Annotated in this window: 108 protein-coding genes, 1 tRNA gene and 1 other RNA gene (2 of these 110 cut by a window edge); 59 read left to right on the forward strand and 51 right to left on the reverse strand. The window is 43.3% G+C overall.

Annotated features, from left to right (window positions below; genetic code table 11):
* A protein-coding gene (gene tkt, locus OKC24_RS02080; protein ID WP_131275893.1) for a transketolase crosses the window boundary here: on the forward strand, positions 1-1858 show its 3' portion. It extends 131 nt beyond the left edge of the window; the window shows 1858 of its 1989 coding nt (coding positions 132-1989); the start codon falls outside the window, past its left edge; its stop codon occupies positions 1856-1858.
* A gap of 162 nt (positions 1859-2020) precedes the next feature.
* The gene (locus OKC24_RS02085) at positions 2021-2236 is read left to right on the forward strand and encodes a hypothetical protein (protein ID WP_130144620.1); all 216 of its coding nucleotides are present in this window, start codon (positions 2021-2023) and stop codon (positions 2234-2236) included.
* 73 nt (positions 2237-2309) lie between these two features.
* On the opposite strand, the gene OKC24_RS02090 is transcribed toward OKC24_RS02085, so the two are convergent.
* The 3 genes from OKC24_RS02090 to OKC24_RS02100 form a co-directional block, all read right to left on the reverse strand.
* Complete coding sequence (locus tag OKC24_RS02090) at positions 2310-2717, reverse strand: OsmC family protein (RefSeq protein WP_130144622.1); 408 nt, start codon at positions 2715-2717, stop codon at positions 2310-2312.
* 123 nt (positions 2718-2840) lie between these two features.
* Positions 2841-3089 (reverse strand): nuclear transport factor 2-like protein, encoded by a 249-nt coding sequence (locus OKC24_RS02095; RefSeq protein WP_131275892.1) that lies wholly within the window; start codon positions 3087-3089, stop codon positions 2841-2843.
* Positions 3090-3143: 54 nt separating this feature from the next.
* Positions 3144-3356 (reverse strand): hypothetical protein, encoded by a 213-nt coding sequence (locus OKC24_RS02100; RefSeq protein ID WP_252151863.1) that lies wholly within the window; start codon positions 3354-3356, stop codon positions 3144-3146.
* A 305-nt stretch (positions 3357-3661) separates the two neighbouring features.
* Here OKC24_RS02100 and OKC24_RS02105 point away from each other — a divergent pair, with 305 nt between their 5' ends.
* Together OKC24_RS02105 and OKC24_RS02110 are read left to right on the forward strand one after the other, a co-directional pair.
* Complete coding sequence (locus tag OKC24_RS02105; protein ID WP_131275891.1) at positions 3662-4108, forward strand: GNAT family N-acetyltransferase; 447 nt, start codon at positions 3662-3664, stop codon at positions 4106-4108.
* A gap of 133 nt (positions 4109-4241) precedes the next feature.
* Positions 4242-4838, forward strand: coding sequence for a YceI family protein (locus OKC24_RS02110; protein WP_131275890.1), 597 nt, complete (start codon positions 4242-4244; stop codon positions 4836-4838).
* 72 nt (positions 4839-4910) lie between these two features.
* On the opposite strand, the gene OKC24_RS02115 is transcribed toward OKC24_RS02110, so the two are convergent.
* Both OKC24_RS02115 and OKC24_RS02120 read right to left on the reverse strand, forming a co-directional pair.
* On the reverse strand, positions 4911-5537 hold the full coding sequence (locus OKC24_RS02115) for a LysE family transporter (RefSeq protein ID WP_131275889.1): 627 nt from the start codon (positions 5535-5537) through the stop codon (positions 4911-4913).
* 140 nt (positions 5538-5677) lie between these two features.
* A complete protein-coding gene (locus OKC24_RS02120; protein WP_131275888.1) occupies positions 5678-6388 on the reverse strand; it encodes a glutamine amidotransferase in 711 nt (236 codons plus the stop codon).
* Between the two features lie 420 nt (positions 6389-6808).
* Between OKC24_RS02120 and OKC24_RS02125 the strand changes: the two genes are divergently transcribed.
* Positions 6809-7087, forward strand: coding sequence for a hypothetical protein (locus OKC24_RS02125; RefSeq protein WP_130144634.1), 279 nt, complete (start codon positions 6809-6811; stop codon positions 7085-7087).
* A 74-nt stretch (positions 7088-7161) separates the two neighbouring features.
* On the opposite strand, the gene OKC24_RS02130 is transcribed toward OKC24_RS02125, so the two are convergent.
* Positions 7162-9282, reverse strand: coding sequence for a TonB-dependent receptor plug domain-containing protein (locus OKC24_RS02130; protein WP_131275886.1), 2121 nt, complete (start codon positions 9280-9282; stop codon positions 7162-7164).
* Positions 9283-9746: 464 nt separating this feature from the next.
* Here OKC24_RS02130 and cysS point away from each other — a divergent pair, with 464 nt between their 5' ends.
* The 13 genes from cysS to OKC24_RS02195 all read left to right on the forward strand — a co-directional run bounded on the left by cysS (position 9747) and on the right by OKC24_RS02195 (position 21999).
* The gene (cysS, locus tag OKC24_RS02135) at positions 9747-11168 is read left to right on the forward strand and encodes a cysteine--tRNA ligase (protein WP_130144638.1); all 1422 of its coding nucleotides are present in this window, start codon (positions 9747-9749) and stop codon (positions 11166-11168) included.
* Positions 11169-11233: 65 nt separating this feature from the next.
* Positions 11234-11309: transfer RNA gene (locus OKC24_RS02140), tRNA-Gly, on the forward strand.
* Between the two features lie 307 nt (positions 11310-11616).
* Positions 11617-12594: a KpsF/GutQ family sugar-phosphate isomerase gene (locus OKC24_RS02145; protein ID WP_130144845.1), complete on the forward strand. Its 978-nt coding sequence runs from the start codon at positions 11617-11619 to the stop codon at positions 12592-12594.
* A 3-nt stretch (positions 12595-12597) separates the two neighbouring features.
* Positions 12598-13137, forward strand: a complete 540-nt coding sequence (locus tag OKC24_RS02150; RefSeq protein ID WP_130144640.1) for a KdsC family phosphatase — start codon at positions 12598-12600, stop codon at positions 13135-13137.
* A gap of 40 nt (positions 13138-13177) precedes the next feature.
* A complete protein-coding gene (gene lptC, locus OKC24_RS02155; protein WP_130144642.1) occupies positions 13178-13720 on the forward strand; it encodes an LPS export ABC transporter periplasmic protein LptC in 543 nt (180 codons plus the stop codon).
* Complete coding sequence (gene lptA, locus OKC24_RS02160) at positions 13710-14276, forward strand: lipopolysaccharide transport periplasmic protein LptA (protein ID WP_005010464.1); 567 nt, start codon at positions 13710-13712, stop codon at positions 14274-14276. The genes lptC and lptA overlap by 11 nt, the downstream gene beginning before the upstream one ends.
* Entirely contained in the window at positions 14276-15022 is a 747-nt protein-coding gene (gene lptB, locus OKC24_RS02165) for an LPS export ABC transporter ATP-binding protein (RefSeq protein WP_130144644.1), read from the forward strand. The genes lptA and lptB overlap by 1 nt, the downstream gene beginning before the upstream one ends.
* A gap of 142 nt (positions 15023-15164) precedes the next feature.
* On the forward strand, positions 15165-16361 hold the full coding sequence (locus OKC24_RS02170; RefSeq protein ID WP_131275885.1) for a TolC family protein: 1197 nt from the start codon (positions 15165-15167) through the stop codon (positions 16359-16361).
* The gene (locus OKC24_RS02175) at positions 16358-18496 is read left to right on the forward strand and encodes a type I secretion system permease/ATPase (protein WP_265464707.1); all 2139 of its coding nucleotides are present in this window, start codon (positions 16358-16360) and stop codon (positions 18494-18496) included. Before OKC24_RS02170 ends, OKC24_RS02175 begins: the two co-directional genes overlap by 4 nt.
* Positions 18493-19683 (forward strand): HlyD family type I secretion periplasmic adaptor subunit, encoded by a 1191-nt coding sequence (locus tag OKC24_RS02180; protein ID WP_131275884.1) that lies wholly within the window; start codon positions 18493-18495, stop codon positions 19681-19683. The genes OKC24_RS02175 and OKC24_RS02180 overlap by 4 nt, the downstream gene beginning before the upstream one ends.
* Positions 19684-19799: 116 nt before the next feature.
* A complete protein-coding gene (locus OKC24_RS02185; protein WP_131275883.1) occupies positions 19800-20399 on the forward strand; it encodes an IMPACT family protein in 600 nt (199 codons plus the stop codon).
* Positions 20392-21009 (forward strand): acyltransferase, encoded by a 618-nt coding sequence (locus OKC24_RS02190; protein ID WP_131275882.1) that lies wholly within the window; start codon positions 20392-20394, stop codon positions 21007-21009. Before OKC24_RS02185 ends, OKC24_RS02190 begins: the two co-directional genes overlap by 8 nt.
* Before the next feature lie 147 nt (positions 21010-21156).
* Complete coding sequence (locus OKC24_RS02195; protein WP_131275881.1) at positions 21157-21999, forward strand: universal stress protein; 843 nt, start codon at positions 21157-21159, stop codon at positions 21997-21999.
* 117 nt (positions 22000-22116) lie between these two features.
* Here OKC24_RS02195 and OKC24_RS02200 read toward each other — a convergent pair whose 3' ends face one another.
* The 5 genes from OKC24_RS02200 to OKC24_RS02220 all read right to left on the reverse strand — a co-directional run bounded on the left by OKC24_RS02200 (position 22117) and on the right by OKC24_RS02220 (position 28431).
* The gene (locus OKC24_RS02200; RefSeq protein ID WP_005010447.1) at positions 22117-22782 is read right to left on the reverse strand and encodes an O-methyltransferase; all 666 of its coding nucleotides are present in this window, start codon (positions 22780-22782) and stop codon (positions 22117-22119) included.
* 133 nt (positions 22783-22915) lie between these two features.
* Complete coding sequence (locus OKC24_RS02205) at positions 22916-23638, reverse strand: D-Ala-D-Ala carboxypeptidase family metallohydrolase (protein WP_005010446.1); 723 nt, start codon at positions 23636-23638, stop codon at positions 22916-22918.
* 143 nt (positions 23639-23781) lie between these two features.
* On the reverse strand, positions 23782-24105 hold the full coding sequence (gene fdxA, locus OKC24_RS02210) for a ferredoxin FdxA (protein WP_004651686.1): 324 nt from the start codon (positions 24103-24105) through the stop codon (positions 23782-23784).
* 195 nt (positions 24106-24300) lie between these two features.
* Positions 24301-26925, reverse strand: coding sequence for a DNA mismatch repair protein MutS (gene mutS, locus OKC24_RS02215; protein WP_131275880.1), 2625 nt, complete (start codon positions 26923-26925; stop codon positions 24301-24303).
* Between the two features lie 291 nt (positions 26926-27216).
* Positions 27217-28431 carry a GGDEF domain-containing protein gene (locus OKC24_RS02220; RefSeq protein WP_131275879.1) on the reverse strand — a complete coding sequence of 405 codons (1215 nt, stop codon included), beginning with the start codon at positions 28429-28431 and terminating at the stop codon, positions 27217-27219.
* Positions 28432-28736: 305 nt separating this feature from the next.
* On the opposite strand from OKC24_RS02220, the gene OKC24_RS02225 reads away from it, so the two are divergent.
* Positions 28737-29483: an iron-containing redox enzyme family protein gene (locus tag OKC24_RS02225; RefSeq protein WP_131275878.1), complete on the forward strand. Its 747-nt coding sequence runs from the start codon at positions 28737-28739 to the stop codon at positions 29481-29483.
* Between the two features lie 56 nt (positions 29484-29539).
* On the opposite strand, the gene OKC24_RS02230 is transcribed toward OKC24_RS02225, so the two are convergent.
* The 18 genes from OKC24_RS02230 to OKC24_RS02315 all read right to left on the reverse strand — a co-directional run bounded on the left by OKC24_RS02230 (position 29540) and on the right by OKC24_RS02315 (position 51614).
* Entirely contained in the window at positions 29540-31543 is a 2004-nt protein-coding gene (locus tag OKC24_RS02230; RefSeq protein ID WP_131275959.1) for an alpha/beta hydrolase, read from the reverse strand.
* 117 nt (positions 31544-31660) lie between these two features.
* Complete coding sequence (locus tag OKC24_RS02235) at positions 31661-32572, reverse strand: ABUW_2363 family tetratricopeptide repeat lipoprotein (protein ID WP_131275877.1); 912 nt, start codon at positions 32570-32572, stop codon at positions 31661-31663.
* A gap of 116 nt (positions 32573-32688) precedes the next feature.
* Positions 32689-33498, reverse strand: coding sequence for a serine O-acetyltransferase (gene cysE / locus OKC24_RS02240; RefSeq protein ID WP_131275876.1), 810 nt, complete (start codon positions 33496-33498; stop codon positions 32689-32691).
* The gene (locus OKC24_RS02245) at positions 33491-34333 is read right to left on the reverse strand and encodes an RNA methyltransferase (RefSeq protein ID WP_131275875.1); all 843 of its coding nucleotides are present in this window, start codon (positions 34331-34333) and stop codon (positions 33491-33493) included. Before OKC24_RS02245 ends, cysE begins: the two co-directional genes overlap by 8 nt.
* 50 nt (positions 34334-34383) lie before the next feature.
* A complete protein-coding gene (dnaE, locus tag OKC24_RS02250; RefSeq protein ID WP_131275874.1) occupies positions 34384-37956 on the reverse strand; it encodes a DNA polymerase III subunit alpha in 3573 nt (1190 codons plus the stop codon).
* Between the two features lie 129 nt (positions 37957-38085).
* Entirely contained in the window at positions 38086-38712 is a 627-nt protein-coding gene (locus OKC24_RS02255; RefSeq protein WP_131275873.1) for a hypothetical protein, read from the reverse strand.
* A 267-nt stretch (positions 38713-38979) separates the two neighbouring features.
* Positions 38980-39675: a methionine ABC transporter permease gene (locus OKC24_RS02260; protein ID WP_005010421.1), complete on the reverse strand. Its 696-nt coding sequence runs from the start codon at positions 39673-39675 to the stop codon at positions 38980-38982.
* A complete protein-coding gene (locus tag OKC24_RS02265; RefSeq protein WP_131275872.1) occupies positions 39672-40697 on the reverse strand; it encodes a methionine ABC transporter ATP-binding protein in 1026 nt (341 codons plus the stop codon). The genes OKC24_RS02260 and OKC24_RS02265 overlap by 4 nt, the downstream gene beginning before the upstream one ends.
* Positions 40698-40769: 72 nt before the next feature.
* Positions 40770-41639 (reverse strand): MetQ/NlpA family ABC transporter substrate-binding protein, encoded by an 870-nt coding sequence (locus OKC24_RS02270; protein WP_005010417.1) that lies wholly within the window; start codon positions 41637-41639, stop codon positions 40770-40772.
* A 739-nt stretch (positions 41640-42378) separates the two neighbouring features.
* Entirely contained in the window at positions 42379-43404 is a 1026-nt protein-coding gene (locus OKC24_RS02275) for a DUF4238 domain-containing protein (protein WP_130144672.1), read from the reverse strand.
* 146 nt (positions 43405-43550) lie between these two features.
* Positions 43551-44834 (reverse strand): phosphoribosylamine--glycine ligase, encoded by a 1284-nt coding sequence (purD, locus tag OKC24_RS02280; RefSeq protein ID WP_130144674.1) that lies wholly within the window; start codon positions 44832-44834, stop codon positions 43551-43553.
* Between the two features lie 150 nt (positions 44835-44984).
* Positions 44985-46559: a bifunctional phosphoribosylaminoimidazolecarboxamide formyltransferase/IMP cyclohydrolase gene (purH, locus tag OKC24_RS02285; protein WP_131275870.1), complete on the reverse strand. Its 1575-nt coding sequence runs from the start codon at positions 46557-46559 to the stop codon at positions 44985-44987.
* A gap of 95 nt (positions 46560-46654) precedes the next feature.
* Positions 46655-46924, reverse strand: coding sequence for a DNA-binding transcriptional regulator Fis (fis, locus tag OKC24_RS02290; RefSeq protein ID WP_001086304.1), 270 nt, complete (start codon positions 46922-46924; stop codon positions 46655-46657).
* Between the two features lie 401 nt (positions 46925-47325).
* On the reverse strand, positions 47326-48216 hold the full coding sequence (locus OKC24_RS02295; protein ID WP_131275869.1) for a DUF3426 domain-containing protein: 891 nt from the start codon (positions 48214-48216) through the stop codon (positions 47326-47328).
* 19 nt (positions 48217-48235) lie between these two features.
* Positions 48236-49138 (reverse strand): 50S ribosomal protein L11 methyltransferase, encoded by a 903-nt coding sequence (gene prmA / locus OKC24_RS02300; RefSeq protein ID WP_131275868.1) that lies wholly within the window; start codon positions 49136-49138, stop codon positions 48236-48238.
* Between the two features lie 140 nt (positions 49139-49278).
* Positions 49279-50163, reverse strand: coding sequence for a bile acid:sodium symporter family protein (locus tag OKC24_RS02305; protein WP_131275867.1), 885 nt, complete (start codon positions 50161-50163; stop codon positions 49279-49281).
* A gap of 61 nt (positions 50164-50224) precedes the next feature.
* On the reverse strand, positions 50225-51112 hold the full coding sequence (locus OKC24_RS02310) for a bile acid:sodium symporter family protein (RefSeq protein WP_131275866.1): 888 nt from the start codon (positions 51110-51112) through the stop codon (positions 50225-50227).
* Between the two features lie 151 nt (positions 51113-51263).
* The gene (locus OKC24_RS02315) at positions 51264-51614 is read right to left on the reverse strand and encodes a hypothetical protein (protein ID WP_005010388.1); all 351 of its coding nucleotides are present in this window, start codon (positions 51612-51614) and stop codon (positions 51264-51266) included.
* Positions 51615-51873: 259 nt separating this feature from the next.
* Here OKC24_RS02315 and mnmG point away from each other — a divergent pair, with 259 nt between their 5' ends.
* From mnmG to OKC24_RS02340, 5 genes are all read left to right on the forward strand, one after another.
* Positions 51874-53754: a tRNA uridine-5-carboxymethylaminomethyl(34) synthesis enzyme MnmG gene (mnmG, locus tag OKC24_RS02320; protein WP_130144686.1), complete on the forward strand. Its 1881-nt coding sequence runs from the start codon at positions 51874-51876 to the stop codon at positions 53752-53754.
* 86 nt (positions 53755-53840) lie between these two features.
* Positions 53841-55658 carry a tetratricopeptide repeat protein gene (locus OKC24_RS02325; protein ID WP_130144688.1) on the forward strand — a complete coding sequence of 606 codons (1818 nt, stop codon included), beginning with the start codon at positions 53841-53843 and terminating at the stop codon, positions 55656-55658.
* A 140-nt stretch (positions 55659-55798) separates the two neighbouring features.
* A complete protein-coding gene (locus tag OKC24_RS02330) occupies positions 55799-55924 on the forward strand; it encodes a hypothetical protein (RefSeq protein ID WP_265464712.1) in 126 nt (41 codons plus the stop codon).
* A gap of 3 nt (positions 55925-55927) precedes the next feature.
* Positions 55928-57130, forward strand: a complete 1203-nt coding sequence (gene mhpT, locus OKC24_RS02335; protein WP_130144690.1) for a 3-(3-hydroxy-phenyl)propionate transporter MhpT — start codon at positions 55928-55930, stop codon at positions 57128-57130.
* 131 nt (positions 57131-57261) lie between these two features.
* On the forward strand, positions 57262-57588 hold the full coding sequence (locus OKC24_RS02340) for a hypothetical protein (RefSeq protein WP_130144692.1): 327 nt from the start codon (positions 57262-57264) through the stop codon (positions 57586-57588).
* 68 nt (positions 57589-57656) lie between these two features.
* Here the strand turns inward: OKC24_RS02340 and glnG are convergent, their stop codons facing one another.
* Together glnG and glnL are read right to left on the reverse strand one after the other, a co-directional pair.
* Positions 57657-59135, reverse strand: a complete 1479-nt coding sequence (glnG, locus tag OKC24_RS02345; RefSeq protein ID WP_130144694.1) for a nitrogen regulation protein NR(I) — start codon at positions 59133-59135, stop codon at positions 57657-57659.
* The gene (gene glnL / locus OKC24_RS02350) at positions 59122-60231 is read right to left on the reverse strand and encodes a nitrogen regulation protein NR(II) (protein WP_005010370.1); all 1110 of its coding nucleotides are present in this window, start codon (positions 60229-60231) and stop codon (positions 59122-59124) included. The genes glnG and glnL overlap by 14 nt, the downstream gene beginning before the upstream one ends.
* 342 nt (positions 60232-60573) lie before the next feature.
* Here glnL and rimO point away from each other — a divergent pair, with 342 nt between their 5' ends.
* The 12 genes from rimO to lpxA all read left to right on the forward strand — a co-directional run bounded on the left by rimO (position 60574) and on the right by lpxA (position 72996).
* Complete coding sequence (gene rimO, locus OKC24_RS02355) at positions 60574-61917, forward strand: 30S ribosomal protein S12 methylthiotransferase RimO (RefSeq protein WP_130144696.1); 1344 nt, start codon at positions 60574-60576, stop codon at positions 61915-61917.
* 46 nt (positions 61918-61963) lie between these two features.
* Entirely contained in the window at positions 61964-62692 is a 729-nt protein-coding gene (pyrH, locus tag OKC24_RS02360; RefSeq protein ID WP_005010368.1) for a UMP kinase, read from the forward strand.
* Positions 62693-62770: 78 nt separating this feature from the next.
* Positions 62771-63325, forward strand: coding sequence for a ribosome recycling factor (frr, locus tag OKC24_RS02365; RefSeq protein ID WP_005010367.1), 555 nt, complete (start codon positions 62771-62773; stop codon positions 63323-63325).
* A 6-nt stretch (positions 63326-63331) separates the two neighbouring features.
* On the forward strand, positions 63332-64084 hold the full coding sequence (uppS, locus tag OKC24_RS02370) for a polyprenyl diphosphate synthase (RefSeq protein ID WP_130144698.1): 753 nt from the start codon (positions 63332-63334) through the stop codon (positions 64082-64084).
* A gap of 3 nt (positions 64085-64087) precedes the next feature.
* On the forward strand, positions 64088-64912 hold the full coding sequence (locus OKC24_RS02375; RefSeq protein ID WP_130144700.1) for a phosphatidate cytidylyltransferase: 825 nt from the start codon (positions 64088-64090) through the stop codon (positions 64910-64912).
* Positions 64913-66109: a 1-deoxy-D-xylulose-5-phosphate reductoisomerase gene (gene ispC, locus OKC24_RS02380; protein WP_130144702.1), complete on the forward strand. Its 1197-nt coding sequence runs from the start codon at positions 64913-64915 to the stop codon at positions 66107-66109.
* Positions 66110-66113: 4 nt separating this feature from the next.
* Positions 66114-67469, forward strand: a complete 1356-nt coding sequence (gene rseP, locus OKC24_RS02385; protein ID WP_130144704.1) for an RIP metalloprotease RseP — start codon at positions 66114-66116, stop codon at positions 67467-67469.
* Positions 67470-67557: 88 nt separating this feature from the next.
* On the forward strand, positions 67558-70101 hold the full coding sequence (gene bamA, locus OKC24_RS02390; protein ID WP_416346064.1) for an outer membrane protein assembly factor BamA: 2544 nt from the start codon (positions 67558-67560) through the stop codon (positions 70099-70101).
* A gap of 47 nt (positions 70102-70148) precedes the next feature.
* Complete coding sequence (locus OKC24_RS02395) at positions 70149-70646, forward strand: OmpH/Skp family outer membrane protein (RefSeq protein ID WP_005010357.1); 498 nt, start codon at positions 70149-70151, stop codon at positions 70644-70646.
* A 3-nt stretch (positions 70647-70649) separates the two neighbouring features.
* Complete coding sequence (gene lpxD / locus OKC24_RS02400) at positions 70650-71720, forward strand: UDP-3-O-(3-hydroxymyristoyl)glucosamine N-acyltransferase (RefSeq protein ID WP_130144708.1); 1071 nt, start codon at positions 70650-70652, stop codon at positions 71718-71720.
* A gap of 5 nt (positions 71721-71725) precedes the next feature.
* Entirely contained in the window at positions 71726-72211 is a 486-nt protein-coding gene (fabZ, locus tag OKC24_RS02405; RefSeq protein WP_131275958.1) for a 3-hydroxyacyl-ACP dehydratase FabZ, read from the forward strand.
* Complete coding sequence (gene lpxA, locus OKC24_RS02410; protein ID WP_130144710.1) at positions 72208-72996, forward strand: acyl-ACP--UDP-N-acetylglucosamine O-acyltransferase; 789 nt, start codon at positions 72208-72210, stop codon at positions 72994-72996. The genes fabZ and lpxA overlap by 4 nt, the downstream gene beginning before the upstream one ends.
* A 55-nt stretch (positions 72997-73051) precedes the next feature.
* Here the strand turns inward: lpxA and OKC24_RS02415 are convergent, their stop codons facing one another.
* Together OKC24_RS02415 and OKC24_RS02420 are read right to left on the reverse strand one after the other, a co-directional pair.
* Positions 73052-73933 (reverse strand): YbgF trimerization domain-containing protein, encoded by an 882-nt coding sequence (locus tag OKC24_RS02415; protein ID WP_130144712.1) that lies wholly within the window; start codon positions 73931-73933, stop codon positions 73052-73054.
* 48 nt (positions 73934-73981) lie between these two features.
* Positions 73982-74185, reverse strand: a complete 204-nt coding sequence (locus tag OKC24_RS02420) for a hypothetical protein (RefSeq protein ID WP_130144714.1) — start codon at positions 74183-74185, stop codon at positions 73982-73984.
* 37 nt (positions 74186-74222) lie between these two features.
* Between OKC24_RS02420 and ffs the strand changes: the two genes are divergently transcribed.
* Positions 74223-74319: signal recognition particle sRNA small type (gene ffs / locus OKC24_RS02425), an RNA gene on the forward strand.
* Between the two features lie 108 nt (positions 74320-74427).
* Here the strand turns inward: ffs and OKC24_RS02430 are convergent.
* From OKC24_RS02430 to OKC24_RS02445, 4 genes are all read right to left on the reverse strand, one after another.
* Positions 74428-75036 (reverse strand): regulatory protein RecX, encoded by a 609-nt coding sequence (locus tag OKC24_RS02430; RefSeq protein ID WP_130144716.1) that lies wholly within the window; start codon positions 75034-75036, stop codon positions 74428-74430.
* A 113-nt stretch (positions 75037-75149) separates the two neighbouring features.
* The gene (gene recA / locus OKC24_RS02435; RefSeq protein WP_005010339.1) at positions 75150-76193 is read right to left on the reverse strand and encodes a recombinase RecA; all 1044 of its coding nucleotides are present in this window, start codon (positions 76191-76193) and stop codon (positions 75150-75152) included.
* A gap of 141 nt (positions 76194-76334) precedes the next feature.
* Entirely contained in the window at positions 76335-76778 is a 444-nt protein-coding gene (locus OKC24_RS02440) for an RNA-binding S4 domain-containing protein (protein ID WP_005010335.1), read from the reverse strand.
* Positions 76771-77457 (reverse strand): HAD-IA family hydrolase, encoded by a 687-nt coding sequence (locus OKC24_RS02445; RefSeq protein WP_130144718.1) that lies wholly within the window; start codon positions 77455-77457, stop codon positions 76771-76773. Before OKC24_RS02445 ends, OKC24_RS02440 begins: the two co-directional genes overlap by 8 nt.
* A gap of 13 nt (positions 77458-77470) precedes the next feature.
* Here OKC24_RS02445 and OKC24_RS02450 point away from each other — a divergent pair, with 13 nt between their 5' ends.
* Both OKC24_RS02450 and OKC24_RS02455 read left to right on the forward strand, forming a co-directional pair.
* A complete protein-coding gene (locus OKC24_RS02450) occupies positions 77471-78322 on the forward strand; it encodes a 3'(2'),5'-bisphosphate nucleotidase CysQ family protein (RefSeq protein WP_130144720.1) in 852 nt (283 codons plus the stop codon).
* A 52-nt stretch (positions 78323-78374) separates the two neighbouring features.
* Positions 78375-79112 carry a histidine phosphatase family protein gene (locus OKC24_RS02455; protein ID WP_130144722.1) on the forward strand — a complete coding sequence of 246 codons (738 nt, stop codon included), beginning with the start codon at positions 78375-78377 and terminating at the stop codon, positions 79110-79112.
* Between the two features lie 66 nt (positions 79113-79178).
* Here the strand turns inward: OKC24_RS02455 and OKC24_RS02460 are convergent, their stop codons facing one another.
* The gene (locus OKC24_RS02460) at positions 79179-79619 is read right to left on the reverse strand and encodes a hypothetical protein (protein ID WP_130144724.1); all 441 of its coding nucleotides are present in this window, start codon (positions 79617-79619) and stop codon (positions 79179-79181) included.
* Positions 79620-80049: 430 nt separating this feature from the next.
* On the opposite strand from OKC24_RS02460, the gene OKC24_RS02465 reads away from it, so the two are divergent.
* Positions 80050-82800 (forward strand): M66 family metalloprotease, encoded by a 2751-nt coding sequence (locus OKC24_RS02465; RefSeq protein ID WP_131275864.1) that lies wholly within the window; start codon positions 80050-80052, stop codon positions 82798-82800.
* Positions 82801-83068: 268 nt separating this feature from the next.
* Here OKC24_RS02465 and rpsT read toward each other — a convergent pair whose 3' ends face one another.
* Entirely contained in the window at positions 83069-83335 is a 267-nt protein-coding gene (rpsT, locus tag OKC24_RS02470; RefSeq protein WP_005010321.1) for a 30S ribosomal protein S20, read from the reverse strand.
* Positions 83336-83549: 214 nt separating this feature from the next.
* Here rpsT and OKC24_RS02475 point away from each other — a divergent pair, with 214 nt between their 5' ends.
* The 5 genes from OKC24_RS02475 (at position 83550) to OKC24_RS02495 (ending at position 88485) form a co-directional block, all read left to right on the forward strand.
* A complete protein-coding gene (locus OKC24_RS02475) occupies positions 83550-84215 on the forward strand; it encodes an NAD(P)H-binding protein (RefSeq protein WP_130144726.1) in 666 nt (221 codons plus the stop codon).
* A gap of 11 nt (positions 84216-84226) precedes the next feature.
* Positions 84227-84739, forward strand: a complete 513-nt coding sequence (gene rraA / locus OKC24_RS02480; protein WP_130144728.1) for a ribonuclease E activity regulator RraA — start codon at positions 84227-84229, stop codon at positions 84737-84739.
* A gap of 228 nt (positions 84740-84967) precedes the next feature.
* Entirely contained in the window at positions 84968-85753 is a 786-nt protein-coding gene (locus OKC24_RS02485; RefSeq protein WP_130144730.1) for a glutathione S-transferase N-terminal domain-containing protein, read from the forward strand.
* Between the two features lie 161 nt (positions 85754-85914).
* Entirely contained in the window at positions 85915-86604 is a 690-nt protein-coding gene (locus OKC24_RS02490; RefSeq protein WP_130144732.1) for a response regulator transcription factor, read from the forward strand.
* On the forward strand, positions 86605-88485 hold the full coding sequence (locus OKC24_RS02495) for a sensor histidine kinase (protein ID WP_171457709.1): 1881 nt from the start codon (positions 86605-86607) through the stop codon (positions 88483-88485).
* A gap of 76 nt (positions 88486-88561) precedes the next feature.
* On the opposite strand, the gene OKC24_RS02500 is transcribed toward OKC24_RS02495, so the two are convergent.
* The 3 genes from OKC24_RS02500 to OKC24_RS02510 form a co-directional block, all read right to left on the reverse strand.
* Positions 88562-89731 carry a ribosomal protein uL16 3-hydroxylase gene (locus OKC24_RS02500; RefSeq protein WP_130144734.1) on the reverse strand — a complete coding sequence of 390 codons (1170 nt, stop codon included), beginning with the start codon at positions 89729-89731 and terminating at the stop codon, positions 88562-88564.
* A gap of 335 nt (positions 89732-90066) precedes the next feature.
* Positions 90067-90660: a Maf family protein gene (locus OKC24_RS02505; protein WP_130144736.1), complete on the reverse strand. Its 594-nt coding sequence runs from the start codon at positions 90658-90660 to the stop codon at positions 90067-90069.
* Positions 90660-91043, reverse strand: coding sequence for a DUF2237 family protein (locus tag OKC24_RS02510; RefSeq protein ID WP_005010308.1), 384 nt, complete (start codon positions 91041-91043; stop codon positions 90660-90662). The genes OKC24_RS02505 and OKC24_RS02510 overlap by 1 nt, the downstream gene beginning before the upstream one ends.
* 139 nt (positions 91044-91182) lie before the next feature.
* On the opposite strand from OKC24_RS02510, the gene OKC24_RS02515 reads away from it, so the two are divergent.
* From OKC24_RS02515 to OKC24_RS02530, 4 genes are all read left to right on the forward strand, one after another.
* Positions 91183-92370, forward strand: a complete 1188-nt coding sequence (locus OKC24_RS02515) for a phosphoglycerate kinase (RefSeq protein ID WP_130144738.1) — start codon at positions 91183-91185, stop codon at positions 92368-92370.
* Positions 92371-92524: 154 nt separating this feature from the next.
* On the forward strand, positions 92525-92779 hold the full coding sequence (locus OKC24_RS02520) for a hypothetical protein (RefSeq protein ID WP_005010304.1): 255 nt from the start codon (positions 92525-92527) through the stop codon (positions 92777-92779).
* A gap of 122 nt (positions 92780-92901) precedes the next feature.
* Positions 92902-93939, forward strand: a complete 1038-nt coding sequence (gene fba / locus OKC24_RS02525; protein WP_005010302.1) for a class II fructose-bisphosphate aldolase — start codon at positions 92902-92904, stop codon at positions 93937-93939.
* 109 nt (positions 93940-94048) lie between these two features.
* Positions 94049-94906 (forward strand): EamA family transporter, encoded by an 858-nt coding sequence (locus tag OKC24_RS02530; RefSeq protein WP_130144740.1) that lies wholly within the window; start codon positions 94049-94051, stop codon positions 94904-94906.
* Between the two features lie 89 nt (positions 94907-94995).
* On the opposite strand, the gene OKC24_RS02535 is transcribed toward OKC24_RS02530, so the two are convergent.
* Positions 94996-95199, reverse strand: coding sequence for a hypothetical protein (locus OKC24_RS02535; protein WP_307735397.1), 204 nt, complete (start codon positions 95197-95199; stop codon positions 94996-94998).
* Positions 95200-95778: 579 nt separating this feature from the next.
* Positions 95779-96432 (reverse strand): oxygen-insensitive NAD(P)H nitroreductase, encoded by a 654-nt coding sequence (gene nfsB / locus OKC24_RS02540; protein WP_265464713.1) that lies wholly within the window; start codon positions 96430-96432, stop codon positions 95779-95781.
* A gap of 263 nt (positions 96433-96695) precedes the next feature.
* Between nfsB and hpaI the strand changes: the two genes are divergently transcribed.
* Positions 96696-97493 carry a 4-hydroxy-2-oxoheptanedioate aldolase gene (hpaI, locus tag OKC24_RS02545; protein ID WP_130144746.1) on the forward strand — a complete coding sequence of 266 codons (798 nt, stop codon included), beginning with the start codon at positions 96696-96698 and terminating at the stop codon, positions 97491-97493.
* 339 nt (positions 97494-97832) lie between these two features.
* The gene (locus OKC24_RS02550) at positions 97833-98051 is read left to right on the forward strand and encodes a transposase (RefSeq protein WP_130144853.1); all 219 of its coding nucleotides are present in this window, start codon (positions 97833-97835) and stop codon (positions 98049-98051) included.
* A 35-nt stretch (positions 98052-98086) separates the two neighbouring features.
* Here the strand turns inward: OKC24_RS02550 and OKC24_RS02555 are convergent, their stop codons facing one another.
* Both OKC24_RS02555 and OKC24_RS02560 read right to left on the reverse strand, forming a co-directional pair.
* On the reverse strand, positions 98087-98806 hold the full coding sequence (locus OKC24_RS02555; RefSeq protein ID WP_130144748.1) for a UDP-2,3-diacylglucosamine diphosphatase: 720 nt from the start codon (positions 98804-98806) through the stop codon (positions 98087-98089).
* A 117-nt stretch (positions 98807-98923) separates the two neighbouring features.
* Positions 98924-99433: a peptidylprolyl isomerase gene (locus OKC24_RS02560; protein ID WP_005010281.1), complete on the reverse strand. Its 510-nt coding sequence runs from the start codon at positions 99431-99433 to the stop codon at positions 98924-98926.
* A gap of 166 nt (positions 99434-99599) precedes the next feature.
* On the opposite strand from OKC24_RS02560, the gene OKC24_RS02565 reads away from it, so the two are divergent.
* From OKC24_RS02565 to OKC24_RS02575, 3 genes are all read left to right on the forward strand, one after another.
* The gene (locus OKC24_RS02565; protein ID WP_131275860.1) at positions 99600-101324 is read left to right on the forward strand and encodes a glutamine--tRNA ligase/YqeY domain fusion protein; all 1725 of its coding nucleotides are present in this window, start codon (positions 99600-99602) and stop codon (positions 101322-101324) included.
* Positions 101325-101437: 113 nt separating this feature from the next.
* A complete protein-coding gene (locus tag OKC24_RS02570) occupies positions 101438-102349 on the forward strand; it encodes a bestrophin family protein (RefSeq protein ID WP_131275859.1) in 912 nt (303 codons plus the stop codon).
* Positions 102350-102460: 111 nt separating this feature from the next.
* Entirely contained in the window at positions 102461-102904 is a 444-nt protein-coding gene (locus OKC24_RS02575) for an SRPBCC domain-containing protein (RefSeq protein ID WP_131275858.1), read from the forward strand.
* Positions 102905-102948: 44 nt separating this feature from the next.
* On the opposite strand, the gene OKC24_RS02580 is transcribed toward OKC24_RS02575, so the two are convergent.
* Positions 102949-103485, reverse strand: coding sequence for a lecithin retinol acyltransferase family protein (locus OKC24_RS02580; protein ID WP_131275857.1), 537 nt, complete (start codon positions 103483-103485; stop codon positions 102949-102951).
* Positions 103486-103591: 106 nt separating this feature from the next.
* Here OKC24_RS02580 and OKC24_RS02585 point away from each other — a divergent pair, with 106 nt between their 5' ends.
* The gene (locus tag OKC24_RS02585) at positions 103592-104356 is read left to right on the forward strand and encodes a phosphodiester glycosidase family protein (RefSeq protein ID WP_131275856.1); all 765 of its coding nucleotides are present in this window, start codon (positions 103592-103594) and stop codon (positions 104354-104356) included.
* Positions 104357-104783: 427 nt separating this feature from the next.
* Here OKC24_RS02585 and OKC24_RS02590 read toward each other — a convergent pair whose 3' ends face one another.
* From OKC24_RS02590 to putA, 3 genes are all read right to left on the reverse strand, one after another.
* Positions 104784-105008: a hypothetical protein gene (locus tag OKC24_RS02590; RefSeq protein WP_130144758.1), complete on the reverse strand. Its 225-nt coding sequence runs from the start codon at positions 105006-105008 to the stop codon at positions 104784-104786.
* 240 nt (positions 105009-105248) lie between these two features.
* Positions 105249-106331, reverse strand: a complete 1083-nt coding sequence (gene trmA, locus OKC24_RS02595; protein ID WP_131275855.1) for a tRNA (uridine(54)-C5)-methyltransferase TrmA — start codon at positions 106329-106331, stop codon at positions 105249-105251.
* A 165-nt stretch (positions 106332-106496) separates the two neighbouring features.
* Positions 106497-110243, reverse strand: coding sequence for a trifunctional transcriptional regulator/proline dehydrogenase/L-glutamate gamma-semialdehyde dehydrogenase (putA, locus tag OKC24_RS02600; protein WP_265464717.1), 3747 nt, complete (start codon positions 110241-110243; stop codon positions 106497-106499).
* A gap of 125 nt (positions 110244-110368) precedes the next feature.
* Between putA and OKC24_RS02605 the strand changes: the two genes are divergently transcribed.
* On the forward strand, positions 110369-110860 hold the full coding sequence (locus OKC24_RS02605) for an Lrp/AsnC ligand binding domain-containing protein (RefSeq protein WP_018572631.1): 492 nt from the start codon (positions 110369-110371) through the stop codon (positions 110858-110860).
* Positions 110861-110926: 66 nt separating this feature from the next.
* On the opposite strand, the gene putP is transcribed toward OKC24_RS02605, so the two are convergent.
* On the reverse strand, positions 110927-112441 hold the full coding sequence (putP, locus tag OKC24_RS02610) for a sodium/proline symporter PutP (protein ID WP_130144764.1): 1515 nt from the start codon (positions 112439-112441) through the stop codon (positions 110927-110929).
* A gap of 462 nt (positions 112442-112903) precedes the next feature.
* Between putP and OKC24_RS02615 the strand changes: the two genes are divergently transcribed.
* From OKC24_RS02615 to mfd, 3 genes are all read left to right on the forward strand, one after another.
* Complete coding sequence (locus OKC24_RS02615; RefSeq protein ID WP_130144855.1) at positions 112904-114346, forward strand: aspartate ammonia-lyase; 1443 nt, start codon at positions 112904-112906, stop codon at positions 114344-114346.
* A gap of 180 nt (positions 114347-114526) precedes the next feature.
* On the forward strand, positions 114527-114886 hold the full coding sequence (locus OKC24_RS02620) for a hypothetical protein (RefSeq protein ID WP_130144775.1): 360 nt from the start codon (positions 114527-114529) through the stop codon (positions 114884-114886).
* 124 nt (positions 114887-115010) lie between these two features.
* A protein-coding gene (gene mfd, locus OKC24_RS02625; RefSeq protein ID WP_130144777.1) for a transcription-repair coupling factor crosses the window boundary here: on the forward strand, positions 115011-115343 show its beginning. 3126 nt of this gene lie beyond the right edge of the window; only the first 333 of its 3459 coding nucleotides appear in the window; it begins with the start codon at positions 115011-115013; its stop codon lies beyond the right edge, outside the window.

Raw genomic sequence — 115343 nt, forward strand, 5'->3', positions numbered from 1 at the left:
GCGTGAATTTTTGAACCACAACCCAACAAATCCGCAATGGGCAAACCGCGACCGTTTTGTATTGTCTAACGGCCATGGTTCCATGCTGCAATATGCGCTATTGCATTTAACTGGTTATGATCTTTCTATCGAAGATTTAAAATCTTTCCGTCAATTGCACTCAAAAACTCCAGGTCACCCAGAACTTGGCTATGCACCGGGTATTGAAACAACAACAGGTCCATTGGGTCAGGGCATTGCCAATGCAGTGGGTTTTGCTCTTGCTGAAAAAACTTTAGCAGCGCAATTCAATAAAGAAGATATCAAAGTTGTAGATCACTTTACTTACTGCTTCTTGGGCGATGGCTGCTTAATGGAAGGTGTTTCGCACGAAGCATGTTCATTGGCGGGTACTTTGGGCCTAGGCAAATTGATTGCTTACTATGACGACAACGGCATCTCGATTGACGGTGAAGTAGAAGGCTGGTTCTCTGACGATACAGAACAGCGCTTCTTGGCATACGGCTGGCAAGTGATTAAAGTTGATGGTCACGACAGCGATGCTTTGCGTGCAGCAACTGTTGAAGCGCAAACTGAAACGGCAAAACCGACATTGGTTATTTGTAAAACCATTATTGGTTTAGGTTCTCCAAACAAACAAGGTAAAGAAGATTGCCACGGTGCGCCACTGGGCAATGATGAAATTGCTTTGACTCGTGAAGCATTAGGCTGGACGGAAGGTCCGTTTGAAATTCCTGCTGACGTATATGTAGCTTGGGATGCTAAAGCAAAAGGTACTGCATCTGAAGCGGCTTGGAATGAAACTTTTGCGGCTTATGCTGCAAAATATCCAGCTGAGGCTGCTGAACTGAAGCGCCGTTTAAATGGTGATTTGCCTGCAGAGTTTTTGGCACAAGCGGATGCGTATATTGCTGAAGTGAATGCAAAGGCTGAAACCATTGCGACGCGTAAAGCAAGTCAAAATGCAATCCAGGCATTTGCACCATTGCTTCCTGAAATTCTTGGCGGTTCTGCTGACCTTGCAGGCTCAAACTTGACTCTTTGGAAAGGCGCAGAAGGCGTTGAGTCTAATCCGGCAGGCAACTATGTTCACTACGGTGTACGTGAGTTTGGTATGACTGCAATCGCCAATGGTGTTGCGCTGCACGGCGGTTTCATTCCTTACGTTGCAACATTCCTGATGTTTATGGAATATGCGCGTAATGCAGTGCGTATGTCTGCATTGATGAAACAGCGTGTGATTCATGTATATACTCATGACTCAATCGGTCTAGGTGAAGATGGCCCTACACACCAGCCTGTAGAGCAGATCGCATCTTTACGCGGTACACCAAACTTAAATACTTGGCGTCCATGTGACACAGTTGAAGCATCTATTTCTTGGAAATCTGCTTTAACGCGCAGCGAAGGTCCGACTGCATTGATCTTCTCTCGTCAAAACTTGCCATTCCAAACACGCACAGCAGATCAAATTGCTGACGTTGCGAAAGGCGGTTATGTGCTTGCGAAAGAAAAAGGCGAATTAAAAGCCATCATCATTGCAACAGGTTCAGAAGTTTCATTGGCCATGGATGCTTACGCTCAATTAGATGGCGTGCGTGTGGTTTCTATGCCATGTGCTGAAGAATTTGTGAAGCAAGATGTGGCTTACCGTGAAGCAGTACTTCCATCAAACATCCGTGCGCGTGTTGCGGTTGAAGCTGCGCATGTCGATTACTGGTGGAAATTTGTTGGTTTAGACGGCAAAGTGATCGGTATGACCACTTACGGTGAGTCTGCGCCTGCAAAAGACTTGTACCAATACTTTGGTATTACCGCTGATGCAGTAGTTGCAGCAGTAAAAGAAATTACAGCTTAATCACTTAAGATTAACTGGCAAAAAGGCGCCCCGAACATTGGGGCGTCTTTTTTATGTTTAGATAACGATATTTCAACGAATGATTTAAAACAAAGGTTTAGAATTAATTTATTCATTGAAGTATCCGGCAGAATTGGCAGTATTTGCCAGAGTGAGGAAGAAATGAGTCTTTACGATCAAATTAATGATGAAATCGTTCTAATGGATGCGGGTGAGCAAAAATGGATTGGCGCTGATTTAGAACTCGACGCGATGATGGCGGTTGAGCTGATGCTGCAGGATTTGCAGGAAGGCAAAGTCATTAAAATTCGCCGCAAGAATCATGAAAAGCATACAGGGTTAAAGCAAGTTGACCGTATTTTGGTAGAAAAGCTTTAAGCGCTGAAGATAGAAAAGCCCCATTTGGGGCTTTAGTTTTATAGGCTTGGCATTCCGGAATGCCAAGCAAAAATTAAATTAAAAGTTCAGTTTGAATCTGAATACTCGACGTCAGCAGCTTATGGATCGGGCAGTTTTCTGCAACTTTCAGCAAGCGTTTATGCTGCTCCTCATTAAAGTCGCCTTTTAAGATAATTTTACGCACAATGATGTTCTGACCTGCTTCGGGCTCTCCTTCAGGGTTCAGCTGCAGATGAACTTCAACATGGTCAATCTGGATGCCTTTGTTGTCTGCATACATCTGCAAAGTTACAGTAGTGCAGGCGCCGAGTGCAGAAAGCAGCAGCTGTACTGGATTAGGCGCAGAATCTTGTCCGCCTTTAGCTGCTGGTTCATCGACATGCCATGTATGGCCTTGCGGGTCTGTCAGGGTAACGCGGTAAGGCGTTGTGGTGCTTTGGGCGAGTGCGCTATGAATCATAATATTTGTGCTGTTCTCATGTTATTCATTTCAATATACAAAGGCTGAAAAGCATTTGCGATGCTTAGTTTGTGCTTAGAGTATTTTTTTTGTTAAAGCCCAGCAAAGAGGGCTTTTGAACATTCAGTGTTCAAGCGTTGCGGAAACTGTAAAGTTTTTCGCGCTGTCTGAATCTTGCGGAATGCTCCATTCTCCGCCAACATGGAACGATGCAGCCGAAGCGTAAGTATCTTCCATAAATTGGAAATAAGTAATGAGGCCATCCTTAACGATAGCTTTAATGGAAAACGGGGATGTGAAGGTATTTTGGGTATGCACGTAGGTATAGGTAAATTGACCAAATACGGCTATAGTTTCATTTTCAGAAATCATATCCGTTACTTGAAAATCGTTAATATTCCAGTAAATCCCTACATTGGAAAAAGTTTAAATATAGACGTCACGGCCTTGGCTGGAACCTGCCCAAGGTTCAATTTTTTTCAGTTCGGGATTGCTGAAATTCAATGATGCATAATCTGCATTGCCAGCAATTATTTTTTCTGAGGCATAAGCCACGGACTCTTTTGCGGTATTTAATAGAAAAGCCTGCAAGACGTCTTTAGGTGCTTTGGTCGACAGAGCCTTTTCAATGGCGGTCAATGCTTCGGATTGAGATATTTTTTTGTTCTGACATGAAATTTTCCAAGGTTATGAATAGCATTTGTTAAACGGTGCTGATGTCAAAATCATAAAGAAAAATTGAAATGAAAAAAAATGGCCTGTGCAGTAAACAGTTTCCTAAAATCGGGAATATGATGAGAAACAATAAGATGATTTAATTCAAGAATTGAAAACTTAACACATTCAAAATCATGAAAAGATTGCAGCTTAAAATGCAGCGATTGAAATTAAGTTTTAAAAGCAAATAAAACAGGATATAGATCAACAAGATATTGGGAAAGGATATGGAGAAAGCAATTGAAATTCAGCCGCTGCAGTGCATCAGCAAAGAACAATGGATGCCGTTATGGCAGAGCTATCAAACATTTTATGGCGCAAAACTTTCAGAAGAAGTCAGCCGCAATACATGGAAGAAGCTATGCAGTGCTGACACACCGCATATCTATGGCTTTGCAGCGATCAGTGAAAATCAAACCATAGCTATTGTGCATGTGGTTGAGCATGACAGCTGCTGGACGCTTAGGCCGTATGCCTATTTGCAGGATTTATATACCCATGAAGATTTCCGCGGGCAAGGCGTCGCGCGGAAACTGATTCAGCATGTTTATGATGAAGCTATGGTGCGTCTATGTGACCGGGTGTATTGGCAGACGCATGAAACAAATCAAACTGCGCAAAAACTCTATGACCGCGTAGCGAAAAAGACAGGATTTATTCAATACCGCATGTAATGGAGCAGCAGCGCAAAGCTGCTGAATTTTACAAATTTATCGTTCTACATATGCAACAAAACGTTTTATCTTTAACGGTGCAATGCGTAAAAAAATCTATAGACTTAATCGTATTCAAAAGTGAGATAAAAACATGAACTTTAAAGTATTAGCAATCGGTTTGGCAGTTGCGTCAGCAGCAACATTAACAGTGGCTAAACCTGTTGCATATCAAATTGATCCAACACATACTGCAACGGTATTTACTTGGAATCATTTTGGTTTTTCAACACCATCAGCGAATTTCAGCGATATTCAAGGCACAATTAATGTAGATAATGCAAAGCCTGCAAATTCATCAGTAAATGTGACTATTCCTTTGTCTAGCTTGAATACCAATGTAAAAGCGCTGGATGAGCATTTGAAAACTGCGGACTTTTTTGACGCTGCGAAATACCCGAACATTACCTTCAAAAGTACTAAAGTTCAGGCCATCAGTAAAAATAAATACAAAATCACAGGCAATCTAACTGTAAAAGATGTGACTAAGCCTGTAGTTTTGGATGCTGTATTGAATAAGCAGGGTGTACATCCGATGACTAAAACGGAAACTGTCGGCTTTAATGCAACGACTTCATTTAACCGTTCTGCATTTGGCGTAGGCGCATATGTTCCAAACGTAGGCGATAAAATCACTGTCAGCATTACAACAGAAGCTTCTGTTCCTGCTGCGAAAACAGCTGCAAAATAAGTTTTAATTTCCCTCGATTAAAACGAAAAAGCACCCGAACAGGTGCTTTTTTATTTTGAAAATTTCAAAAAACTAATCACGATTTAAAATCAGCATGCATCCAAAACTGATAAAAATACCGCCAGTAATGCCGTCAATTTTTTTACTGAATTTTTGATAATAATGATTGATTTTAGGCGCAGAGAAAAGAATCGCAACCAATGCAAACCATAAGAGGCTTTCGGTGAAGATTAAAATCAGCAAAGAGCTTTGCTGGGCAAGCGTTGCATCTGTATTAATGGCTAAAGCAAATACACTGCTGAAATACACCAGCGCTTTAGGATTGGCCATATTGGTAAAGAAGCCCTGCATGAGGAGGGTTTTGCAGGACTTTTGCTCTTTCGGTGCTTCCACAGCATCAATAGCAGGGCCAGTTTTGCTGCATGCTGATTTAAACAGCTGCACGCCCAAATAGCAGAGATATAAACCGCCGCAGATCATTAAGACCTGCTGCAGCCATGCCATTTTTTGAAATAGGTAATGCAGGCCGCTCATCGCGCATATTGACCATGCCAAAATACTGAGTGAAATGCCTAAGGCTGCAAATAGTGCATGAGTGCGCGATTGGCGGACGGCGCTTTGAGTCACAAAGAAAAAGTCCGGGCCTGGGCTGATCAATGCAAAAAAATGGATAAGGGCGATACTGATTAAAGGTGTCATTTGAGCAAAGCCATTTGAAGATAAAGCTTTATATGACTTTTTAACAATAAAAGAAAGTCAAATGACTGATTAAAAACATGATCAGGGAGGCTGGAAAACCTGCCGCTATGAAAATCTAGGCAGGTTTCCCATGGGCAGTGCTAGCGTTCGATTAATGTTTTCAGCCACTGTGAAAATATTGCTGCGGCTTTATCTTCCAATGCGGATGCGAAAAGGCTGTTGTTTTGACGCAAGGCCGGGATATCAATATTGGCTTTGCGCAGCTCACAAGTATGGCCGATCAGCCATTTCTCCATGCTGTCTGCGGCAGCTTCTATATGGAACTGTAATGCTAAAATTTGATTGCCTTTGCGGAAGGCCTGGTTAGGATATAATTCTGAGCTGGCAAGAAGTTCTGCATGTTCAGGTAAATCAAAGGTGTCGCCATGCCAATGCAGCACAGGAGTGCCTTCCAGCGGAGATAAAATATTGTTGGCCTGGCTGGACAGCTCCAGTTTACTCCAGCCAATTTCTTTGGCATGGCCTGCATAGACTTTTGCACCTAAGGCATGCGCAATCAGCTGCGCGCCTAGGCAAATGCCCACAGTCGGTAAATTCTGCTCTAAGCGGGCTTTGAGCAATTCTATTTCCTGTTGAAGAAAAGGATAGTCTGCTGTTTCATACACACCGATAGGGCCGCCTAAAATGATGGTCAGACCGGGATGCTCAAAGGCTTTGGTCAAATCATCTACGCCAGCTTCAAAATAGCGGACACGAAAACCCTGCTGATAAAATACATCTTCTAATGCGCCTAAATCCTCAAATGCAAGATGTTGAACGGCATAAATAGCGTCTGGAAATGCGGTGTTCATAGCAAATTATTTAATGTGAAGATATTATGGAATTTATCCTGAAAAAGCTCAAATAGAAAGGCTGTATTCAGTTAATTGAACAAAAATCACTGAGAGTTTTAATAGATGCAAAAAAAGTGACTGCAGGGTAGAAATGAAGTGTAAAAAAATTGAGTAAATTCACATTTCTGCAATAAAATAAAAAATACCTTACATTTTTGGCTTAAAATTTATTTAAAGTGTTGAAAATTGCTGAATATATAATCTGAAAATTGATATATATTAATTCAGTCTATAAAAAACTAATGAAAAAACAGATATTAATATTATACGGTCTAGGTATCATACAAAAAATTAGAATTTTTCAGTTTATGCCAAAAGGAACTTTCTTGATTCTAAGAATATGATTTTTTTATTAAAAAATACAGGAGTGGCAGTTTTATGGATGTGCAACATACGCGTGATGCAACATTGCTGCATGCGATACATAAAATTTTGCTTAAAGAATGGGATCCGCTTCGGATTCGACATATTCCTGCAATGCGTGATGAATATGATGATTATCTTCCGAATATATTTAAATTGATTCGAGAAAATTCAAATGAAACAGAGATTTTTGAATATCTATGGTGGATCGAACAGAACATCTTGGAAAAAAAAGGAAAAAAAGAGAATACGTTGCGTGTAGCCAGCCTATTGAAAAATTTGCAAAAACTGTAAGACTCTAAGCTGGAGTCATTGTTTTGATGAAAAAAGCCGATATGCAAATATCGGCTTTTTCTGTAAATGGCGGCTTAGAATTTCTTTTCGACACTCAATAACAGGCTTGGAATCGATTCATTGCTACGGGCCTGGTAGAGGCTGCCGTCACTGACTTTAGTCAGGCGCTCTTTATAATCTGTACTGAAAATATTGCGCGCATTGATCGAAGCGGCCCAGTTATTGTCAAAGCGTTTCGTAATGCTTAAATCAACATTGACGCGTTCATTGCTGGTGCGCTCATATAATTCGCCGTTGTAATCCTGACTGTTTAATTCACGGGTATATGCCGGCGTATAGTTGACATTTAAACTGCTGGATACGCGCCAAGGCTGATAATTATAGGATAAGCCAGCGCTGGCCGTATAAGGCGCTACATCGCTTGCAAGGCGCTCTGTGCCGTTATCTTCTTCAATTTTTGCCCTCACGGTAGACAGCTGTGCATTCAGCATGAAGGAATGTCCTGCCTCTGTTTGCTTCAATGCATAGCGGCCGGCAACTTCTACACCGTAAGTTGTTGCATTGTCCTGATTGAATGGGCGCTCTACAAATCGGCAGCTTGGGGCATTGGCAGTGGCGCAGCTTTGACCTTGCGCATCTTCACTGCGGATGGCTTTTTCAATGTAGTCATTGATTTCACGGTAATACGCCGTGATATTTACACCGCCTGTGGATGTGTTATAGCCCAAAGTGCTTTCATAGGCATTGATTTTTTCAGGGCGCAAGAATGGGTTGCCGCCTTGATCAGGGTTATTCAATGAGCCTGCATCAATGTCGGTAGATACGGAAACTGCGGGCAGCAGCTGATCTGATTTTGGACTGCGGAACGCTTGGCTGATATTGGTTTGCAGTGACCAGCTGTTTGTAAAATCAAAGCGGTGCACTAAAACAGGACTTAAATGGCTGTCGCTGTAATCGACCAGTCCTGAACGGTGAATCCATTCCTGACGCGCCCCCAGTGTTAAGCTTTGACGCGGGGTAAAGCGCCAGCTTCCTTCTGCATATAGCGCATAGCGCTGCTCATCTAAAGTATCCGCGGTATTGCCTTCTAACTCGCTGGAACGCAAATCTGTCCCAAATTTAATTTGCTTGGTTTCATCAAACTTGCGCACGCCATCATAAGCGAGGCCGTACTCATTAATTTGCTCATCGGTATAGCTTTGGCGCTGACTGGAGCGGGTCAATTCGGTTTCGTTCTGCTGCTCCACAGACAAACGGATTTTATCTGAGTTGCCTTTGTCTTTGCGTTCATAGCGGGTATTCAGGCGGATGCTGTCGTTTTTATCCTCCTGAATTTGATCACGCATGCTGCCTTGGCTTTCATTGTTGCGGTAGAACAGTTCTGCCACAAGCTTCTGCTGATCATCAATTGAATATTCAGCGCGCGGGCTCAGCATCTGTGATGTTCTGTTGGTAATGCGCTTTTGTGAAGACATGATTCCAGATGCATTTTCAGTCGTCGTCACTGAATCTGAGTCGCTCCACATCTGGTTTGCAGACAGGCTGTAGGTCCATGGGTCAGTTTTGCCGTCCATTTGCAGCGAGATGTTTTTGCGCTCTTCTTCTTTCTGGCTGGATTTGGCTATGCCGTAGCCTGCGCGGACGGTGCCGCTGATGCGGGTGCCGTCCAGCGGTTCTTTTAAAATGATATTGATCACGGCTGAGGACGCGACAGAAGCTTGCGCAACGCTAGGCTGTTTGACAATTTCAATGCGTTCGATCATGTCGGGGGTAATGCTGTCAACGACTGACATGCCGCCGCGCGGGCCGCCTTGCACCGGTTCGCCATTGATGAGGAAGACTGGCGCGCCGCCGCCGCGGAAACGCATGCTGCCATTGCCGCCGCGCGGGCCTTGTCCAGGTGTAGGCATTTGAAAGCCTGCCGCACGGCGCAGAGCATCATTCACACTTTGATCGCCAAATTTTTCCATTTCATCGCGGGTAATAATTGTTTTAGCAACAGCGCTGATGTCTGGATTTTTTTCTACAGCAGGCGCTTGTTCAACCTGAAAAGTCATGGTTGGCAACGTCTGAACAGCTGCCGGAGCGCTTGACGCTACAGCAGGAGACGTGTCCTCTGCCCATGCAGGCATAGAAAGCGCGCATAAAGAAAGTGTTAGAGCGCTGAGTTTGAATGTGGATGGCATGCGTTTCATTATTGGACGTACCAAATGTAATTTTGCGTAAGATTAGTCTAAAAATATGGAGAAAATTTGAGGAAAACGGCTGAAATAAGATGAATGAGAAATTTTTTTTGAAAAAATCTAAATAGAGTAAAAAATTGAATTCCATACATTTATTAAGGTAATTTGTCTGCTGAAATTAAGCTGCACTTTCTAAAATCTATAAAAAACCATTTTGAAATAATGCGAAGGTGTGAAAGTAAGTTTATGTAATAGGTTTTTGATATGTCCTCATAAGTACGCTGAGGATGAACGAGTGCAGGCAGGCTGTTGGCATAGGCCGATGATGCAAGGCTCTTAGCGCTATAGATCAAGGTATAAAAAAGATCTGATTAAATATAAGAAAGATTTATCACAAAATTTTCTTTGAAAACTTTATGAAAAATAGTGCTTAGGTTAAGATGAGCCATCTTTTGGTAGAAACAATTTAAAGACCTATGCAACCTTTTGTTCTATATAACTCAGAGCAGCGTAAAAAAGTAGAATTTGTACCGCGTAAAGAAGGGCATATCGACATGTATGTGTGCGGTATGACGGTCTATGACTACTGTCATATTGGCCATGCTCGAGTGATGGTTGCATTTGACTATATTATCCGTTTCCTGCGCAGTCAGGGATGGAATGTCAAATATGTGCGCAATATTACCGATATTGACGACAAAATTATTAAACGCGCAAATGAAAACGGCGAAAGCATTACGGCTTTAACAGACCGTTTCATTCAAGCCATGAATGAAGATGCAGAAAATCTGGGCTGCCTGCATCCGGATGAAGCGCCGCGTGCAACCGATTATATTGATCAAATGCAAAATATGATTGGCAATTTGGTGAACAACGGCACAGCTTATCCGTCATCCAATGGCGATGTCTATTTCCAAGTTGAAAAATTTGCCAAGTACGGCCGCTTGTCTGGCCGCAAGCTGGAAGATATGCAGGCGGGCGCATCTGAGCGTGTAGATGTTGAAGTAGAGAAAAAGCATCCGTTCGACTTTGTACTGTGGAAGCATGCCAAAGAAAATGAACCGTCTTGGGCATCTCCATGGGGCAATGGTCGTCCAGGCTGGCATATTGAATGTTCAGCAATGTCTACCTGTTGCCTAGGCAACCATTTTGATATTCACGGCGGCGGTTCAGATTTAACTTTCCCGCATCATGAAAATGAAATCGCGCAATCAGAAGCCTCAACAGGCGAACAGTATGTAAATTACTGGATGCATGTTGGCTTTATTAATGTGGATGGTGAAAAAATGTCTAAATCTTTAGGCAACTTCTTCACCATTCGTGACGTGATGGAAAAATTCCATCCTGAAGTCATCCGCTACTTTATTGTGTCTTCACACTATCGCAGCCCAGTGAACTTCTCAGATTTTGCATTGAAAGAAGCTAAAGCAACATTGAGTCGTTTCTATCATTCATTCAAAGCGTATCAAGCTGTTTATGGCGATAAACTAGTTGAGACTTTAGATGACGCTTTGGTAGAGCGCTTTAACGCAGCTATGCGTGACGATTTCAATACTTCAGAAGCAATTGCTGTACTGTTTGAAATTAACAAAGCGTTGAACAGCGCCGTAAAAGGGGAACAAGCGGAGCAGGCTGCAGTTTATTATGCAACTTTGCGTCACTTGACCAATATTTTAGGTCTGGCGCAGCAAAACGTAGAAGATTTCTTAAAGTCGGATATTGGGCAAGAAGCATTGGGACTAACTGAAGAACAGATTGAAGATCTGATTCAGCAGCGTCAAGATGCGAAGAAAGCCAAAGGGTTTGCCAAAGCCGACGAAATTCGTCAGTCACTGCTGGATCAAGGTGTTGTGCTGGAAGATACGCGTCAAGGTACAATCTGGCGACGTGCTGATTAATTCACCAGTTGAATGCGTGGAGAGTTGACAGTTTTTAGAAACTCTCTATAATGCATTTCCATATTGCGGGAATAGCTCAGTTGGTAGAGCATAACCTTGCCAAGGTTGGGGTCGGGAGTTCGAGTCTCCTTTCCCGCTCCAGAATATGAAAAAAACCTTAGTTTTCGGACTAAGGTTTTTTTTTGCGTAAAATTGTTAAAACTGACGATAAGACATTATAAATTGAACATTTATAAACGTTGAATNGAATATGAAAAAAACCTTAGTTTTCGGACTAAGGTTTTTTTTTGCGTAAAATTGTTAAAACTGACGATAAGACATTATAAATTGAACATTTATAAACGTTGAATTTATGCAGATATGCTAAAATCAGCTAAATTATTCATAGTGATTGAAGCGCTGCGAGTTCAGCTCTAATAAAGGTAAAATGGCTTTGAATCCACCAAATATGCCAAATCAAATTGATTTTCAAAAAGTCGCATTGGAAACCCTTAGCATTGAATGCAATGCTTTGGGCGTGCTGGCTGCCGAGATAGATGAACGTTTTACCCAAGCCTGCGAAATTATTTTGCAATGCAAAGGGCGTTTAGTGATTACCGGTATGGGTAAGTCCGGCCATATCGGCCGTAAAATGGCGGCGACTTTTGCATCCACAGGGACACCGTCATTTTTCATGCATCCCGGCGAAGCGGGTCATGGTGACTTAGGTATGCTGGTGAAAGGTGATGTGCTCATTGCCATTTCCTATTCAGGTAAAAGCGATGAAATTATGATGCTGATGCCGCTGATTAAGCATGTCGGCGTACCATTGATCACGATTTCTGGGCACGATAAAGGCCCAATGCCGCAAAATGCGGATGTTGCTTTAACTTTAGGTGATATTCAAGAGGCTTGTCCGCTAGGTTTAGCGCCAACTTCAAGCACCACGGCAACATTGGCCTTAGGCGATGCTTTGGCTGTTGCGCTTTTGGAAGCGCGAGGTTTCACTTCAGATGATTTTGCACGCTCTCATCCTGCAGGCGCTTTAGGCAAGCGCTTACTTTTGCATGTCAAACATTTGATGCATACAGGCGAAGAGCTGCCAAAAGTTGCGCCTGAAACGCCAATGAATAAAGTGCTGTATGAAATTTCTAATAAGCGGTTAGGGCTGACAACAGTCGTTGATGCTGATGACAAGCTTCTCGGGATTTTTACCGATGGTGATTTACGCCGTTTGATTGACAAGCAGCAGGGTTTTGATGTGAATCTTCCTGTATCTGAAGTGATGATTCAGCATCCGTCAACGATTTCGAAAGAAGCCCGCGCAGTAGAAGCGCTAGAGAAAATGAATGCTAAAAAAATCAATCAGTTCATTGTTGTTGATGAAGACAATACTGTGATTGGTGTGATCAGCATGCATGATTTAATTCAGGCTGGGGTAAATTAAGCAATGGCTTCCTATGTATTATTGGAACAGGCTCGTCATATTCAAGCGTTGGTGCTGGATGTAGATGGAATTCTGAGTGACGGTTTTGTGACCTTGACCAATTCGGGAGACGAAATTAAGTCTTTTGACATCCGTGACGGTTTAGGTATGAAACTCGTACAAAAAGCGGGTATTAAAGTCATTATTATTACTGGCCGAAAAAGTAATATTGTTGAAAAGCGAATGTCTGACTTAGGCGTGGACTTGGTGTTTCAAGGCCGTGAAGATAAAGGTACAGCGCTTCGTGAAGCATGTGCGCAGCTGAATTTAGATCCAGTGGATTGCCTGTATATGGGTGATGATTGGCCTGATTTATCTGCATTTGCGATTGCCGGCATGAAAATTACAGTGCCAAATGGTCATGTAGAAGTGCGCCGCCGTGCGGATTTGGTAACACAAGCTTACGGTGGCCGCGGTGCTGTGCGTGAAATTTGCGATATGCTGCTGATGTCGAAAGGCGTTTACCAAGAGATGCTTGAAAAATTTGCCAGCGCACCGCATTAATAACTTAATAATTCATTAAATTTGGATTAAACAACCGCTTATGGATACAAAAGTTTTATACGTTACTGCAATCGCTATTGCGGCTGTAAGCGGCGGTTATTACTATTACAGTGGAAAAGGCAATAAACTCCAAGCCGATTCTGCGCGCAGCATGAAGTATTCTGCAGAGAATATTAATCTGACTCAAACTGATGAGCAGGGTAAACTGTACATTCGCGCGCAAGTCGACCGTTTAGAGCAGGATTTGCAGCAAAAAACATCACAGTTGGATAATCTAAGAGCATCCACGTATAAAGATGGGCGTGTAGATGCGACATTTTTTGCAAAAGTTGCCAATGGTTATAATGACAATGAAAAAGTTGTTCTAAGGCATAAAGTTGAAGCAACGAAACTGCTGGAAGATGGAAAAATGGTCTTTCTAACAGATGAATTGACTGCTTTTCCAAAAACACGTGAATTAGAAACTGACAAACAGGTTACAGTGCAGACTCCGCAAGCCGAATTTGTCAGTAACGGTCTGAAAGCCAATTTAAATGACGGTCAGTACGAATTTTTTAATATTCGAGGAAAGTATGAACCTTAATCATAAACCACTATTGTCTAACGCTTTCCTAAAACAGGCAGTGCTGATGGGTTCACTTGCACTGTGCTCAGCAGGCGCTTTTGCATTGCCTTCTGACCGCAATCAGCCAATTTCGTTAGTGGCTGACCGCGCGACTTTTAATGAAAAAACAGGTATTACGACTTATACGGGCAATGTCATTATTGAGCAGGGCACGATGAAGCTGCAGGCAAATTCCATTGTGGCGAATCTGAATAGCCGTAAAGAAATCAGCACCATTACTGCAACTGGCGGGCCTGCCCGTTTTCAGCAAAAAGTAGATCCTGCTAAAGGCTTAGCTAAAGGCCAAGCGCAAAAGATTGTCTATAATGCTGAAACAGGCATTCTTACCATGTCTGGCAGTGCTTTATTGGAACAGAACGGCGCAAGCATTAAAGGCAATACATTAAAATACAGCATGAACAAAGGCGACATTGTGGCTGAAGGCACACCGAATAGTTCGGGTTCATCTTCTGGACGTGTACAAATCATTATTCCGCCTTCCAGTTCTAAGTCATTCCCAGGAGCGCGTGATTAATGGAGAAACCGCTGAATCAGCCTCAAACATTATGCATTAAGCATTTAGCAAAGAATTACAGCAAGCGCTGGGTGGTGAAGGATGTTTCATTCAGCATGCAAAGCGGGCAAATTGTGGGATTGCTTGGTCCGAATGGCGCCGGTAAAACCACCAGCTTCTATATGGTCGTTGGCCTTGTGCGCATGGACAAAGGCGAAATCCATTTAGATGATTTGGACATGTCAGATTTGGCTATGCATGAGCGTGCGCGTAAAGGCATTGGCTATTTGCCGCAAGAAGCCTCTATTTTTAGAAAATTGACAATTTCTGAAAATATCATGTCTATTTTGGAAACGCGCAAAGACTTAAATAAGCAGCAGCGCCAGCAGCGTCTGGCCGAATTGCTTGCTGATTTTAAAATCACCCATATTAAAGATTCCTTGGGCATGAGCGTATCAGGCGGTGAGCGGCGCCGTGCAGAAATTGCCCGCGCGTTGGCGGCAGATCCGAAATTTATGCTGCTGGATGAACCATTTGCAGGGGTTGACCCGATTTCAGTCGGTGACATCAAAGACATTATCCGGACATTAAAAGAGCGCGGAATCGGTGTTTTAATTACCGATCACAACGTGCGTGAAACATTGGCGATTTGCGAGCACGCCTATATTGTGAGTGAAGGTTCCGTTATCGCGGAAGGTTCACCGCAAGAAATTCTAGAAAATGAAACTGTCCGCAAAGTCTATTTAGGCGATGACTTTACAGTCTAAATGGCAAAAACCCTCACAAAATGAGAAATCGGTCATTGTTGTGAGGGGGCCTATTCAATAAAATAATAAAAATATTCGATAAATGTAATTTTATTTACGAATTACATATAAAAACTCAAATAAAAATTATTGCGTAGAAACAATGCTAATAATAAATAGTAAGGATTTAAAACTATGGGGAAAATTTGAAAAAAATAAACGAACAGCGCTGTTTGTTCTGATTATTCCTTTTCACTTTTCCTATGCGCATGCAGAGAATGCGGAAAAAAATCAGTTTCATCTTTTAAACGGTGGAATAGGGCAGTTATTTGCGCTGAAACCCAAGCGTTCTGCTGAAAAAATTGATATTACGGAATTGAGCAGATTTCCTTTTGATACGTCAAAAGTGAATGAGCTGACCCCTTTAAGTCAAGTCTCTTATGATGTGGCGGATGCCATTATCAATATCAAGCGTTATCAGGAAATCAGCAAAATTGCACAAGAGCAGATAAAAGGCATTGGGCGCATTGCCGAGATTGCGAATTTGCGGGCAAAAGCAGGGATCAGCAGTCAGGCCGACCCTATTCAGGCTCAATCGAATTTAGAGGCGGCTGAATCTAATCTGATTGTACAGCAAATGCAGCTTCGCCTAAACCAGCAGCGCTTAAGAACGCTGCTGGGCTTTGATGTATCTGCAAACCAATGGGAAATTCCAGCGGTCATTCTGCAAAAGTCTGATTTATATAAAGACCCTGAATATAACTTCATCCCGAGTATTATGCAGGCGCAAGCAGGTGTAGAAGTGGCAAAGTTTCAAAAGAAACAGGCGAAACTGAGCGCTTATCCAACCATCAATATTAAAGGCAGTCTCAGTCAGGCGGTAAACGGCCGCAATCCAAACAATAATGAAGATGACGGCTTTTATAATTCTATTATGCTTGAAGCCAATAGCAATTTTTATCAGGGCGGCGCCATTGCAGCTCAAACGCGGGCTGCCAGCTATGCGGAAGATGCTGCGCGGGCGCAAGTGAATACCGCTTATTTAGATGTCTTGGATCGCGTGTGTTTAATTCGGGAACAAATTGAGAATAAGAAAAGACAGATGTCGGTACTTATGCAGCGCAGGGAGACAACAGCGCGAACCAAAGAGCTGTATCAGGAACAATATAAATTAGGCACAAGAACAGTAGTCGACCTATTGAATGCGGAACAGTCTATTCATAGTGCAGCGATGGAAATCGTAAACTCACAATACGATATTTATTCAGGACTTGCGCAGTATATACAGGTGACGGGACGCAGCAGGGAGATCTACGAATTAAATAATAAGATGATTCAGGGGGTTGAAGTTCAGCCATGACACAGACAATAAATTATCAGCCTTGGCTTCAGGCCGTACAGAATATTGCTAAGCATTACCGCATAGAAGCATCGGAAGAACGGATTCGTCTGCAGCTGGATTGGAATCAGCATGGCAGTTTAGAAGAATTGATCAATGTGATGGCCAAACAGATTGGCTTGAGCGTGCGCAAAAATAAATATGATGTCAATTTGCTGAATCCGTGGCGCCTGCCTGTCATGATTGAATTCAATAGCGGGGAAGTCGGCGTAGTTGAACGCATAGATGCGGATGGAAATGCCAGTGTGCAGCTCAGCGGCGATGAAGGCTTATCTCAGGTATTTCCGATCGAACGGCTGAATCACGGCGCACGCAACATTTATATTTTGCGTCCAGAATCCTCTGTACCTGACATCCGTGTGGATGAGTATATTAAACCATTCGAGAAAAACTGGTTTTGGAGCATAGCCTTACAAGATTGGAAGCGTTATATCGATATTATGCTTGCTTCAATGATGGCGAATGTTTTAGCGCTGGCTACCGTGCTGTTTTCCATGAATGTCTATGACCGGGTGATTCCATCACAATCGGTTTCAACACTCTGGGTGCTGGCCAGCGGTGTGCTGCTGGCGGCAATTTTTGAGTTTGCGCTGCGCATTACCCGTATTCATCTGTCAGACATTATTGGAAAGCGGTCAGATTTAAAAATTTCAGACCGGGTCTTTGGTCATGCGCTGCGCATAAAAAACAGCGAACGTTCTAAATCAACAGGGACATTTATTTCGCAAATCCGTGAATTGGAAGGTGTTCGTGAATTGGTGACCTCTACAACGGTGACAGCTATTGCTGACTTGCCTTTCTTTTTACTTTTTTTGGCCATCTTTTGGATTATTGGCGGCAATCTGTTTTGGGTGATGCTGCTGATTGTGCCGGTGATGGTGCTGCCGGGCATCCTTGCACAGAAAAAACTGGCGCAGCTGGCGCAAATGGGCATGCGTGAATCGGCGATCCGCAATGCGCTGCTGGTGGAGGCAGTGCAAGGGATTGAAGACATTAAACTGCTGCGCGCAGAATCCCGTTTCCAGAATCAATGGAATCACATGAATGAAGTATCTGCCAATGTCAGCATGCAGCAGCGCAAGATTGTCGGCTTTATGAATGCTTGGACACAGAAAATTCAAGGGCTGACTTTTGCCATTGTCGTGCTTGTAGGCTGCTTTGCCGTTATGAAAGGCGACATGACTACGGGGGCTTTGGTGGCCTGCTCAATTTTGTCTTCACGCATGCTGGCGCCTATTGCGCAGCTGACCGGAGTATTGGGCCGCTGGCAGCAGGCAAAAGTAGCCAAAACAGGGCTGGATGAACTGATGAAAAAGCCGGTGGATCAGCCTGATTATTCGCATTTGATTCATCGGCCTGTGATACATGGCAATTATGAGCTGCATGGCGTGGTGTTTAAGTATGGCGATGATGACCCGAAACCCAGCCTGATTATTCCTAAACTCGATATTAAGCCCGGTGAAAAAATAGCTATTTTAGGCCGAAATGGTGCCGGAAAATCAACGCTATTGCAGTTGCTGTCTGGCATGCAGATGCCTTCACAGGGCAAAGTGAAATTGGATGGCATTGATATTGGCTTGATTGACCCTTCAGATGTCCGCCGTGATCTGGGACAGCTGAATCAAACGTCACAGCTATTTTATGGATCTATCCGGGAGAATTTAACACTGGGCGCGCCTTTAGCGACAGATGATCAAATATTGCATGTGCTGAACATCACAGGCGCTTTAGGTTTTGTGCAAGAAAAGAAAGAAGGGTTGGATCATATTGTGCTGGAAGGCGGTTTTGGTTTTTCGGGCGGGCAGCGGCAAGCTTTGCTGCTGGCGCGGCTGCTGATTCGTGAGCCGAATATTCTGCTCCTGGATGAGCCGACTGCATCCATTGATGATGTTTCTGAAAAGCAGCTGATTGACCATCTTCGATTTCATTTAAAGCATCGGACACTGGTTGTTGCAACGCACCGCCGGGCCGTACTGGAATTGGTGGACCGCATCATTGTGGTGAATGACGGAAAAATTGTCATGGATGGCCCAAGAGATCAGATTTTAAATCAATCGGGCGGTGTGCAAAAGCGTGTGACTGGAGCGAGCGCATGAGTGAAAATAATCAAGTAATGACGCGCTCAGCAAAAGTGGCTTTTCAGGAGCCGCCGCTGCCGAAAGCAAGCCTGGTGATTTGGATTATTTGTCTGGGCTTGGTGACTATTTTGGTTTGGGCTTGGCTGTTTGAACTGGAAGAGGTTTCCACGGGTACTGGCAAGGTTGTTCCATCATCCAAAGAGCAGATTATTCAGTCTTTAGATGGCGGCATACTCACCACGCTGAATGTCAAAGAAGGGCAAATTGTTGAGCAGGGGCAAGTATTGGCGCAGCTCGATCCCACCCGTTTTGAATCAAATGTCGGTGAAACAGAGTCCCTATTGACGGCAAGCAAGGCGACGGCAGCGCGGCTGCGTGCGGAAGTAAGCGGCAAGCCGATCAGTTTTCCTGCAGAAGTGGCAAAAGAGTCAAAGCTGGTTAATGAAGAAACCGCTTTGTACCAATCGCGCCGTGCTAATTTAGAAGAGTCGCTATCTGGACTGAAACAGGCGCTGCTACTGGTTGAGCAGGAGCTGTCGATGACGCAGCCTTTAGTTGCAAAAGGCGCAGCCAGTGAAGTTGAAGTGCTGCGCTTGAAGCGTCAGGCCAATGAACTGCGCAATCAAATGAATGATGTGCAGAACCAGTATTACGTGAAAGCGCGTGAAGAGCTGGCCAAAGCCAATACGGATATTGAAACGCAGCAGCAGGTTGTGCGCGGTAAGACGGATACTTTAAGCCGTACCGTATTTAAATCCCCAGTACGCGGTGTTGTTAAGGAAATTGATGTCATGACATTAGGCGGTGTCGTGCCGCAAAATGGCAAGCTGATGACGATTGTACCATTGGATGAACAGCTGCTGGTTGAAGCGCGGATTTCTCCGCGAGATATTGCATTTATTCATCCAGAACAAGACGCTTTGGTGAAAATTACCGCTTATGATTATTCCATTTACGGCGGTTTAAAAGGCAAAGTCACCATTATCTCTCCAGATACTTTGAGGGATGAAGTCAAGCAGGATCAATTTTATTACCGCGCTTATATTCGTACGGATAGCGATAAGCTGGTGAATAAAACTGGGAAAAACTTTGCAATTACCCCGGGTATGGTTGCCACTGTAGATATCCGTACGGGCGAAAAGACGGTATTGGATTATCTGATCAAGCCGTTCAATAAGGCGAAAGAAGCGCTGAGAGAGCGCTAGTCCAAGTATATTTCAGAAAAAGCCCCAGAGTCATGAGGGCTTTTCTTTGCGCTTTCGAAAACTTTTCAGGAAATAAAGCGTTATAATTAAATCGAATTTTGCTATTTTGAAGCCAGATGCCGTTTACGATTGCCCGTCCTGTCAGTTTTGAGGAAGACATTAAAAAGAGCCGTTTTTTGGCCATTGCTGTGCCTGTCGAAAATGAGCAGGCAGTTAAAGATTTTTTAGCAGAACATAAAGATTTCAGCACAACACATCAGTGCTGGGCATGGAAAATTGGCCACAGTGTCCGTTTCAATGATGATGGCGAACCTTCAGGTACAGCGGGGCGTCCAATTTTAGCAACCATTGAAGGCAATAAACTGACGAATGTTTTGGTGCTGGTGAACCGCTGGTATGGCGGTGTAAAGCTGGGCACAGGCGGTTTGGTGCGAGCATATGGCGGTACAGCAGGGCAATGCCTAATGCTGGCGGAAAAAATCGAATTAATTGAAAAGAAGAGGGTCAGCTTTCAGTGCCAGTTTAATGAATGGACAATTTTCCAATATGAGTTGACCCTCCATCAGATTGAATTTTCCGAAGAATATACTGCAACTGGTGTGGCGGTTCATGCGCTATTGCAGGTGCATCAAATTCAGCCGCTTGCTCTGAAACTGCAGGATGTTACACGCGGCAGAGAACAGCTGAAAATTATTGAAGAGCCAGAAGATGACTGAACAAGATCCGCTATTAAAATACCGCGAACAGCATAAGCACCGCTTGAATTATATGCCTTGGCTGTATTGGCGTTTAAAGCCGAAAAATAAAGGGTGGGCAGAAGCATGGCAGCAAGAGTATCAAGCGTATTTGATGGCGATGGAAACTGTAGACATTGGCAAAAACTGTTTCATTTCTCCCTTGGCGCATATATTTGCCGAGCCAGGCCGTAAGATCACAATCGGCGATAATACTTTTATTGCCGCAGACTGTACGCTGCATGGTCCGCTGGAGATCGGAAATAAAGTTGCAATCAATCATCACTGCATTTTGGACGGCGGCCGCGCTGGAATCAAGCTGCATGATCAAGTGCGCATTGCCGCTTACTGCCATTTATATGCTTTTGATCATGGCATGAATTTAGATCAGCCTGTGTACCAGCAGCCTGTGCGTTCACGCGGTATTGAAATTGGACGGGATGTTTGGCTTGGCGCGCATGTCGGGATAAAAGATGGCATACATATTGATGATCATGCTGTGATTGGCATGAACAGCATGGTGACTAAAAATGTCGAAAAAAAGGCCGTGATTGGCGGTAATCCAGCTGCATTTATCCGCTACCGCGAATAGCATGTTTGATTGCGGGAAAGTTATTGTGCATAACAGCTGAACTTGTAAAAGTACTTACACAAAATCCTGCCAAGATAATAAAAGTTGTGCTAAGTTAAAAACATGAAGCAACTTATAGCCCAGCTATCTTAGAAAGAGAGGCTAATTATGAAACGTGTAATCGCGTGTATTGACTCTTCACCGTGTATTAATGCACTGGCAGAAGCCGCTGTATGGATTGCGAAAGAAACCCAGCGTGAACTCGTGCTGCTTCAAGTATTAGATTATTACCCGGCCAGTTATCATCTAGGTGAAATCAGCGGCGTAATCGGTTTTGAAAGCAATGCCATGCTGCTGAAAGAGTTAGCCGAGTTAGAGCAGAAACAGAGTGATCTGGCGCTGGATTACAGCAACAATCTGCTGAAGCATATTTCTGAAATGATTCAGGAAAAATATGGCGTAACCGCATCGCATATTCAAGAAAAAGGCGACTTTTTAGAACAAAGTTTTAATGTACTTCAGCCTGATGATATTGCCGTCATTGGGCGGGTAGGCGAGCGCTCTGCTGAACGCAATAAACCTATCGGCAGTAATGTTGAAAACTTTATCCGCGGCGCCAAATGCACCGTGATGACCGTCGGTTCAACTTTCAAGCCGCCGACACGTTTCATTTTTGCTTATGAATATTCACCTACCTGTGTCAGCCTGATGAAGCGGGTTGGGCAAAGTGACCTGTTAAAACTGCTGCAATGCCATTTGCTGTATGTAGGCGATCATCCGGAAATTTTAAATGAGCCAATGCAGTATCTGAAAAGTGAAGGCTTAGATGTCGTGACTGAATACCGCTATGGCGACGTCGCAGAAAATATACTGTTATATCAGCAAGAGCAGGGCATTCAGCTGATTGTACTGGGTGCATTCAGCCACAGTAAAATTCATCAATTTTTCTTAGGCAGTATTGCGACAACGATTTTCAGGAACTCAACTGTGCCATTGCTGGTGGTGAAATAAGTACAATTTTAAAAACAGAGTTATCCTCATATATTGTGGATAACTCTGTGGTAAGTATTTGTAAGCTTATGTTTTATTTGTAAAATATCGGTATGGGTGATTTTTGCGCTATTGCGCTTATTTTACGATTGCAATTGCAAAACCATCGTGTCCCTTGCTGCCGACGGTTTGTAATGCCGTGCAAGACAAAATACGCGGATGGTTTTGCATGGCTTTGAACATATCCCGAATGCCTTCGATGCTAGGCTTATGATTTTCTGGATTTAGAATTTCGCCTGCGCGGATGACATTATCCAGCACAATAATTGTGCCTGAGTGCGATAAATTTAAACTCAGTTCCAAATATTCAGGATAGCTTTGCTTATCCGCATCAACAAAAATAAAGTCAAAAGCCTCTGTATCTGCAGGCAATGCATGCAGCACATCTGCTGCGCGGCCACATTTCAGTTCAATCGTTTGAGGCAGTTTGGCGTTGTCTATATTTTCCTGGCCTAAGGCAGCATGCGTATCGCGGCCTTCAATTGTTAAAATATAGCCATCTTCTGGCAGCGCGCGCGCAAGCCACATTGTGCTGTAAGCCGCAAAAGTACCCAGTTCAAGCACACGTTTACATTGATTCATTTGAATCAGCATTTGCAAAAGCATGCCTTGGTTTGGCGCGACTGCCAAATGATCTGGGAAACCGCGCTCTGCCGTATGTTTCAGTGTTTGAACTAAGATAGGATCTTCGGGAATTAAATGTGAATCAATATAAGCATCAATTTCAGTCCACATTTGCTGCATAGTATTCGCGCCTCATTTTAGATGCATGCATTTTAAACCTTTCATCTGGAAGCGCAATTTTTTGCATCATATTTGCAGAATTTATCGGCAAAAAAAGGCCTCTAGTGAGGCCCTGAAATTTCAACGTAATGATTTAGTAATTACACATCGATGATTGTCTGGATAAATTTGGCCCCCAAGTGCGGAAACCTTGCGTATCAATATGAATTTGACCGCTGGCATACAGCCCTAAGCCCATGTTCAAACTAGGGCCGTGCTGTGTCCAGAACTGGCAAAGTTTGAATTTAGTATTTTCAATATAGGCGTAATCTTCAGGTTGAGGATATTCAGGCCCGATGCGGAAATCGATTGCGGAATTGTATAGATGGCGTGAAGAGCTTGCGCCGCCAGCGCATTGGTTCATTGGCAAGTCGCGGTAGACTGAGGTCACTTCAAAGTCGGTTAGTACTTTAGCTGCAACTAAGTATTTAAATACACGGAGCGTTGGAATTTGGTTGGCCCAAAGTTCTCGGTTAGGCACCATATATTGTGAACGGCCGCATTTTTGCCAATCACGGGCAGTACGCATAAGTTCAAAACTGGGGATAATATTGCCGACGCCATTTTTTTCTAAGAATACCTCATATTCGCGGACACGGCGCAAGTTGTCTGCTGCGGCAACCCATGCGTTATATGCATAAGGGATGACTTTAGGCGGAACTTGACGCTCAAGACTGATGCGTTCTTGCGGAATAAAAATGCGTTTACCGTCTGGTGTTGTAATTGTTTGACCTTTTTTGGGCGATGTACTGCAGCCTGCCAAAAAGACTAGAGGTATTGCTGCAACTGCCAGCAACGCCTTCATAAAATGCTTCATTATAAAAATCAATTATTTACACAATCGCTATATTTTAATCTAAAATGATTGAGAAAATTTGAATAAATTGCAATGAAATGTGTGCTTTCAGTATAAAAAAAGATCAGCAAAGGCTGATCTTTTTTATTTTGTAACTTCTGAAATTACTTTTCTAAATACTGCAGTTTATCTGCTTTGCCGTTCCATTCTTCACGGTCTGCAGGCTGGTCGCCAATTTGCGTGATGTTCGGCCATTTTTGTGAAAGTTCAGTATTCAGTTCAATGAAAACTTCTTGACCTTCAGGCAATTCATCTTCAGAGAAGATTGCATTTGCAGGGCACTCTGGCTCGCAAAGCGCGCAATCGATGCATTCGTCAGGATTAATTACAAGAAAGTTTGGGCCTTCATAGAAACAGTCTACAGGGCAAACTTCAACGCAATCTTGATATTTACATTTAATACAGTTTTCGGTGACAACAAAGGTCATGGCGACAGCTACCTAAAAATATGGTTCTAATAACTAATACTGTATTTTAGGCAAAAACATAGGCAACTAACAATTCCTTTTATTGATATTTGATATAGATACTGCTGTTAAATTTGATAAAAAACATCCATATTCATCAAAAATACTTATAAATGAAAAAGACTCTCAATTGAGAGCCTTCTTCAATAGCTTTTATTAAAGATTATCTTTCAGCATATACAGCTGCTGCAGCGCTTCACGCGGGCTGAGGCTGTCAATATCCAAGGCCTGCAGCAGATCTATTGCAGGAGAGGTTTTTTCAACTTCAATGATGCGTTCAACAACTTCAGGCACGCTGTTTTCAGTAAATAAGTCATTCTGCACGGCATGGTTTAAATGCAATTGCTGCTGCTTTTCTAAAATGCGTAAGCGGTTTTGGGCTTCTTTAATGACATTGGCTGGAATTCCTGCCAGCTTGGCAACTTGCAAACCGTGACTTTGGCTTGCAGGCCCGTGCTGTACTTTGTGCAGTAAAATCAGGTTGCCATTTAATTCTTTTGCAGTGACATGGTAATTGTCAATGCCGGATTCTTTACCCAGTTCCGTCAGTTCAAAGTAATGCGTCGCAAAAAGGCATAAGCATTTAATGCGCTTGGTTAGATCAAGTACGCATGCCCAAGCCAGCGATAAGCCGTCATAGGTGCTGGTTCCGCGCCCAACTTCATCCATCAGAACTAAAGATTGGCTGGTGGCATGATGCAGAATTTGCGATGTTTCGGTCATTTCCACCATAAAGGTTGACTTGCCTGTAGATAGATCATCTGCTGAACCGATGCGGGTAAAGATACGGTCGATTGGGCCTAATACCGTAGCTTCTGCGGGTACATAACTGCCGCAATAGGCCAGCAGGGTAATTAAAGCAGTTTGGCGCATAAAAGTTGATTTACCGCCCATGTTAGGGCCTGTAATAATTGCCATGCGGCGGTTAAAGTCCAAGAACGTATCGTTCGGAGTAAAAGCCGTTTTACTGAGAGATTCAACTACTGGGTGGCGGCCTGCTTTAATTTTTACCCCGATTTCGGGGCTGAACTCAGGGCGGGTCCAGTGATGCAGGCGGGCTTGATGGGAAAAGTTAGCAATCATATCCACCTGAGCAATTGCGCTGCTCATCATCTGCAGATTGCCGATATCCTGCCGCAATTCATTCAGCAGCATTTCGAACAGCATTTTTTCACGCGCTAATGCACGGGATTCGCTGGATAAGACTTTATCTTCAAATGCTTTGAGTTCAGGCGTAATATAGCGCTCTGCATTTTTTAATGTTTGACGGCGGATGTACCGTTCCGGCGCTTGTTCGGCCTGGCCGCGGGTCAGTTCAATATAATAGCCGCTGACGCGGTTGTAGCCGATTTTAAGTGTATTGATGCCGGAAGCTTCACGTTCTTTAATTTCCAAATCAATCAGGAATTGGCCTGCATGGTCGCGGATTTTACGCAATTCATCCAGTTCAGCGTCAAAACCTTCCGCAATGACATTTCCGTCACGCAGTAAAACTGGCGGATGTTCAACAATCGCCGCCATCAGGCGTTCATGCAGCCCATGAAAATCGCCAAGCTCATGATTTAATTCAGTCAGCAGTTTTGACTGCTGCATTTCAATAATCGGCTGCAATGCATGGCGCAAATAAGGGACCTGCGCGCAGGCTTGGCGCAGCTGAACCAGATCGCGCGGGCGAGCGCTGCCGAGTGCGACACGGCTCAGTACACGTTCAATGTCACTGATTTCTTTTAAGACCAAACGGACTGGCGATTCATGATAACCGTTGAGTAAAGCCTGAGCCGCATCCAATCTGCCATCTAAAACTGCTGTGTCACGCAATGGCTGCATTAAGGTTCTGCGCAGCAGACGCCCGCCCATGGCGGTTTTACAGTCATTCACTAGCTGGAATAATGAGGTGCCATGATCAAACAGCGGCTCTACCAGTTCTAAGTTTCGGCGGGTTACAGGGTCAAGGGCGATAAAGTCAGAACTTTGTTCCAGCTGAATGCTGCGGATATGCGGCAACGCGGTTTTTTGCGTTTCTTTGCCATAATGAATTAAAGCCGCCGCAGCCGCTTTGGCTAAGGGTAAATGATCTATGCCGAAGCCGGATAAAGTGGAAACTGAAAATTGATCGCAGAGCGTTTTTTGCGCATTGTTTAAATTGAAGTCTACATTGGGGCGCTTGGTAATAGGGCAGTCTAATTGCTGTTTAATATGCTCAATGATATTGGGATCAATAATATCCTCATCAATAATGATTTCACTGGGCATTAAACGTGACAGTTCAATTGCCAGCTGTTCAGTTTTGAATTCCTGCTGCTGAACTTTAAATAAGCCTGCGCTTAAATCCAGCAGAGCAATACCAATTTGATTTTGCTGCACGCACAATGCCACAAGATTTGAAGTTTGATGCGCAGTCAGCAGGGCGTCATCGGTCAATGTGCCTGGCGTGATGATGCGCACTACACCGCGCTCTACAGGCGCTTTACCTGTAACTTCGCCAATTTGCTCACAGATGACAACGGTTTCGCCTTTTTTAACCAAACGGGCTAAATAACCTTCCGCAGCATGGTAAGGGACCCCTGCCATTGGGATAGGTTCACCATACGCCTTGCCGCGGTGCGTCAATGTAATGCCTAGCAGTTTCGCGGCTTTATGCGCATCTTCAAAAAATAATTCGTAAAAGTCGCCCATGCGGTAGAACATCAGCGAATGCGGGTGCTGCATTTTTACCGACATGTATTGCTGCATCATTGGTGTAAGTGAGCTTAGATCAATGTTGGTTTTTTCTGCAGTCATTTTATAAAAATACCTTTTAAATTAAATAGATTCATACATGTTGATCAATTTTTACAGTCTTGATGTTTCAACGGCGCCAAAAAATGCAGGCAAAACTGAAAATACAGTACTTTATAAGCAATCGCCATAATTGCGAAGCCTTGAGGTCAAGCCGCTTCATAAAATAAGGCCCAGTGATTTTAGCAAAAATACGGCAGGCTAAAAGGCCTTGAAGATTAGATGAATGTAAAAAGTACAATTCTGATGGTTTGGTTTTGAATCAGCGGATAGATTTTAAGTTCTGCAGTGTATTTAAGCGACTGCATTTTTTGCCATAAAGTACTGATTGCGGCCATTAGATTTTGCTAAATACAGTGCTTTATCTGCACTCTGAATAAAGGCAGATAGTTCATCATGCTCTTGCGGAATAATCGTGGCAGCGCCAATGCTGACCGTCACATAAGGTGAAATTGGGCTGGCTGGATGGGGGTGTTCAAGATTGCAGATGCGTTCTAACAGTTTTGCTGCTATTTTTTCAATTTGCCGCTCATCTTGCATATGAAATAAGAGCAGGAATTCTTCCCCGCCGTAACGGGCCGCTAAATCAGTACTGCGGGAGGTTACACATTGAAGTTCTTGTGCAATTTTTTGCAGGCAAAAATCGCCAGCGATATGGCCCAAATGATCGTTATATTCTTTGAAACAGTCGATATCCACCATCAGAATACTGATCGGTATGTGATACCGCATAGCCGTATGCCATTGCTTATCCAGCACTGATGTCAAATGGCGGCGATTGGCAAGGCCTGTGAGTGAATCCAACTGTGACAGCAATTCAAGCTGTTCAGACTGTTTATCCATTTCCAGCTTATTCAGCTCAATAATGCAATTTTGCAAGTAATTTTCGCGATGCTGGCGGTCAATTGCATAAGCGACGGACATGCCGAGGAAACTGCTGAAAGTATAAGTCCTGTTCAAAAAAGTCCAATCAATGGGGTAATTCAGAAACTTGGTCACTGCAATGGCAATTAGTCCGCCCAGCCAGCCAGCAATTAAGGCCGTATAAAAGCGGAGTCCTACAAAGCTGTAAATGATAATGACGGCGTACATCATTGAGGCATGCAAAAGGGCATCATTGTCATTATTAACACTGGTAATAATGACAAAAGATATTGCAACAGCTGCGGCGCTGCCTGCTCCTGCGTAGAGATCAAAGTACTGGTCAAATCGCCGGATAAAGGAAACGATCCATGCGATAAAGATAATGAATCCAACCCAAGCGTATAGAGTTAACCATTGATGGACTTGCGCACTTTCAGAAATGTTTTGATAAATGCCATAACTTAAATAAATATATAATAGAAATATAATAGGGGCACGGAAACGGAATTCTAAAGCAGCTTCATGCTGATATTGTTTTTTATATATAGGTTCAAGTTTTTTTGAAAAATGCACATAATTTAGCCCTCTTGAAATTAAGGCTTGAATTTCATTTCGGTTTAAAAGTTTTGAACCTTCTAACTTCATATGCTTTTGCCAAATTATCTTTTATATTTTAATGGTTTTAATCCCATTTTTGGAATTTTAACGGTTTCATTTTTAGTCTACAGTTACTAGTTTTAACAAAAGAATTTATGCTCTACAAGTGGAAAATATGACTTTTTTTCTGTTACACATATAAATTATGTGATTAATAAGACAATGGGGTTGAAGGTCTGATAAGTAATAGTGATTAATAGTTGAATGGCGATTAAAAAAAATCACTTGTTTCATTTATGAATTAAATTATGATCGAATGGCAGATGCATAAAAAATATTACATGGAGCAGTAAATGACGGCTTTACAGAAGCAAGTTGATTCAAGCCTCAAGATTAATCCGCATAATGCTTGGTCTCAACAGTTTTGGGATGACCTAACCCCATATAAAAATAGAATAAGTGAACATCCTTTTTTTGTGAATATGGCAAGTGGCCAGCTGACGGTTAAAAGCTTTCGCTATGCGCTGCTGCACTTCTATCCTTTAGTTGCCCATTTTCCATCCTTTATGGCGCTGGCGCTTGCAAAAGCAACTAATTTTTCTGAATCTGGGGTACCGGAAACACGGGATTGGCTGATTCAAAACATTAAGGTTGAAGAGAGGCATTTGAATTGGTACCGGGACTGGGCTGGCGGTTTTGGCATTACGGTCACTGAATTGGACAGTGTCAAGCCTTCAGCAGCGATGAATGCGGTCAATCATTTTCTTTGGAACATCAATACACGAGCCAGTTTATGTGAGAGTTTAGCTGCAACAAATCTTGCTATTGAATGGGCGACGGGTGACTGGAGCAGTAGGGTGTATAAGGGAATTCAAGCTTATACAGTTCACCCTGATGTTTCCATCAATAAGCGTACAATTGCCTGGCTTAGAGCGCATGCGCATTATGATGATTTACATCCTTATGAAGCGATGGAGCTGATCAAGCGCTTGGCTGATGGAAGCCCGGCGCTTCAGCAGCGCGCTTTTAACGCCGCGAAAGAAGGTTTGGCCTATTATGAAATGGCGCTGGATGCCTGCTATAAGATTCATCTCGAATAAATGAATCCCAAAATTAAAAAAACCGGACAATGCGCCGGTTTTTTTACAGTATAAGCTTAAGGTTTATATAATCCTAATTCTACAAGATGCTGTCTTAAAATGCGGCGCAGTTCCAGCACTGCTTCAGGTGTTTCCTGAATGGAATGCCCGCCTTTTAAAATCTTTTCAGAAACTGCACCTTCTAAATGCGCGCTTTTATACGGAACAACATCGTCAGTGATGATATTCAGATCATCACTTTTGGTCGCATTGCCAATAATTGAATGATATTTCATGCCTTTTTTGGGCATGATGTCTTCAGTTAAAGCAATGAATTTGGATTTATAGCTTAAATCACTTGGCCCATTTTGGATTAGGCCATGATCAATTTCTTTGAACAGGTCTTTAAGGTCTTCTTCTTGCGTGAGGACATCGGCCATAGCGGATAGAAACGCGCCAGGCAGCTTGATTATTTTACGGGCAGCTCTGGTAAACCAGCGGTCTGCAAATTCGGTTCCGCGGTGAGGTGCAGATAAGAAAATGGCGCGGCTGAAATTTGGGATGTCTTTCATTACCAAACGGTCTTTAACGACATTAACGTTTTTATACTGATTGATTTGGCGGGCATTCATCATTTTAAGCGCATTTTGCGTGACATCTGCATCGCTTACCAGCAGACGGGCAATAATGCCGCCCATGCTGTGTCCGATGAGTACCGCATCATTCTTAGCCGGCGCTTGATTGCTGACTTGGGCAAATGCTTGGGTTAAGACAGCATGAATTTGGAACCGGCTTTCAACAATCGGCATGTTGGTTGAATAAAACACCTGCCAAACCTGAAAATGCTCGCGCAGTACAGGATCACCCATTATATCATTGGTCAGGCGGATCCATGCTTCTGGACTGCTGGCCAATCCATGCACCAATACAATGATTTTCTTATTCGGATTATAGGGTTCCAGCATATACAGATGAGGCATAGTCAGCTGTTCATCACGGTCAATGAGTGACAAATATGCAGATTTCCCTAAATTATTTTGCGCAAGCCAAAGGCCGTAGGGCGCGGAAAAGTTGGCCGCCAGCGGATACTGCTTATTGCCTATGGTTAATTTTTCAAATTTATAGGGGTCATAGGCCTTAATCTGGAAATTTGCCTGATTCAGAATATCTTCAACGGAAGCAGCAGAAGCCGGTTCTGCTGTTAAAGTTGCTGCCAAATAACGCGCTTGGTGAATATTGGGATTGATGCCGCTTGGATATTTGTATGACATCGGGGAAATAATATATTTGGCTTTGCCTGAAGCCTTTGGGATGTCATCAGGCAAAACGACTAAGAACTCTGAACCGAAACCATCACGGCGGGTGATCGAGCGCAAGCCGGAAAAGTTCAGATTGTAGGTTGACATGAGCTGTTCAATCCTACGTTTTTTGAGCTCTGGATAGTTGTCAAAATCAATATTATAGATGCTTTGGCCAATCTTAATTTGACTGGTGACTTCAGTCGGCTTATAGCGTAAATAATAAGTATTGACGAGTTTCGCAATACTTTGATTGTAGAAATCTCGAATTTGTACCTGTCTGTTATCAAAAATGCGGTCTTGCGGCCCGCGTTTTGTTTTAAACATGTAGGCGTAGCTGTAGCGAATGCTTTTGTCCAGCATGTACAGCTGCTGGTTTAAACATTTTTCATATGAAACTTGCTGCGCTTGCTGACGTTCCTGAGATACATGCTTGGTTAACAGGCTGATTTTGCATTCAGCTGAGTTCTCAAGTTCTATAGCCTTTGCCAGATAGAGTTCACTTGCGGTCGACAGCAGCTGTTCATCGATAATCTGGGGGATTTGCTTGATTTCATCAACGCAGCTTTCCGGAGATTCTGTGCAGATTTTTGCTTCGCGCCCAGTCATGGACAGGACATTCAAACTGGCTTCACTGAGTTTATTGCGTGAGAGAATGCTGTCGCGCTCATTGGCAATCGTAACATTTAAAGCCTGGTTTTTTACGCTGACGACTTGGCAACCGCTAAGCAGCAGTGTGCTCAGTAATCCCATAAGCAGTAATTTATTGATTTTATGCTGCATGCTGTGTTCACGAAGTTTCAAATTTTCAATGCTTAAATCATACGGCAATCCTGAGGATTTTCAATTCGCTTAAAATAAAAAATAGGCCAGTAAATGGCCTATTTTTTATTTGCAGGATTAAGATGCTTTAGGCGGGTTTAAAACCTGCCATACATTCCAGCGGCCTTGCTTTTCAATTTCTTGAATTAAGCGGTCAGCAACTTCACCTTCTTGCGGATATTTTACTTTATAGTTTTTGAGCACATTGACGGCGCTTTTCTTTTGCTCCATCGCGATGTAGTTATTGGCTGCGGAAAGGTAAGCCTCCTGTACGCCAGCTTTCATTGCTTTGTCTAAATAAGGAATCGCTTCACGCTGACCGCCGCCTTCAGATAAGCCAAAACCGAACCAGAAGTTAGCCTCAGCATCATCTTGGTTAATTTTCAGAATGCGCTGCGCATAAGTTAAAGATTTGGTGGTGTATACCGAACCCAAGTCTAAGTTGCGCGCCATAACGCTGGCTTTAAATGCGCGGATTAAAATATCAAAAGATGCATTGTCTTTAGATGCCAAAGTATCCAGGTGCTGAGTTGTTTCTTTCAGTTTGGCCTCAAACCCTTTGCGCTCATTGCGCTGTACAAAGCGTGGCGGATAGTGGCGCGCTTTGCCTTCGACCAATTGCAGAAAATCATCTATTTCAGTGATATCAATTTCGTTGTCACCGGCCAGCACCGCATATTTCATAGAGCGGACTTTACTGTTCACAGTCGGAATGATGAGGCGGTTAACATCCAAAGTCATTTTTTTAGATGGATCGCTGGCTAAATTCACTTCCATTTTAGTTACAGGCTGTGCCGCCGCTTTTTGCAGATCCATTTCAAATGGAGGCGGCGCATCGTAATTAAATGGGTTCAGTGCGTAGAATGGCGGTGTTAATTCAGGCTCTGCAAAGATCATTGCGCCTTCAGGATTTTTATTTTTGGTTGGCGCGCTTCCGCATGCAGCAAGAGTTAAAGCGACTAAGGCAACGGCCAAGGGCTTAAGCGTCATAGTGATCTTCCATTTAATTTATTTTAAAAACTTTCAAGCATGTTGGTCAGTCTAAAAAAACTCTGATCAACATGCAAGTCAGTTACTAAGCACTTGAGTGTTATTCAACAGCAGTATTAAGCTTTTGATTGGCTGCTTTGCGCTTCACATTCGCGTTTCGCCTCTTCAATGATTTTCAATTCTTCATCACTGAATGGCTGTTCATTCAACTGCTGTTTTTTAAAGGTTGGATCGAGCAGAGACAAACGCTGACACAAGGTGTTCATGCGCTTTTCATTCAGCTGAATGCGGTCAAGCAAAACACGCATGCCGTCCAGAATTGGATCAGGCTGATCCTGTGTTGCTGCATAAGGCTGGAAGCCTATGCTTTCTGCATAATCACGGCGGCGGTTTTCTTCATCATCTTTTGGTTTGTTTTTGGTAATGAAGCGCGCAGGATTGCCGACTGCGGTTGTTTCTGGCGGCACTTCTTTGGTCACAACGGCATTAGAACCGACTTTGGCATTTTTGCCGACGGTAAAAGGGCCTAAGATTTTAGCGCCTGCACCGACAACCACGCCATCTTCCAATGTCGGATGGCGCTTGCCTTTATTCCATGTGGTGCCGCCAAGGGTGACGCCGTGATACAGGGTGACATCATCGCCAATTTCTGCAGTTTCGCCAATCACGACACCCATGCCGTGATCGATGAAAAAACGGCGGCCGATTTTTGCGCCTGGGTGAATTTCAATTCCAGTTGCAAAACGGCTGAAAGAAGATAAGAGGCGAGCTGAGCCTTTACAGTCTTTAGTCCACAATTCATGCGCAACGCGGTGCATGATCAGGGCATGAATGCCCGGATAGGTGGTTAAAACTTCCAGTGTGTTTCGTGCTGCAGGATCGCGCGCGAAGACAGCTTGGATATCTTCTTTGAGCTGTTTAAGCATTAGATTGATCCTCTTTATCCTTCGATTTTTTCCATGTGCCGTTGTTCAGGGCTTGTACTCGGGTAAATATACCGCGAAGCAAATGATATTCCATACGATCTAATTGTATACGTCCAAATAGGCGACGCAAGCGCAAAGGCAATAATCTTGGATTTTTAGGATCCATAAATTCAATTTCTGCCAGCATTTTTTCCAAATGCGGGTAAAATTGTTCCATCTGTTCGTGAGTCACTAAAGGTTCATCCCACTGCATATCCACATGATTTGTCACATGCATTTGAGCTTCAGGGTCTGCTGCATGTTCAACAAACTGCATAGCTGCCATGCGCATTTCATAGCAAATCACTTGAATGGCTTGCGCAACATTCAGAACGCCATAATCGCTGTTTACTGGAATAGTGACGTGATAGTTGGCCATGGCCAATTCTTCATTGGTCAGGCCCCGGTCTTCACGGCCAAAAATAACGGCAACTTCCTGCTGCTTTTCAGAAACAGCTTTCAGCGACATTTCTGCAGCGGGGCGCGCATCCAGTAAAGGCCATGGGATCGTGCGCGTACGCGCGCTGGTGCCAAAGACAATATGGCAGTCTTTAATCGCATCTTCTAAGTTTTCGACAATTTCAATTTGTTCGATTAAATCGGCTGCGCCAGCTGCAAGCGCGTCAATATCTGGATGAGGATAGGTTTTAGGCGCGACCAGCACTAATTTGCATAGCCCCATGGTTTTCATGGCTCTTAATGCACTGCCAATGTTTGCCGGCAATGTGGTATTGACCATCACAATACGCACGTGGGAGAGATGCGCTGAAACAGCGGCATTGTCAATTTGACTCATCATTGTTCCAAATTTAAATATTTAAAAGTTATCTAATCAAGCGTGCTTTATCACGAATATTGATTTGCGGTTTCAGCCTGATACATATCCATCGCGTCGTCCATGCTCATATCGGCTGGCGGCGGCGGCACATTTGCTGGCTGCGCCTGTTCATAGCTGACTGCTTTGGCCGCTTTGGATTTTACCTGATATTCAAGATGCAGCGCTTCTTTGCCAAAGTAGTCGCGCAGCTTGCTTAAGGCTTCATCCAGCGGGGCGATATTCCAATTGGCGCCGCAATGCAGTTCTGCGGAAGCATACTCAAAATCCAGTTTAAGCTGAATAGGAATGTGGCTGCACATATCGACATTGCAGTAAGGCGCAATCATTTTTTGAAGATCTTGCGCTAAGGTTTTCGTGATGTGTTCTGAATCAAGCGTGATTTGAATGCTATTGGCGCGTTTTTGACGGATTTCATTCAGGCTGAATGCTTTGCTTAAGCGGCCCATTGGACGGTCAAAGCCTTCACGCTCATAAATTTCACCTTCGATCACCACCACTTTTTCTGTTTGAATGATGTCTTTAAAGCGCTGGAAGCGTTCATGATTGGCTGAAACTTCAATACGCGCCGTACCGTCATCCAGTGTGACCATCATGCGGTTCGGGAAGTTAGCGACATCGACCACGAGTCCAGCAAAAACCGTGGTTACACCGCGTCGGGTTGGCGTTAATTCATTGATGCGCTGTGAAATGAATGATTTCAGTTCTGGGCGGTATACATCTATCGGGTGGCCTGTTAAATACAGGCCTAGCGTATCCTTTTCCCCTTTCAGGCGAACTTCATCAGACCAAGGCTTCACAGGTTTGGCTGGTTTGCGCTGCACTTCTTCAACTTCGCCAAACAAGTCCATGATGCCTGTTTCACGGTTGCTGCGCGCCTGATCTGCGGCCTGTACCGCTTCAGGCAGCTGTATCATAAGGCTCGAGCGCTCAATGCCTAAACAGTCCAATGCGCCAGCACGGATTAAGGCTTCCAACGTACGCTTATTGATTTTCTTTAAATCAATACGGTGGCAGAAGTCGAATAAATCACGGAAAGGGCCTTCATGAATCCGTGAGTCAATCACGGATTGCATAGCCGCTTCACCTACACCTTTAATAGCGCCTAAACCATAGACAATGGTTTTTGGATCGCTGGCATGGAAATTATACAGTGACATATTCACTGAAGGCGGCAGAACTTCCAGACCATTGCTGCGGCAGTCGTCAATAATGAAGACCACGTTGTCGGTGTTCTGCATTTCCGATGTCATCACTGCAGACATGAACTCTGCAGGGTAATGCGCTTTCAGCCAAGCGGTCTGATACGCAACAAGGGCATAGGCAGCAGCATGCGATTTGTTGAAGCCGTAGCCCGCAAATTTTTCCATATAGTCAAAGATATGGTTGGCCGTATCGGTATCAATATCTTTTTTGGCAGCGCCTTCAATGAAGGTTTGGCGCTGCTTGACCATTTCCTCGACTTTCTTTTTACCCATGGCGCGGCGCAGCAAATCCGCACCGCCCAGTGTATAGCCTGCACAGAACTGCGCAGCCTGCATTACCTGTTCCTGATACACCATAATGCCATAGGTCGGCTCGAGTACTTTTTCAAGCAATGGATGCAGGTATTCGAATTCTCCGCCGTGCATACGGAAGATAAAGTCTGGAATCAGATCCATTGGACCAGGACGGTACAAGGATACGAAGGCGATAATTTCTTCGAATTTGCTTGGACGCGCCTCTTTCAGCATTTTTTTCATGCCGACGGATTCAAACTGGAATACTGCAGTCGTATTCGCTTTCGCAAATACGTCGTAAGCGATTGGATCATCCAGAGGAATATAGGAAATATCGACAGGCTCTGTAACATCTGGCCGTGCATTAATATGCTTAATCGCATCTTCAATAACGGTTAAGTTACGCAGGCCCAAGAAGTCGAACTTCACCAGTCCTGCCGCTTCTACGTCATCTTTATCGAACTGGGCAACGCGGGCCGTGCCATCGGCATCACACATGACCGCTGAATAGTCAGTGAGTTTTGTGGGCGCAATGACTACACCGCCGGCATGCTTACCGGTATTTCGGGTAATACCTTCAAGTTTAAGCGCCATTTCCCAGATTTCAGATGCGTCATCGTAGTCTGGATTAGAGGGATTGGTAACGACATCTTTTAGCTGCGGTTCGGCTTCAATCGATTCTTCCAGCGTCAAACCTAATGGTTTGGTCGGGATCATTTTAGAAACACGGTCTGCAAGACCATACGATTTACCTAATACCCGCGCTACGTCACGAATTGCGCCTTTGGCAGCCATCGTACCAAATGTTGCAATCTGCGACACAGCTTCACGGCCATAGGTGCGGGCGACATAGTCAATCACGCGGTCACGCCCTGCAATACAGAAATCGACGTCAAAGTCGGGCATGGAGACACGTTCGGGGTTCAAGAAACGTTCGAAGAGCAGATCGTAACGCAGCGGATCTAAATCGGTAATTTTTAAACTGTATGCAACCAGGGAACCTGCACCTGAACCGCGGCCTGGGCCAACGGGCACGCCATTGCCTTTAGACCACTGAATGAAGTCCATAACGATCAGGAAGTAGCCGGGGAAGCCCATTTGCAAAATAATTTTGATTTCGAAATCAAGGCGTTCATCATAAGGCTTGCGGATTTCTGGCCAATCGTCCCCGCGTTTACTGACGGGATATAGAAAATCGAGGCGCTCTTCCAGACCGACTTGACATAAATGTTCAAAGTAGGTGTCGATGGTGTGGCCGTCAGGAATTGGATAATCCGGCAAATCGTTAAAGCCAAGGCGCAATGAGACGTTGCAGCGCTGTGCAATGTAATAGGTGTTTTCAATCGCGCTTGGAATGTCTGCAAACAGTTCAGTCATTTGCTCGCCAGTTTTGAAATACTGCTCTGGACTGTAGTTTTTCGGACGGCGGTCATCACCCAGCACATAACCGTCTGCAATGCAGACGCGGGCTTCATGCGCTTCATAGTCTTCAGCGGTGACAAAGTGCACATCATTATGCGCAACAACGCCAATGCCGTATTTTTTGGCCAGCTTCACGGCTTCTTGAATAAAGTCTTCTTCACCCGGGCGGTTGGTTCGGGTCAGCGCCAAGTAAACACGGTTGCCGAATTTTTCGATCCATTCCTGCAGCAGCGGTTCGGCTTTTTGCGGGTTGGAGGTGAGCAGCATTTTCCCGACATCACTGTGCTGACCCAGCAAAACAATCAGGTCTTCGTGCTGATTTAAAATCCATTCTTTTTGAATGCAGGGGATATCCAGCTGCTGACCGCTGATATAGCCTTCAGAGACAATTTCTGTCAGGCTGCGCCAGCCTTTTTTGGTCATTGCCAGCAAGGTCGCGCGGTGTTCTGCGTCATTCAGGCGGATGGTCGAACCAAAGATCGGTTTAATGCCTTTATCTAAGCTTTTTTTATAAAATTTAACGGCGGCATGCAGGTTCGAGAGGTCAGTAATGGCCAAAGCAGGCATTTCATCTGCAGCTGCAGCTTTTACAAGATCAGGTATGCGTACAATAGATTCTGTGATGGAAAATTCTGTATAAATACCAAGATGTACAAAGTGCATAGATGAGTCCCTGCGAAAACAGCTGAACATTTTAGCATGCTCTGCGATTAATCTTGCGTTTATTGAACGGGATTGGTGAAGTTTTGTCTGTTCACTGCAGGTTCAATAAACGCGCTGGACTGGCCCGTGTTAGCAAGCAATGCCTTGGTTAATCAAGAATTTCACCAGTTTGCCATTTTTGAATGTGAATGCTAAGTTTCCAATGTAGGGTAAATCATAGTCTTCTGGTGTTTTTAAAGCGGATTTAAGAACTGAAGGCGGGAGCAGAATCACATAAGCCGGGAGATTGTTTTCTGCCAATTTTGCACTCTTCGGAAAATCCTTTTTAAATTGCTGAAAGCTGTATTGCGCCGTTATGTTTTTTTGACCGATTTGAATCTTGTCGGTGATTTTATTTGCCTGATCCCATTCCAGCCAAATATTTCCTTTGGTCTGTCCGAGCTGGGGAAACGAGTTTTTGTTTTTATAAAATTGGTCATTTTTGACCTGAGGATTATCCTCAGAAAAAATTTCAAATTTTAAATATTTTTCTTTTGTTTGGGCTGAGAATTCAGTATTGCCAGTACATTCTGAATATTCATATTTTAACTGAGTTGGGGTTTTATTCAGAAGGGCATTTGCTTGAGAAGCGGGGACAGGCGATGCCAGTTCAATGCCGTTTACCTTTATGCTGCTGATATAGTCATATGGAGCGATGGATGCTTGCGCGTTATTGCAGATCAAAATAAAAGGGATTAAACACAAAGAATATTTCATTGTATGAACCTGTTGTTATCTATGAATTGCTGGAATTATAAATGCCCATCAATGTGGGATTATGGCTGTAGATTGTATTGTCTAGGTTATTATGAAGAAAGGGCCTGCCGGACAAAAACACTTAATTGATGAACTTTAAGCTTATGCCTGCTGAATACACATAAGCAATCGCTTTATTTGTATGGGCTGACAGATTTAGAGGGCCTTAAAATTCGAACGATAAAAACCCTCCGAGGAGGGCTTTAAAATAAATGCGGTGTTATGGGCTTAACGCAATTTTGACAGCCAATCACCTAAGCTTTGCACCAGCTGCACTAAGATAAGCAGGACAATAACGGTTAAAATAACCACACTGGTGTCAAAACGCTGATAGCCGTAAGAAATGGCTAAGTCACCGATACCGCCTGCACCGACGGCGCCAGCCATAGCAGTTGCGCCAATCAGGCTGATGGTGGCTGTAGTGAGGTTTAAAATCAGTGAGCTGCGCGATTCAGGCAAAACAAAATTGAAAATAATCTGCCAAGGCGAAGCACCCATGGCTTGGGCTGATTCAATGATGCCTTCGTTGACTTCCAGCAGGGAAGTTTCAATGAGGCGGCCAATATATGGGCCAACATAAATGGTTAAAGGTACAATTGCAGCCCATGTGCCAATCGATGTGCCTACCAGAACTTTGGTTAAAGGAATCACCGCAATCAGCAGAATGATAAACGGCAACGAGCGCAAAGCATTTACAATCGGGTTGAGGCCATGATAAATCACACGGTTGGGCAGAATGCCGGCAGGGCGGCTGACAAACAGGATGATGGCCTGAATAAAGCCCCAGATGCAACCAAACAGCATGGCAAAAAACACCATGTGAAAGGTTTCCTGCAGCGCGGTCACAAACTGATCTATAGACAGTGAGCTTTTCCAAAATGGCGCAGTGACTTCAGTCAGCCATTGGACAATCCATTCTCTCATGCTTGAACTCCTGACTGACTCACTTCTACACCGCTATTCTCCAGAAATGCGACAGCCTGCTGAATTGCTTCTGCATCACCCAGCAGCTGAATGAACATTTGCCCAATCACCGAACCATTAATTTCAGTCATGTTGGCAAATAAAATATTCAAGCTGATATCAAAGGTTTTAATCACCGCTTGAATGACGGTTTCCTGAGCGGAACTGCCTAGGAATTTCAAGCAGTAAATACTGTTATGATTTTGATTTTCCAAATTATTCAAAATGTTTACAGGCAGTTGCTGCTGAAGTACCGTTTGAATAAACGTTTTGGTGGTTGAATGCTGCGGCTGACTGAAAATGTTCAGTGTAGAGCCAGTTTCAATCACTTTGCCTTGTTCCATCACAGTCACATAATCGCAAACGGATTCAATGACATCCATCTCATGCGTTACCATGACAATGGTAATCCCTTGTTCTTCATTAATTTTCTTTAATAAAGCCAAAACAGACTTGGTGGTTTGCGGATCAAGCGCCGAAGTTGCTTCATCGCACAGCAAAATTTTAGGATGATTTGCCAATGCGCGGGCAATGCCGACACGCTGCTTTTGTCCTCCAGACAGTTCATCTGGAAACGCATCTTTTTTATGCTTTAAATCAATAAATTCTAAAAGTTCATCTAAACGCTTTGAGCGTTCAGTTTTGGAAATACCCAGCAGTTTTAACGGCATTTCAATGTTCTCTGCAACCGTTTTGGTTTGCAGTAAATTAAAATGCTGAAAAATCATACCGATATTTGTACGCTCTTGACGCAATTCAGCAGCATTCAACGCCGTGAAATCTTTATCATTGATAATGATTTGACCTTCGCTCGGGCGTTCAAGCAGATTGATTAGGCGGATAAGGGTGCTTTTTCCCGCACCGCTGTAGCCGATAATGCCAAATATGCAGCCGGCCGGGATCTCCAGATTGATTTGATCCAGCGCCGTAACAGTTTGGCCTTTCAGCTCAAAATGCTTTGAAATATTTTTAAATTGAATCATATCGTCAGAAGCTATAGATAAAAGAAAAACAGGCAAAGTGAATTTGCCTGTTTAGTTATGCAGAGTATATTACTATTTTGCGTCTGTAAGATAGCTTACAGGCTTATTCACATCAACTTTTGTACCGCCGAAGTGGTCTTGTACATATTTGCCAACTGCAGCCGTGTGGTAAAGTTCACCTACTTTTTTCAGTACGGGGTCGTTTTGACGGTCAGCAGCAACTGCAAGAATATTGACGTTCATTTTTGTGCTTTGATCGACTGGCTCGTAGTAAATCGCATCTTTCAACACGTTTAAGCCACCTTCCATGGCCAGTGTGTTGCCTAAAACGATAGCATCCACTTCATCTTTAACACGAACTGCAGTTGCCATTTGAACTGGCTTGATTACGATTTTCTTTGCGTTTTCAGTGATATCAGCAGGCGTGCCTTTAACAGCATCAAAATCTGCTTTTAATTTAACCAAACCGGCAGACTGAAGCAGAAGCAAAGCGCGCGACTCATTCGCACCGTCGTTAGGAATGGCGATGGTTGCGCCAGTTTTGAAGTCTTCAAGTTTTTTCACGTTGCTTGAATAAAGACCCATTGGCTCTAAATATGTCGTAGAAAGCGGCGCAATTTTTTCTTTATTACTTTCATTAAATGCAACCATATAAGCATAAGACTGGAATGCATTGACATCGATTTCTTTATTGGCAACAGCTGTATTCATAGACACATAATCAGTGAAGTTTTTCACTTCAAGTTTAATGCCTGCAGCTTTTGTTTCTGGAAGCGTTGCAATGTAGCGCCAGATGTCAGCATCCGAACCTGTTGAAGCCATTGTTACAACTTGTTCTTTGCCTGCATCTGCCTGTGCAGCATCATTTTTCGGCGCTTCTTGTTTACCGCAGCCAGCCAAGCCAACTGAAAGGCCTAACACAAGGCCAAGGAGCTTTTTCATGTATACGTCCTAGTAAATTTAAATGGGTGATAAATTTACGAATTATCATTAGAGAGATTAAATCAAGCTTGAATCAGATCAACTGATTAATGCAGATGACTTTAAAATGCTCCAGTTATCAATGCAATGCGATCTTAGTCAAAACGGTAAGATTCTTTAAATGCAGCTGTTAAATGGTTCCATTTAAAGAATGACAGCTTTTTAACGGGATCTGAAATTTTCAATATCATAGCAATAAATGGATATGCAATATAGTGAAGAAAAACGCTGTATTTAGCGAATAAAAAGCTTAAGGTGGTTTGACAAGATTTTTTTAATAGCAGTTAAAACAATATATTATTTTTACTTTAACTGATAATTTGAATAAAAACAGTTGCTTTTTCCTTTATAAGATTTTATTCAGTCTAAATATGAAAAATAGATATATATAGTAAACTGAAGAATAGAGATGGCTTTTATGCTAAGAGTATAAAGTTGCAGCTTGGCTCAAAAAAGCCAGAGCGGATGTTTCTATTCAGTGTTGATTTGCCTCACAATTGATAAAATTTGCTGCTTTCTATACATTAAATGATCAGATGGTGGTGTAACCCGTTCAGGTGATTCAGTTGCTCTTTCTGTAGTTGATAGTGCGATGGGCAGGTATTGTGGTGCATAAGTCGTTTATTTTTTAAGTTATTAATGGATAAAAAGCTCAAGAATGGGCTATTTATTTGGATTATTATATTGATTTAAATAGATTTTAATATTCCATCGCTTGCTGGTCTTTCATTTCTTGGATGATCTTTAGTCTTTTACCAACTAATTTCTTATAGGTTTGTAATTGAATCTCAGTTTTACCAATTATGTATTGGTCTGCATAAAATGCCAATTTTCGATTCATTTCTTTAACGAAATTGATTGATACGTAATTTATGCCATTTTGAAATAAATCGGATTTATTAATCATATATCCTAGTTTTGGTGAAATTGCATAGAAATAATCTGCTTCTTCATTAGATGGGGGTACTAGGTCATTTTCATTTATTTTAGGATGGACATTTATGATCGGGTGATCTGAAGTAATAAAATCCTCATCTGATTCATTAATTAGTAAACAATGATGATCGATGTTTCGAGTTTCGAAAAAACTCTTTCCAATGTTCATGCCAAACATATAGCTCATAAACCACCATGATTCTTTATAAATGGTATGTAGATCTTGGTTTGTTTGTGTGGCTAGTATTTTATCTCGGAACGGTGTTGTTCTAGCAATTTGGTGTCCCCAATAGTTCATGAATTTACACATATTTTCAAGATTTTCTAAAATTTGAAAATTATGCTTTTGTAGTTCCCTAAGGATTATATCAACATCTTGTTCGATTGAAGTATGTATGTTTTCTAGAGTGTTACTTTTAAATGCTTCGAGATAAGCTATAAGTTTTTTATCAACTTTGTTTGACAATAAGTAAGTTTTTTCAATTTCTTGAATTAGTAAAAAAGCATCCAAAAAAGATTTATGAAGATTTTGCAGTTCTTTAGGAGATTGCTTTGAAAAAAATAAAATTACATCTAGATGTTGTTTCGAAAGATATTGAGATCTATACAAATCTTTTTCTTTGGCAATTGCTTTTACACTATCATAAGCTATGTTGAGTTTTTTTGTTGTATACCAAACATTTAAATCATCGGTAGACCAATTCTTTAAATAGTTAGCCCATACATAATGATTTTCTCTTTTTAATTGTAATTGTTTGGGAGTTAGTTCCCATTCGCTTTTTTTAGACATATGAGTTTATTAAAATTCCTTCAGGATACTTTATACATTTTGATACATATTTTGTGAAAAATATATTATTAAAGTTAAATTTTGGTTTTCTCTATAAGTAAAAAAACCCGCACAAAGCGGGTTTTTTTTATTATACAGAAAATGACTTAAGCATTTTCACGTGCAATTGCACGGTAACCAATATCTTTACGGTATTGAACACCGTCAAAAGTCACTTTTTGGCAAAGCTCTAATGCTTTTGCTTGCGCTTCACCAATGGTATTGCCAAGTGCAGTTACGCAAAGAACACGACCGCCAGCAGTCACAATGTCACCACTCTCAAGTGCTTTTGTACCTGCGTGGAAAACTTTCGCATCTGCCATTTCAGTATCTAGACCTGAAATCACATCGCCATTGCTAGACGTTTCTGGGTAGCCTTTTGATGCAAGTACGATACCGACAGTCTTACGCTCATCCCATTCAGCTTCCGCAGGTAAATTGCCTGCGATACCCGCTTCAACAAGGTCAACTAAAGATGATTTTAAACGCATCATAATCGGCTGAGTTTCAGGGTCGCCAAAACGGCAGTTGAACTCGATCACTTTAGGCTGACCTTGTTCATCAATCATTAAGCCTGCGTATAAGAAACCTGTATAGATGTGACCATCTTTTTTCATACCTTCAACAGTAGGGCGCATGACTTCATTCATGGCTTTTTCAAATACGTCTGCAGTTACCACCGGAGCAGGTGAGTAAGCGCCCATACCGCCAGTGTTCGGGCCTTGGTCACCTTCAAAGATGCGTTTGTGGTCTTGCGACGTCGCCATCGGCAAGATGTTGTCGCCATCAATCATGCAAATGAAAGAGGCTTCCTCGCCATCCAAAAACTCTTCGATGACAACACGTGAACCTGCATCGCCAAATTTGTTGCCTGCCAGCATGTCATCAATCGCATCAAAGGCTTCTTGATTGGTCATGGCGACGATTACGCCTTTACCTGCGGCAAGACCATCGGCCTTGATCACGATTGGCGCGCCATTTTTTTCAACAAATGCTTTAGCGGCCTCAACTTCTGTGAACACATCATAGAAAGCAGTTGGAATGTTGTGACGTTTTAAGAAGTGCTTCGCAAAAGCTTTAGAGCCTTCTAGCTGTGCGGCAAACTGCGTTGGTCCCCAAATTTTAAGACCCGCTGCACGACCAGCATCCACCACACCATTTACAAGCGGCGCTTCAGGACCCACAATCACTAAATCAACTGCGTTGTTTTTTGCAAAGTCGATAATGGCAGTGTTATCTAAAATGTTGAGTGCAACATTTTCACATTTCGCTTCAGTTGCAGTACCTGCATTGCCTGGAGCAACAAAAACTTTTGCTACTTTTTCATCTTGCGCGATTTTCCATGCCAATGCATGTTCACGGCCGCCATTACCCAAAACTAAAATATTCATCTAAAAATCCCTCAAAGAAAAGAATCCCTCCCGACCTCCCTTTAAAAAAGGAAGGGGATCACGCATGAAAACTAAGGTTTCTTACGTGAAAAGTCCCCCTTTTTTACAAAGGGGGATTTAGGGGGATTAATAAATATGACTTCTAATCAATTAGTGACGGAAATGACGCATGCCAGTGAAGACCATTGCAATACCAGCTTCGTCAGCTGCAGCAATAGTTTCTTCATCACGCATAGAACCGCCCGGTTGGATAATGCATTTGATACCTGCCTTAGCAGCGTTATCAATACCATCACGGAATGGGAAGAATGCGTCAGATGCCATTACTGCACCTTCAACCACTAAGCCAGCGTGCTCAGCTTTAATTGCAGCAATACGGGCAGAGTTAACACGGCTCATTTGACCTGCACCCACACCAATGGTTTGACGGTTTTTCGCATAAACAATCGCATTCGATTTCACGTATTTCGCAACTTTCCAAGCGAAGATCATGTCATCGATTTCTTGTTCAGTCGGTGCACGTTTAGTCACGACTTTAAGATCATCTTTAGTGATCATGCCTAAGTCTTGGTCTTGAACCAATAAGCCGCCATTCACACGTTTGTAGTCTAACTGAGATTGACGTGCATCGATTGCTGGAAGTTCACCGCATACAAGTACGCGGACGTTTTTCTTCGCGCCAGTTACTTCAAGAACGCCATCTGCAATGCTTGGTGCAATAATCACTTCAACGAATTGACGGTCTACAATCGCTTGCGCAGTTGCAACGTCCAATTCGCGGTTGAATGCAATGATGCCGCCAAAAGCTGATTCTGGATCTGTCGCATAAGCCAAGTCATAAGCGGTTTGGATGCCATCTAGAGAAACTGCAACGCCACATGGATTCGCGTGTTTAACTATGACGCAAGCAGGTTTGGCGAATGATTTCACACATTCAAGCGCTGCATCTGTATCTGCGATATTGTTATAAGAAAGTTCTTTACCTTGAAGCTGTTTCGCAGTTGAAACAGAAGCTTCAGTTGCAGTTGCCTCGACATAGAAAGCCGCAGATTGGTGCGGGTTTTCACCGTAACGTAAATCTTGAACTTTATTCAATTGGGTGTTGAAAGTACGCGCAAATTTATCTGCCTGACCTTCTTCTTTACCTACGCGAGCGCCTAAGTAAGATGCAATCATACCGTCGTATTGAGCAGTGTGTTCAAATGCTTTTACGGCTAAGTCAAAACGAGTTGCATGTGATAATGCGCCTTCAGCTTTTAACTCTTCAACAACGGCTGCATAGTCAGAAGCATTAACCACAATACCTACAGATGCATGGTTTTTCGCTGCAGCGCGAACCATTGTTGGACCGCCGATGTCGATGTTTTCGATTGCATCAGCAAGTGAACAGTTGGGTTTAGCAACTGTTGCTGCAAATGGATAAAGGTTAACAACAACTAAATCGATCGCATCGATATTGTGTTCAGCCATTACAGCTTCATCTAGACCGCGACGGGCAAGGATACCGCCATGAATTTTCGGGTGCAGTGTTTTTACACGGCCGTCCATCATTTCAGGGAAACCTGTATGCTCTGAAACTTCAACTACAGCCACATTATTGTCTTTCAACAATTTGTAAGTGCCGCCAGTAGATAAAATTTCTACCCCTAGAGCAACAAGGTTTTGTGCAAATTCAACAATACCAGTCTTATCGGAAACAGAGATTAAAGCGCGTTTAATAGTCATGATCTTCGTCACAGTTTTCAAGTGCAGATTAAAACAGAAATCGGTCAAATACAGGTTAAAAAAAATGCCTGCGGAAGCCGCAAGCATTTTATCATTTATTCACTCATTAAACCGTGAGCTTTTAACTTTTTACGTAAAGTCCCGCGGTTTAAACCGAGAATCTCGGCAGCGCGTGTCTGGTTGCCACGCGTATATTCTAAAACTACAGATAAAAGAGGTTTCTCCATTTCTGCCAGCACCATGTCATACACCTGAGAAGGCTGTTCGCCTTGCAGCTGTGCAAAGTAATGACGAACTGCGCGGTCTACGTGAATACGAAGAGCGACATCAGATTGTGCAGTAAAAATAGGAGATTTGCTATTCATGCGAATTGATCCGAAAAAATCAGTTATCACTTGGGTAAAGTGATATAAAAAAAGTGGTCTATAAATTCAATGAACTCTGCTTTAGATCTTAAAACAGAAGCTCTAAAACGTGGACATTGCAATTTAGCTTTAGCTTGCCACAACTCAAAGGATTGATTGAAATTTAAGCGTAACAATAGATTAATATTTGTTACAGGCAAAAATCAAACAAAAAAATCTGCTCTATACGCAATATTGGATAATGCGCATTTTGCGGAATAATATTTGTTGTGAAAAATCAGTGAGGAGTTTGCAGTGCAAAGCTTTCGTGGCGCGTATCATACCATTGTCTAGGAAAAAGTGAGCAAGAAAACTGCATTTTTTTTATATTTTTTTGCAATTTTTAATAGTTTTTTTCAATCTTATGGCCGAATTATTTCTAAATCGTAGCTATTGAAGCTTTTACGGTCGACGGGCAGTCTAAAATTGAATTTGAATGGGCTGTTGGAAGGGATGCGCTGAATTCCAGATAAGCTTTCTGCTAAATATTGCTGCGGCTGCAAGGTGTAGGTGGAAAAAACAGTACCGTTATCCTTGAGCTCAACTTTAATAACGGGCAAGGCTAAACTGCGTTCATGGTAATTAATCAACTGGCCGGAGAATTCGACTTCTTTTTTGGAGATGGTGCGGACTTTAACTTTTTTAGTGGCAATAAGATTGTAGTGCTCTTCCAGTTTAGAGCAGTTAAAAACATCGCAGGCGGCATTGAATGCGAAAGCCATGACTGGGCTGTTTTTTAAGTATTGGGGATTAAACCAGAAAAATTGAAATAGCAGTGTACTGATTAATGCAATATTAATGATGCTCCACATTGCATAATATAAAACGCCGCGTTTAGATTCGGTGTCTGCTTTTTCAGACCAATTCAGCGCAGGGAAGTTGCCTATAGGTTCTGTGCTGAAATAGTTTAGATTGTTCAGATAAGTTTTCAGGTCAATATTTGAGTTTTCGACTTTATCTTCAAAAAGATCCAGAAGCTTGCGGGGCTGTTCAGCTGCGCTCTGCAGTTCATTCTGCAAATTAAGCTTAGAGATGTCGATGGCTTGAGACTCAAATTGGATGTTTGGGTCGCGCAGCTCTAATGCTGCCGCAGCCTCAGGCATTAAAGCCTTGGCTGCGACTAAATAGCTGAGCGCATTAAACGATGTGGAACACTTGGGGCAACAAACCATGCCCTGCGCCATAGTCAGCTGAGCAACAGTTACTTTATAAGTTGTAGCGCAAGTCGGGCAGAATGTCTGTTTATTGCTCATAAGTGTTTAAGTAAATCGGTTAATGCGATTGGCGCTTACCTGAGATTCGGCACCAGTGTTCTTCACGTTCCTGAACATCTAATATATCAAAAAATTCAGAATAAACACGAGAAACATCATCAACTTGCTCTTTAATTACACCCGCTAATGCGAACTCACCCGCAGATTTAATTAAAGTTGAGAATTCAGGCGCAAGCGACATCAGCGGTCCTGCCAAAATGTTTGCAAGCAGCACATCTGCTTGCTGGCCTTTAAACTCCGCATTGAATTCTTCAGGAAGGCCGACATAAAGTTTATCCAGCACGCCATTGAGTTCGGCATTTTGCTGTGTTGCATGCACTGCTTGCGGGTCAATATCTGTTGCGTAGACTTTTTTAGCGCCTAGCAGCAATGCGGCAACGCCTAAAATGCCTGAACCGCATCCATAGTCGATGACAACCTTATCTTTAACATCCGTTTGGCCTAGCCACTGCAGGCAAAGAAATGTAGACGCGTGGTTGCCTGTGCCGAAGGCCAAGCCTGGATCAAGCTTAATGTTTACTGCATCCGCTTCAGGCGCTTCCATCCATTCAGGAACAATCCAGTATTTCTCAGCAATTTGGATTGGCTCATAGGCGTCCATCCATGTGCGTTCCCATTCCTGATCTTCAATAAACTCACTGCGCATTGGCGCATCAGGCAATTGAGCTTTAATAAAGGTTTCTAAGGCTGCTACATCAATTTCTTCATCATCTTCCTGCGCGTAGATGCCCGTCACAATAACTTTATTCCATAGCGGCGTCTCACCTGGAAGCGGTTCCAGCAGTTCCTGATTCTCAGCGTCGTCCAAAGTTACACTCACTGCGCCTAAAGAGCTGAGCAGGGTTTCAGTGTAATCGACTTGCGCTTGATCAACAGTAATATGAATTTGTAACCACTTCACGGCAAAAACCTAAATTTGTTATGTAAAAAGCTATTGTAGCGGAACTCGTTATGCGGCGCCTATAACTTATTTCATTCGTGCAAAAATAAAGGATGCCTTGGCATCCTTATCGGGTGTTCTTGTGTCGAAGGCTTGAGGGTTTAATTTGCTGTTTCTGGTGATTCTGCGCTTAAGGGGGCATATCTGCTGATCAGTGTGCCAAAGACTGCAGCAAAAATGTACATAAAGATGGAATATACGGCGGCAGGCATGGCGGCAGTCGCGCTGGACATCACAGTGAGTGCAATCGTCATTGCCAGTGTGCTGTTGTGGATGCCGATCTCAAATGCGCAGGCTCTGGCTTGCGCGCTGTTAATGTTGAATATGCGCGGGATGAAATATCCGATGCATAGGCTGCAGATGCAAAAGATTGCAGTGGCGGCGCCAACTTGACCTAAATAGTTCGCAATGTTTTGCCGTTCACTGAAGACTGCGCCAATAATGATTAAGATGAGAAAGATAACGGCAAAAATCCGCAGGGGTTTGTTGAGTTTGTGAGTGAGTGCGGGCGCATAATGGCGGATCAGCATGCCGATGCAAACAGGAATGATGATAATGCCGAATACTTGCAGGATTTTGGAAAACTGCAGGCTGATTTGTTGTCCTTCCTGCATGAAATGCATAATTGAAAAATTGACGATTAAAGGCAAGGTCAGTGCAGCGATGACAGAGTTAATTGCGGTTAACGTAATATTTAATGCTAAATCCCCCTTAAACAGGTAGCTGAATAAATTGGCTGTGCTGCCGCCTGGTGAGGCTGCCAGCAGCATCAGGCCTACTGCCAATAAGGGCTCTAAGGCAAAAACCTTGCAGAGTGCATAAGCAATGCCCACCAGCAGAATGAGTTGGCAGAATAATGCGATCAGTACAGCTTTAGGGTGTTTGGTAACCCGTGCGAAATCTTTAGGCGTGAGTTCTAAGCCAAGGCCAATCATGATGAAGGCCAAGGCTAGCGGCAGCATAATGGTGATGATTCCAGAATCCATCTGTTCACTCCTTGATTAAATTGGCAGTTATTCTCTTTATCCGTGTTGTTTTAAGTGGAAACTAAATTTTTGGCGTATTGGAAGCTGTCATTAAATGATTATTTTTGCGCGTTAGGATAAATCCAAAAAACATAACAAAAACATACATGAAAATTGTGTATACCCCAGCTGGGATTGCAATGGTGGTGTTGGATAGCACGGACAGCGCAATCGTGAGTGAAATCGCAGTGTTGTGAATGCCGATTTCAAATGTGCAGGCACGCGCTTGACGTTCAGGGATTTTGGCAAAATTTGGAATGGAATATCCAAGAAATAGGCTGGTAAAACAGAAAATTCCAGTTGCTAGGCCAACATCGGCAAAATACAGAACGATATTTGATTTCTCCCTGAAAAGCGCATAGAGAAAAATAAAAAATAAAAAGAAAATTGAAATCAGGCGCATTGGCCGGGTCAGCTGATAGCTGAGGGTAGGCACAGCATAGCGGAGGAGCATGCCAATGCTGACGGGGACAAAAATAATTAAAAAGACATGTGCAATTTTTTCAATGGGCATGCCAATGGTTTGGTTGTCACCTAAAAAATAGATAATGGATAAATTCACGATAAATGGCAAAGTGAATGTGCAGATCACAGAGTTGATTGCAGTCAATGTAATATTAAGTGCAACATCGCCTTTATAGATGTAGCTGAAGAGGTTGGCGGTTGGGCCGCCGGGCGATGCAGCGAGCAACATTAAGCCAACGGACAGCAGCGGCGGTAAATTCAGCATTTTGCAGATCAAAAAAGCAATGCCAACAAGTATAATCTGCTGGGTAAAAAGCGCTAAAAAAATAGCCTTGGGATAGCGCCCCACACGCATGAAATCTTTAACTGAAAGCTCTAAGCCTAGGCCCATCATCATGAGAGCCAGCGTGGTCGGCAGGAAAAAAGCAAATAACCCCGAATCCATGGAATATCCTTTTTTGTTTTTGTCCTTCTGTATGTTTTTTGAGTGTAACCAAGTTTTTTAAATTAGCAATAAATAAAAGCGGGTGAAAATTAAACATTTTCTCCCGCTTTTTGAAACAGTTAACATTCGTTAGCTGTTTATGGATAAGTGGTTATTTAGGGCGGGGCGCCATAAAGCCCAGAGCGCATTTACCCTTTACTTCTGTGCCGCCGATTGTGACTGATGCAGCGCCTGAAGCGCTGGAGCAGGTGTTGTATAATTCGGGCTCATCGCCTTTAATCATGGCATGTTTGCCTGAAGCAAAGAATTGAGGCTCGCAAGTGCCGTTCCAGATAATTCCTCGATAGGCAAAGCTTACTGGTGCACCTTGGGATTTGCCTTTACAGACTTGCTGGTATTTTTGAGGATTGTAAACTGTTTCAACTTTATCATTGGCCGAAGCGGCAAATGGCGCCAAACATAAACCGCAGAGAATCGATGACAGAATAAAGTTCTTCTTCATGATTGTTGTCCTTATGTGGTTTCTCATGGGATCATATAAAAGCATAAAAAATAACCAAAATAATGCAATATCGATCAGGTAATTTTTACTTTAAAATTGTTTCATTTTGATGAGTTATGCAATTATGTATAACAAATGATTGCCTCTATGGAGGCGCTGTGATAGCGAATAGCAAGAAAATTGACTTATTCTGTCAACTTATGGCTGAACTTTTGCTATAATCTTTGGTTATCCATTTTTTAATTCTCTCAATACCACTATGCATTATCCTAAAGTTTACGATGTCATTGTTATCGGCGGCGGTCACGCGGGTACAGAAGCGGCGCTTGCTGCGGCACGTATGGGTCGACAGACTTTACTCCTTACTCATAACATTGAGACTTTAGGGCAGATGAGCTGCAACCCAGCCATTGGTGGTATTGGCAAGTCGCACCTTGTGCGTGAAATTGACGCCTTGGGCGGCGCTATGGCATTGGCGGCCGATAAGGGCGGTATTCAATTCCGTATTTTGAACTCACGTAAAGGCGCAGCTGTACGCGCAACACGTGCGCAAGCGGACCGTATCCGTTATAAAGCGGCAATCCGCGAGACTTTAGAAAACCAAGCGAATCTGGATATTTTCCAGCAAGCCGCAGACGACCTCATTGTTGAAGGTGATACCGTAAAAGGTGTGGTAACGCAAATGGGTATCCGCTTTGATGCGAAAACCGTTGTGTTAACCACAGGCACATTCCTTGGCGGTGTAATTCACGTAGGTTTGAACAATGCTTCAGGCGGCCGTGCAGGTGATCCACCTTCAATTTCATTGGCTGCGCGCCTGCGTGAATTGAACTTGCCTGTGGGCCGTTTAAAAACGGGTACACCGCCGCGTATTGATGCGCGTTCTGTAGATTTCTCTGTAATGACACCGCAGCCGGGTGATTTCCCGTCGCCAACCATGTCATTCATGGGTGATGCGTCTATGCATCCTGAGCAGGTAAATTGCTACATTACCCACACCAATGAGCGCACACATGACATTATTCGTGGCGGCTTAGACCGTTCACCAATGTATACAGGTGTAATTGAAGGTGTGGGGCCGCGTTACTGCCCATCAATTGAAGACAAGATTCATAAATTTGCAGATAAAGATTCGCATCAAGTGTTCCTAGAGCCAGAAGGTTTGGATACACATGAGCTTTATCCAAACGGTATTTCAACTTCACTTCCATTTGATGTGCAGTTTGAATTGGTTCGCTCAATCCGTGGTATGGAAAATGCGCACATTTTGCGTCCAGGCTATGCAATTGAATACGATTATTTCAACCCGCAATCTTTGAAATTCTCTTTAGAAACCAAATCGATTAATAACTTGTATTTTGCAGGTCAAATTAACGGTACGACTGGTTATGAAGAAGCGGGTGCGCAAGGCTTGCTTGCAGGTTTGAACGCTGCGCGCCGTGCGTGGGATCAAGAACAATGGACACCTAAGCGTGATGAAGCGTACATGGGGGTATTGGTTGACGACCTGATTACTTTGGGCACTAAAGAACCGTACCGTATGTTTACCTCACGTGCGGAATACCGTTTGATGTTGCGTGAAGACAATGCAGATCAGCGTTTAACTGCTATTGGCCGTGAAATGGGTCTGGTAGATGATGCGCGTTGGGATTCGTTCTGCCAAAAAATGGAAGCGGTAGAAACTGAAAAAGGCCGTTTACAGCATCTATGGGCTGCTCCAAACAATCCATTAGGTAAGAAATTCGTTGAAATGACAGGCGATGATCTGTCTAAAGAAACCAATGCAATTGATTTGTTAAAACGTCCAAATATCAATTTCTCTCAAATTGCTGAATTGACGGGTTCAGAAGTTTCAGCATTTGTTGGTGAGCAAATTGAAATTGCTGTGAAATATGCAGGTTATATTAACCGTCAGCAAGAAGACGTTGCGCAAATGAAGCGTTTGGAAGACACACGTATTCCAGAAGACTTTAATTACGATGTGGTTTCGGGTCTTTCTCGTGAAATTACATTAAAGCTGAATAATGTGCGTCCAGAAACACTTGCTCAGGCAAGCCGTATTCCGGGTGTTACGCCTGCGGCTGTTCAATTGGTGATGATTACGATTCGTAAAAATAACCAAGCGAAAAAATCTGCTTAAAATTTAAAGTTTTATAGAAAAATCCCGCTTGATGCGGGATTTTTTTTGGCTATGATTTAGGGTGTAGAATAAAAATTGAGAAAAATATGGCCTTGAATTATGTAACTGGGGAAGAAATTCGTGCGAATGATGTCGTAATTTGCTTGAATCAAAGTGGAGAGTTCTATCAATTTGACCAGCCTATAATGAAAGTTTGGGAAGTTGCTAAAACCAATGATGGCGAAGTAGTCGGGGTTAATTTAATGCCGCTTTCTGCAGAATCGCCGATGTTGATGCTCAGAGCGTTGAAACGGCCAAATGAACCAGAAGCAACTTCTGAACCTGTACCAATGAAAGATGTACCGGGTTTATATTCGATAACTCGATGGTTCTTGCCTTTGTGTAATGTATCTAAGAGCTTAGGTCTTGTTGAAAGAATTGAGGCTTTTGAGGGATGGCAATCAGGGCATGGAGAATTGATTGCGCGGAGGATTCAACAAAAAGCAGATCAATATCGTGGAATTTATCAATACTGCTTGGCTGATAAAGCATATCAACAGCGTGAGTTTCAAACCTACATTGATCTATTGCGTAAGTCTGCGCAGTCAGGCTATACCCCAGCAATGTGTCAATTGGGACAGCAGTTGTTTATTGGCGGTATCTTAAATAAAAGTTTGGAGGGAAGCTTTAAGTGGTATCGAGAGGCGGCTGTTAAAAAAGACAGTATTGCTTTATACCAGTTGGCGGGCTGTTATGCGCACGGTCATGGTGTTGAGCAGAATTTGGCTAAAAGTCTACAACTGCTGGAGCAGTCTTCTTTAGAAGGATGTTGGGCCGCAACTTTGGGTCTTGCAGGATATTATCGATTTGGTGCTTTGAAATGTTTTTTGGTGCATCCTTCCTATCCGAATTATGGAATAGTCAAAGAACATGTGATTCATCCAGCAAAAGCATTATATCTATATCACCGAATTGCCAGTCAGGCGCCTGAAACGGAAAGAGCTCCCTTAGCAAATGCTTATTATCATTTAGCTTGGATGTATCAGGATGGAATAGGCACTGCACAAGATTATGAGCAAGCAGTCTATTGGTATCAAAAATCTTCTGACCTAGGCAATCCAGTTGCTACAAACAATTTAGCCGATAAATATGAAAATGGCTTGGGTGTGTCTCAAGATCTGGATATGGCTGTTGCACTGTATCAGCAAGTTGCAGGTGAAGTAATAGCTGCTGATTTAAGTTTAGGCAGAATGTATGCTGAGGGCCGAGGTGTAGCACAAGATTTTGATAAAGCAAAAATGCATTTAAATATCGTTATTGATTCGCGTGTTGATGGTATTGCTGAAATGCAGGCGGAAGCCATGGCTTTGTTGTCCTCTTTTGATAACGACAATCCATTGCAAAAAGCCAAGGAAATTTTGAAAAGCCCGAAAAATTATACCATTGAACAAATTGCAGAGCAGGCAAACAAAATTAGCCAATATCTGCAAAATAATGAAATGCCCGAAGTGCAAAAGCTCTTTTTTCAATTGTACCAATTAAAAGCCAATAGGGGTGATCGGGCTGCGCAGTATCAGCTTGGATATTGGTATTTAAATGGCTTTTATACAGACATTAATTATGAAGAGGCGGCTTATTGGATTCAAAAGGCTGCGGATCAAAAAGATCAGTACGCAGAAGCCAAAATTGGTTTTATGTACGAAAAGGGACTTTATTTCAATAAAGATTTAAATGTAGCGAAAAAATGGTATGCGCGATCATTGCGCCGTCCCGCTGAAAGTATTTGGCCTGAATATGTGAATGCTGAGTTAAATCCTGAATATTTAAAGATGTATAACGGGATGAATGAGGATGCGTTGGAGGGCTTGGTTAGAATCGAAGCTAAACAGCCAAAGCGCAGTAAATGGAAGTTCTGGCAGAAATGATCTGAAAATCCAACTATGATTGTTTTTAATTATGGTTGTATAGCTATAAGCTTTAAATTTATTAAGTTTTTGTTTTTTAATGATAAAATTAAATATTAAGACTTAAATGATATTGATATGCAACCTTTTAGTTATAGATTGTGTTAATTATTGCTTATGAGTTCAGCTTTAATCCGACCATTGTAGTGGTGTTTATTGCTGAAGATTCATCTCAAAATGCGCAGGCAGGCCGCGTAGGGCAGCCTGTGTACTACGGATGGAGTTAGGTCATGGCACAAGTACAAACTGGAAAAATGCAAAAATTTTTAACGGTATTTTTGTGTTTCTGGGTCGCATTCTTTGAAGGTTTTGACCTTCAAGCGCCTGGAATCGCGGCAAAAGGAATCGCGGCGACATTTTCATTAGATCAAGTTCAAATGGGCTATGTATTTAGCCTAGGTGTATTTGGCATGCTGTTCGGCGCATTTTTTGGTGGCCGTGTAGCGGATTATTTAGGGCAAAAGAAAGTACTGATGCTTTCAATTGCAATTTTTGGCGTATTCATGTCTTTAACCGCTTTGGCGCCAAGCGTAGAAGTGCTTTATATTGCGCGCTTCTTTACTGGTCTGGGTTTAGGCGCCGCAATGCCAACTATGATTTCAGTAGTGGGTGATGAAGCAACCGAAGCAAACCGAGGTAAGCTTAATAGCTTGATGTACTGCGGCTTGCCGGTCGGTGCAATTTTTGTTGCAGGCTTGGCTATTATCTTTAAAGATATTTCATGGCATACGCTGTTTTTGATTGGCGGTTTAACCCCACTGCTGTTGATTCCGTTCATGGCAATGATCTTAAAAGATAAGCGCACGGAAAAAGTGGAATCAGTAGCAACTGAAGCTGTACCGCCAATGGCACAAGTATTATTTGCAGAAAGCCGCTACAAATATACGCTTCCACTTTGGGTGAGCTTCTTCTTTACTTTGATGGTGAACTACATCTTAATCAGCTGGCTGCCAAACTTGCTTATGGAGCAAGGCTTAGAAAAACCTCAAGCATTTATGATTATGCTGATTTTCCAAGTGGGTGCGGTGATTGGTACGCTTGGCTTAGGTTACCTGCTTGACCGCTTAAAACTATGGCAAATGGCTGTGATCATCTATACAGGTCTATTTATTGCGGTATTGATTCTATTCACTACAAAATCAATTCCATTGCTGATCTTTGCAGGCTTAATTGGCGGTATTTTCTCTACAGGCGGTCAATCTATTCTTTACGGTATTTCACCAATTTTCTACAGCCCAGCAGGTAAAGTTACGGGTGTAGGCAGTGCAATTTCTCTGGGCCGTTTAGGTGCAATGACTGGTCCATTGCTGACAGGCAAAATCTTGGCCTTAGGTTTGGGTACAACCGGTATTTTGGTTGCCAGCGCGCCGGGTATTGTATTGTCAGCGATTGCTGTAGCTGCTTTATCTGCTTATAAGGCGAGCAAGAAATAAGCTGATGTGATTTATTCAGATAAAAAGGAAGCTCAGGCTTCCTTTTTTGCGTTTTAAGATGCGGTTTTACCTGCTGATTCTTTTTAAAGTTTTTTGATACACTACGGCAGTTTTTTTGAAAATGTGATTTTATGGCTTATCAATTGGTTCAGCTTGATATACAGGCAACAGATAATATTCAGTGTCCGCATTGCCGGCAGCAAGTAATTAACTGGGCTGAAGAACAATATGTACAGCCTTGTGAGCATACACTCTTTATTGCTATGGATATTGGCTTTGAATACATTACAGATGAGTTTGAGCAAACTATGCGCCGTACAGTGGATGACCTGCATGCCAATGATGATCAGGTCAGCGTGATTGCGGAATTAACGGCGGCGCAATATCCTGAATTCACGATTTATCAGTCAGATTTGGGGGTTGATGGTTATTCACGCTATATCGGTTTTACTATATAAAATGGTGCTAGACCGTATTGTAAAAAAGCCAGTCATTTGACTGGCCTTTTATGTGAAGCGAAAAGGTATTAACCTTCTAACTCTTCTTCAATATCATCTTCCGTACTGTCCATGCCCAGTTCTTTCAGCTTGCGGGTCAGTGTGTTGCGTCCCCAGCCTAGAAGTTCTGCAGCGTGACGCTTGCGGCCGCGGGTTTGCTGCAGCGCCGCATTAATCAGGGTGCGTTCGAACATTGGCGTGGCAATATCAAGAATTTTCATCTCGCCATTTTTTAGTTTTTGTATTGCCCATAGACCAAGCATTTCATCCCAATGATGGATGGAAACACGGTCAATGGTTTGCGGTGCTTGAGCGCCTTCACCGCTTTGATGAATTGGAATTTGCTTTAATTCAGAAGGTAAATCTTCAGGATACACTTCGCGGCCAGTGATCATGACTGTTAGCCAGCGGCAAGTGTTTTCCAATTGGCGCACATTGCCTTGCCATGGCAATTTCTGCATGTATTCCTGAGTTTCAGGGCGTAAAATTTTAGGGCTGACACCGAGTTCTTTGCCAGCGCGGGCCAAGAAGTGCTGAGCAAGCATTGGGATGTCTTCACTGCGGTGCGCCAGTTTTGGAATGTGAATGCGGATCACATTTAAACGGTGATACAAGTCTTCACGGAAACGGCCTTCGTGCACCAGCTTTTCCAAATCCTGATGCGTTGCTGCCACAATACGCACATCTACCTTTACAGGAATATGTCCGCCTACGCGGTAGAACTCGCCATCGGCCAATACACGCAGCAAGCGCGTTTGCGTTTCAAAAGGCATGTCGCCAATTTCATCCAAAAACAGCGTGCCGCCATTGGCTTGTTCAAAACGGCCTTGGCGTTGAGTGTTGGCGCCTGTAAACGCGCCTTTTTCATGACCAAACAATTCTGTTTCGATCAGGTCTTTAGGAATGGCCGCCATATTCAGCGCAATAAAAGGCTTGCTGCTGCGCGGAGAGTGACGGTGCAGTGCATGCGCGACCAATTCTTTGCCAGTGCCGGATTCGCCATTAATCAATACCGTGATGTGCGATTGAGAGAGGCGGCCAATCGCGCGGAACACTTCCTGCATAGCAGGCGATTCACCGATAATTTCTGTCGATTGAATTGGCGGAGCGGTTTTTGCCGATTCCTGCTGCTGCAGTTTGGCAATATGTAAAATGGCGCGGTTCACTAAAGCCAAAGCTTCGTCAATATCAAACGGCTTAGGCAGGTATTCAAAAGCGCCAGTTTGGTAGCTGGAAACCGCAGATTCTAGATCTGAATGAGCGGTCATAATGATGACGGGCAAATCGGGATAGTTGGCTTTGACTTTGCCAAGGAAGGTTAAGCCATCAATGCCCGGCATACGGATGTCCGTTAGAATCACATCCGGCGCATCTGTACTCAGCTGATCAAGCGCAGATTGGGCTTCTTCAAAACTGGTGACATCAAAACCTTCTTCTTTGAATGTTTTTTCCAGCACCCATCGCATGGCGCGGTCATCATCAATTACCCATATTTTATTTCGCGACATGGTCTGACTCCCAAGGTAAATATAAGCTAAATACTGTTTTTCCAGGAACTGATTGACATTCAATCATTCCGTTATGTTGATGCATAATGTTTTGCGCAATGCTTAATCCTAAGCCTGTTCCTTTTGCGCGGCCTGTCACGAGCGGGTAGAACACTGATTCAAGGATTTCTTCGGGAACACCAGGCCCATTGTCTTCAATGTCAATGCGCACTGCCGAGCGCTGCAGGACGCCATTGATGGTCACAAGGCGCTGAATGCGGGTTCTCAGAACGAGTTCCGGCTGATGATCTATAAAAAATTCTTTATTTTCAGTCATGGCTTGCACGGCATTGACACTGATGTTCAGCATGACTTGAATCAACTGATCGCGGTCCGCCAATACGTCTGGCAGTGACAAGTCGTAGTCACGGGTGATTTTTATCTTCTTTTTGGTTTGATTGACAATCAGCGCGCGTACCCGTTCTAGCGGCTCATGCACATTGACCGGTTCATAGCTTGGCAGCTGGCGCGAACCGAGCATGGTATCGGCTAAATTACGCAGGCGGTCGACTTCGCTGATGATGATATCGGTGAATTCACTGTATTTCGGATCATTCAGGCTGCGCGCTAAAAGCTGTGTGGCGCCGCGGATACCGCCTAAAGGGTTTTTAATTTCATGCGCTACGCCGCGAATCAGCTGGCGGGCAACTTGATGCTGCTGAATCAGGTTTTCTTCTTTTGATATTTTCAGCATGCGGTCAATTTGATTTAACTCAATCAATAGCAGCGGGTGGTAAGGCTTTCCTGAATTCAGCTGTGAAGCGGTATAGTCCACATGAATGTCTTTGAAATTGACATTGATGGTGGCTTCTCGGCGGGTGTAGTGCTGACCGGAGTGCAATGTGTTTTTGAGCGCTTCTTCAGTGTTGAATTCATCATTTGGCATGTGCAGCAGATTCAGCACCGGCATGCCTGAGGCGCGCAGCAGGCTGATATCAAACAGCGCTTCGCATGCAGAGTTAAGATAAAATATGTTCAAATTGCTATCGACCAGTAAAATGGCTGTGGTTAAATTGTCGACCAGCAAGCGGTAATCGATAGCGATAGGATGATCCATTAGCGATGGTTTCCTGTATTAAAATAGCGCAATGGCATCTTCATAAATCGGGCGGTTTAATCTCATAAGGCCTGATATGATGCAAAATACACGCCAACTTTTATAAAAATGACTAAGTTTTGGTGCTTGTTTTGAAAAATGCGCTGAAAGTGGACTGATTTAAAAATGTATAGCGGATTTGGTGAGGACTGTAAATAAATAATGTCCCAAAATGGTGCGCTGAATATTATGTGGGTGAATTTATAGCATTATTTTAGTGCGTGGTGTAAAGAGTGATGATTCTACCTGTTTTTATGATACGAAAAGACATACAATACGCGGATTCTAGTGGAGCGCAGATTCATGAAATCCCCCAAAGTCGGTTTTGTTTCTTTAGGTTGTCCTAAGGCATTGGTAGATTCCGAACGAATTTTAACTCAGTTGAAGACTGAAGGTTATGATGTTGCATCAGATTATGATGGTGCAGATTTAGTTGTTGTAAACACCTGCGGTTTTATTGAATCTGCAGTGCAAGAGTCTTTAGATGCGATTGGCGAAGCCATGAGCTCAAACGGCCGCGTAATTGTGACCGGCTGTTTAGGTAAAGATGAAGACAAAATTCGCCAAATGCACCCAAATGTTTTAAAAGTAACAGGGGCAGCGGCATATCAAGAAGTTATGGAAGCAGTACGTGAGTATGTTCCAGAACCGCCAAAACATAATCCATTTATCGATTTAGTTCCGGATCACGGCATTCGCCTGACGCCAAAACATTATGCATATTTGAAAATATCAGAAGGCTGCAACCACCGCTGCACATTCTGCATTATTCCAAGCATGCGCGGTGATTTGGTGTCACGCCCAGTTGGTTCTGTGCTGAGTGAAGCGCAGGCGCTGAAAAAAGCCGGAGTAAAAGAAGTACTCGTAATCTCCCAAGATACTTCTGCTTATGGCGTAGATACTAAATACAAACTGGATTTTTGGAATGGCCAGCCAGTAAAAACCAAGTTTTACGATATGTGTGAAGCATTGGGTCAGCTGGGTATCTGGGTGCGTTTGCATTATGTCTATCCGTATCCGCATGTGGATGCAGTGATTGATTTGATGGCGCAGGGTAAAATTCTGCCATATTTAGACATTCCTTTTCAACACGCCAGTCCGCGCATTTTAAAATTGATGAAGCGACCAGCTCACAGTGAAAATACATTGGATCGTTTAAAAGTATGGCGTGAAAAATGTCCGGATTTAGTCATCCGTTCTACCTTTGTGGTTGGCTTTCCAGGTGAAACTGAAGAAGATTTCCAAATGCTGCTGGATTGGCTGAAAGAGGCGCAGCTGGACCGTGTGGGCTGCTTTACCTATTCTCCAGTTGAAGGCGCAACAGCCAACGATTTGCCGGATCATGTGCCCGAAGACGTTAAGCAAGAGCGCTATGAACGCTTTATGGAAGTGCAACAGGCTATTTCTGCGGCGAAGCTGCAAAAGCGCATTGGTCAAACCATGACGGTGCTGGTTGATGATTTTGAAGAAGAGTTTCCGGTGGCTGTTGCGCGTTCTTATGCAGATGCGCCAGAAATTGACGGCAATGTTTTTGTCGAAGATATCGATAAATCGCAAATTAAAGCCGGTGATTTGCTGGAAGTTGAAATTACTGATGCAGATGAGTATGACTTGTTTGCCAAGCTGATCCGCATTAAATCTGCTTAAAGCAGTATATACGAATAAAATTTTAGATTAGATATAGGTATTTTAGATGATGGACTCAAAAAAACCGCGTTATGAACGCATTTTGCTGAAATTGTCAGGCGAAGCGCTTGCAGGCAACAAAGAGATGGGTATCGATGCGCAAGTGCTCGATCAAATGTCTTTGGCTATTGCGCATTTAGTCGGTTTGGGCGTTCAAGTGGGTATTGTTGTGGGCGGCGGCAACTTGTACCGCGGCAGTCAGCTGCAGCAAGACGGCTTGGTTGGTCGTGTAACTGGCGACCAAATGGGTATGCTGGCAACAGTGATGAATGGCTTGGCGCTGCGTGACGCTTTAGTCCGCCGCAACATCAAAACCCGTTTGATGTCTGCTTTGCCGATTGGCGCGGTCGTTGAATCATATTCGAGCCGTGATGCGATCCGTCATTTAACTCAGGGTGAAGTGTGTGTGTTTGTTGCAGGTACAGGCAACCCATTCTTTACTACGGATACAGCAGCTTGCCTGCGCGGTATTGAAATTGAAGCGAACTTGATCTTGAAAGCGACAAAAGTTGACGGTGTGTATAACAAAGACCCAAGCAAGTACGATGATGCTGTTAAATATGACACATTAACGTTTGACCAAGTGCTTGATGAAAAGCTGGGTGTAATGGATTTAACCGCAATTTGCTTATGCCGTGATCACAATGTGCCGCTTCAAGTATTTGATATGAATAAGAACGGTTCATTGCTTTCTGTTGTTATGGGCGAAAAAGAGGGTACTCACGTTACCAAATAATGACGTGAGCCTGAAAGCGTTTTATACTGCAAACTATTTTGTAAATTACATCTTTTAAAATTAAGTAAGGAAGATCACATGATTAACGATCTTAAAAAAGACAGCGAAGACCGTATGAATAAGACTTTAGAGTCTTTAGAACATGGTTTTGCTAAAGTACGTACAGGCCGTGCGCACCCATCTATCTTAAATGGTGTGATGGTTCCTTACTATGGTTCAGACGTGCCATTAAACCAAGTAGCGAACGTGGGTGTTGAAGACTCACGCACACTTCTGGTTCAGCCGTTTGAACGCACAATGGTCGCTGCAATTGATAAAGCTATCCGTGAATCAGACTTGGGCCTAAACCCAATTACTGCGGATGCGATCCGAGTGCCAATGGCTGCATTGACTGAGGAAACACGCCGCGATATGCAGAAAGTTGCGCGTAATGAAGCTGAAAATGCTAAAGTTGCAATCCGCAACATCCGCCGTGACGTGCTTGGCGATATCAAAGCATTGTTGAAAGAAAAAGAAATTTCTGAAGATGATGAGCGCCGTGCAAGTGATGACATTCAAAAAATCACGGATAAATTTGTTGCAGAAGTTGATAAGCGTTTAGCTGCTAAAGAAGCTGAATTGTTGAAGGTCTAAGCTTTAATGACTTCAACTGAAGAAACTTCCTGTCTTCCAAAACATGTTGCCATCATCATGGATGGCAACAATCGTTTTGCCAAAAAAAATCAAATGCAGAAAGGCGATGGGCACCGTGAAGGTAAAAGTGTCCTGGATCCAATCGTTGAGCATTGCCGTTCACATCATATTCAAGCTTTAACTGTTTTCGCCTTTTCAAGTGAAAATTGGAATCGGCCTCAGTTTGAAGTCGATTTGCTGATGAAGCTGCTTGAAGAGACCATTCGTGAGCAATTGCCGCGCATGGAAGAATTTAATATCGCTTTGCGTTTTATTGGTGACCGCTCACGGTTGTCAGCGGAGCTTTGTGACTTAATGTTGCATGCCGAAGAAAGTACTGCTAAGTTCACAAGCATGACTTTAACGATCGCGATCAGTTATGGCGGAATGTGGGATATGGCGCAGGCTGCAAAAAAGATTGCGGCAGAAGTCCTCAGTAAAAAAATAGATATTGAAACAATTGATGTAGACCTGTTTGGTCAATATGTCAGCTTGAATGACCTGCCGGCTGTGGATTTGTTAATTCGTACAGGCGGTGATTTTAGGCTTTCAAATTTTCTGTTGTGGCAGGCGGCTTATGCTGAGCTGTACTTTACGGAAACATTGTGGCCTGAATTTACCATTGAAGAATTGGATGATGCCTTTTCTGTCTTTGCAGGGCGCGAACGCCGCTTTGGTAAAACTTCAGAGCAAGTTCAACAAGAGCAACTTGAGAATTAATAAATGTTAGAGCGGATTATTACCGCATTGGTTTTGGTCGCAGTTGTACTGAGCTGTATGTTTGCTGCGCAGTCACATTATCCAATGTATATGCTGATGATCATTGCAGCAGGGGTTGCTGGATATGAGTGGTTTAAACTCATGCCTAGAAAATCAAAAAATGTAATTAAACCGTTTGCCTGGGGTTATGGGTTGGTGACTGCAGTTTTATCTGCATTGGCTTTGCAGTACAGCGATTTTGCATTGCTGTTGTGGATCGCCTCTATTTTCACATGGATCTTAAGTGTTTATTGGGTGAAGTCATATCCTGACTATGACAGCTGGTATAATAACTCATTAAAATATATTGGCTTAATTCTAGTTTCTGCAGCCGTTACGGCGATATTTGCTGTTTGGCAAAGTTCCCCGTGGTGGCTGATGTACCTGTTTCTGCTGGTTTGGGGCGCAGACAGCGGTGCATATTTTGTTGGGCGTAAATTGGGCAAGAAAAAACTTGCGCCAGATGTCAGCCCGAATAAATCTGTAGAAGGCTTATATGGCGGTATTGCAACGGCCATGGTCATTGTGATTGCTGTTGAAGTGCTTTACTTGGATTTAAGTTTAGCCGAGCATGTTCTTTTTCTTATTCTTTCAGTCATTACGGTATTCAGCTCAGTATTGGGTGATTTATTTGAATCAATGATTAAACGCCGCGCCGGCATTAAAGACTCAGGCCGAATTTTGCCAGGCCATGGCGGCGTGCTTGACCGTATTGATTCATTGCTTGCTGCTGCGCCAATTTTTGCAGCAGGCGTATATGTTTTAAAACTTATAGGTGTAGATTTATAGATGTCACAGTCTGTTTGCATATTGGGCGTCACAGGTTCCATTGGTCAAAGTACCCTCAAAATTTTGGACAGCCACTCAGAAGAGTATTCCGTTTTTGCAGTCACAGCGCATAGCAGAATTGTAGAATTGGCAGAAATTTGCAAACAGTACCGACCGAAAATCGCTGTTGTGCCATCGCATAAAGTAGATGAGCTGCATCAGCTGTTGATTCAAGACGGTTTAACAGAGATTGAAATTCTGCATGGCGAAGCTGGATTGATAGCTGTGTCTGAACATCCGCAAGTAGATGTGGTGATGGCGGCGATTGTGGGCGCTGCGGGTTTGCTGCCGACTTTGGCCGCGGTGAAGGCGGGCAAGCGGGTGCTTTTAGCCAATAAAGAAGCGCTGGTCATGTCTGGCGATATCATGATGCAGGCGGCAAAAGATCACCATGCTGCTTTGCTGCCAGTAGATTCTGAACATAATGCGATCTTTCAATGCCTGCCTGATGGGTACTTTCAAGCTGAACGCAATGGCCAGCCTAAAATGGGGGTTTCCCGTATTTTGCTGACCGCATCGGGCGGCCCTTTCTTAAATCATACAATTGAACAGCTGCAAAATGTAACGCCTGCACAAGCATGCAAGCATCCGAACTGGTCGATGGGTCAAAAAATCTCAGTAGATTCAGCTACTTTAATGAATAAAGGGCTAGAGTTAATTGAAGCCTGCCATCTCTTTGCAATTTCAGAACATTTTGTAACAGTTGTTGTTCATCCGCAGAGTATCATTCACTCCATGGTTCAATATGTGGATGGTTCAACTTTGGCGCAAATGGGAAACCCTGATATGTGTACGCCAATCGCTCATGCTTTGGCATGGCCGAAGCGCATACAGACGCATGTGCCTGCTTTGGATCTGTTTGCAAATTCACATTTAAATTTCCAAGAACCGGATACAGCCCGTTTCCCTGCGCTGAAACTGGCGCGTCAAGCCATGAAATCGGGTGGTCTGGCGCCAGCAATTTTAAATGCAGCGAACGAAATAGCAGTTGCGGCTTTCTTAAATAATCAGATAGGATTTACTCAGATTCCTCAAGTTGCTGAACAAACCCTGAATCGGATGGAAAATGCTGTAGCTGACACGATTGATGTAATTTTGCAGGCTGATCAGGCGGCGCGCGCTATTGCTCAGCAATTTATAATGAATAAAGGAAGCTGAAACTATGAATGCCTTGTTTATTATACTTGCTGCAATTTTTTTGTTAGGTCCGCTTATTGCGATACATGAATTTGGCCATTACATTGTTGCACGTAAACTGGGTGTAAAGGTTTTAGTGTATTCCATTGGTTTTGGCCCGACATTGCTGAAATGGACATCGAAGAAGTCTGGCATTAAATACCAAATTTCTGCATTGCCTCTGGGCGGTTATGTCAAAATGCTCGATGAGCGTGAAGGCAGTGTTGCTGAGCAAGACCTGCCTTATGCATTCAACCGTCAAAATCCCTGGAAGCGAATTGCAATCGTTGCTGCAGGCCCGCTGATCAATCTGGCATTTGCAGTTGTGCTTTTTTGGATTCTATTGCTGCCTGCGCAAGAGCAATTGAATACGCGTGTCGGCAAGGTATTGCCGAATACACCAGCCGCTGCCGCGCAAATGCATGCAGGAGATAAAATTACTGCAATTGACGGCATGAAAGTATCAACTTGGGAAAAATTAAACTTTGCTTTGGTAGACCGTGTTGGTGAAACAGGCAGTATTGCCGTTGCTGCAGAGCGCGCGGGTGAAACCAAGAATTTTAATTTGCCGATTCAAAATTTTTTAAAAGATCAATCTCAATCACCGTTAGATGCTGTGGGTTTTATTCCTTACCGCCCGCATTTTCCGGCAGTCGTGACTGACGTCAGCAAAGACGGCGCTGCGATTCGTCAGGGCATGAAAGCTGGCGATAAAATTGTTGCAATCAATGGCGTAAAAATGAATGAGTGGTTTGATGTGGTGCAGGTTGTACAAGCATCTCCTGAAAAATTGCTCAAGATTGATGTTTTAAGAAATAATCAACTGCTTCATCTTGAGGTTATGCCGCAAGGTAAACGGGATAATATGGGTAAGGTGACTGGTGTGCTGGGAGTGCAAAGTGATCCAGGCAAAGTCACGATTCCTGCGGAATATAAGCAGACCATACAATATTCCCCAGTAGAGGCGTTTACAATGGCAGTGGATAAAACTGGACAAATTTCCAGTATGATTCTGAACTCCATTGTCAAAATGGTGCGCGGGCTGATTGGTTTCGATAACTTGTCAGGTCCAATCACCATTGCAAAAGTCGCAGGTCAAAGTGCGGAGATGGGCTGGCAAACCTTTATTTCATTCATGGCGCTGATGAGCGTGAGTTTGGGTATTCTAAATTTGCTGCCAATTCCAATGCTGGATGGCGGACATTTGGTGTACTATTTGGTTGAATTAATTCGTGGTAAACCTGTTTCTGAACAAATACAATTGGTTGGACTGAAAATTGGTATGGTACTGCTTGGCAGCATGATGCTGCTGGCACTTTTTAATGATTTTATGCGTTTATAAAACGCATAGAAGATGAAATAAATTAACAGCGGAAAAGACTGGCATGCAGCACACACATTTATTTATGCCTCTGGCACTGGTTAGTGCTATGACAGCAGCACAACAAGTATATGCAGCAGATGATTTTATCGTACAGGATGTAAGAGTAGACGGCTTGGTCCGTTTAACGCCAGAAAGCGTATACGGCATGCTGCCGGTGACTAGCGGTGACCGCGTTAATGACCCAGTGATTGCGAATGCAATACGTACTTTATATGCCACGGGCCTGTTTGATGATATTAAAGCGGCTCAGGAAGGCAATACGCTTGTATTTAAGGTGGTCGAGCGCCCTGTCATTTCTAAAATTGAAATGAAGGGCAATAAGCTGATTCCTAAAGAAGCGCTCCAAGAGGGCTTGAAAAAAATGGGGTTGGCCGAAGGTGAAGTGTTAAAGCAGTCTGCATTGCAGACTGTAGAAACCGAGCTGGAACAGCAATACATGCAGCAAGGCCGCTATGATGCGGACGTGACTGTAACCACCACGCCTAAGCCGAATAACCGTGTAGATTTATTGATTGAATTTGAGGAAGGCAAAGCGGCTAAAGTCTTTGATATCAATATCATTGGCAATACGGTATTTAAAGACAGCGAAATTAAGCAAGCCTTTGCTGTTAAAGAAAGTGGCTGGAGTTCAGTTGTTTCACGCAATGACCGCTATGCGCGTGAAAAAATGGCAGCTAGCCTAGAAGCATTGCGTGCAATGTACTTGAATAAAGGTTATATCAATTTCAATATCACCAATTCAAGCCTGAACTTAAGTGAAGACAAAAAGCATGTCTTTATTGAAGTGACTGTTGATGAAGGCGAGCAGTTTAAGTTTGGCCAAACTAAATTTTTAGGCGATGCGCTTTATACGCAAGCTGAATTGAAGCCATTGCAGCTGTATAAAGATGGTGATTTATATTCACAGGAAAAAGTGAATGGCGTGAAGCAGCTTATGCTGCGCAAATATGGTAATGCGGGATATTACTTTGCCGAAGTAAATGTTGTGCCTGAAATTAATAATCAAACTAAAGTTGTTGATTTAAATTACTATATTAATCCAGGTCAGCAGGTGAAGGTTCGCCGCATTAACTTTACCGGCAACTCTAAAACTGCAGATGAAGTACTGCGTCGTGAAATGCGCCAAATGGAAGGCGCATTGGCAAGCAATGAAAAAATTGATTTGTCTAAAGTGCGTCTGGAGCGTACGGGCTTCTTTAAAACTGTTGATATTAAGCCGGCGCGCATTCCAAACTCACCTGATCAGATTGATTTGAACGTGAATGTAGAAGAGCAGCATTCAGGTACCAGTACATTGGCGGTTGGTTTCTCGCAAAGCGGCGGTGTAACGTTCCAGGCCGGCTTAAGCCAAACGAACTTCTTGGGTACAGGTAATTCAGTCTCTGTAGATTTGTCGCGCTCTGAGACTCAAGATTACTATAACCTCAGTGTAACGGATCCGTACTTTACCATTGATGGTGTGCGCCGCGGTTACAATATGTACTACCGTAAAACAAAACTGAATGAAGACTATAATGTTAACAACTACGTAACAGACAGTTTTGGCGGCGGGATCAACTTTGGCTATCCAATTGATGAAAATCAAAGCATCAGCGCTGGCCTAAATCTTGACCAAACGGAAGTAACGACAGGACCTTATGTGTCCACCTATGTTCGTGACTATTTGCTTAAAAATGGCGGAAAGGCCAAAGGGCAAGGTCAATACTGTTCGACTGATAAGTTGATGTCTCAGCGTGAGATTGAAAAAGCTAGAGATGGGGTTAATTATGTGGAGCCTAACCCGATTCCTGCGGGATATGATGATTCACTTTGTGTAAGCAGTACGAATGCAGATGTTGGGTTTACTTCATTTGATGATGAATTTTCTGGTGATTTTTTAACATACAATTTGAACTTGGGATGGTCATACAATACTTTAAACCGTCCAGTATTCCCAACAAGCGGTATGTCGCACCGTATAAATGCTGAAGTGGCTTTGCCAGGCAGCGATGTTGAGTATCAGAAATTAACTTATGACGCGCAGGCATTCTTCCCATTGGGTAAAGATTTTGTTCTACGTGGATATGGCAAGTTGGGTTATGGTAATGATTTGCCATTCTTTAAGAACTTCTACGCCGGCGGTTTTGGTTCGGTGCGCGGTTATGACAACAGTACACTAGGGCCAAAATATCCTGGTGTGACATATAACGAATCGCATAAAAAAGACTATGATCCGGAAGAAGTGGGCGGTAATGCCTTAATTCAGTTTGGTGCTGAGCTTGCATTGCCATTGCCGTTTAAAGGGGATTGGACTCGTCAAGTCCGTCCGGTGTTATTTGCTGAGGGCGCTCAAGTCTTTGATACACAATGTGATATTCCATCTGGTAAACTTTATTTATCAGGTGGCGTAAATGATCAAGGCGTAGATGCTAAGAAATATTGTGAAGATAACTTCGGCTTTGACATGAACAATATACGTTACAGTGTTGGCGCAGGCTTTACTTGGATTACCATGATTGGCCCACTGTCACTCAGCTATGCATTCCCGCTGAATGATAAAGCAGGCGATCAAACCAAAGAAATCCAATTCGAAATTGGTCGTACTTTCTAAGTACGGCCTTTTCGGCTGAAAAATACAAATCAAACTCAGGGATTAATATGAAAAAATATTTTGGCGGCGCAATTGCCTTGAGCATGCTGTGTACATCGGTGAGCCATGCAGCAGGTTACGGTATTGTGGATTTAGAAAAAATTGTTGAGCAAAGTGCTTATATTAAGCAGCAAAATGCCAGCATGCAGCAGCAGATAAAACCGCAAACCTCAAAAATTGAGAGCTTAACCAAAGAGCTTGAATCTTTGCAGCAGCGCGCGCAGCAAGGTGCAAAATTATCTGATGCTGAAAAGAAAACCATGACTCAGCAATATCAAAGCAAACTGCAAGAGTTGAATGCTTTGCAGCAAAAAGTTCAGGGTGCGGTAGAGACCAATATTCAGGCTCTAAACAGAACGATGGACTCAAGAATTAAGCAAGCAGCAGAACAATTGCGTAAAGAAAATAATCTTGATGTTGTTTTGAATAAAAATTCAGCGCTTGCCTATGACCCTAAGTATGATTTAACTGATAAAATGATTCAAAAGGTCAATGCAATCAAGTAATCAATGAATCCTCAAAATTTCAGCTTAGAAAAACTCGCTCGTCTTGTGCAAGGCGAGTGTGTCGGTCAGCATGATCTTCAGATTGCTGGCCTCGCCAGCTTAGAGCATGCTGCGCCACAGCATTTGGCTTTTGTAAATGCCGAGAAGTATATTGATTCAGCAGAGCAGTCGAAAGCAGGCGCTTTGATTGTGACTGCAGCCTTAAAAGAACAAATTAAATCAAAACAGAATTTTATTGTGGTTGCCAATCCCTATTTGGCTTTTGCAATTTTGACGCACGTATTTGAGAAAAAGCACAGAAAAACAGGCATTGAAAGCACAGCGCAAATTGACGCCTCTGCAATTATCTCTGATTCAGCTTATATTGGCCATTATGCGGTCATTGGTGAGCATTGTGTGGTCGGTGATGAAGCGGTTATCCAATCGCACTGCAAAATTGATGATGGCGTTGAAATTGGCAAGCAGTGCTTGATTGATTCGCATGTCGTGCTGACAGGGCAGTGCAAATTAGGTGACCGTGTGCGGATTCATGCGAATACAGTGGTTGGCGGTGAAGGCTTTGGCTTTGCGCCATACCAAGGCAAGTGGCATCGAATTGCGCAGTTAGGCTCTGTACGGATTGGAAATGATGTGCGCATTGGCTCCAACTGCAGTATTGATCGCGGCGCATTGGATGACACGATTTTGGAAGATGGCGTCATTCTTGATAACCTTGTGCAAATTGCCCACAATGTTAAAGTCGGCGCGAATACAGCGATGGCAGCCAAATGCGGTGTTGCGGGCAGCACCACAATTGGCAAAAACTGTATCTTTGCGGGTGCAGTAGGCGTGGTAGGCCACATTAATATCGCTGATAACGTAACGGTTACCGGGATGTCAATGGTCACAAAAAGTATTTCTGAAGCTGGAAGCTATTCTTCCGGCACGCCTATGCTGGAAAGCCTGCACTGGAAACGCGCAGCTGTGCGCTTTAAACAATTAGCAGATGTGCCATTGACCCAATTGATGAAAAAACTTGATCATATGCAGTCTCAAGTAGAGTCCCTTGAATCAACTTTTAAATTGCGTAAATGATTATGATGACTGAGCCGAATACTCCCGCATTCACAAAGCCTGAACTGCCAATGCAAATTCAAACTATTCGTGAATATTTGCCGCACCGCTATCCGTTCTTACTTGTAGACCGTGTGACTGATATTACGGATTCAGGCATTGTCGGCTATAAAAATGTCTCGATGAATGAAGAATTTTTGCAAGGACATTTTCCTGGCTTTCCTATTATGCCTGGCGTGCTGATTGTTGAAGCAATGGCGCAAATTTCAGGCATTCTTGGTTTTGTCATGAATAATCAGAAGCCATCGAGTGACAAAATTTTCTTATTTGCAGGCGCAGAACGCGTTCGTTTTAAAAAGCAGGTTGTGCCAGGTGATCAGCTTGTTTTAAAATCAGAGCTTGTGATGCAGAAGCGCGGCATTTATAAATACAACTGTATTGCTACAGTTGACGGCATTGTCGCTGCTACTGCGGAAATTATGATTACGCAACAGAAAACAGAGCAAGCATGAGTAATAACGAATTTATTCACCCAACCGCTATTATTGACTCATCTGCAGTAATTGCGCCAGATGTGCAGATTGGCCCATACTCGATTATTGGCCCAAATGTCACGATCGGCGCAGGTACAAAAATCCATTCACATGTTGTGATTGGCGGATATACCCGTATTGGTCAAAACAATGAAATTTTTCAGTTTGCCAGTGTCGGTGAAGTTTGCCAGGATTTGAAATACGCAGGCGAGGAAACTTGGCTGGAAATTGGTGACTATAATTCAATTCGTGAACATTGCAGCTTGCACCGCGGCACAGTTCAAGATCAAGGCCTGACCAAGGTAGGCAGCCATAATTTATTGATGGTGAATACACATATTGCGCATGATTGCGTCGTAGGCGACCATAATATTTTTGCAAATAACGTGGGTGTAGCTGGTCATGTGCATATCGGCGATTATGTAATTGTTGGCGGCAACTCGGGCATTCATCAATTCTGTAAAATTGATTCTTACAGCATGATTGGCGGCGCATCGCTTATTCTTAAGGATGTTCCTGCTTATGTTATGGTCTCAGGCAATCCTGCGCATGCATTTGCAATGAATGTTGAAGGCATGCGCCGCAAAGGCTGGTCTAAAAATGTAATTCAAGGCCTGCGGGAAGCATTCAAATTGATTTATAAGTCAGGCCTGACCACAGACGAAGCTCTTCAAAAGATCCGCGCAGAAATCTTACCAGAGGTTTCTGAAGCGCAGCTGCTGATTGACTCTGTAGAACAGTCTAAACGCGGTATTGTGCGTTAATACAGTTTCTCAATAAAAAAACCGCCTAAAGGCGGTTTTTTTATTTCCAATGCGCTTATTTAAAATACTTGGCTTCTTCGGACTGAGGATAGCTCTTTAACAGTTTCTGCTTATACTGTACGGCTTGGGCTGTATTGCGGTCTACATCTTTGGCTATGCTGTAAAGCTGATACAGTGCGCGTGAGGCGCGCGATGAGTTGGGGTATTTGTTGGCAACAATACTGTAGTTGCGCTTAGCGTCTGCATAGTTGGTCGGTTCAATTGCAAGGTTGAATTCTGCCAACCAAAAGTGGGCATTGCTGATATACACGCTGTTTGGGTTGTTTTTGATAAAATTCTGCATTGGTGCAATGGCTTTCTTGGCGCCGCCTTGCTTATAGGCATCCAAGGCAACAGTATAGGCGGCCTTATCCAATTCGGCGGCTGTTTGCGGTGTACTTCCCGCAGATGGCGGCTGTATGGCAGGCGTATGAACAGGAGCCGCGGCGCTGGCTGCTGCTGGCGATTTTAAGGCTGCGGGTTGGCTGGCGGTGCTGCTGGGTGCAGTATCCTGTTGGTTATCCTCCGCATGGCTATCTTCTGAAGCTGGATCAACTTTTTGCTGCAGTAATTCTAGGCGCTGATCTAAATCGGCATAGCGGTTAGTGAGTTCATTTTTTAATTGAGAAATTTCATTGTCTTGTTCTTCAATTTTTCCACGCAGCGCGCGCAGGTCATTCTCCAGCTGCTGATTTTTCTGCATCAGCTGCCAGTTCAAGTTGGTTGAAACCGGTATGCTGTCTACTGAACTGCTGCCTGAAGCATAAGCTGCAGAGGTATTCGAGCTGTAACTGGAACTGCTTTGGCTTAAGCCGCGGGATTCAATCGGAACATTTGCCAGAACAGGGGCGGAGCATAATAAGGCGATAGCGCCCAAAACATGCTTACGTAACATCATAAAATTTCCGTATTGTTTTGCAGATGTCTTATTTCTCGCAAGAAAAATTCATCTTTGTCTGAATGAGATAAGCACATTAAAAACGTCAAAGGTCTGAAAAGCAATAATCTTTTGCAAACTTGTTGTGTTTAAAGGTAAATCCTTTCCTGATGTTTCAGGGTGTTTTTGCATCAAAAACCGGCTATCTGCTGTATAAATAATCAAACGAATGAGTAGCTTAGTGAAAATCAGCAATTTGCCTTGCAAGTTCATTAAAAATCTCTATACTCTGTTCTTGCAATGGTAGCCCTGCTGGTTACTTCGCAATTGTAATCTACGAACCCCGCCAGGACCGGAAGGTAGCAACGGTAGTAGACCTATGATGTGCCGAAGGCTTGCTGGCAGGGTTGCCACCAGTTATATAATAATTTGATCTTTTCTGCTTTTATACCATTTGGTTTTTCTTCAATTTTTTATTTGCCTAAGCTGCTTTCAGTATTGGTTTTTCCCTGTCTTTATTGAAAATCATTTTCTTTGCGTGAAATCGCTTTCATAATCGCATCCATTTCAAATCCTCGATACATTAAAAAACGAATCTGCTTGGCTTTGATTTTAGGATCTTTTGTGACTTCGGTTCCATACTTTCTGACTTTCAGTTCGTAAGCCTGCTGAACCCAATCAGTTTCTTTGAGTTCTTCCGCAATTAGGGCAGTATCAATTTTTTTATTTTTCAGCTTCATTTTAATTTGATTCGGGCCTTTGCCTTTACGCTTCTGGCTGGACAGCATGATTTCTGCGACACGCTGGTCGCTTTGATAGTTTTCACGCGAAAGCTCATCCACGAGTGTTGTCACTTCCTCTCGCGATTCTGCATATAAGGCCAGTTTGTCAATCAACTCAGCTTTGGAGTATTCCTTGCGGGTCAGGACTGCAAATGCGTAAGAACGCAAACGGGAGCCTTGCAGGCCCGGTTTTTTCTCAGCTTCTTTTGGTTCGAAACTTAAGGCATGATCCGCTGCTGAGTTTTCTGCTGCGCTGCTGACGGCAGGCTGGCTGCCATCATCGCTGAATTGCTGTTTCAGCGCTTGATAATCAAGTAGTTTAGGAAATTTTGAATCATTCATTGCGGCATATGCTTAGATAGAAAAACGCCCCGAAGGGCGTTTACCAGTTTAACCTGAAAAGGCAATACGGTCAGCTTTTCAAGTTTAAGTATTCTTGCGTTAAGTAAAAAAGCTTAAGCATCTAGAAAATCAGGCTCGACTTCATCTTTGTCTTCTACTGGCACATTGCCTGTAGTCAAAAGCTGTTCACGAATCATTTTTTCAATGATTTGCGCAAGTTCAGGATGCTCTTCTAAATGGCGGATTGTATTGTTTTTACCTTGGCCAATTTTATCGCCTTGGTATGAATACCATGCACCTGCTTTTTGCACGATTTCTTGCTGTACAGCAAGGTCAATCAATTCGCCCAGATGGTTTACGCCTTTGCCGTAAAGGATTTGGAAGATGGCTTCGCGGAATGGAGGCGCCATTTTATTTTTAACGACTTTGACTTTGGTTTCTGAACCAATGATTTCGTCGCCTTCTTTTACTTGGCCAATACGGCGGATGTCTAAGCGTACAGACGCATAGAATTTCAGCGCGTTACCGCCAGTTGTTGTTTCAGGGCTGCCGAACATCACGCCAATCTTCATACGGATTTGGTTAATGAAAATCACCATGCAGTTTGAACGCTTTGCATTACCTGTGATTTTACGCAGCGCTTGACTCATTAAGCGCGCTTGCAGGCCCATGTGTGAGTCACCCATTTCGCCTTCAATTTCAGCGCGCGGCGTTAATGCCGCTACGGAGTCGACTACAATCATATCGATTGCGCCAGAGCGAACCAGCATGTCAGCAATTTCTAGAGCTTGCTCACCGTTATCTGGCTGAGAAACTAAAAGATTGTCAATATCTACACCCAGTTTGCGGGCATATTGAGGATCAAGCGCATGTTCGGCATCGATGAATGCACAAGTTCCGCCAGTTTTCTGACATTGCGCAATGGCTTGCAGTGTCATAGTGGTTTTACCTGAAGATTCAGGGCCATAAATTTCAACAATACGGCCTTTAGGTAAGCCGCCAATGCCTAGCGCGATATCTAGAGTTAACGAGCCAGTTGATACTGCTTCAACAGCCTGAACAGTATTGTCACCAAGACGCATTACTGTGTTCTTGCCGAATTGCTTTTCAATTTGGCTGAGAGCCGCATTCAGCGCCTTGCTTTTATTATCATCCATCTTACAACCTCAATACGATGTCACAAACTATATACTCAAGTGGATGTATGTGCTTAAAACTTTTTCCACAGGGCTATAGTGACAGAAATTATCCTTATGTACAGTAAAAATCACAACACGTGCGACATATTGTGACGCTCTTTATTCATCATCATTATAAGACCAATTTTGGTCAAACTGCTGATCATTTTCTCTTTTAAACTTGCCAATATCACGCCGGTCTTTTTTGCTTGGGCGATGATCTGGACGTGCCAGATTATGCAGCTTTCGCTGTGATGCAAGCAACTCTCTTTTGCTGATGCTGGCTTCTGTTTCATCGTATAGGAGCTGTGCCGCGGGAGCAGGCCCGCGCACATCGGAAAGCGCCTTAACCACGACCGATTTCTTTTCAATGCCTTGCACAATTGTCAGCTCCATGCCGACGCGGACTTCACGCGAAACTTTCACCCGCTCGCCATTGTGATGGACTTTACCACCTTCAATGGCATTTTTAGCAATGGAACGGGTCTTGAAAAAACGCGCAGCCCATAGCCATTTGTCTATACGCATTCCAACCGCATCTTCGGCCAGATTTGATTTACGCATATTTCTTTTGTTCCTCGGCGCTTTCTAAAATAGGGATTAAGTCTGTTAATGCGTCCAGCATTGGATAATTGCAAGAGCTTCTTGGCGCATTGGCGGAAGATGGCTGTGCAATGCTGTAGAGATTTTCAATGCCGAAGTTTTTTGCGCCATGCAGCACTTTCTCGGTATCGTCAATAAAGTAGCAGAAGGATGCATTGAACGGATGGGTGGCCTGCAGTTTTTCCCAGAAGGGCTGGAATTCTTTGGCATGTCCCAAGGTTTCACTGCTGACCATGATGTCAAAATATTTGCCAATACCTGTTTTTTCAAGCTTGAATGCAAGTCCAGCTTCATCTGCATTGGTCGCCAGCCATATTGGATAGCCATTATTTTTTAAATACGTCAGTAGCTCAATACAGCCTTCACGCAATGCGACACGCGCTTTATGTTCGATTTGCATCGCCAATACATCTACGCCGACTTTAGCTGTCCAAAAGCGTGAAGAGTACCAATTTAAGGTATGATTATGCTCTTGGTAGAATTCGGACAGGGTGTGCCTGCTGTGTTCTAGTGAGCAATGATGTGTTTCCGCATAGCGGATTGGAAGTAAATGATTCCAAATGAAATCATCATAGGCAAGATCAAGCAGTGTGCCGTCCATATCAAAAATGATGACGGGTTTTTCTGAATAATTTGGCATATAAAGGCTTTCTATGTTTAAAACTGCAGCGTCGCCGCAAGATCCGATGATTTTACAGCTGGTGCCCATTGTGACACAGGCCTGTGAAATTTTGCGAGAAGAATATCAGCGATATTGTTCGGGTGATGCATTTGATGTGGAAGAAAAAGAAGATCATTCACCTGTCACGCAGGCGGATTACCGCGCAAATAGTTATATTACACGTGAGCTGGCCAAAATTTCTGACTTGCCGCTGCTGTCTGAAGAGGGTGAAAAAGGCGCGCGTGAAAAGTGGCAAAAATTTTGGCTGCTGGATCCTTTGGATGGCACCAAGGAGTTTTTGCACAAGCGGCCTGAATTCACCATCAATTTAAGCTTGGTCGATGGCGCGGCAACAGTGTTTGCTGTACTGGCGATACCGGGCGAGCAGACGATATATTTTTGCCCTGAACAAGGCATGCCGCTCAAGCTGAATTATAAGACAGCGCAATGGTCTAGCTATTACGCAGCAGATCATGAAAGTAATGTGCAGATCGGATTAAGTCAAAGCAGTCAAAATAAGCCTAAATATGCTGAATATTTGGAATATCTATCAACCTTAACGGAATTTAGTGTCTTTAAGGCTGGCAGTGCCTATAAGTTTTGCATGATGCTGGAAGACCGTGTGGATATTTACCCGCGCTTTCATCCAACCTGTGAGTGGGATACCAGTGCAGGGCAATGCCTGATCGAACGCATTGGCGGCGGGCTGGTTGATTTTGAGGGGCGCCCATTTACATATAATCAGCGTGATACATTGCTGAATGGCGGGTTTATGGCATTTAAAAATCAAGAGATGAAAAATATTGCGCTGCAGGCGCTGGCATTGATGCAGAAACGCCATTGAGCAAAAAACTGTTCATGCTATAGTGGTTTTGAATTATTGAGTTTAATGAATTATGCCCTTAGATTTGCTCCCGTCCAGTATGTTCAAAGCAATAGACTTATTGCCGGACGCAAAAACACCTGTCACTTTGTTCACGCGGCATTCGATTCGTGAGGTGGTAACAGGGCAAGGACTTGCGGGCTATGATTTGCAGCTGACGAATCAAGGGCGTGATTTGGCTCAAGCATGGGGTTCTTATTTAATTGATAATACAGACCGCGTGATTCAGCATTGCATTTCCAGCCCGATACAGCGCTGTGTAGATACGGCTGCGTTAATGATCCAAGGCGCAGATGTGCAAACGGTAGAACCTAATACCCATCATATTGAAATTATTGAGCAGGGACTGCTGGTCGAGCCTGGCAGTTTTGTGCTGGATATTAAGCAGGCTGGCCCATACTTTCAAAGACAGGGTGCTCTGGGTTTTATCAACAGTTTTGTAAACAATGCATTGCCGGGCATGAAACATCCGATTAGCGGCGTGGTTGATGTGCTGGAGCTGATTTATAACACTCACCCAACGAATCCATATGGATTAAGCCTTGCAGTAAGCCATGATACTATCTTAGCTGCGATCTTAGCGGTCATTTCAGGCAAGCATATTGTGACTAGAGAAGACTGGCCAAAGATGATGGAAGGCTTATTTGTCTGGTTTGAAGGGGATATCTTCCTGGAATCCAAACTGAAATGGGTGTGGCGCGGTGAAGTTAATGAACTGAATATCAAGGACTTTCAAAAACTGGAAATATAATCCATATCTCAAAGGCGCTGACAAGATTGTGTTCTTTTCAGCGCCTTTTTTACAGATATTCCAGTATTAAATTTTAGCTTTCAGCCGGTGCGGAAAATCCTGCAAGTCAATAGTCAGTCCCTGATCATTTAAAGGCCAGATGGACGTATTGACGGGAGTGCTCTGCTGATGCAGACGGCTGTATTTATCGGCAGCAATAAGAGTCGCAATATGGTGATCTGGAATAGTGTAAGCATTAATCACTGTTTTCGGATATTGCGTGCGCGCATAGAACCCTTCGTCATTTTCCCCTTGATGCAGAGCGAATATACGCTCGATAGCGGGTAAATACACGCCATAGCTTAGCCAGGCATCAACACCTTGCGAAGCTTGAATTTCTGCGGTGCCTTTCATATTGGAAATAACTTTACCCAAAATATCCTTTTCGCCTTTTGCTGTGAAGTATTCAATATATTGCTGTTCAGCAGACTGAAATTTTTCAAGTGTTGGCAAAAATTTATTAATCATTAAATGCACCTATTTTATTTTCAATATTTCTCAGTTCTGAATGGATAATACCATATTTTTTTTATGGGTATTTTGTGCGGATTTTAAAAAAATCAGCAAAATTGCAGCATGTTTGAAATAACTCGCTAAGTTTCTATAGAAATAAAGGGCAGTGTCAAAAAAATGATGACATTTTTTGACACTGTATCAGCATGAATAATACTGCGCTATGCACTGTTGTGATTAAAAAAGAAGATCTCTGTCTCGCAATTTTTGTGACTAATAATCGTTTTTATGGATTAAATTTTTAAATTGTCTTTTTGTGACAAATCACGCTATTTGTAATTAATACTGAATCTTTATACTATATATTTTCAAGTAAATTATTGATTTTATATGTTAATTTTAAGTCACATTTTAATGTGAAAGTGCTTAATAATTCGGGGGGATTATGAAAAGTGTGATTGATTTTACGTCTAGCAAGCTGAGTGTTTGTATTTTAGCGCTGATGCTGACAGCTTGTGGTGGTGGAGGCGGTGATAGTAGTAGTGTTAGTAGTAGTGATAGTGAAAATGAAAATGGCAACATTGTTTGTGGTACCGGGGGGGCTGTAGGGACTCCTGATAATGAGCTATATCCAGAGCCAGAAAAAGATGTTGCAGAGCCTTCTAAAATTGGTTTTTATGATTGTGATGCGAAAGATCAAATACGTGCTATTCGTGCTGATTTAGACGGCGAATTTCAAGCCATGGTGCAATTTGGTCAAGGTCATGTTGTCGATCCGAATGGCAATGAAGCGAAAAAAATGCCTCGTTTAACGTCAGAGCGCGAAGCCTTATTGTTAGTAACGCCAATTGAATCTATGCAGTCAGTGAAAACGTTGAAGGTTGAAATATATCGGAATAACGTACTTTTAAGAACAGCTGATCTGTCACCACCAGAAGATATACCGGCTTCAGATCAAAACATTATTCAAAATCGTCCATCTGTTGTTTACAGTAAGCGGGCGTGGTCAACCAAACTCACTTGGAACGAAGTTCAGCCTGGCTTACATATTAAATTCATCGATTCAGAAAACAGGCAAGGTGAGTTGGCGGAAAGCAAGATCGATTTTGCTTCCCCTGGTGAATTGGTGCTGAATAACATCCGTATCGGAATGTTGACGTCCGCGCCTGTTTCGAGTGGGCATTATATGTTGTTGGAGCCTGAGAAAGCAGGGACAGATTATTTCCAGACTATTCCAGCTGCTCAAATGGTTGTTGCGAAGTACGATGATGTTTTCTTACCGCGTGTTATGGTGTCAAATGGCACGATTTACAGCAGTGCAAGCAGCACAGAGGGTGATGCTTATTCTGGCGATATGCGTGGAGATACAGCGAAATCGACGTTCAGTGTTGGTATTAATTTAGCGAACTGGGGCGTGACCAGTGCATCTATGAGCGATCAGAGCCAGCCGCAGCTGACAGAGTCTGTTGTCGCGCATCATGCTCAGGGGGTTTATAGTAATGGAGTGAGATCTCATGGTCTGAGCGGCGGTAATGGCATGCTGACGCTGTATGATTCTGTAGGTAACGAGTTTAGTCATGAAATTGGCCACCATTATGGTTTAGGGCATTACCCAGGCCGTGTTGAAATTGATAAAAATACAGTGAATGATTTTTGGGCAGCGCATCATGCAGACAGCGGGTGGGGGTATATCGGCTACCGCAATAAAATGCGCGGCAATTTATCTTGGACTGCGACTTGGAAATGGGATGGTTCGAATGGCATTCCAAACTTTAAAAACCTGTTCCCTTACGGTAAAGATGCGATGTCAGGTGGCTATACAGACAGCAACATATCCAAATATACCCATTATACGGGCTACAGTACATTTTTAAAAATCCAGCCCCATTTTGACCGTTATGTATGGGATGAACAATCACCTACAGGCTATAAGAAATGGAATAAAGCTACGCGTCAGATGGAAGTTGCGCAGCCTGTTATGCCAAACTCCACCTCACCGGTATGGTATCGCGCAAATCAAAATTATCCCCGTCCTCGCATTTTTGGTCAACCGGTACTGACGATTCTTGGCGGTTATGACCCAGTGGCTCAAGTTGGCTTATTGTATCCAGCGGCACGTTCTAACTGGGGGAATGTCTATGACTTGCCAAGCGTGAATACATCAATTGGACAGGCATCTTGTTGGTTAAATGTTCAGTACTCCGGTAAATCGACAAATATTGCACTTGCGCCGCAAAGGCTTTGGATAACAGGCAAACCGGAAGGCAATGCGAATAAGCTGCATGTCAATTTATCATTGGCTGAAAACCCGCAAAAGGTAGATTTGTACTGTAAGAAAGCAAACGAAGAAGCAAAACATCTGTCCACTATTGACATTCCAGTATATGAAACTGCAATTAAACCAGCAGTGAAAATTGGCCGTGAAGCGGGGTATAGCGCTTTACGCAAGATTGAACTTCCAGGGCTTGAACAAGCGCTGGTAAATCAATCAAGCAATGCAATTATCGCTTTGTCACCGTCTAATTTCGCCTTGTATGAATCGTACAAAACTTTTGCTCATGAGCTGTCTGGAGCTGCGCAGGCTGAGTTGCGCCGTTTTGAAGAGCAGCAGTCTAAAGTGTACCGGTTAAACCGTTGGATGAATGTATATTCTAAAGACTTGGAAGCACAAAAGCCTAAAGCAATAGAAGCACTTGATAAGTTCAAGACATCTTTAGGTTTGGCAGAAGACAATGTGCTTGAAAATGCCTCACCGATCAAAAATGGCAGCAATTGCTTGAAAGGTGTGCCATTAGGCACTGGTGAATATGATCTTTACATCAGCGGTGCATCTGGTTGTAAGGCAGATAGTACAGAACAGTGGATATATGATGGCTTAGGCCGTATTCATAATAAGAATGCGATTGATCAGTGTTTGACAAGTACGGGTGGTTCAGGCAGTAAGGTTATTATGAGTAAGTGCGGCACAAATTTGAACACTCAAGTTTGGACAATGAACCCTGGCACTGGAACTATTCGCCAAGATGGACAATGTATGGACTTAAATACAGGACATTTGGTGAATAACCGTCAAATACTGATTCGCTACGGGTGTGGTAATAATAATGCCAATCAAAAATGGACAAATTTGACTGCGAATCAAAGCTTAATTTTAGCATATTTAAAACCGCAGAATTTGAAGCTGCTCGCTAAATAAGCATAATTCAATTGCTTATTGCAGATACATTGTTTTCTGCAATAAGCAGCATTTTATAAATCTTAAGTCATAAAATGGCGTACCGCGCATTTCATGGAAAATGCCAGATGGAGTTTCTTAGGTAATGTTATGTGATTGCTACAGCTGTTTGACTTTAAACTGATGAAAATGAATCATTTGATATTATGAGAAGTGAGCGCTATTGGTTTTATGCGATTAAAAAGCAATAAAAAAAGCCCTAAAAGGGCTTTTTTTATTTTGCAGCAAATTAGTTAGCTAAAGCTTTAACTTGTGCATTTAAACGGCTCTTATGACGAGCAGCTTTGTTTTTATGGATGATGCCTTTATCAGCCATACGGTCAATTACAGGTACTGCAGTTTTGTATGCTTCTGAAGCAGCAGCATAATCGCCAGCAGCAATAGCCGCTACTGTACGTTTAAGATAAGTACGAACCATAGAACGTAAGCTAGCGTTGTGTTTGCGTGCTTTAACGTTTTGACGGGCACGTTTTTTAGCTTGAGCAGAGTTTGCCACTCGTGCACTCCTTGAAATAGATTGGTCTGGGCGGGCTGAAACTCAACTGAAAACCAACATCAGAAGAACTATCACCAGCCCGTAAACAAGTGCCATATTTTGATTAGATTATGCAGTTAAGTCAAGTCTTGACATGCTTTGACAACATTTTAGTTGAAGAAAAATTCCTAAGAAAACGTTAGATTAATGATATCGAAGGGAGATTGTTCAAAAAATGATTAAATTTATTGAGAATGCAATTGTGATCGGGGCGACTGGTTTAGTTGGGCGGGAGCTGGTTCGGCAGCTGAGTCAAAATGAAGATTGTGTAAATATTACTGCTGTAGTCCGCAAGCACGATGAAGAGTTTAACCATTTGGGAAAAGTGCAGCAATTTGAGTTGGCGGATTTCTTGATGCTGAATGAGCAGGATGTCAGCGGATATACTCACGCTTTCAGCTGTCTGGGCACAACAATGAAGCAGGCGGGTTCAAAAGAGAATTTTTACAATACCGATTTTGTGATCAATGCACATTTTGCCGAGCTGCTGGAAAATATGAATACACATTATCTTCTGCTCAGCGCATTAGGCGCAGATTCTAAATCCCCTTTTTTTTACAATCGGGTTAAAGGTGAGCTGGAGTACTATGTGAAAAGTCTGGATTTGCCCTGTACGTCCATCATTCGGCCTTCTTTGCTGCTGGGCCAGCGGCAAGAGCAGCGCAAGCTGGAAGATGCAGCTCAAAAGCTTTATCAGCGTTTTTCGCATTTAGTGCCGGATACTTTTAAATACAAGCCAGTGACAGCATCACAGGTGGCTCATACTATGGTCGAGGCTGGGCAAACTCAAACTGAAAAGTTTCAGATTTATGATAATTTACGCATACAAAAAACCAAATGAGGGATAAAACCGTGTCTACAGTGCCTTTTGTAACTTGTGATTTGCTGGATGATCATCCTGAAAAAGACATTCAGGTGGTTACGCCTTCGATGGATGGGAAGTTTTTTAAAAGCTATGGCGCGCGCAAAAGCTTTGGCGGCCAGGCAGTGACAGTCAAATGTTTTGAAGATAATTCACGTGTCAAAGAGCTATTGGCGACTGAAGGCGCAGGCAAAGTTTTGGTTGTGGATGGCGGCGCATCGATGCGCTGTGCATTGATGGGGGATTTAATTGCTGAATCTGCAGTAAAAAACCATTGGAACGGCGTGATTATTTATGGCTGTGTCCGTGATGTCGATGCAATAGCAGCCTTGGATCTAGGGGTGCATGCTTTGGCCTCTATTCCGAAAAAGAGCAACCGCAAAGGCGCTGGGGAAACCGATATCCAGCTGGAGTTTGGCGGCGTCAGCATTCAATCTGGCGATTATGTATATGCAGACAATAACGGTATTGTCATTGCAAAAGAACCGCTGGCTGCGCTTTAAGCTTTTTTGCGCATTCATCAGGTTATTCAAGGGTATTCAAGGCGGCTTAGATGATGCTGCGCCTAAGTTCTGTCAAATGTGCATCAGCCGAAATATCGGCTGATGCACAATGTTCTAGGTTTCTGTTATCTTTCACTTTTCTGGATAGGCTGTGAATGTGTGAAGCCATTTATGTGTTATTTTAGATAAGCAAAAAAATAAAACAGCTATGCAAGATGGAAAATAAATATGCTCAAACATCAAATAAAAGTGGCGCAGTCTTTGCTTTCAAGCTTTGCGGCAGGCGGCCGCGGCGTAAGCGGAACACCGTATCCTATTCAGCCGGAAAGAGCATTAAAACTATATGAATTTGAAGGCTCTCCTTTTTGCCGACGGGTGAGAGAAGTGCTGACAACCTTAAATATTGATTATGAAGTCTATCCTTGTCCGAAAGGCGGTCAGCGCTATCGAAATGAAATGAAAAAATTAGGCGGCAAAACCCAGTTTCCTTTTTTGGTGGATGACAATACGGGCGATCAGCTGTATGAGTCGCAGCAGATCATTCATCATTTATTTAAGCATTATGGGTATTCTGGACAGACGCCTGGGAAATACTCGCATTATCCAAAAATTCCTGTCGCAGCGCTGGCTGGGACGATTATAAATGGTGCCCGCGGAGTATGGGTGAATCAGGCTATTTTACAGCGTGAAGCGCCACAGCAGCTTTTAGAGCTGTGGGGCTTTGAAGCCAGTCCATTTACAAGAATTGTCCGCGCGGAATTAACTGAATTGGAGCTGCCTTATAAGTTTTACAATGCTGCAAAAGAGCGCTGGCAAGATCAAGGTCCTGCAGTTCTGCGCCTTAAACCTGGCAAATATACGCCACTGGCGGGAGGTAAGCGTGAGCAGGTATTAAAGGTTATGGGGAATAATATTCAAGTACCGTATTTGGTTGATCCCAATACAGGCGTTAAATTATTTGAATCTGCCGAAATTGTAAAATATTTAAAACAGCAATATGGCTTAACTGCTTAAATTCAATGGGCAGCGTCATGAAAGCCAAAGGCTATGCCAGAATCTTCAAAATGTTAAAAGCTAAGAATAATTGCAGAATAAACAGGAATATACTTAATTATAGGGATGTTGTGCAGTTTTCTAATTGTTTAGAATTCAGAAAATAGTTTTGAGCAATAGGAGTGATGGCTATGGAAGTGGTTTTACCGGTACCAGTTCTGGTCGTTGAAGATGAAGAAATTATCCAATTGCGGCTTCGTAAAATTTTGCTTGATTTGGGCTATGCCAAAGACGTGCTGCTGTTCGCAAAAAATGTGAAAGAGGCATTTGATATTTTGCAGCAGCAGCCTATTTCATTGGCTTTGATTGATTTGGGGTTGCCTGATGGGCATGGTACGGAAATTATTGAAAAAATTCGAGCCTATGAAAGCAACGCGCTGATTCTGGTGATTTCTGCATGGAGTACGCAGGAAAGCCTGTTTAGTGCGATTAAAGCTGGCGCTACAGGCTATGTCCTGAAAGAGCGTGATGATGCTGAAGTTTTGCTGTCGATCCGCAGTATTCTGCGCGGCGGTGCGCCAATTGATCCTTTTATTGCGCGTGAAATTCTTAAGCAAATTGCTGTCTTAGAGACAGAGCCGCAGACAGAAGTTGAAACCAGCAGCAATGACGCAGATCAAGGTTTGCTGACGATTCGTGAAAAAGAAATTCTGGGCTTGGTGGCGCAGGGCTTGAGTAACCGCGAAATTGCAGAGAAACTGTTTGTCTCGCGCTATACAGTGGAAAGCCATATTAAGCATATTTACCGAAAACTGTCGGTGACCAAACGAACGAAAGCAGTCAGCACAGCACGTTCTTTAGGGATTTTATAAATGGGTTTATGGAAGTATGTATGCTGTATATGTTTGTGTTGCCTGATCAGCACAATATGCCGTGCATCTGTTTCCTACGAAATTAACAGTCAATGCCAAGTTCAGCTGAACAGCATCAATAAAGTAAGAACATCATCGGATTTGGAGCTGCCGCGGCAGGGCTGGGAGCCAGTGAAAGAGCTGCCTGACCACTGGAATGAAACATGGCCGGGGTACTCTGGAGGGGCATGGTATAAGCTGATCTGGGATTGGAATTGCCAGAACAATTCGCGTTTGACAGATCCTATTGCATTTTCCATCAGTTATATTAATTCCGCGGGTGCTCTTTTTTTAAATGGTGATTTGCTTTGGCGGGATAAAAATCTGCAAGAGCCCTTGTCTAAAAGCTGGAATATGCCTAGATTTTGGATCATGCCAGTTTCAGGCTTAAAGAAAAATGACAATGAGATACTGATATATGTAACAGGCTATTCGGCAATGAGTGCGGGGATTGGCAAAATCAGTTTTGATAATGCCATTACAGCCAATACCTTGAATGAACAAAGAATATGGAATACGCGGACACTTTTTCAAATTAATTTAATTTTGTCTGCTACGCTCGGCACGTTTTGCTTTGTGATCTGGCTGTACCGCCGTTCAGAAACAAGTTTTGGCTGGTTTGCACTTAGTTCATTGTTATGGATCTATTTTATATCTAATATTTTAGCTACAGAAACTTATGTATTTTCAAGTTCTATCGTTTCATCACGCATTAATTTGATGGTTTTTTTATTATATATTTTGTGTTTTTGTACATATTTACTCAGATTCATACAGGTAAAAAAACCAAAAATTGAACGGTTTTTTCTGATAGTCACTGCAATATTTATTCTCAGTATTTGGACAGTTTCATTGGCTCAAATGAAAATGCTGTTTGATTTTGTGTTCTTAGCGTATTGCTGTATTTATTTTGCGACATATATTTATTTGTGTTGGGCCGCATGGCGTGTAAGGCGCTCAGATTACATTCTGCTGGCGATTTGCATGACAGTCATTATGTTGATTTCTATATATGATTTAAGAATTGCCTTTTTAGGTCCAGGCTATGAGATTACGCCTTTATCACCATATACTTCGCCGCTATTTACGCTGTTTATTGTCGTTATTCTTGGTTCGCGCTTAGACCGTAATATTAAAAAAATTGAACAGTTTAATGTAGAGCTGTCTACAAAAATACAGCAGGTCAGTTTGGATTTAAGCAGCAGTTTAAATGATCAGCACCGTTTGGAGGTATTTAATGCACGGCTTCAAGAGCGGATGAAACTGTCGCATGACCTGCATGATGGATTAGGTTCATCTATTGTGCGCTCTATGATTTTAGTCGATCAATGTGAACAGAAAATTCCAAATCAGCAATTTTTATCCATGCTGAAACTCATGCGTGATGATTTACGTCAAATTATAGACAGCGGTTCTGCATTGGATGGCAAGATTCCTGAAACGCCTGTGCTGTGGGCCGCTCCTGTACGCCACCGTTTCAGCCAGCTGATGGATGAAATGGATATTCATGCGGAGTGGCGTTTTGCAGAGCGGTGGGAAGCAGAACCTTCGGCTTTGCAATGCTTGAATTTAATCCGCGTATTAGAAGAGAGTTTGACCAATGTTATTAAACACAGTCAGGCGATTCAGGTTAAAGTCAGCATGTATTATACGAGCCCAAAGCAGCTGGAGTTAATTATTCAGGATAATGGAGTTGGTTTTGATGTGGATTGTGTAAAACAAAATGGTATGAGCATTGGCATGCGCAGTATGCAGAGCCGGATTGAAAGAATGGGCGGGCAATTAAGCATTCATTCGGGTAAGGGGCTCACCCAGATACATGCCATCATTAAATTGCAATAAGTGTAAAAAGAGCCGAATACTGGTGATTTTGTAATAAAAAAAGAGGACATTCTGTCCTCTTTTTCAGCATTGAATATTACTCTTCAGAATCTGCCGGCAGCAGCATGAGTACAGATTCATTCATCAGCTGCGCAATATCTTCTAAAATATCTTGATCAAATAAAGTTTCATTCAGGGCAATCGCCTGACCGTCGGCCAATTTTTTTAGATGCGGCGCAAACTGTGCTGAGATGCAGATGCTTTCACCATTTGCCCAAAACAGCAGCTCACCGTCCTGATCGGTATAGAGCAAGCGTGAAGCAGGCTCAAGCATTAACAGATAGCCCTGTTCCAAGGCTTCTTCCAGATCTCCAGTGCCAATGGCTTCAGCTTCTGGAATATTTTCAGGATACTTGGGTTCAGACATTAAGCTGACAATGGCATCTTCAATCACTGTAGAATTTTGCAATTGTTCAAAGATTTTTGCTTTTAAGTATTCCAGCTCATTTTGCGTCATTTGGCCCATTGAACTTTGCTGACTGCGAACAATATCAAGAAGTGGATTTTTCAATAGATCATTTTCAGAGAATTTGTCGCAGATGCGATCCATCATATCTGGAACATTCGGCATGCGGAAACCGAAAGAAAAGGTGAGGCAGTCATCTTCCGCAACGCCGTAATGAGATAAACCGGGAGGTACATACAGTAAATCGCCGGGTGCCAGCACTTCATCAAAATGCACCTCCATTTCAGGCAGCAATTTTAAAGGCTGGCCCGCAACAAAATTTGTATCTGCATTACACATTTGACCTAGCTGCCAGCGGCGGTGGCCGTGCCCTTGCACAAGGAAAACATCATAAAAGTCGAAATGCTTGCCAACCGAACCGCCTTTAGGCGCATAAGACACCATAATGTCATCACGGCGCCATTGCGGAATGAAAGCAAAATTCTTCCACAATTCAGCCAAGTCAAAAGAGTAGTGGTCAACCGCCTGAATCAGCAACGTCCAGAGTTTTGGCATTTTTTGGAAATCCGCTTTCAGCAGCGGTGAAGTTTTGACGGACCACTGGTTTGGGTCACGGTCTTTCTGTTTGATCAGGCGGGCAGTGACATTTTCATCTAGCGCTAATTCCATAACGTCATTGGGTTCTAGCATGCCTGCAATTTCGGGAAGCGCGTTGCGGACGAGGAGCGGTTTTTTTTGCCAATATTCGGTAAGGAATTGCTCGGCAGTGATACCGCCGAGAACGTCTAAAGGTTGAGACATGAAAATAGCCTAAGCAAATTTAAATCAATATTGGCTTATTGTCTTATGATCAAAGGGAGCGGTGCAAGCAATTATATCATTATTTAAATACGCGGGTTATCTGCAAATCAGTCAGCATTGCATGAAGAGTGCTTACTGAATGATTGAATTTTACTTTTGCGCTTTTTTTTGAACTGCATATCCAGCATCCACTTGTTAGATATTCTAAAAGAGGACTAAGCATATTGTCTGCTGGTGATTTATCGCTGAGGAATGCATCTTTCGGGGAAAGTCAGCGAATGGCTATAACATACTGTTCGCTGACTGATTAAATGTCACGCTGTGAATGCATGACCTTAAGGGACTAAAACATCCAGCTGGCGCAGAATGCTGCATAACTGAATCATCGGCATACCCATCAGGGTAGTTTGGTCATGGCCGATCATTTCTTCAAATAGGCTGATGCCCAAACTTTCACATTTAAAGCTGCCCGCGCAATGTAAAGGCTGTTCTATTTCAACATAGCGTTCAATTTCTGGCAGGCTGAGTTTGCGGAACTTTACTTTGTAATGTTCGACCAGTGTTTGTTCAAAACCAGATACCTGATGCTGCACGCTGAGCGCTGTACTGAAATAGACAATCTTGTCTGAATTTGCTTGCAGCTGCTTGACCGCTTTTTCAGCACTGAGCGGCTTGCCAATAAAGATATCTGGCGCGCCTTCACGCCAAGCTACCTGATCTGAACCGATCACAATCGCATCAGGATGCTGTTCAGCAATGCATTTTGCTTTTTCTAAAGCCAAGCGCATGGCCAAATCATCGGCATGGCTTTCACCGCGCGGCGATTCATCAATATCAGGCACTATAGACAGGTAATCAATCCGTAAACGATCCATCAAATCTTTACGGGTTTGGCTGCTGGAGGCCAAAATGATCTTGTGAGTATTCATTACACTGCATATTCCATTAGGACATTAAGCGGTACATAAGAAAGTACTGCTTGATGACATGCTTGTATTTTAATAGGCGGAGCAATGCCTGCTTGGTATGCTTCCACCCAACGGGTCACACAGATGCACCAAAAATCGCCTGGCTGAAGGCCAGGAAAACCGACTTCAGGCAGCGGTGTGGTTAAATCATTGCCCGCTTTTTGAGAAAAGCTTAAAAATTCAGAAGTCATTTCAGCGCACATGGTGTGCTGTCCCAAATCAGTCACAGCTGTATGGCAAAAACCGTTGCGGAAATATCCGGTAATCGGGTCATAGCAGCAGCTGGCTAAAGGCTCGCCTAAGACGTTTAAACGGTTAATATTTGGATCGGGATGAATGGACATAAGCTCTGAATCTTAAAGGGGCTTTTTACTATGATAGCAAAAGTTTGGCTTTCGATGCCTTTTCTGCAAAAGAAGCTAACCTTTTTCTGCATAATCATTTAAAATCTCCGCGTTTTGATATCAATAAAGAGAGCTATACATGAACTTTCAGCGTATGACTGACCTTGATTTAGCAGGCAAGCGTGTACTAATCCGTGAAGATTTAAACGTTCCTGTTAAAAACGGTGTGATTACCAGCGATGCGCGCCTTCGTGCTGCATTGCCCACAATTAAAGCTGCTTTGGAAAAAGGCGCAGCTGTAATGGTTTATTCTCACCTAGGCCGTCCTGTTGAAGGTCAACCAAAAGCTGAACAGTCTTTGGCGCCAGTGGCTGCATATTTAACAGAAGCATTGGGTCAAGAAGTTAAATTGTTTACAGATTATTTAGATGGCGTTGATGTTCAGCCAGGTCAAGTGGTCCTGCTTGAAAACTGCCGTTTCAATACGGGCGAAAAGAAAAACAACCCAGAGCTGGCTGCAAAATATGCAGCGCTTTGCGATGTATTTGTCATGGATGCCTTTGGTACTGCACACCGTGCAGAAGCATCGACTGAAGGCGTGGCGCGTTTAGCGAAAGTTGCGGCTGCAGGTCCATTGCTGGCTGCTGAATTAGATGCACTCGGCCGTGCGCTGAAAACACCTGAAAAGCCAATGGCTGCCATTGTCGCTGGCTCTAAAGTGTCGACAAAATTGGATGTCTTGACATCGCTTTCAGACATTTGCGATCAAATTATTGTAGGCGGAGGCATTGCCAACACATTCCTTGCGGCGGCAGGTTTCAATGTCGGTAAATCATTGTGTGAACATGATTTAATTGATACAGCAAAAGCCATTGCTGCAAAAGTTTCTATTCCTCTGCCAACGGATGTTGTAGTTGCGGATGCTTCTGAAATCAACTTTGATGATTTCTTAGGTTCTTTGGCTGCAGCGAAAGCTGTCGTTAAGAAAGTAGAAGATGTTGCAGACAATGACATGATTTTGGATGTTGGCCCAGAAACTGCAAAAGCATTTGCAGATATCTTAAAAACATCTAAAACCATTCTGTGGAATGGTCCAGTAGGCGTGTTTGAAGTCGATCAATTTGGCGAAGGCACGAAAGCATTGTCTTTAGCGATTGCTGAATCAAATGGATTCTCTATTGCCGGCGGCGGTGATACTTTAGCGGCAATTGATAAATATGGCGTTGCAGACAAAATCGGCTACATTTCGACTGGCGGCGGCGCGTTCCTTGAGTTTGTAGAAGGCAAAACGTTACCGGCAGTAGCAGTATTGCTTGAACGCGCTTAAAGCGTAAAGCAAGTTAAAAAAGGCTGACAGATGTTCAGCCTTTTTTTATTGCTTTTTTTTTTGATATTTAAACGATTCATTTTATAGTCATCAAAATGAAATATAACTGCAATAAAATTTTCTGCAGTTACTCATCTACCTGTAGGAAAATCTGATGAATCTTAAACTGGCACTTGCTGCATTAATTATTGCGCCACTTGCATTAACAGCATGTTCTAAGAAAGAAGAAGCGTCAAAAGCTGAAACTGAAGCATCTGCACCCGCTGCCGATGAACAAACTACACTGGAACAGCAAGCTAAAATTGATGCGCTGGACAAGCCTGTACTTGATGAAAAGAATCAGGATGTGCCTGCTGAAGTGGCCAATGCGCCAGCAGATGCTGCAACTGCGGATGCGGAAGCTCACTAAGTTTGTTGTTTTTATTTTAAAAGTCCCTGCATAAGCAGGGATTTTTTTTATAAAACGGCTTTTTGATGCTGATTTGAAACCATTGTGCATGTAGAATATGTCGCATTACCTGGGAGGACACTATGGCTCTTATTTCATTGCGCCAGCTCTTGGATCACGCCGGCGAACATGCTTACGGCGTACCAGCGTTTAACGTAAACAACTTAGAACAAATGCGCGCAATTATGCTTGCAGCAGATGCAACAAACTCACCTGTCATTGTGCAAGCTTCTGCGGGCGCGCGCAAATATGCAGGTGCACCTTTCTTGCGTCACCTTATTTTAGCTGCGATTGAAGAATGGCCACACATTCCTGTCGTGATGCACCAAGACCATGGTACAGACCCTGATGTATGTCAGCGTTCAATCCAATTGGGCTTCTCATCAGTCATGATGGACGGTTCTCTGGGTGCAGACGGTAAAACGCCGACGACTTATGAATACAACGTAGACGTAACTCGCCGTACAGTAGCAATGGCGCACGCTTGCGGTGTTTCTGTAGAAGGCGAAATCGGCTGTTTAGGCAGTCTTGAAACCGGCATGGCGGGTGAAGAAGACGGCGTAGGCGCAGAAGGCGTACTTGACCATTCACAGCTTTTAACTTCTGTTGAAGAAGCGCGTCAATTCGTTGCGGATACCAATGTTGATGCTTTAGCGATTGCTGTAGGCACTTCACATGGCGCGTACAAGTTCACGCGTCCGCCTACAGGCGATATTTTGGCCATTGACCGCATTAAAGAAATTCATGCGGCGCTGCCAAATACGCACCTTGTAATGCACGGTTCAAGCTCTGTTCCTCAAGAATGGCTTGCAATCATTAACCAATATGGCGGCGACATCAAAGAAACGTATGGTGTTCCTGTTGAACAGCTGGTTGATGCAATCAAGCACGGTGTTCGTAAAATCAACATCGATACAGACTTGCGTTTAGCGTCTACAGGCGCAATGCGCCGTATGATGGCTGAAAAACCAAGCGAATTCGACCCGCGCAAATTCTTTGCTCAAACTGTTGAAGCAATGAAACAGATTTGTGTTGACCGTTACGAAGCTTTCGGCACAGCGGGCAATGCAGATAAGATTCGTCCAATTTCTTTAGAGAAAATGGTCGACCGCTATAAATAATCTGCTATAGATTATTTTTTTAGAAAAGCCCACACTATGTGGGCTTTTCTTTTATTGAAGCATTGAAAATATAGCGCGTTAGCGATGACTTAATGATAAAGAGATTGTCATGGAACTGATTTTTGCCGCTGCGTTATGCAGTGTGGCAGTATCTATTTTACTGAAAATTTGTAAAGAAAAAGGCTTTAACACATTTCAGATGATCGCATGGAATTATGCAGCCGCGAGCATTTTGTGTTTTTTATGGTTTAAGCCGGATTTACAGCATATCTCGATGCAGCATACGCCGTGGTGGCTGATCCTGATTTTAGGCATTTTATTGCCGTCCATTTTTTTGTGTTTGGCGAAGTCGCTGCAGACTGCTGGCATTTTAAAAACTGAAATTGCGCAGCGGCTTTCCGTTGTATTGTCGTTAATGGCTGCGTATTTTGTATTTCAAGAGCAGTTTAATCAGCTTAAAGTTATCGGTATTGTATTGGGGCTCAGCAGTGTGCTGTGCATTTTGCTTTCGCACCGTACTGATGTAGAAAGAATAGAAGGTCCCTATGCCATTTTATATTTAACAGGTGTATGGGTCGGCTATGCGCTGATTGACGTGCTACTTAAATATACGACAGGTTTGGGGCTGCAATTCTCAGTGGCGCTGAATTTGGTCTTTATTTATGCCTTTGCCTTATCAATTTTGTACACCACTGTACGGCATAAAAGCATTGGCGCGGGAAGGGATATTCTTGCGGGTTTGGGATTGGGGGTACTGAATTTTGCCAATATTGCGCTTTATGTTAAAGCCCACATGCTCTTGAAAGACACACCAGCCGTTGTTTTTGCAGGGATGAATATTTTAGTGGTGATGTTTGGCGTACTCAGTGGCCTTGTCATTTTTAAAGAGAAGTTAAGGATCTGGTCTGGACTGGGGCTGTGCCTAGGCATTGTAAGTGTATTGTGTTTGGCTTATACGATGTTTTGAAACGGGATATGGCTGTATGTGCAGAATAAGAGGGCCTGCTGAAGCAGGCTTTTTTAATGTCCTTTGCCATGCAATAAAAAGCCAAGGCCTTAATTGGATTGATCGCGTGCAGATTTAAGCATGCGCCTGTAGTTTGATAAAAATTGAATAGGGTGGTGAATTAAGTCTTCTGTCTCTGCAAGGCCTTGCAGCAGTCCTGCCTGCTGGCAGTTAGGGCAGGCAGGGTAATGATGGGCATCTAATGAATAAGGATGCAAATAGTTTTGATGGCATGTTGCGCATTCAAATTTCATAGGCATATTGAATAGCGCAGGAGTGAAACTCAGTCTGGGAATGCTCAAAGCCATTGGACACCTCACAATCAGGCAATTGGTATGTGTCTAAGGAATAAGCAAAACTTGGGCCAAATGATTCTAATCCATTGATTTTCTTAAACGGATGCCTGACTGAACGTACAGATAAAACAGCGCCTAGCATTCAAGGGAGGCGCTGTTGATCAATCAAATGCTTCAGTTGAATTTAAGCATCAATATCAGCGGTTAAAGCGCAGCATAGAATCTTGCAAATAGCTCTTTGCGATGGCCAGCGGGTATTTGAAAAGGTCTTGGGTTTCGATTGTGCCTTGCAATTGACCTGCATTCTGGCAATTCGGGCAAGCTGGGTAGTTTAAAAATGCGTCTGAATTATATTTATGCATATATACAGTTTTGCATGCTGTACATTTAAATTTCATGGGTAATTTTGGTGCAACAGGCATAATGAGTGACCTATTTTGTATTTGCGCAAAATATACTCGATTATTGTTTAAAAAATAAGTCCTGAAATGACAGAAAAAGGGAGAAATTCTCCCTTTCATCGTTTTTATTTATAAATTAAAGCGTCGTGAAAATATCTTCTTTTACGAGGCGTGATTTTGGCAGCTTTGCATTGAAGTCATTTTCACTGCGGTAACCCAATGTCAGCAGTACAGATGGAATCAGGCCTTTTTCAGCCAAGCCCAGTTCTTCTGTAAGAATAGACTCATCAAAGCCGCCAATAGGCGTGGCATCAATGCCTTCAATGCCTGCCGCCAATAAAGCCTGACCCAGCGCAATAAAAGTCTGGTTTTCTGCCCAGCGCTGAATATCGCCTTTTTCATTGCGGTAGTAATCGACATAGCCTGTGCGGCTGTCTTTTTGACCTTGCTTGGCTTTTTCATCTTTAAAGCGTCCGCTGATTTCATCGCGGTTCAGCAGATTTTCAAGATGGGTTTCGCTGATGTCTGCTTTGGTGCAAAACAAAATTGTGTGTGATGAATCTAAAACTTTAGGGGCATTGTATGCATATTTGCCAACGAGGGCTTTGGCAATGCGCTCTTTCGCTGCCGTATTGTCTGCAATGAAAAAATGCCAAGGCTGAATATTAATGGAAGATGGGGCAAGCCGCAGGATTTCTAACAGGCGCTCAAACTGTGCCTGAGGGATTTTTTTAGCAGGATCATAAGCTTTAGTGGTATAGCGGGTTTTAGAAACGTTCAGCAAATCCATGAATGGGCTCTCCATTAATCAATTTGCTTTATCTTACCTGATTCGAATGACAAATAGATGAGAAGAATTTTCATATAACTTAGAGCTGATAAAGAAAACCCAGAAAGAAGTCTTGAAAGCCGCCGGTGAGCAAGGATCAATTCCTGCTGATTCACAAACGGACTTATAGTTCATTTCAATGAAGAAATAGCAATTCACTATTGGTACTTCTAGCCAAAAGGGGTTTAATCAAATCAATATCTCATCCTGCATTGAGTGTGTACATGATTGATTATACAAACTACTTTAAGCGTAAATTGAAAACCCAGCAGCAGATTGGCTTATGGGTGGGCTTGGCGGATGCTTACGGCACTGAAATCGCAGCCAACGCCGGTTATGACTGGCTACTGATTGATGGCGAACATGCGCCCAGCGATTTAAGAACCACATTGGCGCAGCTGCAAAGTATTGCCGCTTATCCGTCACAAGCGGTTGTTCGCCCGCCAATCGGCAGTGTGCAGCTGATTAAGCAGCTGCTGGATATAGGTGCGCAGACACTGCTGATTCCCATGGTGGAAACAGTAGAGCAGGCACAGATGATGGTGAAAGCCGTGCACTATCCGCCTATGGGTGTGCGCGGCGTGGGGGCAGCCTTAGCGCGGGCAACGCGCTGGAACAGTATTCCTGATTATTATGCCACTGCGCATGAAAATATTTGCCTGCTGATTCAGATTGAGTCAGTCACGGGGTTGGAAAATCTAGATGAAATTCTGAAGATTGACGGGATTGATGGGGTATTTATCGGGGCTGTTGATTTGTCAGCAACCATGGGCTATGAAGGCAATCCCAATCATCCGGAAGTTCAAAAAGCTGTCATTGATGCCATACAGCGCATTCGTGCAGCGGGTAAGGCTGCAGGCATATTATCTACACAACATGAAGCGACGCAACAATATATGGCGCTTGGAACAGAATTTGTTGCGGTTGGTGTAGATACCAGTGTATTGATGAATTCACTGCGTGAACTTTTGCAAAAATATAAGCCAGATGCAGAATCCATCCGTTCAGAAGGCGGCTATTAAGCCCAGCAGCATTACGCAGAGAGCAGCAGTTTGAGTGTTTATACGGATGCTGCAGTTCGTGTAAATTGAACATTTAATATATGTAAAGCTTAGAGTAATAAGTGATTAATTCTAAACTTTGCATATATTGTAATGACAATGTATAATAAAAACCTATTTAAGAATGGGCGAATTGCCTGTTTAATTTTTTATAGCTGATTGTGATTTATTAGTTTATAGCCAAATGGCCTAAAAACTGTGTAGAAAACTGCATGGCTGCAGTCGAAGAATTATTATCCCAAACCCGTTTATTAATCCTCTTTGTTGTGTCACAAAAAGCTCAATTGTTGAGTGAATATCTTGGAAATTTTAAATCAATGGCGTACAGCCATAGCCGTAAATGGCGATATTGTACAAGTAAAAGTAGTTCCGCTTAACCGTAAGCAAAATACGGTAGGCGGCTTTATTTGGGTTCCGGTAGGAGAAGAAATCTTATTGGAATCTGGTCAAACAGTTCCTATGAATTTAGACGGATCCAGTTTTTACATTGGACAGAATCAATTATTCCGTTTGAAGTAAATCTGGCTGAATAATGAGTGATTTAAAAAATGGCATTAATAGTGCCATTTTTTTAGCTCTAAATTTAGCTCAGGATTTTGCGGATTCAGCTCTAATATCAGCGCTTCATGTTCACGCCAGTCACCTAAAACAATACGCGGCTTGCCGTGCAGATCATGGATTTGAGGGCGGTGGGTGTGGCCATGAATTAAAATATCCGCATCTGACAAAGCAAGTTCAACAGCGTGCTGATTGACATCCATAACGTCATAGCTTTTGACTTGATTGGCTTGCTGGCTTTTTTTGCGGAAGCCATTGGCGAGTTTTTGACGGAAGCTTAAAGGCATTTTTTTTAAAAAGCCCAGTAACAGCGGATTGCGGATAATTTTACGGAATTTTTGATAGGAGACATCATCGGTACAGAGCAGGTCGCCGTGTTCTAAACGGATAATGGACTGTGCGATTTTTAAATATTCGATGTCTTTTAGCAATGTGCCGTCGAATTTTTGCAGAAATGTTTTGCCCAATGCGAAGTCGCGGTTGCCGGATAAAAAATAAATTTGATTGCCGGCATCATTAAACTGCTTTAAAGCAGTGATGATTTCATCCAGCCATGGCGCGCTGTAATCATCGCCAATCCATGCATTAAACCAATCGCCTAAAATATACAGCTGGGTGTTGTTGTTTTTATAAGCATCTAATAAATCTAGAAAACCCCGAACGAGCCGAGGGTGATCTGGTGACAAGTGTAAATCTGCGATAAACAGGTAGGTCACGAATCTTTTCCTTATTTTAGAATCCCTCCCAGCCTCCCTTTGATAAAGGGAGGTGTACTTGCATCTAGTCGAGAAGCTCCCTCCTTAATTAAAGGAGGGCTGGGGAGGATTTAAAAATTATTCAGAAATGATTTTAGCAGATTCAATTACAACGTTTTCTAGCGGCACATCAGCGTGGTAACCGCGGTTGCCAGTGCGAACGCCTTTAATTTCGTTTACAACATCTAGGCCTTCAGTAACTTTACCGAAAACAGCGTAGCCCCAGCCTTGTGCATTTTTGCCAGAGTGGTTCAGGAAAGCATTGTTGCCAACGTTAATGAAGAATTGCGCAGATGCAGAGTGAGGTGCTTGTGTGCGCGCCATAGCAATTGTGCCAAGGTCATTGGTTAAGCCGTTGTCAGCTTCATTTTCAATTGCATCACGTGTTGCTTTTTCTTTGAAGTTTTCATCCATGCCGCCGCCTTGGATCATGAAGCCATCAATCACGCGGTGGAAAATTACGCCGTCATAGAAACCGTCACGAACATATTCTAAAAAGTTAGCAACAGTTTTTGGCGCTTTTTCACTGTTAAGCTCAAGCACAATACGGCCTTTAGTGGTGTTTAATTCGACTTGAGGAAAACTCATGGTGTAATCTCCTGAACATGGCTTGCAAAGCCATGGGTTTTTTGGTTGTGAGAAGCATAAGCAAACTGTAAACTACAAGGCAAGTAAAAACGTTATTTTCTTTGTTAAAATGATCAAATAGCGTTTTAATTCTCTTAATTTTTATTTTAAAAGTGATTTTACTGTTATGAAGCCAAATGATGTTGTTTCAACACTGCCGAACACCCCGACACCAAATAGCAACGCCGTCGACACTGTGCAGCAGGAACAACAGCCAGGCTTAGACTTCGTGCGTCAAGTGATTACCGATGATTTGGCTTCTGGCCGTACGCAGCAAGTGGTCACACGTTTTCCGCCAGAGCCGAATGGCTATCTCCACATTGGCCATGTAAAAGCAATTTGCTTGAACTTTGGTATTGCACAAGAGTTTGATGGTTTATGCAACCTGCGTTTTGATGACACAAACCCGGATGCTGAAGAACAAGAATATGTAGATGGTATTGCCAACGACGTAAAATGGTTAGGCTTTGAATGGAATGGCGAACCGCGCTATGCATCAAGCTATTTTGACCAGCTTTATATCTGGGCGGTGCAGCTCATTGAACAAGGTGATGCATATGTTGACTTGCAAAGCCCAGAAGAGATTCGTTTAAACCGCGGCAACTTTGTAGAGCCGGGCAAAAACTCACCGCAGCGTGATGCAACAGTTGCAGAAAACTTAGCGCGCTTTGAACAAATGCGTAATGGCGAGCTGGGTGAAGGTCAGGCGGTTTTACGCGCCAAAATTGATATGGCTTCTCCTAACGTTCACATGCGTGATCCGATTCTTTACCGTGTACTGCATTCTGAGCATCATCAAACGGGTGATAAATGGAAAATGTACCCAATGTACGACTATGCGCATCCTTTATCTGATGCGATTGAAGGCATTACGCATTCATTGTGCACATTAGAGTTTGTTGATCACCGTCCGTTCTATGACTGGGTGATCGAGAAGGTGAAATCACCCTCTGTGCCGCGTCAGTATGAATCAAGCCGCTTAAATGTTGATTACACCATTACTTCTAAGCGTAAATTGCGCCGTTTAGTGGATGGCGGTTTTGTGAATGGCTGGGACGATCCGCGTTTACCTACAGTTGTGGGGATGCGCCGCCGCGGTTTTACAGCAGAAGGCCTGCGTGAGTTCTGTAAGCGTGTAGGTGTTACAAAAGTCGATGGCAGTATTGTAGATGTGGCAATGCTTGAATTCTGTATCCGTCAGTCTTTAGAAAATACCGCAAGCCGCGGCATGGCGGTGTTAAATCCACTGAAAGTGACCTTAACGAATTTGCCTGAAGCAATGGATTTGGTGCATGCGCGCCATCCTAACGTGGACATGGGTGAGCGGATCATTCCATTAACGCAAGACCTTTATATCGACCGTAAAGACTTTGAAGAAATTGCTCCAAAAGGCTTTAAGCGTTTAATTCCAGGCGGTGAAGTGCGTTTACGCCATGCTTATGTAATTAAGTGTGACGAAGTGATTAAAGATGAAAATGGTGAAGTTGTTGAGCTTAAGTGTTCGATCGATCCGGAAACTCTAGGTAAAAACCCTGAAGGCCGTAAGGTGAAAGGTGTTGTGCACTGGGTATCAGCGACTAAAGGCGTGAAAGCTGAAGTGCGTATTTATGACCGCTTATTCACAGAAGCAGACCCTGAAGTAAGCGAAGACTTCCTTGATAATTTAAATCCAAATTCGTTAACGATTGTTGAAGCGGTGATTGAGCCTGCATTGGCAGAAGCGCAGCCTGAAGACCGTTTCCAATTTGAACGTGAAGGCTACTTTGTTGCAGATCAATACGATCATACAAGCAGCAAACCGGTGTTTAACCGCATTTTGGATTTGAAAGACAGCTTCAAGCCAGGTAAGTAAAACCTCGTGTTTTCAATGGGATTAACCTTTGAATTCTAAATAGGTTAAGATCAAGCTCAACTTCGGTTGGGCTTTTTCATGCCGCTTCATCTGTAAAACAATAAGGAATAGCTGTGATTATCCGTGACAAAACCAATAGCTTTAAATTGCTGTTTGCATGGCATGGCACAATTTTGCCAAAAGTTTTTCCTGCATTGCTGGTTGTGGTGCTGATATCTGCCGGTTTGGTTTATATGGCGGCTCGGCACTACGTAGCTGTTCCGGAGGTGCCTGCAATTGGCTTTACTATTTTTGGGGTCATTCTTTCCATCTTCTTAAGCTTCCGCAATACCGCCTGTTATGACCGCTGGTGGGAAGGGCGCAAGCTTTGGGGCGCCCTGATTGCAAATACACGGCATATCATACGTGATACATATGTGCTGGAAGACGATGCCCGTGAAGTGATGATCTACCGTGTGATGCTGTTTACGCACTTGCTACGTGACCGCCTGCGCAAATCACATGCGGCGTATGATCATTACCAAAAGCATATTCTGTTCAGTGAGCAGCAGTGGCAGACATTGCAGGTACATTTGAACCCGCCGCAATACGTCATGGAAATTGTACAAAAAGATCTGGCTGGCTTTTATAAGCAAGGATTGATCACCGATATTATCTACAGCGCATTAACCAGACACACCATCGCATTGGGCGATATTCATGCGGGCTGTGACCGCATTTCATCGACACCGCTGCCATTTTCCTATTCTGTGCTGCTGCACCGCGCCGTGTATTCCTTCTGCTTTATTCTGCCGTTCAGCTTGGAATCCAGCTTAGGCATTTGGACACCGGTCATTGTGGCGCTGATTGCGTATCTTTTTTTAGGGCTGGATGCACTCAGCGCTGAGCTGGAAGAGCCTTTTGGTGAGCAGGAAAATGATCTGCCGCTGGATTCAATTGTGCGCAATATTGAGCGTGAAATGCTTACATCAATGGGGGCTGAACTGCCGCCAGTCATCCATGCGCATAAGAGTAATTTAAGCTGAAAAATGCTGTGCCTTCCAATTTTGAAGATAACAATTCTGTGATATGAAGCCTGCTTAAAGCTGTGTTATCACAGAAAGATCTCGAACAGTAAGACTTGGAAGGATGAAGTGATGAGCATAGTGATTGAAACCCAAATGCTGATACGGAGATCAGCCAATATCGTTTTTAATGCTTTTGTAGATCCGCTAATCACTGCACAGTTTTGGTTTAGCCAATCTACAGGTTATTTAGAAAAAGGCAAGTCTGTACAATGGACATGGCAAAAATATAATGCAGTGGCCAATGTGCATGTGCTGGATATCCAAGAAAATAAATTAATTCGCATCACGTGGGGTGAGCCGAAAAGCAAAGTTGATTTTATATTTGAAAAAATTTCGGCTCTGGAAACCTATGTCACGATTAAAAATTATGATATCCCCCTTGAAGGAGATGCATTAATGAACTTTGTGATCGACAGTACGGGCGGCTTTACGACTGTGCTGGATGCTGCAAAAATACATTTGGAACATGGAATTCGCGCAAATTTTGTGCAGGATAAGTTTCCGCCATTTTAAAAAATTACAGCGGTATTTATCCAGTAGCTGTATTGTGGCCTAAGTTATTGTTTTTTATGTTCTTGCTGTTTTAATTCTGTATAAACAGATATTTGCATTTTGGCTTTTTCGCGTAATTTTTTCTTAATATAAAAGACCAGGGCGAAGCAAGTTGTAGTCACGGTCAGCATCATGCTGTTCATAAAACTCATGGCGGAACTGACATAGCCGATGGTCGTCAGCCGGTTCATCATGCGCACGACTTGAGGGCTGCTTTCTACACCTGTAATGGCCCAAGTGCATAGATGTTCACAGTTATTGATGATCAGATGATAATTATTTTCATGCATACGCGAGCGCATGCGGCGTACAACTTTACGGCCGGTATATTTAGGCGCACGGTAAGGCTGGATTTTAAATTTTTTACCATGGCAAAAAGCCTCCAAAGAAGTGATTTCGATGGGGTGCTTTTTGAAGAGATGAGCGAAACCTGAGTAATGAATTACTCTGCCTCGTCCTGCATAGATTCCATGATGGCTATAACCAAGATGCTTAATGATTAAATGCGCCCCTAGAGGAATCCGTGGTGTCTGCTGGTGCATGTAGACGTTTACCAATAAAGCTGCAAGTGTATTTTTATGGTCTAGTCTACTTCTTTTCTGCGAATTAATCGACTATTTTGGAATTAATGGGGATGGGCATTCTGCAGTGAAATTATTAAATACATGGAATCTGCCTGTGAAGGCGGGCTTCTTAGCGTTGAGCCTTTTTGCTGTGCAGCAGGCACCCGCAAAACCGCGCAGCTGGGAATCTGAAAAGCCTATTCAGAGCGCAGTCGTTGAAGTGCGGGACTTTAAAAACTTAGGACTGTACCTTTACAGCCCTCAGAACGCGCCTTATCTAACGTTCAGCAGGCTGGACGCTGCATTGCGCAAACGCTGCAGGATTCTTCAATTTGCTATGAACGCAGGCATGTATCATGCAGACTTCTCACCAGTGGGGCTGTATATTGAAAATGGTCAGCAGCTGCGCGGGCTGAATAAGGCCAAACATGGATTTGGCAACTTTTTCATTCAGCCCAACGGGGTATTGGCATGGAATGATCAAAAAGCGCTGATTCAGACCACTGATGCTTTTCAGCGGAATCATTTTAAAGCCAGATACGCAACGCAATCTGGCCCAATGCTGGTGATTAACGGCAGGATCAACGCCAACTTCCTGCAGGATGCCAGCTCGTATAAAATCCGCAATGGGGTAGGCATTAAAGATCAAAAGCTATATTTTGTCATCAGCCGTGAGCCGGTCACATTTTATCAGTTTGCATCCTACTTCAAAGACAGCTTGAAAACAGACAATGCGCTGTATTTGGATGGCAGCATTTCCAGCATATATTCAAGCAGCTTAAATTTGCATGATGCATCGCCTGATTTAGGACCGATGCTTGCATATAGTGAGCCGTCAGCGTGTAAATAGGCTGAATTAGGGCAAGCTCTAACTTAAAAGCAGAAGTTAAGGCTGTTTAGAGGCCATATTCAGAAATGCGCTTTAATTTGATCTTCTGGCATTCCCATCTGTTTAGAAAGGGATTCGATCTTTTTCCAGGATTCGGCACATTCCTTCGGCATTTGGCTGCATGCGCTTAGACTGAGAATAACCATACTGCTGGTAATGACGCTAAATGATTTCATGATTGCCCTATAATTATTGAATGATTTTTTATGCTGAAAAGGCACCGAGTGAAAAATGCTGTTCAAGCTTTTCAGAGTTTTTTTTAATACAGCAGAGAATATAGAACAAAATAACAGGTTAATAAATATAAGTTAAAAGTTAGGTTTATAGTGTTTATTCAATAAAAAAGGCATTTAGTGTGCTAAATGCCTTTTTTTGAAACTCAGACCTGCTATTGGAGCGGCAAGTGCTGAAGTTCATTGAGCTCTTTGCGGCTGTAGCCTCGAGAAGCTAACACTTTTTTAATTCCAATAATGACATCTTCATCGGTGGCTTTCGCTAACGCTTGAAGAAGCTGTTCATTGGTTTTGCAAGAACAATCATTTTCAACACAAGCAATTTGATTTTTATGCTCGTTTTCCTGTTCATTCGAAAACAGTTTTTGCCAAAAACTCATAGAGCCTTCATCTGCAGCCTAACATAGGACGAAATATATCCAAACCAGTAAATAAAGCAAGCCGACAAGAGAGATAAAAGCATCAATCAAATGCTGTTTTTTCCGATTGATAGGCCTCTAATAAGCGAAATTTCTGAATCTTACTGTATGTAAGCTCTTAAGTGACTAATTTTTAATAAAATAAAAAGGGTTTTAGATAGAACCCTTTTTATGACATTAGTATGACTGGAAATAAATTGTTTAAATCTTTTCCAGCAAAACGCCAGACTCCACATGATGGGTATATGGAAACTGGTCAAACATTGCAAACTGCACAATTTTATGGCTTTGCAATAGTGTTTTCAAATTGTCATGCAAGGTATCCGGGTTGCATGAGATATAGATAATACGTTCAAAACGCTGCAGCAGTTTGAGGGTTTCATCATCAATGCCGGCGCGCGGCGGATCGACAAATACAGTGTCAAAATCATAGCTGCTCATATCAATGCCAGCTTCTTCTAAGCGGCGGAATTCACGTTCGCCATTATAGGCCTGGGTAAATTCTTCTGCAGACAGGCGGGCAACTTGAATGTTATCAATGGCGTTTTTTTCAATATTCCACTGCGCAGCATAAACCGAAGACTTTGCCAACTCAGTGGCTAAAACACGGTTAAAACGGGTTGATAAAGGCAGCGTAAAGTTGCCGTTGCCGCAGTAAAGCTCCAGCAGATCTTTGTTGGACTGCTGCGCTGCATTGCAGGCCCATTCCAGCATTTTCTGGCACACTTTTGCATTCGGCTGGGTAAAGCTGCTTTCAATTTGCTTGTATTGATAGCTGCGACCGAAAACGCTGAGTTCTTCAACCACATAGTCATCGGTCAAAATGACACGCTGTCCGCGGCTGCGGCCGTAAATTTTAATATTCAGTTTATTGGATAATGCTTTGGCGGCAGTTTCCCACTCTGCATTGAGCGGGCAGCGGTAGACCAAAGACACCAGCATTTCGCCTTTTAGCGTTGCTAAAAAGTGCGCTTCAAATAAACGGTTCGAGAGAATTTTTTGGGCTTTTAATTCATCAAGCAATACCGGCATTAATGCATTAATGCTTTGATCCGCAATCGGGAAATCTTTGATCTCGACGACTTGCTTTTGGTCATCTGCATCACGTTCGAACATGGCATAGAACATATCATCTTCAGTATGCCAAATACGGAATTCTGCACGCATGCGGAAGTTTTGCTCAGGTGAGTTAAATACTTCTAATGAGGGAGGATTAAATTCGGCAAATTGCGCTGAAATACGCTCAACTTTTGCATCAAGTTGTTGCTGATAAGATGAAGTCATATACAGAAAAAATCACAAATATGTTCAAAGCAGGGATGGTAGCAAAGATTGAACTTCAAAGGTCAAATTATTCTTTCAAAATAGCTTTTTTTTATCATTTTCAGCTGGCATAAAAAGCAAACCCGTACGGATACGGGTTTGCTTCCTCTGAGGGTAGAGGACTGGTTAGCTCATGGTCATCAGGCTGGCATTGCCGCCAGCAGCCGCAGTATTGATGCTGACCGCGCGTTCGATGACAAAACGTTCCAGCGGAATATCATACTGACCCGGTTCTAAGCGGGTAATGCCGATAATCGCGCCATCACGTGCAGCAATTTGTTTTTGCAGCTGAAGCAGCTGAGCTTTTGTGCCATGCAGCAGCACGGCATCAAACTTGCCTGTTTCAATCTTGGCCAGCACGGCGATGCGGGCGGCAACGCCTTTAGGCATCTGCTGCAAATATTTAAGGACGAAGGTGTTTTCTGCCAAGACCGCAGGCTGTGAACCGACTTTTAAAATTGCAAGCAGCTGATGGATATAATCCAGCTCTTGCTCTGCAAGCAGCAGTACGCGGCTGCGCGGCAATACGGCATACTGGTTGCTTTCACCAGTTGGGCCTTGCAATTCAAAACTTTGGCCTGCGCAGAAGTCTTCTGGCAGCTGTAGTGAATGTTGCGGAAACATGTGTTCTGCCCATTGCTTGAATTGTTCATACAGCGCTTGATGATTCGGCAGAGCTTCAGCTTTGCCTGCAGCAAAAGGCTGAGTCAGTTTTTTATGGCTGCAATGCTGCATTAAGCGGTAAGCATAGATCGGGCCGCCCGCTTTAGGGCCGGTGCCTGACAGGCCTTCGCCGCCAAATGGCTGTACACCTACCACTGCGCCGACAATATTGCGGTTAATGTATAAGTTGCCGACTTCCGCTTTGCTGATGACGGTTTGAATAGTTTCATCAATACGGGTATGCAGGCCCATGGTCAGTCCATAACCTTTGGCATTGATTTGATCAATCAGCTGATTAAGTTCACCGTATTTGTAAGTAATGACATGCAGGACTGGGCCAAAGACTTCACGTTCCAGATCATTCAAGTTTGGCAACTCAATCAGGGTTGGCACAACAAAAGTGCCTGAGGTTAAGGCAGATTGATCGCTATTTCGCATGAATTGATGAACCAGATGGCCTTTGGCGCGCATTTTATCAATGTGTGTATCAATAATGCCTTGGGCTTCAAGGTCAATGACTGGGCCAATATCCGTATTTAATAAATACGGTTTGCCGACATTCAGCTGCTGCATTGCGCCTTTGAGCATGGCAATCACGCTTTGCGCATTGTCTTCCTGCACGCAAAGAATGCGCAGGGCAGAGCAGCGCTGGCCTGCACTGTCATAGGCTGAATTGACTACGTCTAAAATAACCTGTTCTGTTAATGCCGACGAATCCACGATCATGGCATTTTGCCCGCCAGTTTCCGCAATCAGCGGAATAGACTGTCCTGAGCGGCTTAGGCGCTGCGCTGCGGTCTTTTGCAAAATTCTGGCAACTTCAGTGGATCCGGTAAACATGATGCCTTGCACACGTTCATCCGCACTCAGTTTGGCGCCAACAGTTTCGCCGCGGCCAGGCAATAGCTGTAATACGGATGGAGGGACGCCTGCATCCCAAAGCATTTGCACAGCTTGCGCTGCGATCAGCGGGGTTTGCTCAGCAGGTTTGGCAATGACTGTGTTGCCAGAGGCTAATGCAGCCGCAATTTGGCCTGAGAAAATGGCCAGCGGAAAGTTCCATGGGCTAATGCACAGTACCGTTCCTAAAGGTTCAATTTGTGCGGCATCATTCAAGTCAATGATTTGCGCCGCATAGTAGCGCAGGAAATCTACAGCTTCGCGGACTTCGGCAATGGCATTGGCATAAGTTTTACCGCTTTCACGGCAAAGCAGAACCATCAGCTGCTGCAGATTATTTTCCATGCTGTCAGCGGCGCGCTGCAGGCAGGCTGCGCGGTCATTCTTCGCTAAACTTTTCCACGCCTGCTGCGCTTCTTCTGCATTGGCTAAAGCTGAATCCACTTGATCCAAAGTTGCTTCAGTCACATGCCCGACAACATCTAAATGATCAGCTGGATTCAGCACAACAATAGATGTTGCGTCTGCAGCTGCCTGCAAATTGCCGCCCATAGGCGCGGCTTGCCATTGCTGCTGATGCAGCGCTTGGGCAGTAGCGTCTAGCGCCGAAAGGTCATGATCATTGGCTAAATCAAAACCGGCAGAATTTTTGCGCATATCGCCGTATAAATTGGCAGGATATGGAATCGCTGGATGCTTCAAGCCTGCTTTGCCTTCAGCTTGTGCGGCATCTTCGATGGTAACGCGCGGGTTTTCGATTAAGTCATCAATCTGTAAAGTTTTATCTGCAATACGGTTTACAAAGGAAGTATTTGCGCCGTTTTCCAGCAAGCGGCGCACTAGATAGGCCAATAAAGTTTCATGGTTGCCCACAGGTGCGTAGATACGGCAAGGCACGCCTAATTTTTGGTCTTTCTTATCCCCAACAACTTGCTGATACAGCGGCTCACCCATGCCATGGAGGCATTGGAATTCGTATTGGCCGGCATAGTATTTTGCTGGATCTGCCAAATGATAGATTGTTGCCAGTGTCTGCGCGTTATGCGTTGCAAACTGCGGGTAAATCAATTCAGGCGCATCCAGCAGCTTTTTGGCGCAGGCAATATAAGACAGGTCTGTATGCACTTTGCGGGTAAAGACCGGGTAATCCGCCATGCCGTCAATCTGCGCTTTCTTAATTTCACTGTCCCAGTATGCGCCTTTAACAAGACGAATCATCAAACGCTTATGACTGCGTTTTGCCAAATCAATAACGTAATCGACAACATAGAAACAGCGTTTTTGATACGCTTGAATCACAAAGCCAATGCCTTTCCAATCCTCCAGCTGCGGTTCAAAGCATAGGCGCTCTAAAAGCTGCAATGAAATTTCTAAACGTTCAGATTCTTCAGCATCAATGTTTAAGCCAATATTGTACTGCTTAGCCAATATTGCAAGTTTCAGTACTTTTTTATACAGCTCATCTTGCACGCGTTCAATCTGAGCGCGCTGATAGCGCGGGTGCAGCGCAGAAAGCTTGATAGAAATGCCAGGGCCGTCATAGACATCTTTATTGGCAGAGGATTGGCCAATCGCATGAATGGCATTGGTGTAATCATCATAATAGCGTTCTGCATCAGGGTCGGTTAAAGCCGCTTCGCCCAGCATGTCGTAGGAATAGCGGAAGCCTTTATCTTCTAAAGTTTCAGCATTTTTTAAAGCTTCGCTGATGGTTTCCCCAGTCACAAACTGTTCGCCCATCATGCGCATTGCCGCGTCAACAGCTTTGCGGATAATGCCGCGGCCGCTGCGCGCCAATAGGCCGGTCAGCAAGCCAGACAGACTGTTGGATTTTGGCGTTTCCATTAATTTACCGGTCAGCATTAAGCCCCAGGCCGCCGCGTTGACAAACATCAGGCTGCTTTGACCTAAATGGTCTTTCCAGTTGCCTTGGTTGATTTTGTCTTTAATTAATAAGTCACGGGTGGCGGTATCCGGAATGCGGAGCAGCGCTTCAGCCAAGCACATCAGTGCAATGCCTTCTTGAGAGGATAAAGAAAACTCTTGCAGCAGTCCTTGTACGATACCGGCTTTGCCTGAATCACCTTTGCGCTCACGCAAGCTGTGCGCTAAGTCAAATGCCAGCTTGTAAATACGGTCTGAAATTTCAGGATCGATTTTACTGTTTTCCAGCAAATTTTCGACAGTTTCACTTTCATCACGGCGCCATTCGCGGTTAATTTCCATTTCATATTCGGTTTTTACATCAAAAGGGGTGATATAACCGGGCTGCGTTTGGGCTTCGCTGAATTGAGATCTTGCTTCCATCATTTTTACGCCAACATCCTGTGACAGTGAAAATTTAAATTGAGTATTCGGGTTTATTTAATTTATGATCACAGAAAATATGGCGTACAACTCACTATATTTTGCTTAATTTTTAGGGAAAAATTCAAATGGCGAGCCCAATCATGACGTTGGACCGTACAGATATCAGGATATTGGATATCCTGCAAAAAGATGGACGGCTTTCGAATATTAAACTGGCGGAAATGGTGAATCTGTCACCGACAGCAGCCTTGGCGAGAGTGCAGAAACTGACTAAAGATGGGTTTATTTTAGGCTATGAAGCAAAGCTCAATCCGGACATGCTGAATAAAAGTTTTGTCGTTTTTGTTGAAATTCTTTTGGATAAAACCACGCCCAATGTTCTGGAAGAATTTACCGATGCCGTTATTCAATATCCTGAAATTGTGGAATGCCACATGATCAGCGGAGGATTTGATTTTGTGGTGAAAATCCGCTGCGCCAGCATGGAAGAATTCAGAAAGATATCAGGTCAGGTACTGTGGCAGCTGCCGGGGGTGAAGGAAACTCGCAGTTACCCTGTTATGGAAGTGATTAAGGAGTCTTCCCAGATTGAGATCAAGCAGCCGCTGAAAAAATAACAGTTCTGTACAGGCAATATAAAAGGGGCTGAGCGCCCCTTTTATATTAAATGCTTAAATTAAATCTTATTGCTTAGATTTAAGCTCAAGCATTTCTTTTTCATACAGAGCATTGGCCTGGTCAAAACGGTCAGTGACCTCTTTCGATGGCGCTTTGCTGATTAAGCTGAAAATAACAATGCTGATCAGGGATAAAATAAAGCCAGGGATGATTTCATAAATGCCTGTATCAGCCATCATGTTTTTCCACAAAATTACCGTCGCAGCGCCTACGATCATGCCTGCAATCGCACCATTCAATGTCATGCGCTTCCAGAACAAAGACAGGAGAATCAATGGGCCAAATGCTGCGCCAAACCCAGCCCATGCATAAGCAACCAGTCCAAGAACTTTGCTTTCAGGGTTGAGGGCAAGAATAATGGCAAGCACCGCAATGGCAAGCACCATCAAACGGCCAATCCAAACTAATTCTTTTTGAGACGCATTTTTACGGATGAAAGCTTTGTATAAATCTTCAGTCAATGTGCTTGAACAGACCAAAAGCTGGCAGCTGAGCGTACTCATGACTGCCGCTAAAATGGCGGCTAATACGACGCCTGAAACCCATGGGTTAAACAGGATTTTAGTCAATTCCATGAACACTGTTTCAGGGTTCGCAGTCACTGCAGCGGCATGCTCTGGGTGAATGTTGAAGTAGGCGATGCCTAAGTAGCCAACGGCAACTGCGCCGCCTAAGCAAAGAATCATCCACGTCATGCCAATGCGGCGCGCAGATGGAATGGATTTTACGGAATCCGCGGCCATAAAGCGCACGAGAATATGCGGCTGGCCAAAATAGCCCAAGCCCCATGCCATGGATGATAAAATTGCAACCACGCCCAAATCGGAAATCATATTATTTGCTAATGGGCGCACTGATTCGACCACAGCCGTAACTTGCTGCGCATGATCGCCAATTGCCATATAGGTCATGATCGGCGCCAGCAGCAGAGCAAAAATCATTAAGCCTGCTTGGAAAGTGTCTGTCCAGCTGATGGCAAGAAACCCGCCAATACAGACATAGCTGATCGTGGCGATTGCGCCAATCCAAAGTGCAGAAGTGTAATTCCAGCCAAACAAGCTTTCAAACAGGCGCGCGCCTGCAACCATGCCGGAAGCGCAATAAATGGCAAAAAAGATAAGAATCACAAATGCTGAAATAATACGCAGAATTTTTTTAGTATCACCAAAACGGCTAGTGAAATAATCTGGCAATGTTAATGCATTATGCTGTACTTCGGTATGAACGCGCAGACGTCCAGCGACCAGCAGCCAGTTGAGCCAAGCACCGATAATTAAACCAATTGCAATCCATGCTTCTGATAAGCCGGATAAATAAATTGCGCCAGGCAAACCCATCAGCAGCCAGCCGCTCATGTCAGATGCGCCAGCAGAGAGTGCGGTAACGACGCTGCCTAAGCTGCGCCCGCCTAAAATATAGTCGTCAAAATTTGTCGTTGCCTTGTAGGCGTAAAGCCCGATGCCAAGCATTGCCACGATATAGAAAATAAACGTGATTAGCGTTGGATTGAGTTGGCTCATAACTATGCCATCCATTGTCTGTTCAAATGACCATCTTTCCAAAGATGAATTATTGTTCGATATGACCGAGGTGCAGATTCAATCATAATTTAAAAATTACGCTCTGTTACAATTGAGTGCTATTTATTATGGTTTTGTGAAACTGTTTGTAAATTTGGTTACAAAGAAAAGAAATTCATTGATTTTCAAAATTTGGCTGTATGTCTGAATATTATCCAGCCGGCCGAGCTGTGTTGAAAAGCAGATGATGTAAACGGCAATTTCAAGATCGTTAGAAATCACGCCAGACTCTAAAGGAAGTAGAGTAAGTTAATTTACGAATTGTTACAGTATTTACGTAAAGGCTTTGCTGTTAATAATTTATTGCATAATAAAATAAAAATGTTGTGGAGTCGGCTATAAGACAAGATACGATAATTTTGCACAACTATGGTGCATTTATAGAGAGTATGTAACGTGTCGATGGTTCAATTGGAAAAAACAAGAATAGAGCGTGATTTGCTGGGAGCAAAAGAAGTCCCAGTAGAAAGCTATTACGGCATTCATACTTTGCGGGCATTGGAAAATTTCCAAATTTCTTCGAATAAGGTGGGTGAGAACCTGCCTTTTATCCGCGCTTTGGCGCAGGTGAAAAAAGCATCGGCAAAAACCAATTTGCAGTTTGATAAAATCTCAGCAGAAATCAGTACGGCAATACAGCAAGCCTGTGACTGCTTAATTGCAGAACCTGAACAGTGGAGCCATGCTTTTCCGCTGGATGTGTATCAGGGCGGCGCAGGGACATCGATTAATATGAACTGCAATGAAGTCATTGCCAATATTGCATTGGAACAGCTGGGTTTGCATAAAGGCAGCTATTCACATATTCACCCGAATGATCATGTCAATAAATCACAATCTACCAATGACGTTTATCCAACCGCTTTGCGTTTAGCGGTGTATTACAGCTTGGATCAATTGCTGGCTGTCTTGCGCACAATTATTGACAGCATTTACGCAAAATCCGCTGAATTCGAGTTTGTGATAAAAATGGGCCGTACGCAGCTGCAGGATGCTGTGCCGATGACATTAGGGCAAGAATTCCGCGCTTTTGCGACTTTATTAAAAGAAGACTTAAAGCTGATTGATTCAACCCGCCAGCTGCTGTTAGAAATCAACCTAGGTGCGACAGCGATAGGCACAGGGGTGAATACGCCAGCAGGCTATGCGGAGCAGGCGGTTCAGTCATTAAAAGAAATTACGGGTTTGGCGCTGATTGGCGCGGAAGACTATGTTGAAGCCACCAGTGATTGCGGCGTATTTATTATTTTATCCAGCACATTGAAGCGCCTTGCTGTCAAATTATCTAAAATCAGCAATGATTTGCGCCTTTTGAGTTCTGGTCCGCGTACGGGTTTGGCTGAAATCCACTTGCCTGAACTGCAGGCGGGTTCTTCGATTATGCCAGCCAAGGTCAACCCTGTGATTCCAGAAGTAGTCAATCAGATTGCGTTTAAAGTGATTGGCAATGATTTGACGGTGACATTGGCTGCAGAAGCTGGCCAATTGCAGCTGAATGTGATGGAACCAGTAATTGCTGTATCAATTAATGAATCGATTAACTTGCTGTGTCAAGCCATTCAGACTTTAGATGTAAAATGCATTCAAGGCATTCAGGCGAATGAACAGGCTTGTTATGATGCCGTCATGCGCAGCGTCGGCATTGTTACACTGCTGGATCCAATTTTAGGGCATGCCAAGTGCGATGAAATTGGCAAGCAGTGTATTGCCGAAAATAAAACCATTCAGCAGGTGGTTTTAGAGCAGGGCTTGCTGACACAGCAGCAGTTGGATCATATTTTTGCTTTTGAAAATTTAGTGTCGGAAGTAAAGTTTGGGCAGTCCGCATTGGCTCAGGTATCTTAATGAAAATCGATGATTGCATGTGATGCGTTTTAAAAGTACGGGTGCAGTCAGTTTTGAATAAAACGCCATATAAAAAGCAGCCGAATTGGCTGCTTTTTATATGAATGCAGAAAACAGTTGAATCTGAAGCCGCTGATTCGTTCTAGAATAGTGTTTTACTGCTTAATCTATAAAATAGCCATGTTCGATAAAATTTCCTCCATATTTAAAAGCAATAAGCCAACAGCTGAGCAGCTGTATAAGGAAGAGCATCAGATTTCATTTGAAGAAGGTGCGGGGTATATCATCAAAGGCATTATGCTGAATCAAGAGCATGGCAAACGTTTAGAGCATTTATCTAATCGCCGTATTTCAAGTTTTGACGATTTGAAAGCTTTATATAGCGCAGCCATAATTATCAATGAGAAAATTGATTTGGAAATTGCTCATCGGCGTTTTACAGCGCATTTAGGCAATACTGAAGAAAATCTGCTGGAATTAAAGCGCTGTATAAAAATATTAAATGACTATTACAGAGGGTTTCTGCGCGACCGTACATAGGCTATATCTGCCGTCTTGCCAGCAAAGAAAATGAAACTTTAAGCTGGCAGGCAAAAAGCAGGTAAGGAATAAATACATCGTGCTAAAATAATACACATGTTGTTTAGACTTTAAAGCTATATACATGTTCCAACAAGAAATATCACAACTGAAACTTAGCCAGCTCAAGGCTGGTGAAAAGCGCTGGATTGGCAATTTGCAGGGCTCGGCGGCTGGTCTGCTGTTTAAAGAAATTGCAGTGCAGAATAAGCAGCTGTTTGTCATTGTCGCCCGCAACAGCCAGCATCTAGGCCAGTTGGAAAGTGAGCTGGAATTTTATGGAATAAAGCCCACAATTTTTCCTGATTGGGAAATTTTGCCTTATGACCGCCTGTCACCGCATCAGGATATTGTGTCGGAACGTTTGGCAATTTTATCAAATATGCCGAAATTAGGCGTGTTGCTGATTTCTGCGTCT

The organism is Acinetobacter entericus (assembly GCF_026168575.1).
GTDB lineage: Bacteria > Pseudomonadota > Gammaproteobacteria > Pseudomonadales > Moraxellaceae > Acinetobacter > Acinetobacter bouvetii.

Bases quoted from the DNA above. Each gene is read 5' to 3' on its own strand.
- OKC24_RS02085 (WP_130144620.1), top strand. From the start codon at position 2,021: ATGAGTCTTTACGATCAAATTAATGATGAAATCGTTCTAATGGATGCG.
- OKC24_RS02090 (WP_130144622.1), bottom strand. From the start codon at position 2,717: ATGATTCATAGCGCACTCGCCCAAAGCACCACAACGCCTTACCGCGTT.
- OKC24_RS02095 (WP_131275892.1), bottom strand. From the start codon at position 3,089: ATGATTTCTGAAAATGAAACTATAGCCGTATTTGGTCAATTTACCTAT.
- OKC24_RS02105 (WP_131275891.1), top strand. From the start codon at position 3,662: ATGGAGAAAGCAATTGAAATTCAGCCGCTGCAGTGCATCAGCAAAGAA.
- OKC24_RS02110 (WP_131275890.1), top strand. From the start codon at position 4,242: ATGAACTTTAAAGTATTAGCAATCGGTTTGGCAGTTGCGTCAGCAGCA.
- OKC24_RS02115 (WP_131275889.1), bottom strand. From the start codon at position 5,537: ATGACACCTTTAATCAGTATCGCCCTTATCCATTTTTTTGCATTGATC.
- OKC24_RS02120 (WP_131275888.1), bottom strand. From the start codon at position 6,388: ATGAACACCGCATTTCCAGACGCTATTTATGCCGTTCAACATCTTGCA.
- OKC24_RS02125 (WP_130144634.1), top strand. From the start codon at position 6,809: ATGGATGTGCAACATACGCGTGATGCAACATTGCTGCATGCGATACAT.
- OKC24_RS02130 (WP_131275886.1), bottom strand. From the start codon at position 9,282: ATGAAACGCATGCCATCCACATTCAAACTCAGCGCTCTAACACTTTCT.
- cysS (WP_130144638.1), top strand. From the start codon at position 9,747: ATGCAACCTTTTGTTCTATATAACTCAGAGCAGCGTAAAAAAGTAGAA.
- OKC24_RS02145 (WP_130144845.1), top strand. From the start codon at position 11,617: ATGCCAAATCAAATTGATTTTCAAAAAGTCGCATTGGAAACCCTTAGC.
- OKC24_RS02150 (WP_130144640.1), top strand. From the start codon at position 12,598: ATGGCTTCCTATGTATTATTGGAACAGGCTCGTCATATTCAAGCGTTG.
- lptC (WP_130144642.1), top strand. From the start codon at position 13,178: ATGGATACAAAAGTTTTATACGTTACTGCAATCGCTATTGCGGCTGTA.
- lptA (WP_005010464.1), top strand. From the start codon at position 13,710: ATGAACCTTAATCATAAACCACTATTGTCTAACGCTTTCCTAAAACAG.
- lptB (WP_130144644.1), top strand. From the start codon at position 14,276: ATGGAGAAACCGCTGAATCAGCCTCAAACATTATGCATTAAGCATTTA.
- OKC24_RS02170 (WP_131275885.1), top strand. From the start codon at position 15,165: ATGCTAATAATAAATAGTAAGGATTTAAAACTATGGGGAAAATTTGAA.
- OKC24_RS02175 (WP_265464707.1), top strand. From the start codon at position 16,358: ATGACACAGACAATAAATTATCAGCCTTGGCTTCAGGCCGTACAGAAT.
- OKC24_RS02180 (WP_131275884.1), top strand. From the start codon at position 18,493: ATGAGTGAAAATAATCAAGTAATGACGCGCTCAGCAAAAGTGGCTTTT.
- OKC24_RS02185 (WP_131275883.1), top strand. From the start codon at position 19,800: ATGCCGTTTACGATTGCCCGTCCTGTCAGTTTTGAGGAAGACATTAAA.
- OKC24_RS02190 (WP_131275882.1), top strand. From the start codon at position 20,392: ATGACTGAACAAGATCCGCTATTAAAATACCGCGAACAGCATAAGCAC.
- OKC24_RS02195 (WP_131275881.1), top strand. From the start codon at position 21,157: ATGAAACGTGTAATCGCGTGTATTGACTCTTCACCGTGTATTAATGCA.
- OKC24_RS02200 (WP_005010447.1), bottom strand. From the start codon at position 22,782: ATGCAGCAAATGTGGACTGAAATTGATGCTTATATTGATTCACATTTA.
- OKC24_RS02205 (WP_005010446.1), bottom strand. From the start codon at position 23,638: ATGAAGCATTTTATGAAGGCGTTGCTGGCAGTTGCAGCAATACCTCTA.
- fdxA (WP_004651686.1), bottom strand. From the start codon at position 24,105: ATGACCTTTGTTGTCACCGAAAACTGTATTAAATGTAAATATCAAGAT.
- mutS (WP_131275880.1), bottom strand. From the start codon at position 26,925: ATGACTGCAGAAAAAACCAACATTGATCTAAGCTCACTTACACCAATG.
- OKC24_RS02220 (WP_131275879.1), bottom strand. From the start codon at position 28,431: ATGAAGTTAGAAGGTTCAAAACTTTTAAACCGAAATGAAATTCAAGCC.
- OKC24_RS02225 (WP_131275878.1), top strand. From the start codon at position 28,737: ATGACGGCTTTACAGAAGCAAGTTGATTCAAGCCTCAAGATTAATCCG.
- OKC24_RS02230 (WP_131275959.1), bottom strand. From the start codon at position 31,543: ATGCAGCATAAAATCAATAAATTACTGCTTATGGGATTACTGAGCACA.
- OKC24_RS02235 (WP_131275877.1), bottom strand. From the start codon at position 32,572: ATGACGCTTAAGCCCTTGGCCGTTGCCTTAGTCGCTTTAACTCTTGCT.
- cysE (WP_131275876.1), bottom strand. From the start codon at position 33,498: ATGCTTAAACAGCTCAAAGAAGATATCCAAGCTGTCTTCGCGCGCGAT.
- OKC24_RS02245 (WP_131275875.1), bottom strand. From the start codon at position 34,333: ATGAGTCAAATTGACAATGCCGCTGTTTCAGCGCATCTCTCCCACGTG.
- dnaE (WP_131275874.1), bottom strand. From the start codon at position 37,956: ATGCACTTTGTACATCTTGGTATTTATACAGAATTTTCCATCACAGAA.
- OKC24_RS02255 (WP_131275873.1), bottom strand. From the start codon at position 38,712: ATGAAATATTCTTTGTGTTTAATCCCTTTTATTTTGATCTGCAATAAC.
- OKC24_RS02260 (WP_005010421.1), bottom strand. From the start codon at position 39,675: ATGAGAGAATGGATTGTCCAATGGCTGACTGAAGTCACTGCGCCATTT.
- OKC24_RS02265 (WP_131275872.1), bottom strand. From the start codon at position 40,697: ATGATTCAATTTAAAAATATTTCAAAGCATTTTGAGCTGAAAGGCCAA.
- OKC24_RS02270 (WP_005010417.1), bottom strand. From the start codon at position 41,639: ATGAAAAAGCTCCTTGGCCTTGTGTTAGGCCTTTCAGTTGGCTTGGCT.
- OKC24_RS02275 (WP_130144672.1), bottom strand. From the start codon at position 43,404: ATGTCTAAAAAAAGCGAATGGGAACTAACTCCCAAACAATTACAATTA.
- purD (WP_130144674.1), bottom strand. From the start codon at position 44,834: ATGAATATTTTAGTTTTGGGTAATGGCGGCCGTGAACATGCATTGGCA.
- purH (WP_131275870.1), bottom strand. From the start codon at position 46,559: ATGACTATTAAACGCGCTTTAATCTCTGTTTCCGATAAGACTGGTATT.
- fis (WP_001086304.1), bottom strand. From the start codon at position 46,924: ATGAATAGCAAATCTCCTATTTTTACTGCACAATCTGATGTCGCTCTT.
- OKC24_RS02295 (WP_131275869.1), bottom strand. From the start codon at position 48,216: ATGAGCAATAAACAGACATTCTGCCCGACTTGCGCTACAACTTATAAA.
- OKC24_RS02305 (WP_131275867.1), bottom strand. From the start codon at position 50,163: ATGGATTCTGGAATCATCACCATTATGCTGCCGCTAGCCTTGGCCTTC.
- OKC24_RS02310 (WP_131275866.1), bottom strand. From the start codon at position 51,112: ATGGATTCGGGGTTATTTGCTTTTTTCCTGCCGACCACGCTGGCTCTC.
- OKC24_RS02315 (WP_005010388.1), bottom strand. From the start codon at position 51,614: ATGAAGAAGAACTTTATTCTGTCATCGATTCTCTGCGGTTTATGTTTG.
- mnmG (WP_130144686.1), top strand. From the start codon at position 51,874: ATGCATTATCCTAAAGTTTACGATGTCATTGTTATCGGCGGCGGTCAC.
- OKC24_RS02325 (WP_130144688.1), top strand. From the start codon at position 53,841: ATGGCCTTGAATTATGTAACTGGGGAAGAAATTCGTGCGAATGATGTC.
- mhpT (WP_130144690.1), top strand. From the start codon at position 55,928: ATGGCACAAGTACAAACTGGAAAAATGCAAAAATTTTTAACGGTATTT.
- OKC24_RS02340 (WP_130144692.1), top strand. From the start codon at position 57,262: ATGGCTTATCAATTGGTTCAGCTTGATATACAGGCAACAGATAATATT.
- glnG (WP_130144694.1), bottom strand. From the start codon at position 59,135: ATGTCGCGAAATAAAATATGGGTAATTGATGATGACCGCGCCATGCGA.
- glnL (WP_005010370.1), bottom strand. From the start codon at position 60,231: ATGGATCATCCTATCGCTATCGATTACCGCTTGCTGGTCGACAATTTA.
- rimO (WP_130144696.1), top strand. From the start codon at position 60,574: ATGAAATCCCCCAAAGTCGGTTTTGTTTCTTTAGGTTGTCCTAAGGCA.
- pyrH (WP_005010368.1), top strand. From the start codon at position 61,964: ATGATGGACTCAAAAAAACCGCGTTATGAACGCATTTTGCTGAAATTG.
- frr (WP_005010367.1), top strand. From the start codon at position 62,771: ATGATTAACGATCTTAAAAAAGACAGCGAAGACCGTATGAATAAGACT.
- uppS (WP_130144698.1), top strand. From the start codon at position 63,332: ATGACTTCAACTGAAGAAACTTCCTGTCTTCCAAAACATGTTGCCATC.
- OKC24_RS02375 (WP_130144700.1), top strand. From the start codon at position 64,088: ATGTTAGAGCGGATTATTACCGCATTGGTTTTGGTCGCAGTTGTACTG.
- ispC (WP_130144702.1), top strand. From the start codon at position 64,913: ATGTCACAGTCTGTTTGCATATTGGGCGTCACAGGTTCCATTGGTCAA.
- rseP (WP_130144704.1), top strand. From the start codon at position 66,114: ATGAATGCCTTGTTTATTATACTTGCTGCAATTTTTTTGTTAGGTCCG.
- bamA (WP_416346064.1), top strand. From the start codon at position 67,558: ATGACAGCAGCACAACAAGTATATGCAGCAGATGATTTTATCGTACAG.
- OKC24_RS02395 (WP_005010357.1), top strand. From the start codon at position 70,149: ATGAAAAAATATTTTGGCGGCGCAATTGCCTTGAGCATGCTGTGTACA.
- lpxD (WP_130144708.1), top strand. From the start codon at position 70,650: ATGAATCCTCAAAATTTCAGCTTAGAAAAACTCGCTCGTCTTGTGCAA.
- fabZ (WP_131275958.1), top strand. From the start codon at position 71,726: ATGACTGAGCCGAATACTCCCGCATTCACAAAGCCTGAACTGCCAATG.
- lpxA (WP_130144710.1), top strand. From the start codon at position 72,208: ATGAGTAATAACGAATTTATTCACCCAACCGCTATTATTGACTCATCT.
- OKC24_RS02415 (WP_130144712.1), bottom strand. From the start codon at position 73,933: ATGATGTTACGTAAGCATGTTTTGGGCGCTATCGCCTTATTATGCTCC.
- OKC24_RS02420 (WP_130144714.1), bottom strand. From the start codon at position 74,185: ATGAACTTGCAAGGCAAATTGCTGATTTTCACTAAGCTACTCATTCGT.
- OKC24_RS02430 (WP_130144716.1), bottom strand. From the start codon at position 75,036: ATGAATGATTCAAAATTTCCTAAACTACTTGATTATCAAGCGCTGAAA.
- recA (WP_005010339.1), bottom strand. From the start codon at position 76,193: ATGGATGATAATAAAAGCAAGGCGCTGAATGCGGCTCTCAGCCAAATT.
- OKC24_RS02440 (WP_005010335.1), bottom strand. From the start codon at position 76,778: ATGCGTAAATCAAATCTGGCCGAAGATGCGGTTGGAATGCGTATAGAC.
- OKC24_RS02445 (WP_130144718.1), bottom strand. From the start codon at position 77,457: ATGCCAAATTATTCAGAAAAACCCGTCATCATTTTTGATATGGACGGC.
- OKC24_RS02450 (WP_130144720.1), top strand. From the start codon at position 77,471: ATGTTTAAAACTGCAGCGTCGCCGCAAGATCCGATGATTTTACAGCTG.
- OKC24_RS02455 (WP_130144722.1), top strand. From the start codon at position 78,375: ATGCCCTTAGATTTGCTCCCGTCCAGTATGTTCAAAGCAATAGACTTA.
- OKC24_RS02460 (WP_130144724.1), bottom strand. From the start codon at position 79,619: ATGATTAATAAATTTTTGCCAACACTTGAAAAATTTCAGTCTGCTGAA.
- OKC24_RS02465 (WP_131275864.1), top strand. From the start codon at position 80,050: ATGAAAAGTGTGATTGATTTTACGTCTAGCAAGCTGAGTGTTTGTATT.
- OKC24_RS02475 (WP_130144726.1), top strand. From the start codon at position 83,550: ATGATTAAATTTATTGAGAATGCAATTGTGATCGGGGCGACTGGTTTA.
- OKC24_RS02485 (WP_130144730.1), top strand. From the start codon at position 84,968: ATGCTCAAACATCAAATAAAAGTGGCGCAGTCTTTGCTTTCAAGCTTT.
- OKC24_RS02495 (WP_171457709.1), top strand. From the start codon at position 86,605: ATGGGTTTATGGAAGTATGTATGCTGTATATGTTTGTGTTGCCTGATC.
- OKC24_RS02500 (WP_130144734.1), bottom strand. From the start codon at position 89,731: ATGTCTCAACCTTTAGACGTTCTCGGCGGTATCACTGCCGAGCAATTC.
- OKC24_RS02505 (WP_130144736.1), bottom strand. From the start codon at position 90,660: ATGAATACTCACAAGATCATTTTGGCCTCCAGCAGCCAAACCCGTAAA.
- OKC24_RS02510 (WP_005010308.1), bottom strand. From the start codon at position 91,043: ATGTCCATTCATCCCGATCCAAATATTAACCGTTTAAACGTCTTAGGC.
- OKC24_RS02515 (WP_130144738.1), top strand. From the start codon at position 91,183: ATGAACTTTCAGCGTATGACTGACCTTGATTTAGCAGGCAAGCGTGTA.
- OKC24_RS02520 (WP_005010304.1), top strand. From the start codon at position 92,525: ATGAATCTTAAACTGGCACTTGCTGCATTAATTATTGCGCCACTTGCA.
- fba (WP_005010302.1), top strand. From the start codon at position 92,902: ATGGCTCTTATTTCATTGCGCCAGCTCTTGGATCACGCCGGCGAACAT.
- OKC24_RS02530 (WP_130144740.1), top strand. From the start codon at position 94,049: ATGGAACTGATTTTTGCCGCTGCGTTATGCAGTGTGGCAGTATCTATT.
- OKC24_RS02535 (WP_307735397.1), bottom strand. From the start codon at position 95,199: ATGAAATTTGAATGCGCAACATGCCATCAAAACTATTTGCATCCTTAT.
- nfsB (WP_265464713.1), bottom strand. From the start codon at position 96,432: ATGGATTTGCTGAACGTTTCTAAAACCCGCTATACCACTAAAGCTTAT.
- hpaI (WP_130144746.1), top strand. From the start codon at position 96,696: ATGATTGATTATACAAACTACTTTAAGCGTAAATTGAAAACCCAGCAG.
- OKC24_RS02560 (WP_005010281.1), bottom strand. From the start codon at position 99,433: ATGAGTTTTCCTCAAGTCGAATTAAACACCACTAAAGGCCGTATTGTG.
- OKC24_RS02565 (WP_131275860.1), top strand. From the start codon at position 99,600: ATGAAGCCAAATGATGTTGTTTCAACACTGCCGAACACCCCGACACCA.
- OKC24_RS02575 (WP_131275858.1), top strand. From the start codon at position 102,461: ATGAGCATAGTGATTGAAACCCAAATGCTGATACGGAGATCAGCCAAT.
- OKC24_RS02580 (WP_131275857.1), bottom strand. From the start codon at position 103,485: ATGCACCAGCAGACACCACGGATTCCTCTAGGGGCGCATTTAATCATT.
- OKC24_RS02590 (WP_130144758.1), bottom strand. From the start codon at position 105,008: ATGAGTTTTTGGCAAAAACTGTTTTCGAATGAACAGGAAAACGAGCAT.
- trmA (WP_131275855.1), bottom strand. From the start codon at position 106,331: ATGACTTCATCTTATCAGCAACAACTTGATGCAAAAGTTGAGCGTATT.
- putA (WP_265464717.1), bottom strand. From the start codon at position 110,243: ATGATGGAAGCAAGATCTCAATTCAGCGAAGCCCAAACGCAGCCCGGT.
- OKC24_RS02605 (WP_018572631.1), top strand. From the start codon at position 110,369: ATGGCGAGCCCAATCATGACGTTGGACCGTACAGATATCAGGATATTG.
- putP (WP_130144764.1), bottom strand. From the start codon at position 112,441: ATGAGCCAACTCAATCCAACGCTAATCACGTTTATTTTCTATATCGTG.
- OKC24_RS02615 (WP_130144855.1), top strand. From the start codon at position 112,904: ATGGTTCAATTGGAAAAAACAAGAATAGAGCGTGATTTGCTGGGAGCA.
- OKC24_RS02620 (WP_130144775.1), top strand. From the start codon at position 114,527: ATGTTCGATAAAATTTCCTCCATATTTAAAAGCAATAAGCCAACAGCT.